Genomic DNA, 81,210 nt, shown 5'->3' with positions numbered 1-81,210 from the left:
GGCTCCGGTGAGCGCTGCGCGCCCACCGCCAGAAGCCGGCCGCCAAGGCGGCCTAGTGCGGACTTTCCTTGCCGGGCGCTGCGCGCCAACGGCCAACGAATCACCTATCTTGATTGTCTGACAATATCTTTCGTATCGGTACAACCTTCGGACCGCTGCGCGCCCCGGCCGATCAACCGCTACCGCAGTGGGGCACGCTGCGCGCACCCCACTGTGGTACGGCTACTACTCCCCCACAGTGAAATTCACATCGAGATACGAGAAATTGTCCCGTAGATGCTGCCGTACATCGTCCAGATCTACGGACTCGTCCGCATCTTCTTGGCTACGCGCCGATCGCGTCATTGTTAATGAAACTGTGACATCCACTTCTACATCGAAATCACGTTCTCGGCCTTCGAACCCCCACTGTTCGCAGAACCTCTCGAACTCGCTGCACAGACTGTTCTCGTCCGCCCATTCGCATGCAGACTCATTCAGCCGCCTGATCCACTCGTGATGGTTCGCACGCTCGGTATTGGCGCTCTCGCGTACGGCCTGCAAGGTCCGTTCGACGGCGGCCCGTTCGTGGATCGGCCGCACGTACTCACCGAACCATGCGGGAGCGACCCCAGGTGACACAGTGACCGGTGAGATGTCACGTGGACGCACCAACCCCGTCCAGCTCTTGTAGGTGTGCTCCACGGCCATCAACGGCTCACGCCACACGACAGCAACGCTTGCATGGGTCTCGGTGGCATTGCGCTCATCGACCGAGAACCATCCTGACGCGGCGATACCGCCGCGTCCATCACTTATCTGCACATAGGTCCCCTCTGCAGGGTATCCCGCAACCAGGGGCTTTGGCAAGGCCTCGAGCACGACGGCCCGGTTCGACCAGTCGGCACCCCCTAGAGACCCATTGTCGAAGGCCACCTCGAGCACGGACGCAACTGGTAACACTGAATCGACGATCGATGTCATGGCAGATTTCAGCCTCTCAATTCGGGTGACGGATGGTCAGTCCGCCGATCAACAGAACGCCTCTGAATCTACCATCGAAACACTTGCACTGGAAGACGTAAGAGTCATCGAAACATGTTGATAAACAGAGCGTTTGGGATCACAACTATCAGCAGGACGCAACCCGGCAGCAGCCGCAATTGTCCCCGACGCACTCGGCGCCGGGGACCGAGTGCGCAGGCGATTTTACCGAGCCTGACAGAATAGGACTGCTCAACTTTCCCTACAGGAGATCGACTGACATGGCACCGAAAAGGCCCGATGAAACGCTGCACCGACTCCGCGACTGGACGCACGGACAACTGTCGGAGCGCCTCGCTGCCCAGATCCTTCTCGCAGACGACTTCAAAAACCTCGACCCCTCTCAGCCGATGGGCGGTCCCGACAATGCCCACGACGCAATAGCCCACCGCGACGGCAAGAAATGGGTCATGGCGGCCTATTTTCCGAACACCAGAAAAACTTTCAGCGCAGTCAAGAAGAAATTTCTGGGAGACGTTGCCGGCGTGGCCACCAACGGTGCCAACGGCATTGTCTTTGTAACCAACCAAGCTCTGACGGTCGGAGAGCGAACCAAACTTTCCAACCTTGCGTCTTGCGATGTCGAGCTCTACCACCTCGAACGGTGCGTAGCGATCCTTGACATGCCCCGCATGGGCCCTGTACGCCGCCAGTTCTATCTCGAAGACGAGAACTCAGACGATCGAGTTAACGGCAACCAGACCGGCGGCGACACCACCGCCCGTTTCATGCTTTCTACCTATGACATGAAGGCAGGCACCGCTCAACACGCCGCAGTTCTCAAGGACGGTCAGTATCCCCTCTACGACCTATCGCTGAGAATCGTCGACATGAATGTCAGTCCCGGCACCGATCTACACCGCCTCGACTGGGGGAACCTCGTCGCGCCGGCCGAGTACTACAACGTGAATATCAGCCTCCCGGACTCGGCGTACTGGAGGATCTTTTTCACCGCACGCAATGGCCAGTGGCATCAAGATCTGATTCTCAAGCGATCGGACCCGGACAGCTGTTGGCTTGCAGCCACCCGCGTCATCGGCCTCCAACAAGCACCCCATCTGCAGCAGCTGGACCTGGAATTCATTCATCGCTTCGGAGCTCCAGAATGGCTCCCTTAATGGCCAACTCGCGCGGTCTGCACCCGCCCGGCCAGCTGTTGAACCGCCAGGGATCGACATTCTGTCGGTCGGTAAAGGACAGGCCGGGGGCCGCCCGATCGCTTCGCACGCCCGTTTTCGTCGGGCTGCACCAGATTCTGCCTTGGGTGCGCCTCCACTCAAATACACAGGGCCGGACAAGCCATAGAGGGCATGATTGATCCTGTGCCGGACTACGACATCAATCAGCTGGGAAGCCGGCCCTTCGAGCAGCTCGTCGTTGCGCTGTGCGTCCGAGCAATCGGGGCCGGGATAGAAGCCTTCGGCGACGGCCCCGACGGAGGCCGCGAAGCGACCTACGCCGGCACGATTGACTGGTCCGCCGGCACAGACGATCACGTGCACGAACACTGGACCGGGTACACCGTATTCCAAGCAAAGTTCCACTACGACCAGGGTGACCCGGCATCGAACCTCGTCTGGTTCAAGAAGCAAATTGACGCCGAATTGCTCCGGTGGGTCGAAGCCATGGACAAAGGGTCGCGTATGCGTCCACCTGACTACATGGTGTTCGCCTCAAATGTCAGATTGTCGAGCAATGGAGTCTCCGGTGGCATCGATCAACTGAACAACTACCTGCTCGGCAGGCTCCACGATGACAAGGACCCCATTCACGGCCTCGGGATTCGCGCCATCCGCATCTGGCACCATGCGCAGATCACCGCGCTAATCGACGGGCACCCGAGTGTCCGCTATGCATTCCCTGCCCTTCTAACGATCGGGGATGTTCTCGCCTGTATCGGTGCCAACACTGCACCAGGAAGCAGTTCTTCCGATCTCGGACCCGCTATGAGACTTCATGCGGCACAATGCCTCCGAAACGAGCACTGGGTTCGATTCTCGGAATCTGGAGCAACAGCAGGCCAACGAGCAAAGCTAGAAGAAGCGGGACGCGACCTGCCAGGACGCTACGAGAGTCCGGACGGACACCCCCACGATGTGCAGACAATTGCGCACATCATCGAGCACGCCGATCAAGTCCTCCGCAGCGGCCTCCAAGACCGCGTACGACGACCGCACTGGGTCATCATCGGCGGACCCGGACAGGGCAAAACAACACTCAGCGCACTGATCGCACAGATCTACCGCAGCGGCCTTCTGTCCCGCGGTGACATGACACCCGAAGTTGCCACAATCACCTCGGCCACGCAGAGCGCGATGGAACGCTCAGGAATCACAAAGCCACGAAACCTCCGTTGGCCCATCCGCATCGACCTCGCACTGTACGCAGACGAACTGTCGTCGGTCCCGGATTTGAGTGTCCTCGGATACCTCTCAAAAGTCATCGGCAACCGCGCCGGTCGCACTCTCAGTCCCGGCGATCTTGAAGGGTGGTTACGCATATGGCCGTGGATCGTCGTACTCGACGGTCTCGACGAGGTGAGCGCAGCTTCCATGCGTCGACTCCTGATCGAACGGATCACCGATTTCATGGAAGCTGCGGACCAGCTCGACGCAGACCTACTGCTGGTCTCCACAACTCGGCCTTTGGGCTACGACGAACGCTTCGATAGCGACTTGTTCACCGAGCTCACGTTGAGTCGCCTCAATTCCACGCAATCGCAACGATTCGGAACCGACCTCGTTCGGTTGAGGCTGGCTGACGACGCCGAAAGACGCGACACCGTCCTACGCAGGCTACGAACCGCGGCCAAAGACCCGAACACAGCACGGCTGATGGAAACCCCACTGCAAGTGACGATCATGTCGTTCATTGTCGAAAGCTTCGGGACCCTACCGCTCGACCGCTACAGCCTCTTCGAGCTGTATTACCGAACCGTCTATCAACGGGAAATTGACAAGCCTGGGGTCCATGGCCTGTCCGCACTGCTCAACGAACATCGACCCGATGTCTTCCATTTGCACTGCCAAGTCGCGCTCGAACTGCACGTGGCCGCCGAAAGCAGCAGCCGCTCGGAAGCAACAATGCCTGCGTCGAGACTCGACGAGATAGTGCGGACCCGACTCATCACCCAGGAGTTCGGTCCCCGAGACGTGAGCTCTATAGCGAGCAGACTGGTCAGGGCTGCCACGCACCGACTGGTTCTACTCGTCCCTACTGACGACCGAGTAGGATTCGAAGTTCGCAGTATGCAAGAACTGATGGGAGCAAACGCGCTGACGATGGGACAAGACACGAAAGTCCTCGCCCTGCTTCAACTCACCGCCCACCACCCCCATTGGCGAAACACATGGCTTTTGGCCGCCGGCCGAATCTTCAAAGAACGCGAACATCTACAAAATGATCTGGTGCAGCTAGTCACCGCCTGCGATCGCCGAAGTGGCGGCCTCCACGAGACGGTCCCAACAGCCCCTATGCTGGCCTGCAACGTCCTCGATGACGGCTTCGCTTCCAGAGCACCCAGTTCCCGAAGGGCCTACATAAGCGCAGCGATAAGTTGCCTCGACAGCTACCCCGGACAGGACTTCAATGGTCTTGCAATAGCACTGTCACACGCGTGCAACAGCGATGACCTGACTCCTGTGTTCACCGAACTGACTGCCGCACTTCGCGGACGGGGCATCCGACAGATCAATGCCTACTTTCTCCTCAGAGCACTTCGGAATAGCAAACAGACTTTTCACAAAGCTGACTTCATCCTTAGAAACAACGAATTACCACCCCAAACGATGCAAGCGGTCACTAAGTGGGCCACCCCCGTCTCGGATAAACGCGCGGCGCACCGAGCTGATGGACCACCCCTAAACGGAATAGCGATCTATGATATCTTGACCGCGGAGCTGGAGACCCAAGATCGATTCGGGCTCAACGACGCTCAGTACCAAAAATTCGACACATTCCTCGTCTCTTTTTCCACTGTAGAAACGTTCGTGGACCACGAGTTCGGAACACTGACCATTTTGATCGACCGAACTACGCCCATAATCCTCAACGGGCTATCCGCCGTCATGGACGACCCAGACACAGAAACCGCCGTGACCCTACTGCTCGACTCGCTACCAGTCGAGCACTGGCCGATCACGGCCACCATTCAACAATTGCTGCGTCCCCTTGTCGCTCGCAGACCTGTCGGTCCTGCCGTTATCGACGAGTTCGGGGCCGATTTCCCAGCAGCCACACAGATATGAACATCGACAGCACGTGCGACATACACTTCGACTCGTATCCACGAGGTACTCTCTCGATCATGACACTCATCCAGTCACTGGATCAGGCCAACTCCAAAACTGAGGTCGATAGCGGACTCACTGCAGGAGAACGCCGTCGAGCTCATGCATAAGGATCGGTGAAGCGCGTGGGCATAGAGGACAATATCCATGGTCTCGATGACGCCGAGCGGGCCCGCTTGAAGATGGTTCGCGAGCGGGAGTCTCGAGAAGAAGCCGAGGGCTGGCTGGCTGTCACTGAGTTCGTGAGATTGGCACAGGAGTACGGGGTTTCGCCTCGCCCGGTGCCGGCCCTAGGCCCCTATATCGATGCTGATTTCTTGAATCGGACGTGCTGGAACGGTCGCCAGATCTTCGAGTCATCGGTCATCGGTTGGTCGTTCATGCAGATGCGCGATCCGCACGCAGTCGGTGTCGACGGCACCCTCTACCGGGTTCGTCAGGACGTTCGACGCAGGCGGATGGCCCTATTCGGCGTGGGGTCGATTCGACCCGCTGAGATCGCACCGATTGCGGTCGAGTCGTATCCGCTCGGACATCTGTCCAGCAGCAACTCATATGACGAGTCCGGGGGTTGGACGTTGATCGAGTACATGACAGGTTTCCTGCGCACCAGTCGCAACCTCTCGACTTAGTCTTGAAACCCGTACGCGCAGCCACCCGGCTCGCCCAGTTTCCTTCTCTGGGCGGGCCGGGTGGGTGTCCGTGTTCACGATGCGCGTTGCGGCGACCTCCGATGCAGGACAATGCATGTGATAGCAGTGACGGCCATGACCGTGGCTCCGATCCACGCCGCGACGGTATACGCGCCGTCGTTGGGGAACTCACCGGTCGTGCCGGCCGCGAGCATGAGTCCGCCGGTAGCGCTGCCGAGGGAGAATCCGACGCTGCGAACGACTTGGTTGACGCTCATTGCACTCGATGTCTCGTCTTTAGGGGTGACAGCGAGGATGACGCCGGGCATCGCCGAGGAGAAGCTACCCACGCCGAAGCCCAGGATGGCCATTGCAACCAATAGCTCGACGATGTTCGTGCGTGCCGTCGCAAAGATCACGAACGATATGAGAACAATCACCGCGCTGGCCGCGAGAACCAAAGGGGCACCGATGCGTTCACGTGCCCGCGGTGTCACTTTGCCCGCGACGAATCCGAGCGCGGAAAATGGCACGAGGACGAGTCCGGCGACGAAAGTGGTCAGGCCGAATCCGTATCCAGTGCTGCTGGGGGTTTGTGCGTAGCGAGTGATCAGGGTGAGCAAGAGGTACATGCCGATGCCGCCGATGAACATTGCGACGTTCGCTCCCGCGACTGCCGGGTGCCGTAGCAATCGAATGTCGACCAGGGGTTCTCTGGTGCGACGTTCGATCAGTGTCCATCCGGCGAGGAGCACGATTGCCATCACTGCGAGTACCAGGGCACCGGTGAGGTGACTTTCCCACAGGCTGGTCTCGCTGGCGAGAAACAGCACCAGAAACAGCGCTGCGGCCAGCAGTGCTGCGCCGGGCAGGTCCACGTGAGCCGACCGGCCAGCGGGTGAGGCCGGGATGCTGCGATAGGCAGCCAGGAACGCGATCACGGTCACGACCACCCCGAGTCCGTATGCAGCTCGAAGGCCGCCGACCTCGACGAGAAGGCCGGCCAGTGGATAACCGATGCCGATGCCGATGGTCGACGCGACGGAGACCAAGGCGATGGTGGAGGCCGATTTTTCTTTGGGGAGGTGATCGCGGGCGACGCCCATCATGAGGGCGGTCAGGCCGAGACCGACTCCCTGTGCGGTGCGTCCGACGAGCAGCCATGCGAACGGCAGTGGGATCACGGTGAGGACACTGCCGGTCACCACGACGGCGAGGGTCGCGAGGATGGTTGCTCGTCTGTGGGGGCCTGCACCGAGTCGTCCGAGGACAGGGGTCGCGATGGCTCCGGCCAGCAACGTGATGGTCAGAGTCCACTGGGCGCTGGCAAGTGATACGTGCAGTGTGGTGGCGACACTGGTGATCAGTGGTGCCCCGAGGCTTCCTACCGCGGCGACCACGAGCGCTATGAACACCAACGATGGAACCAGCAGCTTCGGCGGTTGGGACTCGTGAGTGACCGCGTCGGCGCTCATCGGTTGGTCTCGCTGGTGATGTGATCGAACAGACCGGACTGAATGCGTGTTCGCACGCCTTCGGACCATGGCTCCTCCAATTCGGATACCTGCAGGGCAGCGGCATTGTTCAGGAGCATCCCGAAGGCCAGGAAGGCCTTGATGGTGACGGCGTCGAGCCCGGTGATGTCGGCGACGGTCTTCCACATGCGCCCGAAACTGTTCCGGACCGCGTCGCGGACTTCGGGGTCGCCGCACGCGGCGAACCCCTGTAGCTGGAGCAGCAGCGCGCTGCGATCGGTCAGCATGTCGTTGTATCGGGCACCCATCAGGGCCAGTGCGTCCTGCCCGGTCGCGTCGCCGGCGGCTTCGCGCATGCCCTCGGTGAGCCGTTCGAACGACGCGGTCATGACCTCGAGGAACAGTGCTTTCTTGGTGCCGAATATTCGGAAGATGTAGGCCTGGGTGATTCCGGCCCGCCGGGCGATCGACTCTGTCGATGCTCCGTGTAGTCCACCGTTTGCGAATTCGTCTGCGGCCATCTGCAGAACCTGCTGTCTCCGGTCCGCGCCGCTCATTTTCCGCTGTTGGTCCATGCCACCGATCCTAACTTTTACAAATTAGTAATGACTAACTACTTACACTTAGCCGGAGTAACTTGTACAGTGCCATTGATCACACAGCCTCGCTTCCCGAATCGCTCGACATCCACGCCCTGGAGCTGGTACTCGGCTTCAGGCCTGATTTGGTCGGAGACACACCTTGAGCAGTAGCGACTCATCGATGCAGCCTGGATCGCAATGCCCGTACACCGGAACTGAGCAAACGCACGACGGCCCGCCCACCCGAGCGGTACCGGTCGCACCCGGTAAGTGGCCCATGCTCGGCCACATATTTCCGCTGATGCGCAACCCCTTCGACTTCTTCGCCGACCTGCGCGCGCAAAGCGACATGGTTCAGATTTTCATCGGCAAGCGTCCGATCTACTTCTTCACCACCGCACGGCTGGCCCACCACGTCCTCGTGAAAGACGCCCGCTCGTTCGGCAAAGGAATGGTGTGGGAAGCCGTACATCCATTGAGCGGCAACGGTTTACTGGCCTCTGACCGCGCGCTACACCGGCGGCAGCGTCGCTTGATCCAGCCCCTGTTCCACAAGCAGATGATTGCCTCGTACGCCAAGATCATGACCGCCGAATCCCATGCCCTCGCCGAATCCTGGGTTCCCGGACAGCGAGTCATCGTGCAAAAAGCAATGGTAGAGCTCACGCTGACCACCATCGCGCGATCGATGTTCACCGGAAGCCTACCCAAAGACGTTGTGCAAGAGATTATTCGATCGTTACCGATCTTCACCTACGGCATGGTCGCCCGCACAGTCCTGCCGTCCTGGTTGTGCAAGGCGTCGGGATTCGACAGGCGATTCATGGGCGCAGCCGACCGCCTGCGCGGAGCAGTCGATCACGTCGTGCGCACCGACCAGAGCGGAGACGGCGCAGATCTGCTCTCCCACCTTCGCGCTGCCCGAGATCCCGACACCGGCGAGGCGATGAGCGAAGACCTCATCCGAGACGAACTGGTGTCGATCATGATGGCGGGCACGGAAACAACCGCAGCGACGCTGACGTGGGCATTCCATGAGATTGCCCAACACCCGGACGTCGAACGCACACTCCGTACCGAGTTGCGCACAGTGCTCGACGGCCGGCCGGCCGAGTTCACCGACATCGACGACCTCACCTACACCCGCGCCGTGGTGAACGAAGTGCTTCGTCGATATTCACTGCTGATGCTCTTCCGCCGCGCCGAGACCGATGTCGTCATCGACGGGGTCGAGCTCCCCGCAGGCGCGGACATCATGTTCAGCCAGATCGACCTGCACCGCGACGGATCCGCCTTCACCGACCCGGATTCCTTTCGTCCGGAGCGGTGGCTCGTCGACCGCGACCAGCTACCCGACCGCACCGCCTTCCTCCCGTTCGGCGAGGGCAATCGCCGGTGCATAGGCGAGTCCTACGCCCAGGCCAAAGCGGTCATTGCACTGGCAACGATCCTCGGACGGTGGCGACTGATTCCGGCTCCCCGCCACACCGTGCGCCGCGTCGCGGCGGCGATGCCACGCCCGAACAGCCTCCCCATGATCGTCACCCCCGTCACCTCGGACAGAAGCGAGCTCAACCATGTCTGATCTCACCGTGCAGCACGCTACCAACAGCCCCGACCGACACGCAGCCACCGTAGACCCCATCGCCATTGTCGGAATCGGCTGCCGGTTCCCCGGCGGTGTCGATTCCCCCGACGCACTGTGGAATCTTCTGGCCAGTGGCGGCGATGCCGTGAGCGAGGTCCCGCCCGAACGCTGGGCCGCCGACGACGTCTACGACGCGCAGCCCGGCGTCCTCGGTCGCACCGTCTCTCGATGGGGCGGCTTTCTCGACAACATCGGTGGCTTCGATACCACGGCCTTCGGCATCACCGAATACGAAGCCGAAGCGATGGACCCGCAGCACCGTCTACTGACCCAAATGTCCTGGGAAGCACTCGAACACGCAGGCATCGCTCCGGGCTCACTCAAAGACTCGCAGACCGGTGTCTTTTTCGGTCTCGCCCACCACGACTATCTATTGCGCACCTTCGACGATTCGTTGGTCGACAACCCGTACGTCATGACCGGCAATGCCCATTCTGTGGGAGCAGGTCGCGTGTCCTACCTCCTCGGGCTTCACGGCCCCTCGGTTGCGGTGGACACCGCATGCTCATCGGGGCTGCTGTCGGTGCACCTGGGATGCCAGAGCCTGCGTTCTGGAGAAACCGATCTCGTCCTGGCCGGCGCGGCCATGCTGCAGCTCGGTCCCGAGGTCGGCGTGCTGTTTTCGCAGTGGTCGATGCTCTCACCCAACGGACGATGCGCGGCATTCGACGCTGCGGCAGACGGATTCGTACGCAGCGAAGGGTGCGCGGTGATCGCCCTCAAACGCCTCGACGACGCCGAGCGCGACGGTGACCGTGTCCTGGCGGTCATACGTGGGTCGGCGGCGAACTCCGATGGCCGATCCGACAACATCGTCGTCCCATCCGCCTCAGCTCAAGAAGCCGTGCAGCGCAGTGCACTCCGTGTGGCGGGCGTAGACCCGTCAGATGTCGAGTTCGTCGAAGCGCACGGCCCGGGAACCCCCACGGGCGATCCGGTCGAATTCCAAGCCTTGTCTGCCGTCTACGGAAACGGCGACACACCATGCGCTCTCGGGTCGGTGAAGACCAATATCGGGCACACCGAGTCGGTATCGGGTCTCGCAGGGCTGATCAAGACCGTGATGTCGTTGCGCAACAAGCAGATTCCAGGAAATCTGCACTTCACGTCATGGAATCCCGACATATCCTCCGAAGACACCCGCTTGTACGTTCCGACCGAGCTGACAGAATGGGACAACCCGGGATCACCTCGGCTGGCCGCAGTCTCGTCATACGGGTTCAGCGGAACCAACGTTCACGTCGTTGTCGGAGAAGCTGCAGCGACGGCACCCAGCGCAGACGAACCCGCAGACAGTACGACAGCCCAGCCGATCTTGCTCTCGGCCAGCACACCCCAGGCCCTGGCACAGACAGCCGGCCGCGTGGCGCAGTGGTTGACGGGCCCCGGCGCTCACGCTTCGCTCACCGACATCGGCACCACGCTCGCACGCCACCGCGAACATCGCACCGAACGTCTTGTCGCACTTGCGGCCTCACATGAGGAACTGACCGACCAACTGCGCAGCATTGCAGCCTTGCAACCCGCGACGGGTGTGGTCAGTGCTGCCATCGGCAGCCACGGCGGCGCACCGGTGTGGGTGTTCTCCGGGCAAGGGTCTCAATGGGCGGGAATGGGGCGCGAACTGCTCTCCACCGAACCGGCGTTCGCAGCCATGATCGATGAACTCGAGCCGCTCATCGCGCGCGAAGCAGGGTTTTCGGTACGTGGTGAACTCGTGGCCGACGAGACCGTGACCGGGATCGAGAAGATCCAGCCGACCATCTTCGCCGTGCAAGTTGCTCTCGCGGCGGCGTGGCGCTCACGTGGCGTGGAGCCAGCCGCGGTCATCGGCCACTCGCTCGGCGAAGCCGCGGCTTCCGTTGTCGCCGGCGCGCTCACCCTCGACGACGGCGTCAAGGTGATCTGCCGGCGTTCCCAATTGGTCACCCGGATCGCCGGCGGCGGCGCGATGGCCACAATCGAGCTACCCCACCTGCAGGTCGCCGCTGAGCTCGAGGCCGCCGGAATCGACGACGTCACCGTCGCGGTCATCGTGTCCCCCACTTCCACCGTGGTTGCGGGAGACCCCGCCCGGGTCAAGCAATTGGTCACCGAGTGGGACGCGCGCGATCTTCATGCGCGAACCATTGCCGTCGACTATGCATCCCACTCACCGCACGTGGACTCGATTCTCGACGATGTCGCGCTACAGCTCGAATGCCTCGCCCCCGACGCCGCGAAGATTCCGGTCTACAGCACTGTGCTCGAAGATCCGAGAAAACCCGCGGCCTTCGATGCCGGGTACTGGGTCGACAACCTCAGGCGGCCGGTGCGTTTCGCAGATGCCGTGACTGCCGCGGTGCTGGACGGGCACCGAATTTTCGTCGAGCTCTCACCACATCCACTCCTGACCTACGCCATCACCGAGACCGCGACATCGATCGGTCGAGATGCCACCGCTATCGGAACGCTGCGCCGCGACGGAGACCAGTCACTGGGCCTGCTCCCCCAGTTGTCGGACCTGCACTGCAGCGGCGTCACCGTCGACTGGGAGCGCGTATACCCCTCTGGTCAGCTGGTCGACGTTCCACTTCCCACCTGGGCAGGAGAAGATCTCGGCGTCCTGGCCCTGCACGTGAAAAAGCCCGGAGCCAGCGTCGACGCTCATCCGCTGCTCGGCGTCCACATGACACCGATAGACGCCGATGACGAGCACCGATGGCAGGCCACCATGAGTGGCCGCGATCTGCAGTACCTCGACGATCATCAGGTCCATGATCAGCCAGCACTGCCCGGTGCGAGCTACTGCGAGATGGGGCTTGTCGCCGCACAGTCGGTCTTCGCAGCCGACCTGGGCAGCGTCGAGATAACCGATCTCGTCATCCACGAGATGCTTCACCTCCACGAGAACACTGTGGTGTCCTCTCGCACCCGGCCCGAGGGACACGAATCGGTTCGGTTCGAGTCACTGACCCGCCACGACGGCGATGCATCGACCCTCCTTGCCAGCGGCACACTCCGAATCAGGCCACCCGTCGAACCCGAGCGTCTCGACGTTGCCGAGTTGTTGGCCTCCCATCCGACGCCTCTGGACACCAAAGACGCCTACGCCAAGTTCCACGGGGCTGGCGTACACCACGGAGCCGCGTTCGCAGCGATGACCGCGCTGCACCTGTCCGACGACACCGGTACAGCGCAGACCGTCTTCGCTGAAGTGTCGCTTCCCGCCACCGCGCGAAGCCAAGTCGACGCGTACTCCCTACACCCCGTTCTGATGGATGGCTGCCTTCAGACCTTGGCGTCTCACCCGGCCCTCATCCGCGACGCCTTCCCCACCGGAGTTGGTTCGCTGCGGGTACACCGCAACCCCCACCACGCTCGCTACTGCCTTGCTCAACTGCACCATCTCGACGAACAGCTCGCGATCGGCGGCATAACACTGCTCGACGAGGACGGCACCGTCGTCGCCGAAGCCACCGGCGTGCGGCTGGCCACCGCAGACCGGCGACTGGCCGAACGACTCCTCACCGTCGAGTGGGAACGCGCCGACCTCCCCGCGCCCCAAACACAGGCCGGGCGATGGCTCGTCCTCACCGAAGCAAGCACCACTGACCCACTGACCGTCGACCTCGCAGCCGCGCTGGGCAACGACATCGATATTCGCGCCTTTCACACCGACTCCGACGCACTCGACGCCGACCTAGCGGCGCATCCTCCGCATCAGGTGGTGGTGCTCTGCGCCCCACCGACCAACACCGCAGACCACGACACTGCGCAGCGCGCCCAAGACCGCATCCGACAGCTCATCGAGCTCGTTCGCGTCCTCGTCGAACGTACCGACACACACCGGCCGCGATTGTGGGTGGTGACCCATGATGCTCAGAGGGTCGGCTCCGGCGACGGCCGCAACCTCGAGCAGACTGCGGTACGCGGCCTGTGCCGAGTGATCGGTCACGAACACCCCGAGCTCGGTATCCGTCACCTCGATGTGTCATCCCCTGCCGAGCCCACACTGGTGGCCCAGATCCTCCTCGCCGACGACGACGCAGACGAGATCGCATTACGCGACGGCGAACTCTTCCTGGCGCGGCTGAAAGTGGCCCCGCTGCGCGATAACGAGCGCCGACACCGCCCCATTCGTTTCGGGCGTGATCGCTACGCGCTCGCTCCCCAACACGCCGGCGACCTCGGCAGCCTCGAACTGGTCGCAACCACCGCCCGTCCGCCCGCGGCCGACGAGATCGAGATCGCAGTCGAGGCACTCGGCGTGAACTACGCCGACGTCCTCAACGCGATGGGTCTGTACAAGACCGTCGACGGCGCACCGATGCCCTTCGGATTCGACTGCGCCGGAACAGTTGTCTCCACCGGATCATCGGTCACCACATTCCGACCCGGCGATCGCGTGGCCGCAATGCATCCAGGCGTCTTCGAGTCTTTCGCAGTGGTCCCCGCATGCAAAGTCAACCGACTTCCCGACGACGTCACGTTCGCTGCTGCAGCTGCGCGGCCCAGCGTGTTCGCCACTGCGTGGTACGGGCTTCATCGGCTGAGCAGGATTCGTCCCGGTGAGCGGGTATTGATCCACTCGGCGACCGGCGGAGTGGGGCTCGCAGCGATCGCGGTTGCTCGACACCTCGGCGCAACCATCTATGCCACCGCAGGTACCGCCGCCAAGCGGCAGTACCTGCGCGACATGGGCATCGAACGTGTCTTCAATTCTCGATCGACCGCGTTCGCCGAGCAGATCCGAGACGTCACCGGCGGCGAGGGCGTCGACGTTGTACTCAACTCGCTCACCGGCGCCGCGCAACGAGCTGGTTTGGACCTGCTGCGCATCGGCGGCCGATTCGTCGAGCTCGGCAAGAAGGACATCTACGCCGACTCCAAGATCGGGCTGTTCCCGTTCCGTCGCAACATCTCTCTGCACAGTGTCGACTTGGGCGTTCTGCCCTACGACGAACTCGGCGATGTCCTCCGCGAAGTACACGAACTGCTCGCCTCGGGCGCTCTCACCCCGACCCCGCACACCACCTATCCGCTCAGCGATGCCAGCACCGCGTTCCGCACCCTGGCTGCGGGAGATCACATCGGCAAGCTCGTTCTGACCGTTCCACAGGACGGTGAGGGGCACGCAGCGATCCGCCCCGACGACGTACCGGTGATCCGCGCCGACGGCTCCTACGTGGTCACCGGCGGTTTGGGCGGTCTCGGCCTCATCCTTGCGCGGTGGTTCGCCGAACACGGTGCCGGACGGGTCGTCTTGAACGGCCGATCCGCGCCCTCGGTCGAGGCGATGGCACTCATCGACGAGTTGCGTTCGGGTGGAACCGATATCGAGATCGTTCGCGGAGACATCGCGATCGGGGACACGGCCACGGACCTGGTCCGTGCTGCCACCGCCACCGGACTGCCGCTGCGAGGGGTCATTCATGCAGCAGCAGTTGTCGACGACGCCGCGATCACCACGGTCGACGATGCGTTGATGGAGCGCGTGTGGGCACCGAAGGTGCACGGCGCGTTGAAGATGCACGAGGCGTGTGCGCACAGTGAACTCGACTGGTGGTTCGGATTCTCCTCGGCCTCGGCACTCGTGGGTTTCGCGGGTCAGGCATGCTATGCCTCGGCGAACGCACTGCTCGACGGCCTCACGATGTGGCGGCGGGACCACGGCTTGCCAGCTCTGAGTGTCAACTGGGGAGCGTGGGCCGAGTACGGGCGCGGCACGATGTTCGCCGACCGCGGGAACGCCATGATCGACCCCGACGAGGGCCTCCACGCGTGCGATGCGCTCCTACGCTACGACCGGCCGCGCGCGGGTTACCTCCCGATCCTCGACCCCGGGTGGCAGTCGATGCTCGCAGACAAACTTCGCACCTCGTCGTTCTTCGCGGCCATCCCTGCCGATCGAGGCGCAGAACGCGGGATCGACCTGACCGCATCTACCTCGTTGGCAGAACTGCAGAATCTCGAACCCCCAGCGCAGCAACGATTTTTGGAGAGCATCCTCACCGCACACGCCGCGGAGATTCTGCGCGTCGACGCTGCTGCACTCGACCCGGACCGATCTCTGGGCGACCACGGCCTCGACTCTCTGATGGCGCTCGAACTCAGCACCCGGATCAACCGGGAATTCGACATTCGGGTCACACCCAAACAGATGCGCCAAGACTCCAGCCCCGCGGCGCTCGCCCTGCACATCGCAGCACAACTCAACCTCGAGGCGGTGCAGTAATGGACACTCCACAATCCCAACGCGACACCGATCGCACCCGCCCCCACATCGTGCACGCCGCAAGTGGGATCATCAGCCTGCTGGTGTTGGCGTCGACGATCTTCGTGTTGGCACCGATCCCGCCTTTCGGCTCACCGGAGGACGAGGTGGTGACTTTCTACGCCACCCACACCACCAGCGGATACATCTACCAGTTCGTCGCAGGCATCGCGTTGATGGCCGCCCTGTGGTTCCTGTGCTATCTGTACGTGCGGTTTCGGCGGGAAGTACCGCACAGTCCGCTGCCGATGCTGATGATGGCGGCCGGCACGGCGTGGGTGGGGTTCGCCACGGTCTATCTCGGTCTGTTCCAAATCTTCTCGGGCTGGGCCGCCGACCCGGACTCCCACGCACTACTGCACGCATTTTCCGATGCCTACGTACTGGGCTTCATGTTCAGTGCCGTCCCGGCCGCTGTCATCGTCGTGTCCGCAGCCCTGTGCACCACCGCCGCCGCAGGATGGCCCGGATTTCTCAAACCACTCTCGGCGATCGTCGTCGTGGTGCAGATTTTGGGCTGCGTTCCGCTCCTGGCACCCGAGAGCCCCATCAAGGCGGGAGGTTTCATCACCTATGCCAGTGTGTTCGCTGTCATTGTCTGGATTGCTGCGGCGAGCGTCGCGGCAGTTCGCAGCGAACGCGCGCCGTCATCGGAGATGCCATATCAGCAGACCGTGAACACGAGCACGGAGCGATGACATGGACGAGCATGTCGATGTTCTGATCGTGGGTGCGGGGCTCGCAGGACTGCAGATGTTGCACGAAGTACGCACGATCGGCCTGACCGTCCGCGTGTACGAGGCAGGAGGTGATGCCGGCGGCACCTGGTATTGGAACCGATATCCCGGTGCGCGCTGCGATGTGGAGAGCCTGGAGTACTCGTATCAATTCTCCGATGAGCTGCAACAAGATTGGGAATGGACACGGCGATACGCCGACCAAGCTGAAATCATGCGCTACATCGAGCACGTGATGGATCGCTTCGACCTCGAACGCGACATCGAGTTCCACACGCGCGTACAACAAATGGTCTACTCCGACGCCACCGCCTCCTGGACCGTCCGGACCGATACCGGACACGAAATCATCGCCCGGTACGTCATCACCGCGACAGGTTGCCTGTCCGAACCCAACGTGCCCGAGATCCCCGGCCTGGACTCATTCGCAGGCGACATCCTGCACACCGGACGGTGGCCCCACCATCACGTGGCACTCGGAGGCAAACGAGTCGGTGTGATCGGGACCGGTTCGTCTGGGGTACAAGCCATCCCCCTGATCGCCCGAGACGCTCGTCAGCTCACCGTCTTTCAACGCACCCCTGCTTACACCTTGCCCGCAGGCGACGAACCGCTCGACCCTCAGCTCCAAGCCGCAATCAAGGCCGACTACGCGGGATTTCGTGCACGCAACAACACAGTTCCCACAGCCGGATTGTCCCGGTTTCCTACCAACCCGAACTCGGTGTTCCATTTCTCGAAGACAGAGCGTGAAGCACAGTTCGAGCACCTGTGGAACAGGGGTGGGCCGCTGCTCCTACGCTCCTTCGGAGATCTCCTCGTCGACCCTGCGGCAAACGAGGTCGTCGCCGACTTCGTCCGCACCAAGATCCGCTCGACCGTGGCCGATCCTGCAGTCTCTGCAACCCTCACCCCTCGCCACGTCATGGGATGCAAACGAATCTGCCTCGGCGACGGCTACTACGAAACGTTCAACCGTCCCAATGTCGACCTCGTCGACATTGCATCCCACCCGATCACCGAGATCACACCGACCGCCTTACGGACGACACACAGTTCGCACGACTTGGACATCCTCGTGTTCGCCACCGGCTACGACGCCATCACCGGCGCTCTCACACGCATAGACATCCGCGGCCGCGGCGGTCGAACGCTGCGCCAGGCGTGGTCGGAGGGCCCCCGCAGCTACCTGGGCCTGGCCACCTCCGGCTTTCCCAACCTGTTCACCATGACCGGCCCCGGTAGCCCGTCCGTCCTGGCCAACGTGCTGGTGGCAATTCATCAACACGCAACCTGGATCAGAACCTGTCTGCAACACCTCACCGACCATCACATCCACAGCATCGAAGCCACACCACAGGCCGAACACGACTGGGGTCGACACGTCACCGACGTCGCCGCCGGAACTCTCCTCTCCTCGTGTGGCTCGTGGTACCTCGGGGCGAACATCCCCGGCAAGAAAAGGGTCTTCATGCCCCTCATCGGGTTCCCCGATTACGCCGCCCGCTGCGAGCAAGTAACCGCAGACGGTTACCCCGGCTTTCAACTTCTCCCACAACCGGTCTCGGCCGCCACACGCCCCTAGGAGCCCCCGTCATGCCGAACAGCACCGTCCCAAACATCGACTTCGACCACCACTCACCCGAATACTCAGCAGACCCGTGGGCAGTCAACACCGCCATGACCCAAAAGTGCCCGGTAGCCCACAGCTCCCACTACGGTGGCTTCTACGTGGTCAGCGGCTACGAGCAGGTCGCCTCAGTCGCACGTCGACCGGAAGTGTTCTCCTCGGCCCACGAGCTACCCAACACGCCAGGGCGACCGCAAGGAACGATCATCCCCGCGTCGACGTTTCGTGCCCTACCACTGGAAATGGACCCACCCGAGTATCTGGACTGGCGAAAAGCACTGAACACCTACTTTTCTCCCACCTCTGCAAAACGGCTCCGCCCACGGATCGAGGCCTACACGACGTGGTGCATCGACCAAGCCATCGAATCAGGCGAGATCGACCTCGTGATGGATCTCGCCAATGCCGTGCCGGCTCTGCTCACCCTCGACATCGTGGGCCTGTCGATGGACAACTGGCGCATCTACGCCGAGGCCGTGCATGCCCTGGCCTACACCCCATCCGACACCCCGGAATACAAGACGGTCGAAACCGGCTTCGCGATGCTCATCGGCGAAGTAATCAAGACCATTCCCCTCCGCCGTGCCCATCCCCGCAACGACCTCATCAGCTTCCTGACCCAGATGGAGATCGGCGGTGAGAACATCAGCGACGCAGACATCATCGCCGTCTGCAACGCCATGATCGCCGGCGGTATGGACACCACCACCGCCCTGCTCTCGTCGACGTTCGAGTACCTGGACCGCAACACCGATGATCGAGCACGACTGATCGATCACCCGGACGACCTACCGAAAGCATGCGGAGAGCTCCTGCGCTATTTCACCCCTGTTGTCTGTGTCGGACGAACAGCCACCGAAGAGGCACAGATCGACGGAGCCACCGTCGAACCCGGCGAACGAGTCCTGATCTCCTGGGCAGCAGCCAACCTCGACGAAAAGGTCTTCCCCGACCCCCTCACCATCGACTTCGACCGTGACACACGCAAACATGCAGCGTTCGGACTCGGACTGCACCGATGCATCGGCCGCCACATCGCGCAAATCGACTTCGAGGTCGTCGTCGGCCAAGTTCTCGACCGACTCCCCGGCTACCGCCTTGTCGACAATGCCGCCGTTCGATACCCCACGGTCGGTCAGATCAACGGTTTCGTGACAATGCCCGCACAGTTTGCCCCAGGGCCGCGAAAAGGCCCGCGATTCGACACCGCGAACGAACTGTTCGACAGCTTCGGAGACCAGTGATGCGCGCCCCGCACCGCCCAGAAGGGGACGCGACCGACAACGCACCGCACGACGCGAAGCGCACAGACACCCTGCCCACCTACCCCGCCCCCCGAAACCCCAAGTGCCCCTTCGACCCGTCACCGGAACTGCGTGCAGTACAGAATGACTCACCGATCACACGCGCGCAGATCTGGGACGGCAGCACCCCCTGGCTGATCAGCGGGTACGACGAAGCACGGACACTGCTGCGCGACCCACGCCTCAGCGCCGTACCCGAGCACCCCAACTATCCCCACTCCACCCCCAGTAAATTCATGCACCGCTTGGGATTTCTGACCATGGACGCCCCCGAGCACACCCGTCAACGCCACTTCGTGGCCAAACCGTTCTCCGCCAAACGCATCGAGGCGATGCGCACTCCGATCGAAGATCTCGTCAACGACCTCATCGACCGAATGCTTGCCGGGCCGCGACCTGTCGACCTCCTCGAAGCTTTCGCGCTACCCGCGCCGTGCACCGTGATCTGCCATCTGCTGGGCGTGCCCTACGCGGACCACCAGTTCTTCACAACGAGCGCCAAATCCCTGATCGATCCCCACGCCACCGCAGAGGACGCCGAAACCGCCCGCCAAGGCCTGATCGACTACATCTACCAGCTACTGACCGTCAAACGCACAGACCCCGGCGATGACATGCTCTCCGAACTCGCCCACGAACACGTCGCCACCGGTGACATCTCCCAACACGACGCAGCCATGACCGGGATGCTGATGCTCCTCGGAGGATTCGACACCACTTCCAACACCATTTCCCTCAGTGCGCTGGCCCTGACAGAAAACCCCGAACAGCGCGACACCCTCCTGTCGATGCGCACACACGACGAAATCGCCGGAGCCATCGAAGAACTCCTCCGCTACACCGCCGTCCCCCAAGGCGGACGACGCCGAGTCGCAACAGAAGACATCGACATCAACGGGATCACCATCCCCGCCGGCGACGGCCTCATCATCGCCGGCGACCTCGCCAACCGCGACGCATCAGCGATCACCGACCCGGATCGCCTCGACCTACGCCGGCCAGTGCACCGACATCTGACCTTCGGATACGGCCCGCACCAATGCCTGGGCATGCCCCTCGCACGACTCGAACTCCAAATCGCCATCCCCACCCTGCTCCGGCGCATCCCAACCCTCCACCGTGCTGTACCCCTGCAAGACATCAAGTTCCGAGAACACGCCATCGGCATCTATGGGGTGGACGAACTCCCCATGACCTGGTCATGACACCAGAACCATCAGGGCAATCAGCCCTGCGCAACACCATCTCCACGATCCTGACCACAGCGGTGCACGACCGAGTGGTCACCGGCCTCTACGTCATGACAGCCGACCGCGATGGCATCACGTACTCCGGCGGAGCGGGAACACGTGATGGCACAAACCCATGGACCGACGACACCATCGCTTGGCTGGCATCGATGACCAAACCGATCGTCGCCGTCGCCGCACTGCAACTCGTCGAGCGCGGTCTCATCGAACTCGACACTCCCACTACCGATCTGTTGCCCGAACTCGCCGCGGCGTACGTCCTCGAGGGATACGACGAGGATCAGCCCCGGCTCGTCCGCGCACGAGGACCCATCACACTACGAATGCTGCTCTCGCACACAGCCGGAACCGGCTACTCGTTCCTACACGCCGATCTCGCGCGCTATCTTCACGACAAGAAGGTGCCATCGAGCCTCGAACTCAAACTCGCCTCGATCGTCGACGCCCCGCTCGTCTACCACCCAGGCACCAACGCCATGTACGGCACCGGCCTGGAATGGGTGGGACTTGCCATCACCCGCCTGACCGGACACGACCTGGCAACCCACCTCCACGAGACGATCTTCTCCCCATTGGGTATGCGCGACACAACGTTCGGAATCACCGATCGCACTCGCTTGGCGGATGTACACACGAAAACACCTCACGGCCTGGTACCCACACCATTCGAGCTGCCCACCGATCCAGAATTCCACTCAGGCGGCGGCGGGCTGTACGGAACACCCCAGGACTACCTGACGTTCCTTCGCATGCTCAGTGCCGGCGGAGCCTGGAACGGTGTGCAGTACCTACAGCCGGATACCCTCGTCGACGCACAACGAAGCCACTCAGCATCTTTCGGGACCATCGAATCCGCTGATTACGCAACGTCGCACGACATCGACCTGATCCCAGGAATCAACACATCGTGGTCGTTGCTCGGCATGCGAAACGAGCAAGTCACACCCGCAGGCCGCCCAGTCGGAACCATGGCATGGGCCGGGGGCGCGAACACCTACTACTGGGCCGACACCGACAACGATAGATCGTCAGCAGGAGTGTTGTTCACCCAGCTCATACCATTCGCCGATCCACAGGTAATACGAGCATTCAATAACGTCGAAGGAGCAGTTCGTACCCGGACCGTACGTCGGCATACGAACTGATCAGCTGTTGCCGAAACCGTTCTCTGTCCGGTTTCGGCAACAGGGGCGGTACGATCCGGTCACAACCGTCCACTTGCTACATTTCAGACGGTACGTGCTGAACTAATCGAACGGCCCGGACGGACGCACGTCCGCCAACGTATATCGCGCAGGCTGTCAAGTGGGTCAACACCAACTAGCTATAACAGTTACTCATTCGGTGCGATGCAGGAATGAATATTGTTACTGGTTTCCTCGTTCGTCCTGGACTAGACCGTGATGTGACCGTTTTCGACATAGCCACAACCGACGGTCATCAGACACCAGAGGAAGTACTCCACGCACTCCGCGCTACCGCTGCCCGCAGCCGGATCGTGCGTACCGACGTCGCCGCCGCCACGGTGTGGACCAGCGACGACTGCCGAGCCGACCACAGCCCCAACCCATGGTCGGCGATGGTACTTGCCCGGGCACTGAACCTGATGCCCGATCTTTCACCCGACGACGTCATAGCTCACCCTGCGTTGACCTTTCGAGGGCTCGTTGTCGTCACCGGCCGCTGCCCTCTGACGGGCGCGCTGAGCGCGCTACGTCCGGCCCCTGACCCACTGGCTGACGCATCGTGAAACCTGGGGGTACCCACTTGAGATGTGACGAATTCCAGACTTCACTTGACCCCGGGCTCTGTCGAGGTTCTAGTCCACGACTTTCGCTCCTTGTCAACCCCATTCAGGGTTGGACTTGACCAACCTTCCGGACTCTGTTCATCCACCTCTGTGCGCCTTAAGTTCTCCCCTAGGAGAGTCCCCACCTGTCACAGCGAATGGAGTACCCGGAGATGACCGATCTGATCCGCGTAGCCTCCGATGAGCTGCGCGCCACGTCCGTCGCAGTCCTGCAATGGATCCGCGCATGGACACCCCACTCTCGAGCGGTAACCACCGTGTTCGGCATAGCGTGGCTGATCTTCGTGATTGTGTGCGGTTTCACCGGCGGAACCGTGTTGTTCGTGATGACCGCCGTCGTCGCTATCGCCGCTGTGCATCTCGTGCGCGGGGAATGGCGACGACCAGGTCGCAGCAATCCAGTTGCATTGTGCGACAACGCCCGCGAACACATTTGCACCCTCGTCTTCCGTCACTCCGACGGGCGCTGGTATCTACCCGACTGCATTACCGTCGGTCTGAATCCCGCCGACTTCACCGACCTCAGCGATCACTTCGATATCAACGACGTCATCACCCATCTCACCGCCGAAGCCGTCGATGTCACGCGCCGCTACTCCGCGGACACTCCGAGCGGAATGCTGCCCCTGGTCGAGATCGTCTCCAACCCGAAGGTCCGCGCTCGCCACTACGCCCTGCGTGGCTCCACGCATCCGATGTCCGACCACCCAGTGGAACCCACACGCGCCTACGGCGACCAAACCGACCTCCACCCCAGCGACAGTCAGGTGGCAACAACTCTCATCCCGGACTCACCCGGGCGTGGACCGACCTTGGTCGGTCCCGATAGTCGAGCGCACCGCGTCGTCGGTACCGAGATAACCGTCGGGCGGGGCACCTACTGCGACATCACCATCAGCGCCGACACCAGCATCTCGCGACATCACCTCACCCTGCGTTCCAACGATGGCGTGTGGTGGTGTGCCGACAACAGCAAGACCGGTACCTGGATCAACGGAGTGCGTGTAACCCCCGGCAGATGGACCGAACTCGCCGACGGCGACCGCATCGCGTTCGGCACCACATCAGGCACGAACACCGCCACGTTCTACCGAACGGGTGCCCATGCTGCCCGCTGACCGGAACCTGCTGTTCTCGCCACGCCGAACCGCCGACCCTGTGCGACACTTCTTAGCCCAATACACTCGGAGGAGAACCGCCTTGAGCAGTGACGTCCCCGCTCACGCGTCGACTCCGCCGACCCCGATGATCCGATGAGCGGCGGCGCGCCTCCACCCGACAATTCGGCCAAGGAAGACGACGGCATGGACCCCCCTGGGCCCGATGGTCGTCAGAAGCCGAAGTTCGACGTCGACAACAACTGCGGTTGGCTCACCAGAATGTTGCTGCGGATCGGCGGCTTCCACCGCCCGTGGATCGACAACAATTCCGACGCCTCCAAACTTGCCGCCCAAGCCGGGATCCTGATTCTGGTGCCTACCATCGCCTTCGGCGGCGTTCTGGCCAGTGCCTGGGCAGTCAACGTCGGGCACCGCTTCAACTACTGGTTCATCTGGGTCCTTGCCGCCGTGTGGGCACTGTTCGTATTCTGCGTCGACCGATGGATCATGACCTCGATCGACTACGGCGACCTATTGGTCGGACCCCAAAACTGGCTTCGGCGAGCATGGCGTTCGGCATGGTTCTACCTCGCACGCATCGGGATGGCGGTCGTCGTCGGTTACGTCATCTCCGAATCGGTCGCTCTCGGCATGTTCAACACCGCAATCGAACGGGAGCTGCCGAGCATCCAGTCCGACAACCTCACCGACTACAAAGCATCCATAGGCGCAGAGTACGACACAGCAATCGCCGATGCGAAAGATGCGCGCACAGCCGCCGAAAACGCTCGAGATATAGCCAATAGCACCCGGGAGACTGCCCAGGCTGATTGGCAGGATGAACGTCGGGGGACTGGAGGCACGCTTGACGCCGGCGACAGTCCCCCCAGCGCGAACTGTCTACTTCCGAGCGACCCGCGGGAGATCTGCGCGGAAAGCAACAGAAGATACGTGTACAACCAAGCCGACACGACTGCAATTACCAGCCAGCAGAAGGCCCTAGAGGCGCAGGACCTCGTTCGTACGCTGGAGAGCACCCGCCAGACTCGAATCGACGAGAAGGCCGCCAAATACGAAGCGGTCAACGCCGCCGACACCAATGCTGTGACTCGCCACAGAGCCCTTGTCCGACTCATCGGCGACGACCTCGGATACAGATGGTTCTACATCGTCATCATCGTCACGCTACTTGTCGTCGACCTCACCCCACTGCTGCTCAAACTATTCGGCCCTCACACTCCCTACCTGGAAAATGCGCGACGGGACGCAGCTCGTCTGCGCGCCCGCACCACTGTCCAAGTAATCGAAGGCGCGAAGGGCGAAGCGGACGCCCAATACGACTTGGACGACCGCAAGCACCGCAACCGGGCGAACACTGTGGCCCATGCCGGTGACCTCGACGAACGCGAGCACCGCAACCGGATGGACTCGCTGACCCGAGAACACGAGCACACCCTGGCCGACGCTGCCGCGAAGCACGCCGTCGCACAGACCCGTGAAGCGCTGCACAAACTGTCGGACGACTCCGCCGCCGCAAAGGATCTGGCCGACCACTATCTCAAGACCGCGTTTGCACACCTGAAAGAGCGCCGCCACCGTCCGCGCGCAACCCCCACCCAGCCATACACACAACAACACCCGCGCAACGCACAGCAAGGTGAACAACAACCCGACGACCTCAGCGGCGAGACCCCAACTCCGACACCGCAACCCCCACAGACACCGCAACCGCAACCCCCACCGGCGCCGGCACCGGCACCGCGCGCAAGCAACCACAGACCTCCTGCTGCTTCGCCGCGCGATGAGTACGGACTCGAGATCGGCAATGTGTTTCCCGACGACACAGTCGACAACCCGCTCGACAGGCACTGGCGAATCACAAAGTTCTGGCGACACGTCAACGGCGGTTCTCTTCTACTCGCCGTCGACGAGGACAGTCCCGACAACGGAATCGAATACGTGATCAAGGTCTACCTCCCCGACCGCTCCTGGAAGCTCCGAAAGCGTGATCGGGCCCAAGGCCTCGCCGAACTCGATGCTGTTCCCGCACTGGGCGTGTCGATAAACGACGCCGTCGCAGACGTCTACTTTTCGGACATCTACCAAGACCAGATGGTGATCGTCACCCGACGATATCCCCACACCCTGAATACATTTCAAGACGCCCGAATCAACGGCAACGAGCCCGGGGGCTTCGACCTTGCCCTGGTACTGCAGATCGCCGAACGACTACTCAGCGCACTGGCCTGGTCGTGGACGAAAAGAGAGAAGGGGGCTCGCGCGTACCTGGATATGAAGCCCCCCAACATCTGCATCGACAACGACGGCACCCCGAAGATCATCGACTGGGCACTTTCTCGCAGTCTCGATGAGGCCGCACACACCAGCTCACGGCTGCGGTTGCAAAGCCTCTTCTACTCGCCACCAGAGCAAGGCTCAGCAGGGCAGCTGTGGCCGACCCACCTCGTTGCCGCCGACATCTACGCCTGGGCCGCAACTCTGTACGAGATGATCACCGGGAAGCCGCCGTATCTGTACGAGGCCGAACAGCAAGGAATCACCCTCAACGACTTCCAAAACGGCAACCCTCGTGCCGAAAGGGCCTTGGACTCATATCGCAGACTGCGCAGTGGGCCTCTCACCCCGGTTTCGAAGTTCGCACCGTTTGTACCCGAAGGTCTCGACAACTTGCTGCGTCGATGCCTCGACCCTGCACCCGAAAGACGCCACGTAGTGCCGACGGACAACAGTTTCGACGCACGTGTGAAAGCAGCTGAACGTAGCGCGGACCAGCTCATTCGATGGCTACGACTCGTCAAACAAGATGCTCTGCACGTAGACGCAGGCGGCGCGATACCGGCAGCCCAACAGGTCGGTAACTTCACGCGTTTCAAGAAACCTCCCAAGCAACAACAGCAACAGGACGTCATCGGCAATGCTGGCCATCTGGTTCAACAGCAGCACCAGCCGCGAACACCGCACCCCGACAGTGTGCCGACCGACGACCCCCCTTACCTGCCACCGGACAACGATCCGGACGCGCCGCGCTCACCCGCCATCAATCGCTAACGGAGTTCCGATGCCCATCAAGTCAACAGGCCGGCGGTTTCCACGGCCACGCGTGTCGAAGCGTTCGCTGCGGCGACGTCTCGACCGACTTCGGCACTGCCCACTGATCGGACGAGTCGGGACCATCGCGGTGGGTGCTCTCATCGCGGCCGGATTGTGGATGATCGATTGGCGGATGGGCATGGCGATCATTACCGCGCTGTTGGCCGGCTGCGGACTGTGGTGGTTGGCGTCTCGACGCGGCACACGAAACGGTGCTGCCCGAACCGTCGAACTGAGACCCGTCTCGCACACGCCCACCACCGACCGCCTCGGCAAGGCGTCGCTCGACAACACGCAGCGCGTCTTTCTACATGATCTGCGCGGCACGAGCGATATTCCACCCATCGAGTTGCGAGGCGAAACAGTGACGTTGGGGCGCGCACGAGGTAAAACAGCGGTCGTCACCGATAGAAAAACAAGACGCCAGCGTGCGCACTTCGTCCGTCACCCACAGACGCGTCGGTGGTGGGTGACAGCGTTGTCCGGCGCGCCCATCACCGTCGATGGGCATCGCCTGTACGCAGGCCAACCGCCGTTCGAGATACACGACGGCGCGGTCCTGATTGTGGGGGCTTCGGTGTATCGCGTCACGTACGTCGGCGAGCAACATTTCCCGCCGACCATCCCCGTCGGACAGGTACACACCGAGCGTGCTGCGCCCGCCGTGCGACAAAGCCTGCCCCACACACTCGGACGACCTATTCCCCAACCAGCCGGTGACGAGTCACCCACGCAGGCAATGGCACCCGCAGCAGCAGCGCCTCTCAAACTCCAAGCAGCCGGGGAGACCTCGGCGGGCGACCGCCGTCACAACAACGACGTTTTCCTGATTCGAGGACACACATCAGCGATTGCCGATGCCGCGGGCGGCGGCGAAGACGGCGTCCTCACAGCCCGAACCGTACGCGCGACACTACGAACCCTTCTGCCCACCTCGCCTATCGACGACGTCTTCGCCGCCACTGATCAAGCACTTCGAGGACTCCGCGGACGCTCGGTTCTCGCCGCGCCTTCCACGCTCGACGTCCTGACACTCGACACCTCCACTTTCACTGTCTCCGGCGGGCACGTGGGAGACAGTCAGGTGTTTCGTGCCCACACCGACACAGCCGACGACACCGTTCACGTCACAGCGATGACACCAGCCCTGCATCAGCACGCTGCCCTGGACAACGCAATCGGGTTCTTCTCCGACGCCCCAGCGGGCTACACCTACAAGTTGTCTCGATGGCACCAGCCAGCAGTAGCCAATGACCGCTACATCATGGTCACAGACGGCTTCCTCAACGCCTGGTCCGGCCCGCACACCCAAATGGACACCACACCTGATCGAGACCCTGAAGACGCCATACGTGAGGTTCTCGGATCCCAGCCACCGGATGCCAGTCCCGCTCGACTAGCAGAAGCACTCGTTCGTGCGGCCCTTTCTGAGCACAAACGCCACGGCACAATCGCCGACAACATCACCGTGGTCGTGGCGCATCTGTCACCCAGTGCTGAACCGGAACAAGGAGGATCCCGTTGAAAGCGCCCTATGTCCTTCCACCTCTCGAGACTGGACAGCACGGATTCCACGTCGAATCGATCTACACGCCATTCACAAGATACATACTCAACAATTTCGAGGGCGACCCAAGACTGAGCAACAACTGGTGCCCCGCAGTTGTCCGGGACACGGAGACGGGCGCATATCACGTGGTCAACCACAGCGAGTACCCCGTATACGTCGCGATGAGCGTACCGCTTAAGTCATCCAGTTTGTCATACAGGCAGGTGAAACTTGATGCAGCAGAACCTGAACACAGACTGGGTAGCCACACCTACGGCGCAGTACTCGAACAATTACCCAGAGAAGCACGCGAATCAGGAGACGCCCGCGATGAGCGCAAAGGCAATCGCTTTGCACTGTCAGAACCTGGTGCCCGTTACCGCATAGCGGTTGGACCACCTCCAGCGTTTGCAGTCCACGCCATCCGCCGCCAGCGCGAGTACGTTGTACTGGTCGACACGCCCGAAGCAGGCCCCGACACATCGAATTCGGATCTTATCCCGACTTTCGTACCGAACGAGCATATCGAACAGCTTTCATCCAACGAACACATTGCTCGGGCGCTGCGCGAATGGCTACACGACGACAAGCACAAAAGCACTCTTTTCTGGTTGACCTTTCGTGAATATGAATTCATTATCGGCGGGTTCTCGAATCCCAAAATCGTCAGAAAAGGCAAGATAGAAGAGTGGCTTGGAAGCTACTCGATCAGCGAGACAGGCGTATTCAAGAATCTCCACAGAGTCATGGATAAGCATTTCGACGATATCAACAAGCTGTCATGGGCAAGCGAAGATGGCCTCAATCCAGGGATGAGTCGTTGGCTGGTTGACCACCACGTACTCACTGTCTCGGACGTCACCGACTTCGACAACGAGATGAAGAAGGTACACGGTTCGGGATGGACGTCGCTGTTCGGTTGACACAAAGAAGCTGCTGAAGCAGAAAGTGAGCGGTGTTCACGAACAGTCGGCCTCTAGACTCCGAATACCAATTCCCACTAGGTCTCGCGAGGTCGGCGGTGTCACAGCGTTACCGCACATCCGGACGTCTCGTTGCTTGGTTCCCCCGCGTAGAACGTACGAGGACGGAAATCCCATTGCGCCTTTGAGTTCCGGTACGTCGAGCATTCTGAAGGACAGGTCTTCGACGGCGATCGGTCGGCGTGTGGACTTTCGATGGTGAGCGGCAGCGGGCACGACCAAGCCATGGTGGTTACCCGATGCCGTCACGGTGCAGAGAGCGTCGCTGACCGATCGCGCAGTCGAACCTCCACCTCGCAGCTCTGCGATGAACGGGGTGATCACCGCATGATGGCGGCCGCCCGCGGATACGGTCGACAGCGCCTCCGAGGTTCGATGATTCTTCGACTGGCCCCGCAGCACCGACACGAACGGCTCGAACACCGGGGCCCGCCCCTCAGACGGCCGTGATCTTGCCTGCCGATACTCGAACAGCGTGCCCGCGGCTTCTCTCGCGTCCTCGGCATGCGGAGCTGCCCAATACCGGTCGATGCCGGCCTGGATTCGTGCGATCGTTTTCGGCTTCAACGGACGAGTGCGGTCCCCTATCCGCTGGCCGGTCTTGGTCCAGTCGATGATGGTCGAGGCAGGGAGCCAGTCGGGCTCGAGCACGGTGTCCGCACACGCACGTGCGGGGCACCGGTAGGAGTACTGGCTACGGTACTTACCCACAGCCACCCCTGGGTTCTTCCAGGCCTGCAACGCACGCACGGGCCCGCAGCGAGAGCAGGTTGCCGGCGGACGGACCACGGTCTCGAAGTCAGGTGCCCGGTTGCCGGCCTTCCAGAAGCACACATAGAGGCGATCGCGGGACTGCGGCGCTGGTGTCCCAAAAGTCCATGAGTGCATCGAATTCAGGCAGATAAGGCGATGTTCGTAAACGAGGGCGTGCATCGCCGCGATCCATGGCCTGTAGAGAGGCCATGAGTAGATCTCGACGACGTTCTCGACGAAAACCAATTCGTATCGGTGATACTCGGTGAACCGAACGACGTCCCACATCGTCGCCCTCGATCGCTCGGCGGCCTCGGACGGTAGGTCGTCGGACAGTAACGAGATCTGCGCGGCGAGGCGCTTGGCCCCGCGAGCATTCGAGTGCCAGGTGCATTCGGGGCTGAACCATCCGATTGTCGTGCGAGGAAACAGCTTCGGAGTGATCTGAGAGAGGTCCGCGAGGATGTGCTCGGTGTGCTGGTGGTTGTACTGGTGCGTCTCGATTGCCTTGTCCCAGTGGTTCGACGCTGCCGATACCCTCACCCCGGGGATGGCGATCATTCCGGTCGTGGATCCGCCGGCACCGCAGAAGAAGTCCGATGCCGTGATGTCGAGCGATCCACTCATCGTCCGGCTCCGTCGGGCACGCTGTCCCACACCCGTCGGTCGAGGATCCGGCCGGCGGCCTTACGGCCGACTCGTCGAACTTCGGTGCCGTCGTCGAAGTGGTGGTAGTCACGGAATCTGGCGATCACCTCCGCTGGTGCCCACTCGCCCCACTGCTTGAACAGAAAGGGCACATCGGCAGCGGTGCACTGGTCCCGGATCTCTCGTACCCATCGCGGATGCATAGGCCGTGCCCCGCGGCCGGACTCACCGCCGACGATCACCCAGTCAAGCGCTGGTTCGCGCTCGCCGCCGCATTTCGAGTCTTCGACCGAACGGAGCCCGTCGCGAGTCAGCGCTCCTCCGATTCTGCTGGGTCGTAGGCGCGTGAAGTCGATCGGTCCGAGGAGCGGTTCGGCAGAGACGAACCGAAGAGCTGCAGGCGTGTCCAGCAGCGCCCATACTCGCAAGGTCTGCAGTCTTCTGGTCTTCGGCCGAGACGCCGATCCACAGGTTCGGCAGCGGCCAGCTCTGGTACCAGACATCGGCGGGGCGGAAGGCTGCGACGACGCCAGCGATGGCGTCGTCGACGGCGCGGCGGAAGGCATCGGACTGGAGCAGTGCCCGCATCCGAGCGGGTCTCTTGGTAAGCAATTGAAAGGTGTGCTGGCGGGCGAGCGCGATCACCGCGAACACCCGGGCGATGTAGTCGTCCGGGATTGCTGGATGGAAGAGGTCGCTCATCGAATTCACGAAAATCCGGCGTGGCCGGCTCCATCGCAGCGGCTGGTCGAGCTTGCCGGGGCGCATCTCGACGTCGAATCCGTGCTCGAAGTAGTGCCCCGGTGTGCCGCGGAACCGCTCAGCGAGGGTTTGGGCGTAGCAATGATCGCAGCCCGACGAGACTGCGGTGCAGCCGGTGACCGGGTTCCAGGTTGCGTCGGTCCATTCGATGGCCGTGGCGTCGCCCATCATCGCTCTTCCGGGTCGTGGAGGGCATCGAGGAGCTGGAATCGTAGATCGGCGTCAATCGCGAACGAGATCCCCCTGCTGGGCAATTCGATCGTGTAGCTGTTTCGATCAGGTGCGGTCGTGATGATCCATGGGTTGGGGTGGAGCGGGACAGCGTTTGTGTCGGTGGTGGGGTCGGTTTCGGTCATGGCGTCCTCCGAACGTTGGGTCATTGGCTGCAGACGCTCGACGCTGTTTGCGCATCGGCGCTGGTGATGTCGAGGTCGTATTTCGCGGCCACGGTGAGATACGAAGTGACGTAACGGCATTGGTATGGCGCGTTGGGTGGCAGCCAGGTGTCGATTCCCTTGTCCGACTTCTGCTGATTCGTACGTCCGTCCACCGCGAGCAAGTTGATGTCGACGGCGTTGGCGAAGGCGGTTCGCTGGTCGATCGACCAGGCCCACGCCCCTGCGTCCCACGCCCTCGCCAACGGGTACACGTGATCGATCTGAATCTTCCCGAGGTCGTCGATCGTCGATCCTGTGTAGGGGTCGTGGAGTATCCCTGCTGCGACTTTGCAGTCGCGGGTTCCGGGCTTGAACTCGACGTCGATCAGTTGGGTTGCCAGGACGTCGTTTCGAGTGTCACAGCCGTTGTGCGATCCAGGGGCGGACGAGTCATCGGTCCACGCCGGGCCGAACACGCACCCTGAGCCCTTCTTGCAGGATCGGTCGTATCCATCGACGTCTGCGAGCGAGTCCACCGTTTCGAGCTGAGCGAGGAGCTGCGCGATGGGTACAGGCGTGCTCGCCGCGGCTGGGTCTGGGGTGTCGACCACCGCTGGTCGTGAGAGCGGATCGGCGTGCGTTCCGAACGTGTACGTCCCGACCGCGAGTACGGCCATCACGATGGGCACCGCGATGCGGAGTCGTCCGCGCGCGCTCATCGAACCGCCTCCGCCGGCAAGTCGGCATGCCCGCAGCTTCCGCGCCGCCTACGGTCCGAACGGTCTGACCAACGATGCAGTAGTGCCAGAGTCAGAGCCGAGAAGGCAGCGAGCAACGTGCCGGCCAAGGAGATGACCAAACTGACGGTGACCAGATCCTTCACGATCGGCAGAGCCCCGTTGAAGATCGCGAGCATGCCGACGACGTAGCCGACACATGCAAGCGCAACAGTGCGAGCCTCGCGGCGGCCATCTTCGGCCGCGAGGTGGCGCTCTACGTCGTGGATGAGGCCGTCTCGGCCGGATTGTGGGTCCATCAGGGAGTCCTTTCGTAGTGAGCGCGATAGCAAACGCAGTCCTGCACGGGGTAGATAGCGTCGCGGTGAGGTCTGTGACAGCCGGCCACTGAATCGCACCCCAGGAGCGTTCTCCTGTGGCCGCACCGGGCGGGCAATATGCGCCCGGGTGTCACAAGCGTTGCGAGTTCGGGGCCGTCGGGTACTGGTCTAGTGGCCGGTCGCCGGGATGGACCGGGCCGACGTTGCGACGCCACGGCCCGGTCAGGTAGTCGTAGTGCTCTTGAGTGAAATCGGAACCGATCAGATCTCGTACGACCAAGCCTCGGCCGACATCGCGGGCAGCGACTCTGGCAGCCCCGCATCCGAGGACGCCGAGCAGGTTCATGGTCGCTGTGAGTTCGTGACGCCGATTGTCGCCGCAGGCCGCCGTGTGGGCAGCGTGTGTCGCTTTCCGCCAGCCGGGTGCGCACCACCACGCGGCGCTGACCGTCTCCGGTGCGGTTTCCAGCAGATCGGACTCGACGTCGAGGGTGCGCGCCAAGTCGAACACCTGCCGCCACCGCAATCCGAAAACCACCTCGAAAACGTGGTCCGTCAGCTCATGGTCAGGAACGGTTGGTCGGAAGCGGTCGGCGGCGTTCGGAGTAGCAGCAAAGTACCTCTCAGACAGGCCGTGTTGCATCCGGCGATGGACTTCGCTGGCGATGGCGCTGTGCGCCTTACTGTTCGAGCTGCAGCCGGTACTGCCGGCAGCTCGTGCGTGCGGTGAGAGGTCGACCGAGGGCGGCCGCGTTGTCGAGATCGAGGATTGCATGGGTACTCCCGTTTCTGTGGGACAGATGGTCGGTCTGTCGATCAATTTCTGACTGGTCTCTGTGCCGCTATGCGACCAACAACGCGGCGCGATATCACTCTGCTGCTTAATTTTCCGATCTTTCAGCGCCGTCCAGCCAGTCACCGATCCTGCCGCGGACGGCGTCACCACCGGGGGGATCGTCGTAGGCGTCTTCGAGCGCTCCCCGCGCTCCGGATGAGATGACCGCGAGATCGCAGTCTCGTGTGTCGGCCCAGTCGCCCCACGTCCATCCCCTTCCTGCGTCGATGTGAAATTGTGTTGCTGCAGCCGGAACACCGTCGACGAAGACTTGGATGTGGGTAGGACCATCTGGATCGCGGACGACGATCACCTCGATCCGAAGTGCGGGGGCGAATTTTCTCGTCACGATGTCGCACCGGCCAGACGCTCCGGTCTGTCGAACTCCCCTGCCGCCCGACTGTTCGAGTTCACAGTCCGGTGGCGCTGCGACGAAGCCTCTCTCGGTGGTCGCACACCCTGGACGGGATCGGTATCCATTGCGCCACTGCGGCGTCGAAGCAGCCACTCGATCCCAGTTGCTACAGCACACGCCGAGCAAGAAGCGGCGAACACCATCGCTACACGGCGCGGATCTCCGTCGATGGCGGCATGGTCGGTCCGGCGTAGCAGTGCAGCCCAGGCCAATCCGGCAAATGCAGCAAAAACCGCCAACACTGCCGCCACACCACGCGCTACGGCCAGCGCGCAGTCTCGCGGCGAACCCGAACTGCTCGCAGGTCCATGATTCCTACCGTCGATCCGGACGAGGACTCTCATATTCGACACACCTCTGCTCTTCTCGGAAGTCGGATGGTCAGTCCGCTCATCTGGTGAAAACGGCGACAACAACGAAATGGTCGACGCCGCGGCTTCGTGGAACCACCCACCAAGCCGATACGCCAGGACACTACCCACCGGACCCGGAGTTCGCTAGGGCTCAGCAGCGAAAACGTCCCCGGCGCACCCAGTGCCGGGGACGGGCCTGGGGCGAGCAGCGACCCGGCGCACCGAACCGCCGCTCACTCCTCTCCCCAAGGCGTCCCCTACTCGGTCCCGTACAGCTCGCAGCGGTAGTGGTCTTGACCGCGTTCGTCCACGGCGTCCCAATCGACGCCGACGGCGTCGGCAAGGTGCCGCAGGTCGCCCAGAAAGTCTCCGAACACCGTTGTCAGCTCCTCGGTTTCGAGGCCGATCGGCCTGGCGTATGCGATCAGCCCTTCGGCAGCGTTGGCCGCTCGAACACCGTTGTCCCGGCTTCGGGTATCGAGGGTGTAGCCGATGCGCGGACGCTCGCGTCCCTCGACCGATGCGCGGAGTTCTTTCGACGTCTCGATGCCAGGTAGTCGCTCGGCCTTGTACTCGATAGATGCGTCGGACATGTTGTGTGCCTTTCTTTTTGTGGGAATCGCTACACGATGGGCGTGCAGTGCAGTGCGGCCATCAGGCCGGTATGGATGGCGTGAGCCGGGGATGGTTCGGCGTGTTGGAGGACGTGGGCGGTGGCGTCATCGATGACCACGGTCATGTGGGCTCGGTGGCGGGTGAGCATCACGCACGCTCTGCCGGAGTCGAGATTGAACGGCTCGGCTGTCCGGTACCCGGCAAGCGGGTGCAACACGACAACGGCGGCGCGTTCGAGGCCTTGCAGAGAGTTTGCGGTGCCGACAAGTACGTCGGGGTGATCCGAGAGCAAGGCCCGGACAGCGGCAGCCTGCGTGACATGAGGGACGACGACAGCCAGGTCCGCCGCTGTCATGGCCCGCTGCCCGTCCGGTGTGGTCACATCGGCGTCCAGCAGTTCTCGCGCGCGCAGGGCGCACTGTGTGGCCAGGACGGGGTCGGTTGGGCCTCCGATGACCCGCACTGGCCGATGCGCGAGTTCAGGCAGGTCGGGGCCGCTGGAATCGGTCAGATGCTCCGGTGGGCGACGGGAAGTAAAAGGCAGGCCGGGGTAGAACAGCGGTTGAATGAGGGCCGTTGTCCTCGCGCCGAGACGCCAGGTGTGTTGCAGACGGACCACGCCGACCGAATCGCCGTGAGCTGCTTGCAGAGCGAGGGGGGCAGGCAGGTTCGGTGCGGTCTCGCTGCCCTCCCACCGCGATACGTCTCCTGTGACCACCGGATCGATCTGTCCGGGGTCTCCGACGCAGACGACCTGTCGAGCCATCGCGCCGAGCGCCCCCAGATCGGCGTAGGTGCATTGCCATGCTTCGTCCACGATCAACACATCGGCACCGATTCGGTCCGGGTCCGAGAAGAGCCACCGCGCCGTGGTACCGATGAGAATTGCGCCAGTCTCATTCGACCACCGCACTTTTCGTCCTGCCACTACGGGAGTGTTTCCACTGTCGGGGAGGGGCGCTTTCGCTTTCCAGATCAACGCTGCTCGATCTGTCAGCGCGCCGAGCCGACGTGCGATTTCCACGGCTTGTTCTCGGGTTTGCGCCGCGATACCCACCCGTAGGTCTGCGCGATGGGCCAAGGCGGCGGCGAGCAACGCGACCAGTCGAGTTTTTCCTGCGCCCGGTGGTGACGGGACGACGACGGCGGGGTCTCCGGACCACACAGAGAACAGCACGCGTGCAGTGATCGGGTCGGCCATGATCTGTGATCCGGGCCAGTGGGCGGGCGATGACGGTTCGGTTCCCGTGAAAGGTGTTGCGGCGGTTTTCGGGGTGTCCGTTCGGGGTGCGACGATACGCATTGTTGTGCCGTTCTTCTTCTAATGTGTTGTCAGTGAACATTTTTGATCCCCTAGTGATCCTGGACATCCTCTGCACCCGCTATCAGGACATCGAGCGGGACTTCGCGGCGCACGGCGCTCGGGGCTTGTCCGGTCGAAAGCCAGGAACGGCGAGCGCGGTACAGATTCCAGTACCTCGCCCGTCCTGCTCGCATCGTCGCCGGTGAAGGCGGTTGGGGCATCAAGGTCACCTGGTCTCCGTCGTTCGGTGCGTGCGCTCCGACCGAGCCGAGACCGAGCGTCAGTTTGCCGTTGACCACCTGTGCGGACGTGACGTCGGCAGAGAAGCGCTCGAAGAATTGATCGAGTGCTGATCCGACCCATCCCGTAACTGCCGAATCAACCCGCATCCTCGAGTCCAGCCGGTCGCAGGTCACCGACACCGAAACGTTGCGGCGGCGTGAACCTGTCGGCGGTGCCGCCACCGATGCGATGCCCTGGGCCACGTGTCCCGTGTGCAGCGCTCGTACTCGCCACAGTGGATCACTCAGCAACGCAGCGGCTTTGAGGTCGGCGGCATCGCATCGGGTCCGTAGTCCCATGGCTGCACTAGCTGAGTTGTCCGGCCGTGACCAGTCGTGGCCCGCAGTCGTGGCCGACAATGTCCGATCCCAGGAGTATCGGTCATCGTCGTGTATCGGATCGAGAAGCGGCAACAGCGGTCCCGTTGCGATGCACGCTGCCCACTCATGCAGGCCTGCGACGCTCTCGTCGGTAATGCCGAGCCAGGAACGCCATGTTCGGGCCGCTCGCTCGGCGTCGGGCGCAGTGCCGAGGACCAGACGCGAGGACGACGCAGCAACCAGATCGATCACCGCCGACGTTCCGGGATGGTCGGCCCGATCGGCCCACCATCCGATCATGGCGGCAGCCCCCGCTATGTCCGGATCAGGGTGGTGGGCGTGCGCACGCGCCAGGGCCAGCAGGCTCGGTATCGTCGCGGCGTCATCAGTGAGCAGCATGGCCGGTTCAGCCGTACCCACCGTCGTTGCCCCGTTGCGAGCGAGCAGGGCCAGAGCCTCGGTGTCGTGCGCGGACTCTTCGGTGCATCCATCTCGAGCGACGGACACGGCCAGCGTTGTTCCTCGCGTGACCGCACGCACGGCCACTGCGGTCGTGGACGGCTTGAAGGTTGCATGTGCCAGCCGAGGGACCGGTTGCATCTTCTCGGCGGCGTAGAGGCGTTGCGCGAGGTCGAACCACTCCACGCTCATCGCTCGTCACCGTCGACGAGGATCAGGGCGTTGCTCGCGCACTCCCACCCTGCGCGCAACGCCATTGTGGCGGCGTCGGCCGCTGCGCTGGCGACGACGATGCGGATATCGGCGGCGGCGATTCCAGTGCCGGTGAGCACCCTGTCTGCGTACTTGAGCAGTTCCACGGGTCCGCTTTCGTTCATCGCGTGGCCCCCGATCCGACTGGCACGTGCACCGTCGATGCCCATGCCGGTGTGACGCCCCTACCCTGGACGCCGCCGATGATTGCGCACACCAGGTGCGACCTCGTGGGCCGGTCGGGCCAGGGTGTATCGCCATCGGTCAGCACCACGACGACGTGGGGTGCAGGGCGCGCAGCGTTGGCTGCGGCGATTCCCACCCTCATATCGGTTCCGCCACCACCAACCAACGTCACATCAGCGACCGATCGTACGTGTTGTGCCGTAGTGGATTTGGCGTCACACGCCAGAATCCGAACCCGGTCGCGTGCGATGCCACCAGCTTTGAGAACTCCCGCCACTTCGCCCATCGCGGCATCGAGGTCTGCGCTCGTCATCGACCCGGACGTGTCGATGACGAGCGAAACCGTGATCGACGGCCCCCGCATAGCCGGGGCGACGATTCCAGGAATGCGACGACGGGAGGGACGGGAGTACGAATAGTTCGTCCTACCCGCCTGCTCTGCCAACGCACGCCGAATTACGGCCCGTAGCAGACGATCCCACGCCACAGTCGGCGGGGCGAGAACATCAGCTGCCCACCGGACCAGTCCCGCCGGGGCACTACCTCGACCGGTACCAGCTGCTTCGCGAACTGCCTGCGCGACAGATCGGCGCACCAGGTCCGCTTCCGCATTGTCCAGTCCCTCCGTGATCACTTCTCCCGAGCCGATGAGTTCGCCGGGGACCGCAGGGCACCCCGATCCTGATCCGCATCCCGGATCGCCTTCAGCGCCAGCGAGTTCGACGGCAATCGGTTGCACAACCGGGTCACGTAGGTAGTCGTAGTACTGCTCGGCTGTGTCTCCGGGAAGGCAGCCGAACGATTGAGGGGTGATCACCCCTTCGGGCAGGCCGACTCCCGCAGCCAACAGGTCGTCGTTGATTTCGGCGTCGGCCGCGAAGTTCCACACCAGGTGATCGATGGGCTTCCCCAGAGCGGCGGCGCGGTCAGCATGTGCCCGCAACAGATGCCCGACCTCGTGCAGTAGCACTGCACCGACCATCGGCACCGGCCATGCGCAAGGCCCGATCAACAGATCCGGGTCCAAGTACAGCCGCCACCGAGCATCCACCGCGAAGGTACCCAGGCCCGGTGCCGCCACGGGTTGGGCTGCGAACAGGGCGCGCATGAAGTAGGGCATGTGTTCGGCCGACACCAGCCGTGCGAGTCGGAACGCTCGCATTTCAGCCGGTTCGAGCGCGCGCACACCGCTCATGCCGCTGCCTCGACCAAGCCCGCTGCCACCAGCATCGGTGCAAATCGGCGCGCGCTGGCCGGAACGGAGGCCTTCGCCGGTCGCGCTTTCGCCAGGGTTCGTGCCGCAGCCCCGGCTACGTCGGGCGCTCCTGCCTCGGCGGCGGCAATCAGCGGACCCCAGGCGTTGCGCCACGCTTCGACAGTGCCGCGCGAGGCCGCCCACGCCGTCACACCGGACAGCACGGCCCACACCAGATCAGGACGCGAGCGCCAATCGAACGCTGTCTCGGGGTTTTCGACAACGGCTACGGGGTCGGGGAGGTCGGCGTTGCGACGCCATTCGAGGAACTCGACACCGGTGCCTTCCCCGATCAGGCCGAACACCACCGCGTTGGTCGCGGCGTTGTCATCGTCGCGAAGATGTGGCAACACCTTCGCGAGCATCGACCAGGTGCGCCGAGACGGCCATGCGCCACCTGTCTGCACTCCGACCTTCGGGAACGCATCGAGCGCCTCGGGTGCACGCTGGATGTACCCGATGATGGAACTGCGCACCAACGCCTCCCGCTGCTCGTCGCTGGTCACCGCACGCGAATAGGCTGTGCTTGCCCAACCCGTGGCCATGCCGTCGAGCCATTCATCGACAGACGGCGTGAACTCGATGTGGCAGAAGCGGTTTGCCAAGGGGGCCTCCAACTCGTACCCCCCTGCTGCGCAATCGGGCGGATTTGCACCTGCGATGACCCGAGTCTCCTTCGGCAGTTGCAGATCACCCACCTTCAAATCCAGTGCGACTGCCAGCATCGCAGCCTGAACGGCCGGTGGACTCGTGGTCAGCTCGTCCAGAAAGAGGTAGCCCCCGCCCTCTGCATGTAGCCGTCGCGCCCAATCCGGGGCCTCCAATCTCACTCCACTCTCACGGACTACCGGCAGGCCTGCGAAGTCGGCAGGCTCCCGCAAGGACCCCAAGACCGTTTCGCACAACACCCCTTCGGATGCAGCAAGTGCTCGAACCAGGCTCGACTTCCCCATACCCGGCCCCGAAATCAACAACGACGGGACACCAGCCCTTCCGCACGCATCCACAACAGTTACCGCAGTCGCCAAATCCGGCATTTGAAACTCCTCGAAAGATGGGCAAGATGGTCAGTCTCGCCAACAACAGAACGCCTCAATCATACCGCGCCAGAACGCTTTTCACCCAGTCACACCAACCGCCACTGTCCCCGGCGCACTCAGTGCCGGGGACAGTGGCGGTCCGGGCTCAAAAAGCACCGGACCGCCACGTGTGCTGGGTGAAGTGTCCGGGTCCCTCGATATCGTCGAACCCACTCGAAAAAGGCCGGGTCGCCCGAAAGAAAGGACCCAACACGTGACACCGCTCGAAACAGCCATCGCCGTGCCACTGCCCCCGCCCGCGGCGGCGGACATTTCGTCATGGCGCTCGGACGCATTGTGCGCACAGACAGACCCCGAGGAGTTCTTCCCGCCCCCGGGTGGAGCAACCAGCAGAGCAAAGCGGGTCTGCGCAGAATGCCCCGCCAGAGCTGCTTGCCTCGCCCATGCACTGACGTACAACGAACAGCACGGCATTTGGGGCGGAAAGACACCACGAGAGCGCCAAGAGCTTCAGCACACCACAGCCACAGAGAGCCGGCCTACCCGGCATCAACAACAGGCGCTCACGATAGCCACGCTTTCGGCCCAGAACGTCCCAGTCGAGTCCATCGCAAGCCAGCTCGGAATCACCACCCGGCAGGTGTACCGAATACGCTCCCGCACAGCGTGAATCAACGCGCGAGTCGCCGGTCAAACCTGCCCGGTGATGCCGACCCCGTTATAGTCGGCGCGGTCAACCGCGGTTGATTGTTGAAGCGTCTCGACTTGCGTCGCTCCTCGCTGAAAGCTTCTCGCCGCAGGAGATGTCTTGGCCGGCGAGAAGGTCCGCAAGAACGACCGCGCGCGCCGCATGGGCCAAGATTTCGGCAGGTAGCGGTGGACCATCGAGGGTTCGGATTCGCATAGTTGTCAGTATGGCGTTCGACTCCGACAAGTTGCTGTCCCGCAACGTTTCCGGTGCCGATTCACGGGTCACTGGGGTGTCCATGGCATGCATACCTCGCGCATTCTCGACCAGTGCATGTGCGGTGGCCGTATCGCGCCTCGGCCCAAACCGCCTGTTTCGACTGTTGGTTTGCCCTGCAGACAGATCCGTGGGCTCAGGCGACCGAGGTGGCCGTTCGGATGGAGGTGGCCGGCCGACCAGGCATCGATGTCGACGGGATGCACTTCCCATCTCAGCACCTGCCCCTCACCCTGGCTGCGCTTCTTCCCGATTGCATCGATCGATGCCAGGGTTGCGCTCACCCGGTCGATGTCGCCGACACCTCGCCAGAGCACAGTCCGCGTGGAGGTCAGTAGGAGCGGCATCTGGCGTGCGCGATATCGGCCCTGCCGGTCGGAGATGACCGATGGTCGGTACCTCGAGAGTTGCTCGAGCGCACGGTGGTCGGGGCGTCCGCTCCAGTGATGGATTTCCGGGGCGTCGACCGGGTCTTCGGGATAGGCGTATGTAGCGCACCAATGCCAGTCGTCGCCTCCCCCCAGAGTGCACCGAGCGAGTGGCAGATCCAGATCGGCGGGCACTTCGTCGGGGCCGGCGGCTTCGAGGTACTGTCCGCGGCCCCGAGCAGCGGCTTTCTCGTCTTCCCACATCTCGGATGCGAGCAAGCCATCGAGGCTCGTCGCCCATGGAGCTGCATGCGCAAGTCCGACCGCCAGGTGTGCTTTCACCTCAAACGGCCTCATCACGTCAGCGCCTCCATGACTTCCAGCGCCTCCTCACGGCGCTCTCGAAGATGGGTTCGCCAGTCGAGCTCCTTCGGGTCGTCGCCGGCGAGAAGGGTCCGCTCGAAGCTGGTGCGGACGAGACCGTGTCCGATAGCTGTACGCCCGCCGATGGTTCCGGACTCGACGAACCTGCCGACGACGTCGGAGAAGAAGGCCACGTCCAGATCGGTTGCGCGATCGAGACGCAAGAAGGACTCGAATCGTGTACCGGCAGGCAGTGTTTCGATCTCGTAACGCATCAGAGAGCTACCGTCGACGGTGGCTGCGTCGGTTCGGGCGACTGTGGGGAAGTCATGATCGGTGGAATCGTCGAACCGGCTGTATCGTTCGAGCGCCATGGTGTCGAATTGGCTCAAGACAGCACGGTCAGGTGCGGGACGGCTCATGAGGTGGTCGGTTTCGAGGACGTGCGGAATCACTTTGCCCACGCGGAGACAGCCGTCGATCATTCGACCGCCGCCGCTGCCGCCAAAGACGCTGACCTGTGGGTTCAATGTACGGAGCCGGTGGAGCCGTTCGCCGGACAGTGGCTCTCCGGTGACCTTGGTCAGGCTGCCCCCGTTCCGAAGTGTGTGAGCTGCAGACAAGCTGAGAAGCCCTTCGTATGCAAGGGCGTCCCGTAATAGCTCCTCTCCGATCCGCCGGAGCGCCCCTCGGAAGGAGTTGCCGGACACAATCGGAACCAAGGCTGCGGAACCGTTGGGCTGCAGTATTTTTTCGCGCCGGAACAAGGTCGTTGTGGTGGCGCTGTGTTCACCGCGGTGCGAGATCGCCGAGACCGCTGTGATGTCGAGCTGCCAGCGCAGGGTCGAGGTCACTTCTGCCTCCTGGGCGATGTAGCAGTCGCTGTGGTGGCCCGGCGCGCTTGAACAGCTTCGGCCACGATCCGTGTTCGGAGTACGAGGGCGGTGGTGTTTTCCCGTAAGAGGGTCAGGACCGGTATCGATTCCTCGCGTAGAAGGACCGATAGTTCGAGGCGTTGTTCTTTCGTCGACGGCGCTGACTCGAGATCGGTTGCCACGGTGCTCCACCATCGATCGAGGTCGGCTCCGCCGGTGTATGTCGCGACCCGGACTCGGTCTGGCAGGTGGTGGTCCCAGTACAGCTCTCTCCGGCGTCCCACCCACCCGGTGTCCCAGTTGATTCCGTAGTGCAGCAGCAGCAACAGTCGTTCGGCTATTGCTGCTGCACCGGTGACGGGCGGCAGGAAGCTGGCTGCGTCCAGCCAGGTTTGGGTCGGTGTCGTAGCTCTGATCGGGGTCATGCCGTGCCTCTGGTTGACGTTGAAGCCGTCGCTGCGAGGTCGAGGTACACAGGCCGCTCTCGCCACGGATCGAGGCTGTCCCAATCCGCGAACACAGACGTCCACGTTCGATGCGGAATGTTCTTGAGCGTGCTGAATGCCGGCGCTGCGCGCGCAAGGGCGGCCAGGGAGAACCCTCGCCGTCGCAATCGCACGACTGCGCTCAGGCGTTCCGCGTCGTGCTCTGTCCATGGAAGCGCGATGTCGTCGACGGCGACCCGACCCCACCGGGCATGAGGAAGAATGTGCTTGCGCCCAGGACGTAACGGAACGACGACGGCGGACGTCGGAGAGATCGCTTGTCCCAGAACGCGACGTAAGCGGGTCTTCGACAATTTCGTGGCACGCCGTGGATCGCTGGTGACCAGCAGGAGGTCCGAGCGAAGTGCCGTTGTCGTGTACACCCAAACGCAGACGCGACACATCGTAGGAGCCGCAACGTCTACCCACCCGTCGAACCCGGTGAACGTTCTCGACACAGTCTCACGCACTCGCCGTCCGGAACCTTCTGTCGCGCCACCGCACCGCGCGCACGCGGAGTCACCTGAAACTCCGGTTGGTGGCCACGAAACCGCAAATCCTGTCGCGGCCTCGTAGGCGGTCGTCACAACGTCGAGCGCTGCTCTGCCCCTTGATAGTTCGGCCATATCTGTACTCTAACGGCGCGCCCGGACACTACGGACAGGCCAACTTTCACCGGCACAGTCCAACTCACCAAGGACTCGGGCCGGGCGCTGGTGCGTGCCGGCCGACGTTGGCAGGAAAGTCGTCGGCGAGCAGAGCAGCCAGCTCAACGAACGCGCGTTGTGCAGGCTTGCCCAGTAACTCGAGATCGATGGTGTCGCCTTCGGCAAGGTGGTCGTCGTACGGGACGACCTGGACGGCGCGAGTGCGTTCTGCGAAGTAGGACTTGAGTTGCTCGACATCGAGGGCGGTCGAGCCCTTCCGTGATTCGTTGATGACGACGACGGTGCGTTTGACCAGGTCGTCGAAGCCGTGTCGCGACAGCCATTCGAGGGTCGCCCCAGCGCTGCGTGCTCCGTCCTTGGCTGCGGAGGAGACCAGGACCAGTGCGTCGGCTTCTTTGAGGACGCCTGCCATGGCCGAGTTCATGAGACCGGTGCCGCAATCGGTCAAGATGATGTTGTAGAACTGTTCGAGGATGCGCAGTGCGGCGGTGTAGTCGTGCTCGTTGAATGCTTCGGAAACGGACGGATCACGCTCGCTTGCAAGAACTTCGAGCCTGCTTCGCGCTTGCGAGGTGTAGCTCCGTACGTCGGAGTAGCTGTGTACTTCTTTGTCCGCGAGCAAGTCTCGCACTGTGCGGTCACTGTCTCGGTGAATGCGGTACGCGAGCGTCCCGAAATCTGGGTTGGCGTCATAGGCAATGACGCGGTCGCCCCGCAGTGCTGCGAAGGTCGATCCAAGCCCTGTTGTCGTGGTTGTTTTTCCGACCCCGCCCTTCATGGAGAGGACTGCGATCTTGTAGTTCCCTCGAACCGGTTGCCGTACGCGGCGCAGGAGCTGCTCGTACTCGAGTTCAGCCGGCGACTGGCCGGGATTGGCTGAACCGAAGGAGAGTCGGTAGAGCCATCGTCGCCAACCTTTGCTAGGTGGCAGTTGCGCACGGCGGATCAGCTCCAGTTCGTCGATCGACCGCGGAGGGGCAACAGCTGCTGTCGGCCTTGCTGTCGGAATTGCTGTGGGCACTGGTTCTACCAACTGAACGGGCTGCGAGGTGAAGGGGCGATGAGCTGTCACTGCCGGAGAGTCGGGGGCGCTTGTTGGCTCCGGGTGAGATGTCGGTGCTGAACTGCCGGCCGACTTGTTGGTGTGCCATTGCTCAACAGCGGGTGCGGAGCCGCCCTGCCCTGGCCAGGCCGAGGGCCGGTCCGGTATTGGTACCTGACCATCGTTGACGCGCGGCGGCCGTGGGGCCGGCTCCGAGGTGGGTCGATGAGCACCAGAATTGGGCTGGCTCGCCGAGGGGGAGCTGCTGGGTGCGGCGCTGGGCCGGTCTCTCGGCACGATTTCGGATGCGACTTTGGACCGGGCTTGGGGTACGTTTTTTGACACGTTTTCATCAGCGTTGTCGGCTGCGATTCTGGGTGCGTCGATTGGCACGAATTCGCTGGCTACAGGCTGTTCACGGGCGGGTTCTGGCTGACCTGCACCTGAGTCCTGGAGGAGGTCACTGTCCTGCCCATCGTGGCGATCTTCCGACCCCCCTTCTGGCTCGGAATCGTTCGACTGATCGGTCGCATTGTTCGCCGCCGACGGATCAACTACCCACCGGGGCAACGCGCTGCCTGGGTCGGACTCTGTGGGACTCATCGGTCGCCACCTCTTCCTCTTGCTCATTCAACGGACGATATCCGGGCGAACATAACACCGGCACCGGACACCTCGAACAACCCGAAAACTGCTGCCGAGCGACCACACGGACGCCCATTGTGTAACCGGTAATTCCGCCTGTTCGGGGTAGCAGCTTCTGCTTCGTCCAGTCTGAAGTGTCCGTGTCCCGACTATCGTTGTGGCGGTGCGTAGCAACGATTTCGACGGCCTCGATCTCACTCGCCTGCGGTCCCTTCGATCCTCGCGACATGACATTTCGACGATCGTCGATCGCGTGGCCGAACACCTCGACGAATTCGATGGGTACGTCGCATTCAGCGGTGGAAAGGATTCCGTCGTTGCTGTTGATCTCGCCCGTCAGGCGGACCCAGATGTCCCGGTAGCTTTTTTCGATTCCGGTCTCGAATACCCCGAGACCTACGCCTACGTCGAGCAGATTGCGACGAAGCTGGGACTGGACCTGCACATCATTCGCGCTGAACCAACGCTGTTGACTGTGATGGCCCGGACCGGGGAATGGGACCACGGCGGTAGCCCGTCGGCTCATGTACCCGCGCGAGGCTTCGAGACCTTGATTGCGCAGCCTGCCCGGGCTGCGCACACCAAATTCGGTGACGGGGAGGTCTGGGGCGTGCGGGCAGACGAATCCAGGAAAGGAACCGGCAGGTGGTCGATGTACTACTCCGCTCTCGCACGTGAGATCAACGAGCGCTGCCAAGGCGCGAGCTGCTGCAGCAACAAAGCGGAGCAGCGTCGACACCACGGGGGGACGGTTCGCCGCAACGATGGAACTGTGGCCTATGGTCCGGTGTGGGACTGGTCCGCGGACGATGTGCTGGCCTATTCCCATCAGCACGAGCTTCCGAGCAACCCTGTCTACGCCAAACTGGCCGCGCTGGGCGCACCTGCAGCGAATCTGCGGGTTTCACACATTCTCGACGGAAATTTTCTCGAATCGGGCAGGGTCACTCGTCTGCGTCGAGGTTGGCCGAGCCTGTTCGAGGAGATCGCCGCAGTGCTCCCTCGAATACGCGAGTTCGTGTAGATCGCCATATCGACTGTGCGCGTGTAGCATTCCTGGTACTGAGATTGCACAGGGTGAGTCGGAGGCACACCACACGGTGGCCTCCGACTACTTTTTCGTGTCGAACCAGGAGATCTCACATCCGGCGACCGCCGCTATCCCTGGCTCATGAAAAATGAGCTTTCAGGGTTGAGCTCCAACAACAGTCGATATCCCGGTCCTGTCCGCTCGGTCTCATCTGTCAGGTTCAGCATCCGACCCACGAGATCGTCTCTGCCGATCTCGCGAGCGAATTCCCTCGCGGTGACGAGACGTTCAGCATGGCGCGCTTCATCGACTGTGGTGAGAGATTTCCGGATCGAGAACCCGCCGTTGTAGGCGGCCTGCTCGGCTGCTCTTGACGGCAGAGGATGGGTCATTTCCTCGAAGGCGTCGTCGGTGAGCGGCGATCTGTTTCCCTCCATATGGTGAAGATTTTCGGCCACCTGTCGAATTGTGGGTGTCGCGCCTCCAGATCCGGAGTGCAGGAGGTATGCCCAGGGGGTCGAGTGCACGAGATAGCGGGGGATGTAGCGCTTGTTTTTGCGGCGTCTCCTGGGGATGAGAGCCGCCGGGAAGTCCGATACCGATGGATCGCCGTGGATCGCTTTGACTTTCTGCGCCGCGGCTATTGCACACCCCCAGTCCAACGAGCCCCACAACGGGTACGGAACGTGCCCACCGTGCACCGCTCTGAGGTTTTGTGCGATCGCATCGTGATAGTGGCCTCCCACGAGAAACCTGTCCTCGGGCCACCCGTTGAAAAAGACGTACAGCGGAATTGCATCTTCGGTCAGGCTCTTGAAGATCAGGTTGTCGTATTGCTTGACTCCCTTCACTGTGTGTCCGAGCTGCTCGTACATGTCGGCATCGTGACTTGCGCGTTTCGCTTGAATTCGGAGCTTGATCCACCGCTCCTCGGCCGAAGAACCGATCCACCACTCCCAATCTGCGCCGTTTCCCGCTTCGACAGCCTTGTCGAACTTCGTCACTCGCAACGACGGAATGTGAGTCTGCAACCGAATCAAATTGAGATCGGTGAGCGTCTCTTCTCCAGGTCCGATGCCGCCTGCAATTCCCGTCTCCATCAGGTCCCACGTGTCGGAAGCAGCGAAATTCATTGCATGGACCATATGGTTGGTCCGAGGGTGTCTACTCATTCCGTAGTCGATTTCAAGCGGTCCTGCGGTCGCGTCGCGATCGCAGTTCGTCGATCCCGGCGACCTTGCCGCTTCCCGCAGCGACTGCAGGGAGCGCACGGATATCGGCAGCCACGTCCGCGACTGTATGCCCGAGCGCGATGCCGAACACGCCCTGCCCACCGCGTAACAAGTCCACAATCTCGTCGTCAGATGTGCACTCGTACACCGAAATACCGTCGCAGAGCAGGGTCACAGATGCCAGACCCTGGGCGTCACGCGCACGCAGGCACTCGATCGCAATGCGTACATTTTGCAAAGACACTCCGGCCTCGAGCAGGCGACGAATCACTTTGACCACCACGATATCGGAGAAGGCATACATCCTTTGCGATCCCGAACCGGATGCAGCGCGGATCGACGGTGACACAAGCCCTGTACGGGCCCAGTAGTCGAGCTGGCGGTACGTTACCCCAGTCACTTGCTGGACCTGGGGCGATTTGTACCCCGGACACCCGTTCACGGCGTCGTCGGCGATGCCGTTCGAGGTCTTGAAAAGCCCCGGCACGATGTCCTCGAACGAACCCTGTTCGCTGCAGCTCACAACTCGCACCCACCCTTTAATCGATCGTTCGATGCACGATACCGCTCGACATCACTCTCCTTTCTCTCCCGGCCAGCGGGCCAGCTCTGCACGTTTGGCCCGCACCGTTACTCGGTGGACAAACCGAGCAGCCATCCGATGAACGGCGTAAGACGAGGAACACCGAACCTGAAGAGCAGAAACACCGCGAGGAAGACGGCTATCGTGACCCGCCTGGATCGGAACTCCGTGAAGGAACGGATCGCTATAACGGCAGTGACTGCCACTACCAGGGAGCAGAAGTTCAGCACGTCGTCGCCGCTCGTCCGAGCAAACCTGCCGATGCAATCGGGCTGAGTGGGGTCATTTCATGGGGCGTGATGCTGTTCATCGCCGCACCGTAACGATTGTGGCACCGATGGCGGAGGTCTTGAACGGAACGTAGAATTCCCCGAATAGGGGAAGTCTACGAAGCTTGATCCCACGGGCGTGTCGGACAGTGTTCGGCCACCACCGTCGCCCTGCCGACGTTCAGCATTCGCGATCTCCCGCGCTTCCGGTGGCCGTGAACCCGGATCTAGCGCATACCTGCGCCCTGACAATCACTGCCATACAACCTGTTTCGCAGATGTCATATGCCTGCCCGTTACCTTTTGAGCAGTCCTGAGAACCGAGCGTTACGGGTGCAGGTCGGCCGCGGAATCAGCCTGCGAGAATCACGTTCATCGCATTCAGGAGCGCGCCGACAGCCGGGATTCGGGTCGAGCTCGCCGCACGCAACGAACGCGTCACGGCCGGCTCGGTCGGCAGATACCGCACCCCGGCCGTTCGGACTCGCGCGGTGTCCGGAACCAGCGCGACGGCCAGACCTGCTTCGACGAGGGCCAGTTGGGTCGAATAGTCGGACACCTCGTAGCGGATCGTCGGTTCGACTCCAGCTTCGCGCAATGCGTGCACGAGCGCGGAGTGCGCATCCGACCCTGATGGGCATACCGTCCAGATCGATTCCGTTTCGCCGGAGAGGGTTGCCATCTCACGGCTATCCTCGATCGGTACCGCGAGGTGTACATCCTCGGTGTGGAGGGTGTGGACGTCGATACCTGCGGGGACCGTCGCCGGCCGATGGTCCCAGGACTCGAAGACGACGAGATCGAGGGTGCGGTGCTGGAGGCGGTCGAGCAAATCGATTCCTTCTCCGTCGACGACCTCGGGGCGCAGCAGTGGATACGTGCGAGCGAGGTCTGCCAGAGCTGGGACCACCAGCCGACGTAATGCACTTGCGACCGCGCCTACTCTCAGCGCTCCGGCAACGTCGGTATCGATCGAGGCAAGGTCGTCTTCTGCGGCTTCGGCGAGAGCGGACATGGCGGCCGCACGTGTCGCCAGTGCGCGACCGGCGGGGGTCAGCCGTATCGACCTTCCCTCTCTCTCGACCAGGGTGGTGCCGGCTTCCTTCTCCAACTTGCGGATGTGTTGCGACACTCCAGGTCCGGTGAGGTGTAAAGATTCTGCAGCTCGAGTGACAGAACCTTGTTCGGCTACTGCGGCGAAAACTTTCATCCGATCCCACGACAACATATAAGTGATACTACTGTTTTAGCGGTAGAACTGGCTAGTAGACTTATCGGTTTGTAACTGGTTGCCTTGACCAGGTGACCAGAACCGCGATACCGAGAGCTGACGCCGCCGATCGGGGGGTGGGCGGGAATGCGGCGCTGGTCATCGCCGGTGCCGCGTCGCTGTCGCTGTCCGCCACCTTCGTCAAACTCGCCGATGTCACCTCGGGGACGGCGGCATTTCTACGATGTCTTATCGCGCTGGCGGCTCTCGTTCCGATGGCGCTGTGGGAACTTCACCGACGCGGCGCAATGCCGACGAGGTTGTATCCCATGGCCATTGGTGCCGGAGTCTTCCTCGGAGCGGACTACGTGATGTGGACCGCGAGCATCCTCGACGTCGGTGCCTCGATCGCCACCGTCCTTATCAATGTCCAGGTCGTCGTGCTGCCGCTGATCGCGCTCGTCGTCGATCGAACCGCAATCCCCCGACGATTCCTCATGGCGGTGCCTTGCATGCTGCTCGGCGTTGCACTCGCCGGCGGACTCATCGGCGGAACAGGAGCCGACAACGCGCTCCGCGGGTCCATCCTGGGAATCTCCGCCGGTGCCGCGTACGCGGCCTACCTGTTCCTGAACCGCCGCTCCACCCAGCGAAGCCCCAGCCATCTGGTCACCCCGATCTGTGTGGCCACCGCATCGGCAACGGTCACTGCCGGCATTGTCTCGGCAGGCCTCGGAGACCTCGATCTCGACATCTCCGCGGCCGCGTGGGGATGGATGATCGCGCTCGCTTTGCTCGGACAGGTTGCCGCCTGGCTGTTCATCAGTTCGGGATCCCGATCGCTGGCGGCTAATACCGTCGCGGCCTTACTCCTGCTGCAGCCTGTGCTGGCTATCGCGTTCGGATTCGTTGTCCTCAGCGAGCGACCCACCTGGATTCAACTGGCCGGAGCCGCCGTCGTCGTCGGAGCCGTCTGGACCGCAACCCGACACCCCCACCACCCTGACTCCACTTCAAGCCACGGAAGAGGCCTTCATGACCCCATCTCCGACGAGCATCGATCGAGTCGTCCTACCCACCGATAGCACCATCCCCGTCGCCCGCAGCGCCGAATACGACACCTACTTCAGGATCTCCCGCAGCGCCGACCCGCACGCGTGGGCGGTCAGCGCACTGACCGTCGTCACCGCCATCACCACAGATCTGCCGCAGTCCACTCTGGACAACGACTCACGACTCCGCCTACTCGACGCCCTGGCCGTAGTCGTCGGCGACGCCTCCGCCGCAGCAGCTGTGGCCGCACAGGGACGAGATCCTTCCCCGCTGGCAGCGCCGGCAGACCACAGCACGGACGATCGCACCCCGCAGGCTCCCAACGACGCTGCACGACAAGCGATCACACGCTGGAAGAAGGGCCACCACCTGTTCCACCTGTTCGTCATATCCATGAACAGCCGGCTCGCGGCAGTGCTGGAGTGCCTTGCAAACAAGCAGTGGCCCGCTCTCGCCCACCAACTCACCGAACTAGGGACTCTCTACGCCGGGGCGACCGAGAGCATGCGGTACGCGTCCGATTTCTCACCGGAGATCTACCGTGACTTCGTCCGGCCATCCATGGAACCGCCCTGGCTCGAACCCGGGTTCTCCGCCGTGTTCAACCGGGATCACGACGTGATGCTCACCCGCGCCAAGATCGTCCGTACAACACTCAAGACGGCTGAACTTCCCGGCGTCGCAGCAGATTCCGCACGACGGCTCTGGAAGAGCCAGGCCGAGAACCGGCGCGCCCACCAACTCATCTGCCAACGATTCGTCCCCGGCGGCGATTCACTGCTGCAAGAGCACTTCGACAGCACCGGTCAGAGCAACTGAAACAGAAAGGCTTCGCCCTCTCATGATCACCGTCATCGAAACCTGGCACCTGACCGCCGAAGCGGCCGAGAACGCCCTCTCGGTCCTGCAAGAAATGGACGAACTCCTCGACGACAACGCACACCACCACCCGGGGTGGGCGGGCCACGCGCGCTTCTTCCAGCACGCATCGGACCCCCAACGCGTAACGATGACCTACCCCTGGGAAAGCGCCGAGCACGCCACGCACCTCATCGAATCGGAGACGCCACTACTCGAAGATTTCTACCGCCGGTACTGCGAACGCCCCCGCGAGGTCGTCTTCGCCCACGAGCTGCCGGTCGACGTCGAATGACCCCCGACCCAACAAAGCCGACTGGCGACTGGACTCCCGAGCAGCTCAAAGCCTTCGGCACCGACACCCTCGATCGAATATGTCGACACTTCGCCGCGCTCGACGACGTGCCCGTCACGACGCCGGCCGATGCGGCCGATGTCGCCGACGCGATCGACAGCGAGCTGCCATCCGAGGCAACAGATTTCGCCGACATACTCGACGACACCTGGAACAACGTCGTTCCGCATTTGACGCACTGGAACCATCCACGATTCCACGCCTACTTCAGCAACAGTTCCTCCGGACCGGCCATCCTCGCCGAGATGACCGCTGCGGCATTGAACGTCAACGTCATGTTGTGGAAGAGCGCGCCCTCGGCTGCCGCCGTCGAAGACACCGTCACCAGATGGCTCGCCGAACTGCTCGACTACCCCGCCGCAGACGCACTGCTCGTCGACGGTGCATCACTGGGCACGTTCTACGCGTTGGCCGCCGCCCGCCACCGGGCACAGCCCGAGGTTCGACATCACGGAACATCCGGCCAGAAACCCGGCCGGATCTACACCTCCGACCAGGCCCACTCGTCGGTCGACAAAGCTGCGATCGCTCTCGGCATCGGGCTCGACAATGTCGTACGCCTACCCACCGACGCTAGCGGCCAACTCGATCCTGCTGCTCTGTCGACTCGCATTGGATCGGACGTCGCGGACGGTTACACACCGATCGCTGTTGTCGCCACCGTCGGTACGACCACTTCAGGTGCTCTCGACCCGGTCGAGGCGATTGCGGCCGTGTGCCGCGACCACCGAGTGTGGCTGCACGTCGACGCCGCGTACGGAGGCTTCTGGCGCATAGCCCCGGCCATCGCGCAGGTCCTTCCGTCACTCGCGGCCGCCGATTCTCTCGTCGCCAACCCACACAAAGTGCTCTTCACCCCTATGGAGTGCGGGGCACTGTTCTGCCGTCACCCCGGAGCACTCGAAGCCGCCTTCACACTGGTTCCCGAATACCTGCGTACCGACACCACCGGCGGTATCGACTACATGAATTACACCCTCAACCTTGGGCGACAATTCCGAGCTCTGAAACTGTGGTGGACCCTGCGCGCCTTCGGAATACGAGGCATCCGAACTCGACTCGAACACAGTCTCACCCTGGCGACGAGGCTGCGAGACGCCCTTGCCGCAGACCCGCGGTGGCATCTCGCGAACGATTCGCCGCTCCCCTTGCTCTGCCTCCGGATCTCCTCTGCCGACGGACAGGCGACGCGGAAGATCCTCGAGACCGTCAACAGCACCCACCGGACGCTGCTCTCCCACTCCGAGCTCAACGGCCACTACGTCATCCGAGTGTCCATCGGCAACATCCACACCACTGCCGACCACATCGACCAACTGGTTGCCGAGCTCACCGAGGCAGCCGACGCCGTCGTCGGCACACCCCGTCCACTCGCTTCAGTGACCGTCACCCAACAGGAGGTATCCGCGTCGTGACCACCACCATTTCCACCGAGGCCATGCTGCACGAGAAGGCGGCAGCAATATCCGCCATCGGGCGGTGGTCCGCGGCCAACGAGAACTTGCCGTGGGCCCCGGCCCCCGACTCCCATGCCGTGCACTGGAGTTATGCCGAGCTTCGACCGCTCGCGATCGCGGCAGCCGACATGGTCAAGGGCGACCGAGCAGCTCTACGGGTACTGACCCTCGCCAATCCGGGCCATGCCCGCGAGGCCGCCGTCGGATATCTCTATTCGGGGCTGCAGATCATCAACCGCGGTGAAGGTATGACCCCGCATCGGCACGCGCCGACGGCCCTGCGCTACATGCACGAGGGTGACGGGGCATGGACGGCCGTCGGTGGAACCAAGATGTATCTCGAGCCTCGCGACGTGGTGATCACCCCCGCCGGCGAATGGCATGAGCACGGCAACGACAGCCCCACCGACTCCCCCGCCATCTGGCAGGACTGCACCAACGACCCCCTCGTCGCCGCCCTCGCCGCGACACAGTTCGAGCTCCACACCGACAACACCCACCTCGAGCCCCACATTTTCGCGCAGGACAGACACCACCGAAACCTGAGCGAGCCGCTGCTCTACAAGTGGGACAACGTACTTCGCGCCCTCGGTGAGCAACAGCGGACCCACGAGGCCGACCCGCACCACGCATACCGACACACCCTGCACGCAGAAGGAACCCACGACCCTGTCACACCGGTCATCGATGCTGCATTCACACTCCTACCTGCAGGGATCCGAACACAACCGATGCGGCGCACCGCTTCCGCCGTCTTGATCGGGGCACAAGGGTTGTCCACCATCCACGTCGACGGAAAGCCGTTCCGGTGCAGCGAAGGAGACAGCATCGCCGTTCCATCGTGGTCGACTGTCAGCTACGTCAACGACACCGACATTCCAGCCGTGCTGTTCGAGTTCAACGACGCGCCCGCGATGACCGCCCTCGGTCTCTACCGCGAAGAGAAAGACGCACAACGGTGACACCAACGTCGACCATCACGATCCTGCTGTCCGAAGCCCACATCCTGACGCTCAATGACGGCTCCACTCGACCATGCGGCTTCTGGGCCGAAGAGTTCATCACAGCCCATCGAATCTTCACGGCCGCAAACATACGGACGATCATCGCGACACCCGGCGGCGGCGCTGCGCACGTCGAACCCGACAGCATGCACGCCCCTCACAGCCCAGACCCTGACGGGTACAGAACGTACCTATCCGGTCTGAGCGAGAATTTGCGCGCGCCGGCCGCGCTCGAAACGGTTGACCCCTCTACCGTCGACGGGATCTTTGTGCCCGGCGGCTACGGGCCAGTGGTGGACCTGCACAAGAACTCTCACGTTGGAGAGTTTCTCCGCGCGCTCCGACGGGAGGGGACCCCGATCGCGACGGTCTGCCATGGAACTGCGGCGTTGCTTGCCGACACCGCATCCGGAGCAACGTGGCCGTATGCAGCCCTGACGATGACGAGTTTCTCGGACCAAGAGGAAGCCGATGTAGGACTGCTCGGCACGCTCCCCTTCACCGTCGAGCAGGAAATCCGGCGCCGGGGCGGCACGTACACCGCAGGACACCCGTGGCAGCAGCACATCGAAATCACCGACACCCTCATCACCGGACAGAACCCCGCCTCCACCGAGGCGGTCGCAGAACAGCTGACCCAACGGATCGCAAACTACTCCAGTTCGACTACCCGTTCAGGAACTCGCTAGTTCACCGGCCGGTTGACCTCTCGGCTTTGTCCCTGGATGGAACTGCTCGGAACGCTGTAACGTGCGTGGGATTTAGAATTTTATAGGCCTATTCTGTCTGTCAGCACCTGATTGACGTCTTGGCCGAAGTCGCCACGACCAGCATTCTTAACCACTGACCGACCGAAACGAAAACACGACCATGACAACTGACATTACAGATACAGAAAACCCGCCACCCTAGGTCGAGTGACGGGTCTTTCCATCGATTAAAGCGCCGAAATAATGCAAATCAACATTAATATCGAAGGGATCAATGTAGACGCTGCTACAACCAATCCCGTTGTTGCCTTAATTACTTCTGTCACGGCAACAATGATCGCCGCTAAGGTGTATAATTTATCTATCACGATTCAAATAGGTCCTCCATTCAATAGATTTACCGATGCTTTTCCGGCATCCACCAATTATAGCAGGTAATTCACCTTTTCGCTTGAGCAACCCATTCCTCCAAACGATGATAACGAACTCTGCGAAGAGTAGAAGGCAGATACTTTAAGTAGTCCTATTGTCGCATCAATTCTGCCGCGCCGCTGCCCGGCAGACCTTACGGAATTGACCGCTTCGATACCTGCGATAGCACTTCCCGGATCACCGGCCAAAACGATTCAAGACCTCGCCTCAATCACCCCGGAGGCGTCGTGCATGCTGGGACCACTCTACAGCTGGCTGACTGCATTCGGCGACCTAGCATTGCTCGACCTCGTAGGCTGCACGAATGGACAGAGCAAGCATTCCGTCGCCTGGCGATATGGACCATCTGAGCAGCGCAGAACGCAAAGCGAAGCGCAAAGATGACCGTGGACGGCGAGTCGGCACCAACGTGCGCGATTACGAGCGCATGTGCGGATCTGGACCCGATCGATTGGCCGAGACTCTGATTGCGCGCCACAACGTCAGGATGAAGAACACGGAGAAGCTGCCGGATGGATTCCGATTCGAAGCAATCCTTTTTCTGGCACCGATAGCAATACTGGATATCGCGCATCGCAAGCTGAACCTTACTTTGGATCGCGCACCGTCAGCCTATTATGGCAAATGGCCTCACGACCTCGGCTGGGGAGTGGACAGCTGCGTCGCGGCCACCCGACTGCTTCTCGCAGGACAAGTGGTGGCCGCTGCCACGATCGCCCGACAACAACTCGAACGATGGACTGCGGTCATGGCACCTGTCGTCGGAGTCGAGCAACATCCGTCTGAAAAAGTGGAGGACTTCATTGCGCGTGCGTGGACCGCATACGCCGAGCGCATGCCAAATCCTGGCGCACCGCCGGAATCATCCAACATCGAGGGCGACGCAGACCCGACTACTGCGCAAGATATCGAGGGCGACGACAGCTCCGCAAGCACAGAGGAGCCAACCGCGCCTCATAAGCACGTCGTCCTGGCGAACGGACGTGAAGTATGCCCAGCCGTCGTCTACGGCGTTCTCAGCGAAATAATGCATGCGCGACTCTTCGAGGAAGCCATGTGGTGGGAGTCGGCCGCGCTCCTGAGCAGATTCGATGTACCAAGTGTCGTATACGGCGCGGTGGACTGCATAGCGGATGCGTTGAGCTTGAGCCTTACCCAGATTCAATACATGACGGCTGCTGGCCTGTATCGGCAGGGCGATCCCGAGGACGCCGTGACGTTGATAGCAAGTATCAACCTTGCCGTACGGCCTTCGGCTGACGTCGCGGGTGAAGAACCACCAGACGATGCCCTCCCGTATTCGTCATCGTTCGTACTGCCGAGATTGCCTACCGTCATGCCATTGTCGCCCGATGAAGGCCTCTTGCCGGTGTTTGTTCGCTACCTAGACGATCAACGATCCACGTACGAGTCGCTGGCCTGGAATCATCGGCCCGCAGGTCGCTTGTATCGGGACGACGAGCTTGCGACGTTAGCCTTCGGCGCTCATCGCCAGGCGAGTGCATCGTTTGCGCTACGAGCCCTCGCCGCCGAGCGAGACGAACTAGGCGACGATTTCAACATTGACTCGGTGGCCTCGCGCGGGACGAACTACATCGTGGTTGCCGAGTTGGCGGCTCTTGCTGCTCTGTGGACACGCAACGGTCCTCTGATACCAGCAGCATCGACTCCCCTGGCTCTGGTGTCGTCGACGTTGCGGTCCGCATACTGGTTGTGGTTGGAAGACGACGACCGGGCGATGGCTTCGCTTCGATGCACGCTAGAGCAAATCGCTCGATCCAGGGTCCACCGGACGAAACCGGCGAAAGCGGAGCGCCTTGAAGAATCCGTGCACAACAAGCCTCAGCGGTGGATAGAGGCCGCCGGGTGGGGTCGACTGTCGGCTTGGAATCGAGTGTTGGGCGCGTACGCGCACGCCCACAAAAAGCCTAATTGGGAAGGCGCTAGAGAGCTCCTGAAGGACTTGCAGCTCGACGCGGACGAGCCGTACGCCTTGCAGCGAGCGCGTGGTGACGCACTGAATGTGGTGACGACTCTGGTGGCGCACGAGTCAATCAGCATTCTGGCTCTCTTCTCACAGAAGGTGGCGGCTACCGCAGCTGAACTGCTGGAAAACCACTCAGGCTTGGACATGACACGGGAATGGATGGATGCGTTGATGAGTAACGCACTTGCCCATCGGAAAACACCGATTACAGAACAAGACTGATCGGCCAGCCCGAACACCCCGCTCCGGTAGCTACTCGACGGGCTGGGCGGCGTCGGCGGGGCACCATTGGTGATCGAGCTGAAGGTACCCCTTGCCGTTGCCGATCGGAATTTTGAAACTTAGGCAGCAAATCCACTGTCCCCGTCCAGTTTTCGCCCATGCGTGAAGAAGCCCAGGGGCCTTGACGTCCATCGCGAGACCTTCCGATCTCTCGCCTGTCCGTCGCTGTTGCTGAAGCGGGTCGAATAGAGCTAAGTGGCTCGAAGGTCACGGGCCAGTTCTCTCACAGTTCGCTGGTCAAATGCACGACCGCTCGCCTGTGCGGCCGGTGGGCGACAGACATGTCCGCGCCGGCGGGCCTGCAGCGCAGTAATCTGCTCGCCGAAACGTGGGTGCGCTGTGTGATGCCGCGTCCGTGAACGGTGGTTTCGATGGTAATCGACCAGATACGGCCCCTCCCTGCTCGATACCGCCGTGGCCGACGGCCTGAGAGAACCTCATCGACGTCGTTCAAGGTCACGGCGAACAGTATGCCGCGGTCGGAAAGGTGTTGTCGTATAACACGACATCTGCGGAGCTACCGGCTCCGACCTCACCCACTCTGCGTACGGTGACCAATGCTGCGCGCGCTTTCGCACCCAGAGGCAATGGGGCAGCTCTGATTTCGTACTTCTCGTAGTGGCCGGTTTCGTGGAGCAACCGAATTGTCTCTGGCGTTCGAGCAGTGGCCGCAGGTTGTTGTACGGCTGTCGCCAGAAGTCGTGCGCACGGCAGGTCTTCGGGGTGTATGACGGGCCGCGCTTTAGTGGCGATGCTTCTCCACGCCAGTCCGGGCGGCGGTGCGGTGTGCCAAACCAGCAACATCAGCGTGGCGGGATCGACGATCGCAAGGTGTTCTTGGGGACGTAAGAGCGAGTGAACGATGAGGTCCGACAAGTGAGTAGCGGCGCTCTGGGGTGGCAGCGGGGAGGGTCCGAGGTCGTGCGAGAGGCCGTGGAACACACGGTCTCCTGTCGCGCGGTCGAGGCGAATGCGACCGGTCACGTTCACTCGGCGCTGCGCATGGTCTGCAGTGGCCTTCACTGTGGTCAGTTGCACTGCTGTGTCGGCGTGTGCGGCCACGAGGTGTCCCAGAGCTGGGGCGGCGTCGACGCCGAGATCATGTGGCTCGATGGCGTCGGCAACAGTACGCTGTCGGCCGTGGTGGGGCGCTGCCATCGTGATTGCGGTTCCTCGCGTGAGATTCCATTCGAAGGCGTGAGCGGACGGCGGAGCTGCAGATGCCTCCTCGACAGGTGAAATGAGCAGCCACACAGCTCGTGTACGACCGCGGTGATCGAGGATCGGCTCGGCGGTCACCCTCTTGCGGCCGGCCGTGACGTCGTGACGTCGTCCCGTATCGGATGCCGAGCGGACCGCATCGAGTGCCGCGGTGCGGTGGGAACCGCGGAGAAACTTCTGTAGTGGAGTTGCCCGGCGTGAGGTGTCGCCCACTCCCACCACGGTGTGTTCGTGCGGTCCGAGGGTGTCGATCAACAGCCACTGATGGCGCGTGTCGCGGCTGGCGTGGTGAGTGGATTGGGTCGTCATCGCTCGTCCGACCCGATGGCTTCGGGAGGGCCCGCTGTAGCGGTGATGGGGTCTGTGACATCGGGGCGGCGGCTTCGGTCGCGATCGAGCTCGCTCACGTCGAGGGTTGATCGTGTGCCGTCCGTCGAGAATGTGGTGCGCCGGCGGGTGGGCATCGCGGCGATGATCGCGGATCCGATCATGATCGTGGAGAAGCTCCACAGTCCCATGGTCGCGATGATCCCGACGTGTAGCACGATGTCGAGTGTCAGGCCCACTTTGCGCCATCGTCTCGTGCCTAGAAACAGGATTCCGATCAGCAGTTCGATGACCAGTGCTCCCCAGGTCATCGAGATCACCAATGCCGGTATGTTCGAGGTCCAGATCAGCATCGGTTCGAGTGGGTAGCTTGCTCCGAATGCGTTGTCGCGCAGGAAATAGTACTCGGCGGTCCCGTTGACCCAGTCCGAGACACCGAACTTGCTGATCGCACTGTCGAAGTAGATGAAGGCCAGCTGCAGTCGCAGCGCGAGCAGGCATGCGTACGAGAGGGGTTGAATCCACCGGTTGGGTTCGGTGGTGGGGTGTTGCCAATGCCAGCCTCTGTCGTCGAGGAGGGCAAGGGGGACGATCAGGATGCAGACGATGCGCACGACCGATTCGCCACCGTCGGGCAGTGCGATGCTGCCGGCGATCGAGTAGGCGACCCAGGCATGTGGGAGTGCGGTCACTCGGGGACGCCACCCTGTGGCCACCAGCAGCAGGATTGCGGCCATGCCCCAGTGTCGCCACTCCAGTGGGATGGCGTCGTGTCCGAGGCAGTACAGAGATGCGCTCTGCACTCCGGCGCAATGCGGAGCATCGTTCTGTCCGATCACCGGCACCATCAACGCAGCTGGGGTGGTGAAGAGCAGGATCGACAGCTGAGCTAGCGCCAGGACGGTGCGGCCGGTCCCGAACCACCTGTTGCGAGGATCGTGCTCGGAGACTTTTCGGTAGACGTACTCCACTGTGTCGTTGATGGTGCCTGCGGTCTCGAGCCGAGCGGTGGTCATCATGAGCACTGCACATTCAGGTGCGCGGTTGCGGTGACTTTCCGATATTCGTCCGTGAGACGTCGGAAGCTCCAGGGTGTGGTGTGCTCTTCGGTCAGGACGACGTCTCCACAGACGGTCGGTATCGGTGAGTTGCTCGTCACCTCGTCCGGAACAGACTCGGCAGCGGTGACAATGCATGTGGCCGTTGGGTCGTCGCAGGGCAACCAGGTTCGGACGGCGGCGTTGAGGAACCCGAGTTCGGGGCCTTGCGCCCGTTGGGTGCGCGATAGCCCGTAGAGGTTGGTCACCGCTCCCTGTGGGGTCTTCATCAGGCTGTAGACAGCATCGGCACTGTCGACGGTGTAGGCACCGACCTGGGTTCCTTCCGGATCGCGGGTGAAGAATGCCCAGTCCTGTGGATCCAATGCGTTGAACGCCGTCCGGACGGGGTGATCGCCGTCGCGTGTGAACAAGACGTTGCTGGGCAGTGTGAAGACTATGGCGAAGGCGAAACCGCCGACTACTACTGCCGCGGCGACCACGAAGAGCAGAACAATCAGCACCTTCGGTGGCCGACGTTGCGCCCCAATAGAAGTCGAGTACTCGCCGCGACCGGCCTCGATTGTGCTCGCTGTTGCCTCGTCGATCTGGTGCAGCTCGGGTCGAACGTCTGTCATGGCGGGCTCTCATGCTCGGACGTGGCTGATCGGATGGGTCGACCACCCCTGGGTGCGGTGCACGGATCGAAGCGGGATCGAGGCAACGCACCCAGGGGCGAAAGCGTTGACGGGTCTCAGAGCGCTGAGGTCACCAACGCAGCAGTCTCGGTTCGCTCGAAGTCGCCCTTTCGATTCAGGTCGAAGCCGTAGGAGATCGCATCGGGGACGACGTAGAGCACGACCCCTACTTCGGTCGCAGCTGCGACGTTGGCGTACCCGACTGCGTTGAGGACGCCGGCCACATTGATCTCTACAGCGATGTTGGAGTCGTGGTAGAAAAATCCGTCGGTATGGACATCTCCGCCGGACTCACTCGCGCCACTTTGCGCGGCCAACGTCTTCAGATCAGCCGAGATGGTGTCGATACCCTTCTGAGCCTGGTAGGGATCGTTCGCCTGAACGGCGTGGGTCACCGAGGAGTGGAAGTTCGGATCGACAGAGACCAGGGCATCGGTGAGTTGGCCGATCTGTTCGTCAGTGGCGGTAGGTGCTCCTTCGACCTTGAATTTGGCGGCGACGTCCGGATGGTCCTGCGCCGCACGGCCGCTGGCGAGCGCGAGTAGCCCCACCACGTCCTGGTCGGTGTATTTATCCTGCTTCGGACCGGTCGCCGATGCGGCCTGCACCGGCGCGTCGTGAACGGTCAAGGCCTGAGCAGTCCCTACTGCCCCGAGACTCAGGACCACCAGCGGGGCGGCAATAGCGGCGGCGACTTTAACTTTACGTGGGAACACAATTCATCCTCGAAGGGTGTGTTTCGACGAGACCCCTATACCGGCGGGCGACGCCGAGGCGGCTTCGATCGACGGGTTCGCCGACTCGAGCGCTCGATTTGCCACGCCGATGACCGCGTGGACCACCCCAGACCGTGCCGACTACGCAGCTCCACGCAACTGCTATCGCGCACCGATTTCCCCACCATGCCTACGCAGCAACGGCACATGCGGGTCGCCTGGCCGGTTCGCCGATGGACAGTCCGTCGGCGAACAAAACAAACCGAACAAGCTGATACTAACGACGAGACAGGCGGGTGTAAACCTTTACGAAGGACTAATTAACGAGACAAACGATCCGAATGGGACGACTGACGTGAAACCTCGCTATTGGGATTTCTACGGCTCGATGATGTTGAACTGTGCAGAGTTTCGCACTCCCAGGCGTGCAGTGATGCGACTACCGATTCGATGGTCGAGTAGCTTTTCGCTCAATGCGAGGCGCTGCGCGGGCCGACCTCGGTAGTGAAAGTAGACGCCGATTCGGTTGGCGGTAGACGGGATCTCGACGTCGTTGGTGCCCCAGTTCAATTCGTGGCCGCGCCCATCGACTTCGAGGCCAGGTTTGGTGAACAACGCGTGAAACCACGTATTCACCCACGCTGGCTTCACAGAGACAGTTGCAGTAATGGTGTCGACGGGAGAAGTCATGTGGGTTGCTCACCTTCCGGTACGAACTTGATGATGTCCTGCAGGGCTTGCATGTGTTCACCGAGCGCGGTACGTCCGCGGTCGGTGGCCCGTATCCATGTGCGCGAGTACCGAGCGGTTCGACCCTTCTCTACCGCAACGTACCCGGCCGCTTCGAGAGCTGACACATGTTGAGAAAGTAGAGAATCACTGATCTGAAGTGCCGATGCGAGGATCTTGAACTCCACCGCAGCCACACCTTCCCTCGACGCAGCCGCCAGAATCGACAGTCGAATCGGCTGGGTCAGTGCTCGATCGAGTTGGTGCCGTGGATGATCGACCGTCACGACGTTCGCACTCCGCGCACCGACACCAACACCGGGACGACGGCGACGATACCTGCGCCGGCCAGTACCAACGCACCGGATGCGACCGCCAGTATCAAGCCATGGGGCGCTATACAAAGAGCGATCGTGGCGACGCCGATCAACACCGTTCCGACGGTGGTCGACCCGGAGGAGTCCCGTCCCGGTGGCAATGGGACACCAATCGACTTGCCTATCAACAGAATCGCGCATATCGCCAGAATCGCTACAGCGGCGGGCAACCAGACCCAGCCAGGCTCGACGAACCCCATTACTGCATAACCAGCCGCCGCGACCACCACTGCCACCGACGAGAGCGTAAGTGAACGCCCACGGGATGAGGCACTGCGGTGATGGCTGCCGATTCGGCGTGAAGCCTGCTCGGACTCGAACAGCGCTCGCGCTGAGTCGAATTGCTCGGACATTTTTGCCTCCCTAGCTGATCTCCCACGAGCCTAACCGCTACTTTAAGATTCGTAAAGTAGTAATCCTCAGGGGACAGCGGCGACCAGAAATCAATCAACTGATTGCAACAACACTTCACTGGCTAGAGAACTTCGGACCGGACTTTGAGCGGCACCCCGTCACGGAAGGATCCTCCAGACGAGCCAGCCACGGTGAGCGCGACGCTGACCAAGACTCTCTGAGGGGGATCGACAACGAGGCGTGTGGGCGGATCGAAAGTGACGGGCCAGTTCTCGTACATCTCGGGGCTCACTGCGCGACCGCCAGACCGTGTGGCCGGTGCAGGACGGCCGCGTCGACGCTGGTCGGGGTCCACCGCAGGCCCTGTTCGCCGAACGTGGGCGCGGTGAGGGTGTAGCGGCCGGTGCGCTCGGCGATACCGCGCCCGTGCACGGTGGTCTCGAGGGTGATCGACCGGATACGGCCCCTGCCCTGCTCGATTCCGCCGTACGCGACAGGCCGCGAGGAGATTGCCAGGTCGAGACCGGGCATGCGTCCGTTCGTGATCGCGAGAATTCCTGCGTGCGTACGGTTTCGGGCCAACAGGGCACGCGCCCGGGTTGGCGGAACATCGCGTCCGTGCACGGTCGTCACGACCAGATCGAGGCCCTCGATACAGATGCTCGCAGCGTCGAGGGGGTCTGCTTGGCCTGGGTCGATCAGGTGGATTTTCGACAGGTCGCCGCCCTGCTCGTGGACGGCGAGGAGTCCGAACTTCGACTGCCCGATCAATGCGACGTGGTGGCCGGCCGCGCTGGCTGTAGCGACGAGACCGACGAGGATCGATCCGGCACCGGTAATCGAGATGGCCGTTCCGCGGGCCAGCGCACCGCGTGGGAGGAGTTCCGACAGTGGCGTGGGCACGGGGATGGTGCGCAGGGTCTGTGAACGCACAGGGCCGCTGAGGGTCTGTTCGTCGGCGGGCGGGGCCGTTGGCTGAGATGGGGCGAACAGGGATGCGTCGACGGGCTCGATGGGTGCGTGGACACGTCGTCCGGGGATCGCGGCCATGCTGCGTCGGAGCGCGGCGAGCTGTTCGGCCTTGCCCAAGCCGGTGAGGTCCCCGATTGCGTCGACGGTGGCCATGTGGATCGACCTTTCGCGCGCCGGTAGGAACCACCACACCGTATCGAACGCATGTTCGATTGTCGAACGTGCAGGTGGGCGCGTTCAGCGGTGGAGGGTGTGAGTGTCGAGGTCGTCTGCCGTGAAGGTCCAGGCGAGATGCCGGTATAGGTGAAGCGTTCGTTTCACCTGGTCGAGGGCGCTTACGACGGCCGGGTCGCTGGGGTCGCGCCCCTCGTCACGGATGGCTGCGCACTCGTCGTCGTCCATGCTGTGTTGGACGCACAGCGCTGCTTTGTGGTTCCCAGGCAACAGTCATTCATGTGAATGACTGGACGAGCTGCGTCGTTCTTTCCGGCATGACGGTGCATCGGTCTTCTCGAGCCTGCGCCGCGGGGTTCCGATCTACGTCTAGTTCGACGCGTCGGCCTCGGGGGCGGTTGCTGCGTCGTAGATCAGGTCGTCCGAGCCGTGGTAGCGGTAAGCACGCTGTCCACTGGGCAGAGTCACCCAGCCCGCCTGGCCGTGATCGGCGTCCGGATCGAAACTACGGTCGTTGGTCATTCAACACTCTCATTCTCCGCAGGCGGGCGCACCACAGTCACCTTGCTCTTGACGACAATCGGGGCATCCGCGGGCCCCTGCAAATGCTCATCGATCCACATGGGTAGATGACGCTTCTGCGATGGATACCAATGCCGACGCCAATGCCCCCGAACGACGTGGCGGTGCGAGAGCTTGCCAGATCCTTCCGACGATGAAGCACTGGATGCAGGCCGCGGCTGCCGGTACGACAAATACGTCACCTCACGCATCCGCTTGACTACGCCGTCGTTGTCTCGCATGCGCGCCGACTGCTGGCGGGTGGACTCCACGAACTTGTTGCCTCGCAGCATGTTCACCATCGAGAAGAACGTTCGCGCAACGTAATCCAGGTCATTCATGGCGGTCACGGAATGCGCAGGTTCGTCGGGACCGACGTCCGTGAAACCCGCGCCTCCTGATCGGTTCGGTGCACTGGGCGCAGCATCGGATTCGGCTGGGCTGAGCTGGACCTCGGCGAAAGGAAACACCGGTAGGTAGTCGTTGACGACGCGGTACAACCGGTTTCCGTCAGTAGGAATTGCCCCGTCGGCCCGCGCCAACCACCACCGCAAAGCAGGAACGGTAAGCATGGCCATCAGGAGAACATCGGTTCCACTTCCACTGTCGCGACCTGTCTCGTTCCACACCAGGACCCGCCCGTGGTCGGGCACTCCATCCGCTGGAGCGAGATAGAGAACTCCTCTGCTCGAGGGAAGATCTGCCACGGTCACAGCAACATCATGGTCTCGATCGGCACTCTGGCCGGCCTCGATCAACGCAGTCATCTCCGGCGTCGCATAGTAGGCATACCGGTCCGCCGTCGACGCGCGCAGAAGGAAGTGGCTGTAGTAGAGCATCTGGAACCAACGGAAGGGCTGCAGGCCGACATCGTGCGATTCCGGTTCGTCATCGAGCCAGAAGGGCAAGTGCTTGTGGGGCTCCCGCGCGACAACTTCGACCGGCAGCTTCGTCATCCGGGACAACCTGTGGAGCATCTCGCCCACGTCGGTCGGGTCGGACCGAAACCGGATGACGTCGTAGCCGCCCTTAAGGAATTTTCCCAGGTAGGTCTCCACCGGCCAGGCTGCGGCCTCGATGGCCTCGAGCACAAGGGGCCACCGCGCCGCGGTGACCTTTGCTTCCAGGACCTCGGCGGCCTGCCGGCGGATACGCATGTCGACCGAAAATTGTTGCCCTGGAACGAACTCACCGTCGAATCCATCACGGCGAACCCGAGTGCCCTTCGCATTCCGAGGCTTCTGCCCTCTTCTATCCGAACGCCGCGCCAATTTTCCCATCCCGCCCCCTCGTCTACCACTCCATGGCACAAATCCGCATCAACACTCTGACGATATGGACCATCGCAACATTAACTGGCAGTTGTCATTCGGAGTCTGGTGTTGCGGCGGTGACGAGTTCAGTCAAGACCCCGTGGCAATCCTTTGGGTGCAGGAAGTTGATTCGGGACCCCATTGAACCTTGTCTCGGCTCGTCGTAGAGTGCCCGGACGCCCTTACTCCGTATGGCTTCTGTTTCGCCACTCACGTCGTTCGTGCCGAATGCGATGTGGTGGACGCCTTCTCCGTTCTTGGCCAGCCACTTGCCTACTACTGAGTCGTCCCGGGTCGAGCCCAGCAGCTGGAGGTACGAGGCGTAACCGTCCGGGGTCTCGTTGATCTTCAACATCGCTTCACGGATACCCTCCTCCTCGTTCGATTCCAGGTGAGTAACCTCGAATCCATAGGTGGCACTGTAGAATTCGACGGTTTTGTCGAGGTCGAAACAAACAATCCCGATATGGTCAATTCGAGTCAGCATGCCTACAGTCCACCGCATAACTGCTCGCTATGCAACATGCTGACATGACCGAATCCGCTTGTCTGACTGATATTTACAAGATCAGTCAATCTGAACTCTGCCAACAGTCCCTACTTTGCTTGGTTGCCTAGGTCGTCAAATTCAGCCCAACCCTTGACTCGGGCCCAGTTCAAGCCGCTGCGCAGGTGATTTCGTGCCATGCAGGTGTCCCCGTCGATGTCGCAGACTTCGATCACCTAACGGTGGCCCAAAGCTTCGCTGCTTTGCAAAGCGCGGCAGAGGTAATGACTGGAGGAACGATCTGCTCCAGCTCTACGTCATAGGAGATTTTCGCTTGGCCTCAAGGGCTCTAACTACCTCGGCGGCCCCTTCTTGACGGCTGGCGGTAGTCGTCACAATGGGGACGTCGCGTTGACCAAGCTCGATCACGGCCTGGAGTTCGCGAAGTACTGCGTGGACTCCGTTCTGATCTGCCTTGTTTACGACGTAGAGGTCGGCGATTTCCAGAACACCAGCCTTGGCCATTTGGATGCCGTCACCTGCTCCAGGCGCTAGAACAACGATGGTGTCGTCCGCGATTGATGCGATTTCCACCTCTGACTGCCCGGTTCCGACCGTCTCGATCAAGATCCTGTCAAATTCGATCTCAGACAGGATCGCGATCATTGTCCTGGCCGTGGCCGAAAGTCCTCCGAGATGGCCACGACTGGACACTGACCGAATGAAAACTCCGGGATCATCTGAGTGCTCCTGCATACGGATGCGGTCACCGAGGAGCGCACCGCCGGTTATCGGCGATGACGGATCAAAGCAGAGCACTGCCACGCGCTGACCCCGCTTGCGGTACTCGGCGATAAGACATGAAATCAACGTCGACTTTCCGACACCAGGAGGACCTGTCAAGCCAATCACCGTACAGGCGGTTCGGGGGTGGTCCGGTGCAGCCGGAGAGATGACGTCAACCTCAGTGATGGCGTAGTTCTCCGCGCGAGTCATTAGTTGCGCCAGCGCCCTGATATTGCCTTGCCGTGCAGACTCCAAGGTCTGACAGTTCTGGTGCCTCGTCACTCCGTCTCCTTGAGCGGATGTAGGTTCGTTTGTGCCCAACGGGTGATCTCCTGAAGGGAATCCCGAGAGGTAAAGACCCGGAGCACTCCCATTTCAGCGAGCTTGCGTGCGTCTCCAGGTGGAATGACGCCGCCACAGAAGATGGGTATCTCCATCGCGTTATTCTCGGCCAACAGCTCGATTACGCGGGGTACCAGTTCCATGTGAGCGCCCGATAGCAGTGACAGACCGACAGCGTCGGCACCCTCTTCCAAAGTGGTGCGGACGATTTGCTCGGGTGTCTGACGCAATCCGGTGTAGATAACTTCCATGCCGGCATCACGAAGTGCGCGCGCCACCACTTTGGCACCGCGATCGTGGCCATCCAGCCCAGGTTTGGCAACCACCACTCGGACACGATGCACGCGGCCTTCGGCCTTTCCTGCGTCGAAGCTCGGGTTCGGAGCTGTCATGCCGTCACCAGCGGTGTGATCCGCGCCTCGCCGATCCGGGAACGCAGGTCGACGTCGGTGACACCGAGCCCACTCGAGGGTGCTAGGCAAAGTATGCCAACTTTGCCGAGGTGCTCGTTTAGTTGAATCCTGCGTGCGGCTTCTGGTGTCTCTTGAAACGGGTGCACTTCAGACAACATAGGTTGCACTTGGCCGCGCTGGATGAGGCGGTTCGTCTGCCACTGCTCGTACAAATTCGCCCCGTGGCTGCCTACTATTCTTTTCAGGCGCATCCACAAGTAGCGGTTGTCGAACGTGTGTTGGTAACCCGTGCTCGATCCACAGGTGACGATTGTGCCGCCGCGGCGGGCCACGAATACCGAGAGGCCGAAGGTCTCGCGGCCAACGTGCTCGAAGACGATGTTCGGATCCTCTCCGATCTCTCGCCTGATGATCTTGCCCAGCAGTTTTCCTGCCGCGACGGTGGCGTCCGGGTCAGCGGAAATCTCACCGATCTCGCGCCGATCGATGACCAGCTCACAGCCAAGCTTGCGGGCGACCTCGGCTTTTGCGTCCGAGCTGACTATGCCGATTGGTATGCCGCCGCCGTTGCGGACGAATTGCACGGCGTAGCCACCGAGGCCACCCGCCGCGCCCCAAATGAGGACTACATCGCCTTGACGCATGTTGGCACCGCGCTCGCTGACGAGCATCCGGTAGGCCGTTCCCGCGCACAATGGGTTGCTGGCAGCCTCTTCCCAGGTGAGGTGCGCTGCCTTGGGTAGTAATTGACTCGCGCGGACGACCGCATAGTCAGCGAGGCCTCCGAAGTTTGTCTCAAACCCCCATGCTCGCTGCTCGTGGCCGAGCATGCCGTCGTGATGGGTGAGCGGTTCCTGGTCATCGACATGAGCCGTCCCTACGGCGACATGGTCCCCGACCTTCCACTTGCGCACACCGGCCCCGACGCGCACGATCACCCCGGCTGCGTCCGACCCCAGTACGTGGTACGGCTGGTCGTGACGAGAGGCCCAGCCGCCCTGTTTTGCGTAGTGCCGCAGGAAGTTGAAAGTGGGGATCGGCTCGAAGGTAGCGGACCAGATTGTGTTGTAGTTCATCGCCGCTGCCATAACAGCGACCAACACCTCATCAGGAGCAAGTTCCGGCATGGGCACACTGCCGAGGTGAATCGACTTTCGAACGTCTTTGTCCTCGACGCCGGCGAAAATCTGGATGTCTTCTACATCTAGGTAGGCGGCGTTGTATTCAGGTGGGACGGGAAGGCTCTCAAGTACGTCCGGAGAGGCACCCGCGATTACAGCTTCAGAGAGTTCGTTCATTGTCATCCTTGTTCGTCGGTAGGGTGTCGGTACAGGTGATTTTGATACGTCCAGGCAGATCACTGGCGTGCAGAAAAGTCCGCAGATGTGCTCGGATTTCTCGTGCGCTCGGGACATTGCGAGTTGGTCCAGACACACTGAGCACCGCGGTGTCGGTACGGCCCCTCACCAGCTGCACTTCCGCCTCTCGTACCCAAGTGTGGGTTCGGGCGACGCGGGCGACTGCGGAGGCATCAATGAGGCTTCGGGTGCGGATCCACCGACCCTCCCGAGGTCCTAGGTGTCGCATCTCGCCGTCTGCCGCGACGTACCCACAGTCGTCGGTGCAAACCTCGCGGCCGTCGGCGAGATGAACCCAGATCGTGCCCGCTATACAACAGGGCAGTAACTGTTCCGACCGGCCACGCACGGTGAATCTCACACCGTCCGATGGCATCAAGCGCGGAGGGTGGGGAGCGTCGTCGTTACATAGTGTCCCCGCGCGGACGCCAGCACAGATGTACGGGGTCCCCGCGCCGGCTGCTCGGGGCCGGACTTTGCTCGTAGAGCTGACCAAGGATGTTTCTCGGTCTGAAGCGAGATCTGTGACAGCAGTGCGAAAATCGGCAAGAAATATTTCTGCTTCCGCTGCACCCATCAGATCCTGGCGATAGTCGAGCCGCACCCGGCACTGCGGCCAGTGCGCACGGATCTGCAGCGTTCTGGCCAAAGCAGCGTTTGTGTTTGGCGTGAAAAACTCCCACTCCGAACGTAGGCCGGGGATTTCCAGGTCAAGTTGGGCTGGCGGACGGGGAAATGACAGGCCGAGCTCAGTACTGAGCCGAGCGAGGGGTCTGCCGGGCACACCGGACACCAGGTCCACGAACGGGACGCGGCGATAGCGAGCCAAGTGTGTGAGCGCCCGGCGGGCCGAGGCAACGGATTTTTCCGTCGCCATCTGGCGGGAGGTTTCGATGGATACGGGGACCACGTTGGTTTGCAAGCCGGCGACATGTCCGGTGTGTTCGTCACTGACGTCCGAAGCCACAGACAACACCGGATCAATGTTGTCGTAAGCCGTCATTTGTCGAGTGAGCGCTGCGAAAAGCATCGTGAATGTGCTCACCTGCAGGTTTTGAGCGATCGCGCGAAGGGCGGCAACCGCTGAGGGCTCCAGTTCGATTGTCGGCGAGGCAGCAATGGACCGCTGCCCCAGACGGCCGCCCTCGGGAAGTGTCAAGGGCATCCGTTTGTCGATAGCAGTACGCCAAAATTCGATGGCCTCCGCGGTGACTGCCTCCGTGGCAACGGGCGTACTGGGCGCGGCCAGCGGCGTCGGATTCACTTGATGGCCGATTCTCAGTTTCCCCAGATAGTTCGAGAAATCGCGGGCGACAATAAACTTGCTGCGCCCGTCAAAGCCGGCGTGATGAGCCTCGAAGACCATCGAGCAGCGGTTGGGAGCATGGGTTAGAAGTTGGAAACGAATTGGTGCCTCGGTGGCTAGGTCCCAGCGCTTGTCCTGTTCGCGCTGCTTGCACCATTCTCGGACCGCCGCCGACTCGGAGCCGTCTTCGCATGGGATAGTGGCGCGCTCGAAAGAACATGCCTCAAGTGCCGGCAGGACGCACTGGCGCAACTGTCCCCGCACAAGCCGCAGCACCGACCGCAGCGGCTCGTGTCGTTCAAGCACGGCGCGCGCAGCGGCCTCGAGGTGATGCTCGTCAAGTACACCGCGAAAGGTCGCCACGAAATATCCGCCGCCACTAATCGAGGGATCAATCGTGGCTTCGGCCCAGAGTGCGTATTGGCCCGCATCGGCGGGCCTATCGTGCAGGATTGTGGTCATTCGTCACCGCCCTGACTGTGTCGGCGACGCCGCCGGCAGTCATCTGCGATGAGCTCAGCGACTCTCTCACGATTAACCTTCCCGCTGGGGGTCCTGGGCAGTTCGGGCAGTTCCGTCACCGAAACAGGGACCGAAACCTCGGGCAGTACCTTGCGTAGTCGCTTAAGAGCGTTGGCCTCGACTGGGCCGGTGCAGCCCTCACGAAGGACTACTGCGGCGCGCAGGCTGGCATGGCCGGACTTAGTCACCACCATGACCGTCGCCGCTGCAGCGAAGTCGGGAGCTGTTAGCAACTGCGCATCGATTTCTAGGAGATCAACGCGGATTCCCCGCACTTTGATCTGGCTGTCCATTCGGGATAGGAAGCGCAAGCCGCTGTCTGTCAGCTCCACCAGGTCACCGGTACGGAAGGCTCGGGTGTTACCGGCTGGTGAGGGAAGGATGCTGACGTAGCGCTCCACTGTCAGCTCGGGACGCCCCAGATATCCATCCGACAATGGATTTCCGGATACGAGAAGCTCTCCGATGTTCGGAGTTTCTGGAACTTCCGGCGCGATGAGTAGTTCGCATCCCGGCAGGGGTTCGCCGATTGGTGGCAGATTGGGCCAGGCATACGGATCGGGCCCCAGGATGTGCGAGGTCACCATGGCGGATTCGCTTTGTCCGTAGTGGTTGACCAGCCGGCAGCCGGGCATACATGCGAACATTGCGCGAATATCTTCCGAGCACACTACTTGCTCACCGGCGGTATTTACCTCGACCAAGCACAGTTGCGCCAGCATGTCCCGCTGGGCCGTCACTGCCAGCATCTGCAACGCAACGAATGGGACGAACAGCCGCTCGATTCGTTGATCGGAGAGCCATCGAAGCAATTGGGCTGGTTCACGGCGTAGCTTCTCCGGCATGATCGCAAGCGTGCCGCCGCCGCACAGCGTGCCCAATATCTCCTGGAACGAGACGTCGAAATTTAGCGGGGCGAACTGTGCGGTGCGTAGTTCGGGGTGGGGTGAGTGGGATGTTTGCCAATCGACCATTGTGTCGATGCAGAGATGGTTCAGCGCTACGCCCTTCGGCCAGCCGGTCGATCCGGATGTGTAGATGATGTAGACCGGAAGTGCGGCATCGCACGCGACGGCGCGCAGGTCGATCGGTTGGGTTACTCCGGGGGGCAGCCCGATGTCGACCAGCGGGGCGTGGTGGTTCACACGTGATCGCGTGGTGGCGATTAGGGCGCGAGGTGCGCAGTCATCCACCATGAACTGAATCCGTTCCACGGGGTACTCGGGGTCCAACGGGACGTACGTCGCTCCATGCAGCAGCACCCCGAGTAATGCAGCGACTGCACCCGCGCCTCGCGGAAGCGATACCGCAACCCGGTCTCCTACGTTCACGCCGGCCAGCGTCAAGTTGGACGACACCGTTTGCGCCCAAGCTGCCAGTTCTCCGTAGGTGTACGAACGATCGGCGTCGACTACAGCCGTACGCCCCGGATCGTGGGTGACACGGCGAACAAATCCAGTTAAGTGACAATCGGGTGTCGCCGGACCTCCCCACAGTGACTTGAATTTTGGGGCGGTCATGCATCTTCTCCCCGCGGCGCTACCCCTGCTAGTTCTTCATCAACGGCCTCCACGAATTCTTCGATGGTGGGGTTGTTAAAAATTAGATGCAATTCCGCTTGCAGCCCATACTCCCGCTGGATAAGGGCAAGGATTTTCGCGGCCGTGAGCGAATCACCGCCCAAATCGAAGAAATTGTCATCGAGCGTGAGATTTTCTTCGCCGAGAGCCCGTTCCCAGAAACTCGTAATAGTGGTAGCCATCCGTTGTTTGCTCATATTTCTCTGCTCCCCATCCGAGTGGTCAGTTGGCTGCACCCTTGAGTGTGTTTGGGTACGGGATTGACCCGGACTGCTGCTGCTCCGGTTAGATGCGGTCATTTCGATTCGAGCCCTTCTGCCACCGCCCGTTGCATTTGGCCGATGCTGGCCCGAGCCCGTGCTGCTGCGATCATCGAATTCATGACATTGCGGCCCGCGGCCACGTCATCGGTCACAGCACGTAGTTCTGCGCTACAAACCCCGCGCTCGAAGGGACGGCGGCGGCCCGGTACGACACCCGAACGCAGTTGCCTTTCAGTGAGCCACTCCTCTTCTTCGGAACTCTCGGCTTCGACGACGCCGACGACGGGGCCGCGGGTGGCGTAGGCCATGTCGTCAATGCGCGATTCCAGCCAGCCACTGCGCAGACAGTCCAACAAGCCACCATGGGCAGCGATGTCATCTAGCCACCCCGTAGCCTCTGCTTCGATTTCATCGGCGATGCGAGCTATTGCCTCGGACCCGCCGAGGGGGTCGACGTATCTGGCTAGATCGGTTTCCTTCAAGATGATCTGCTGAATCCTCAGCGCAATGCGTGCCGATAGCTGCCCAGGCGTTTGTTCGGCCTCGTCGAAGCCGCACACATGCAGAGACTGCACCCCGCCGAGGACGGCCGCTACGGCCTGAATGGTCGTACGCGCGATGTTGTTGAGCGGTTCGGAGGCGGCGAGAGCGGAGCCGAAAGTATTGACCTGAACACGCATGCGGCTCGACTTCGCGTCAGCAGCGCCGAAGAGGTCCACCATGCGGCGGGCATACATCCTGCGTAGGACACGGAACTTGGCCGCCTCGGCAAGAACCTCCATATGGGTCCCAAAGATGAAGCTGAGCCGGGGTGCGACCTCGTCGACGGTAAACCCCCGCTCCAGCATCCCTTGCAAGTACGTCTCCGCATCAGCGATGCCGAGCGCCACTTCCATTGCTCGGCTCGCACCGGCTTCACGGGCGTGTCCACCCGAGATCGATACCGGATTGACCTTGGGCAAGTTGCGTATGCAGTACTCGATAACGTCTAACGAGAAGCGGAAGCTGTCGTCCAAGTCGAACACGAACGCCTTGCGAGCCGCGTGCTCTTTCAGCATTTCGTTCTGCAAAGTGCCACGTAATAGCGCAGGGTTGACGCCTGATTCTTCGGCAACCACGATCCATAGGGCCAAGATCATCGGTGCGGTCGCATTGATGGTGAAAGAGACTGACACCTGATCCAGCGGTATTCCGTCGAACACTGCGGCCAAGTCGTCGACGGTGGACACCGAGACCCCGGCGCGACCGACCTCACCGGCAGCCGTTGGATCGTCCGGGTCGAGTCCGAGCTGGGTGGGCAGGTCGAAAGCCAACGAAAGACCTGTCTCGCCTTGGTCGAGGAGATAATGGAACCGCCTATTGGTGTCTACGCCGTCGCCAAGCCCAGCCAATTGCCTGATCGTCCATGGCCTAGACACATAGCCCTTGGGATGAATACCTGCCTCATAAGGAAACTCGCCTGGTTTACTCATAATCGTCGCCTTCCAGTTCTGCACGCAGCCGGTCGCCGTAGGCGTCCAACGCATCGGGACTCAACATGTCGTTGTGTTCGCACTCCACTGCGATCTCCGTGACTGGACGAGCGATAAAACGTGTCCAGTCTCTTGAATAACCTGGATCGCGTTCGTGATCGCTTCCCTGGAACACCACAGCGCCGCCCCCGAATAGGTCCGGTGTGTGGCCGTGCCAGAGGTCAGAATTGAATCGGAGATTGCGAACGACGTGGCTGATCATCCAAGCTGGCGGAATAGCTGCGCCGAGTGACGAATGAGTTTCCAGCCATTCCGTGGCCTGCTCGTAAGAGGTCAATTCTTTCAGATCGGGCAGGTCGACGTTCTTGGACACGAAATGCCGCAGGACGTCGGTCTCATTGAAATCCGCGTCTGGCGAGCGTGTCGTACCGGGTTCTACTAGAGCTGCGTCCAACAGTATTAGCCGACGTACGTGCGCCCCTCTCCGTTCCAGCACGGTAGCCATCTGGTGGGCGACGACACCACCGAAGGACCATCCCAGCAGGTCGTAGGGCCCATCGGGCTGGACTGACTGGACGAGGTCGGCATACTCGCCGGCCATTTCGCGGACCGTACGCGGACGTTCGCCGTCGACGGTTTGCTGAATAGCGAATATTGGGCGCTGCACGATGCTTCCCAAGGCGCGGTACGCCCAGCTGACGCCCCCACCAGGGTGTATGCAGAAAAGTGGACGCCCTGGCCCTCGGCACAACTTCACGACCTGAGGTATCTCGTCGGAACTGGACCAGTTGAAGAGTTGTTTGCTCAGGCCCGCTACGGTGGGGGCTTCCATGAGTGCACGGACGCTGATTTCACAGTCGAAGGTTTCCTGCACGGCGGCTACGACACGCATCGCAGAGAGCGAGTTGCCGCCCAGGTCGAAGAAGGAGTCGTCCACGCTGACTCGCGGCAGGTCGAGAACCTTCGTGAAAATGCCGGAGATAATTTCTTCAACCGGAGATGACGGCGCTCTGTGAACGCCGCTGGCGAATTGCGGCTCGGGCAACGCCCATTTGTCCAGCTTGCCGTTGACAGTTAACGGCAACTCGTCGATGACCATCACCACGGCCGGAACCATGTACGCAGGCAATCGCGCGGCAACTCGTTCGCGCAGCGCCCCACCATCGATTCCCGCAGACACCTCGGTAGGTACGACGTAGCCAATCAACTGCTTGCCGGTATCGGTATCACGGGCCACCACTGCCGCACGCTCCACTCCGGTCAAGGCAGCGAGTGTTGCTTCCACTTCACCGATTTCGATGCGGTAACCACGAATCTTCACCTGATCGTCAGAGCGACCCACATACTCCAGCTCGCCGTCGTGATTCCAACGAACCAGATCGCCGGTGCGATACATCCGCGAACCCAAAGGGCCGAGCGGACACGCGACGAATCGCGATGCCGTCAAGCCCGGCCGTCGCACATAACCGCGTGCCACACCCCGCCCCGCGACATACAACTCACCAACCACACCGATCGGAACCCGCCGCAAACCGGAATCCAACACAAACAACGCATCACCCGGCACCGGCGTACCGATAGGAGCTCCATGACCAGGCTTCATGGGCGCACTCATAGAGGCGTAAACGGTGCTTTCGGTAGGACCGTAGGAGTTGATCATTTCTCGGCCTGAAGCCCACCGATCGACAAGTTCGGGCGAGCACGCCTCACCCCCCACAAAAATGGTCCTCAATGCGCTCAGCCGCTGCGGTGACAGCCGGCCGAGGGCGGACGGGGTCTGGGTCAGAACCGAAACACTTTCGTTCACAAGTAGGTCATGAAAGTCGGTGGCAGAGTTGGCCGTGTCCTCAGAGGCTATGACTAAGCGGCCACCGTGCAGCAGAGCGCCCCACATCTCCCACACCGACACATCGAACGAGTACGAATGGAACATCGACCACACCTGTCCTGGCGACAATTCGGACGTCCGTGCGGGTCTGGTGAACAGTTGCGTCACGTTCTGGTGGGTGACCGAGACGCCTTTGGGTGTGCCTGTCGTTCCTGAGGTGTAGATGACATAGGCCGTCAGTTCTGGATGGGGGAATGGAAAGGTGACAGTGGGAGGTTCGACGGTGACCCTGCCCCCGAGGGTCACGACTGCCACTTTGCTCTCATCGACCCGGTGCAATTGCGCTACCGTTGTCACTATTGCTGCTGGTTTGGCGTCTTGTAGAACGAATGCCAGGCGCTCGTCAGGGGTGTTGATGTCGATCGGCAAGTAAGCAGAACCCAGCTTCAGCACCGAAAGTATGGCTATCACAGTGTGTTCCGAACGTGGCAGCAACAGTGCAACAACGTCCTCTACTCCCACCCCACGCCCAGCCAACAAATGAGCCAACTGCGTCGATGTGTCGTCCAACTCCTGATACGTCCACGACCGACCCTCGAACACCACCGCTATGACGTCCGGCCGCACCCTCACCTGCTCGGCGAACAACTCCGGAATCGACACGCCAGCAACGGACTCCGTCACAGCCGACCTGTTACCCAGTACGTCCAGCTGCGTCAGCTCATCCTCACCCAGGATGTCGAACGAAGCCAAAGGACGATCCGGGCCCGCCGCCATCGCAATCAATAGTGTCTGGAGCCATACCAGGATTTGCTTGGCCAACCGCTCGTCGAGGACCGCCATGCGGTATTCCAGCCGCACCCTCAGCTGTGGACCGGGCCAGATCTGTAAGGCGATTGGATAGTGAGTGAACTCGCGACTTGAGGCTATGCGTACGCTCAGTCCGTTTGTCTCGAGCTGCCCGCCGGACATCCTCAGTGGGTAGTTCTCGTAGACGAAGAGGGTGTCGAACAGTTGTTGATGTCCCGCGGCGCGCTGGATATCGGCCAGGGCCACGAACTGGTGGTCTAGCCCATCGTGGTAGTCGTCCCGCAGCATGCCGATCAGTTCAGCCGTGGTCGTCGTCGCGGTCAGGGATGCTCTTACCGGGACGGTGTTGATGAACATGCCCACCGCCGACTCGCTGCCGAACAGTTCTGCTGGCCGCCCCGATACGGTAGTGCCGAAGACGACGTCTCCGCTGCCAGTCAATGCGCCCAGCAGACGGCCCCAGGCGGCCTGTAGCACGATGTTCATGGTCGTGTTTTGCGAGCGAGCCAACTGCTCAACAGAACGCGTGACGTCGATAGGGAGGTCGACTCGCAACAGCGATCGCGCATCAGTGAAGCGATCTCCTGGATCTAACAAGGTCGGCGTTTGAAGTCCCGCCAGCAGCTTCTGCCAATGCCGCCGCGCCGCGCTCCAGTCCTGGGCGGATAGCCACTCGACGTAATTTCGGAAGGTGGGCGCGGGTGCCAGAGTCTCCCGTTCGTAGACGGCGAACATCTCTTTGAGCAGAATCTGGATTGACCAACCGTCCACCACGATGTGATGGACGGATAGCACCAGCGTGTGCTTATTCGTCCCAGTCTGATGAAGGAGAATCCGTAGCGGTGCCTCATCTACGAGGTTGCCGCAGGCGGCGAGCTCTGCATCCAGCAGCCTCTGATCGCACTCGTAGCCGTTAACTACCGTCCACGGTATGTCTGGGCGTGTCGGAATGATCTGCACCGGCTCGGGGAAACCCTCGGAGACGAACCGAGCCATTAGGTTGGGGTGGCGTCCGACGACTGTATGAGCGGCCTCGCGCAAGCGCGGCACGTCGAGTACGCCAGCAATCTCGATACCCAGTTGCACGGTGTACAGCTCTACGGGTTCATTACTGCCGGAACGGCGATGGAAAAGCAGCCCGGTTTGAAGCGGAGTCAGCGGGAGAAGGTCTGCTGGTTCCACGATTTGTGCGAGTTGATCGATCTGCCGCTGATTGACCACCGCCGGCAGGACGTCGGAGGGAGTCAGTCCTCCGCCGCCGTTCTGCACGTACGCCGCAATTCCAGCTAGAACGTCATACCAGCGCGCGTACAGCTCGGTGATATAGGAGCGATCCACCTGTGTGCTCGTCCAACTCCAGGACACGTGTAGTTCTGACTGCGAACCTTCGGCTAGCACGGCTGCATTGATGCCGACTGTGTGCGGCAACAGCATCGAGCGGGAACCAAAGCGTCGAGCATCAGGCGATTCAGTCGGTCCGAGGATCCGCCAATCTTCGAGGGGTGCGTCGAGCTGGCTCACGCTGCGCCGGCCGAGGTAGTTGAAGCCGATGGCGGGATCTACGCCAGACAGATTGTTGGTGCCTAGATACTTGAGAAGACCGTAGGTGATTCCGTCGGGGTGGGCACGCAGCTGTTCCTTGGCGTCCTTTATCCAGATACCCATGTCCGAGCCCCCGGTCAGAACAGTGTCACGGTCCATGGGTACGACGTTCAAAGCGACCGGGTGCTTTGCGGTGAACCATCCGACGGTGTTGGTCAAATCGATCCCACTGCCGATTTCATCGCGACGTCCGTGGCTCTCCACGTCGATGCGGAAAGGGACGTCGAAGTGCTGGTGCTGTTCAGCGAGGGCAGAACCGAGTGCGATGAGCAGCAGATCCTGAACGTTGATGTGCAGAGCCGCAGTCACGTCGGTTACCAGCACTTCGGTTAGCTCCGTGTCGATGCTGACCGACAGATGCTCCACATCGCGCCAGATACCAGGAGTCGGGTGCGGGCTGGGCAGCAGGGTGGCAACGGCTTCAATGCGCTGCCAATGCGGAAGCTGGTCAGTGACTTTCCGCTCGGCAGCGTACTGCGCCAACATCGTTGACCACTCACGGAACGAGGTGCCGCTGGCATCCAGGGTAATTTCTCGCCGCTCGGTGAGGCAGCGCCAACCCGTTGCGAGATCCCTTTGGATGATTCCCCAGGAGACCGCGTCGACCGCGAGGTGGTGGACGATGAGCAACAGCTGGCGGGTGCGCTCAGCCCACAGCCCATGCACCATGGCTCCTCGACGCGGGTCAAGACGGCTCAAGGCATTGGCAAACGTGGTATCGGAGAAGTCCACGACGGGGGTTACACAGTCGGCTGCGCTGATCGAGCCTGTTGGTAGGACGATGCAGTTGTCCGCGTCCTCAGTCGGGGCGTTGTCCACCTGCAACCGGAGCATGGCGTGCCGATCGACCAATGCCTGTAGTAACAACACCACGTCGCTGTACTTCGCCTGCTGCGGCCCCTGGAACAACATGGTTTGGTTGAACTCGTCTGTCGGTGCCGTGAGAGATGCCAGCCACCGCATGATCGGCGTTGCCGTGACGGGCCCAGCCTCAGCCGGCCGAAGGAGAGACTGCTCCGGGACCGAGAGCTGGAGAGCGTGGGCAAGTCGTGCCACGGTTCGCTCCACCAGGATGTCGCGGGGCTTGCAGTACAAACCGACTTGCCGGGCCCGGGACACCACCTGAATGGACGAGATGCTGTCGCCGCCTAGATCGAAGAACGAATCGTCGACTCCAACTTTCTCCACATTCAGTACGCGCGCGTAGATGTCAACCAGGCTCTCCTCGAGTGGAGTAGTCGGTGCTCGGTATTGGTTCGATTGTCCTAGTTGAGGTACCGGAAGCCTCTTTTTGTCAAGCTTGCCGTTACTCGTCATGGGCAATGCATCGAGGACCACGACCGCCGCAAGCGACATATATTCGGGCAGCCACGCGTCGGTCAAGCGGCGCAATTGGTTGCCATCCAACTCGCCCGCCCAGTCTGTGTGGGGAACGACGTAGCCGATCAGCCGTTTGTACCCTGGGTGGTCCTCATGGACGACGACCGCAGCCTGTCCTACTCCGGGGGCCGTCCGGAGCACCGATTCGATCTCACCGATTTCGATGCGGTAACCACGAATCTTCACCTGATCGTCAGAGCGACCCACATACTCCAGCTCGCCGTCGTGATTCCAACGAACCAGATCGCCGGTGCGATACATCCGCGAACCCAAAGGGCCGAGCGGACACGCGACGAATCGCGATGCCGTCAAGCCCGGCCGTCGCACATAACCGCGTGCCACACCCCGCCCCGCGACATACAACTCACCAACCACACCGATCGGAACCCGCCGCAAACCGGAATCCAACACAAACAACGC

Annotated in this window: 65 protein-coding genes and 1 pseudogene (1 of these 66 cut by a window edge); 24 read left to right on the top strand and 42 right to left on the bottom strand. The window is 62.0% G+C overall.

Annotated elements, in window-relative coordinates:
• Positions 1 to 225 precede the first annotated feature (225 nt).
• A complete protein-coding gene (locus CH281_RS01040) occupies positions 226 to 963 on the bottom strand; it encodes a hypothetical protein (RefSeq protein WP_141214626.1) in 738 nt (245 codons plus the stop codon).
• Positions 964 to 1,244: 281 nt separating this feature from the next.
• Between CH281_RS01040 and CH281_RS01035 the strand changes: the two genes are divergently transcribed.
• From CH281_RS01035 to CH281_RS27110, 3 genes are all read left to right on the top strand, one after another.
• Positions 1,245 to 2,141: a hypothetical protein gene (locus tag CH281_RS01035; protein ID WP_032364853.1), complete on the top strand. Its 897-nt coding sequence runs from the start codon at positions 1,245 to 1,247 to the stop codon at positions 2,139 to 2,141.
• Between the two features lie 192 nt (positions 2,142 to 2,333).
• Complete coding sequence (locus tag CH281_RS01030; RefSeq protein WP_032394243.1) at positions 2,334 to 5,270, top strand: NACHT domain-containing protein; 2,937 nt, start codon at positions 2,334 to 2,336, stop codon at positions 5,268 to 5,270.
• Positions 5,271 to 5,437: 167 nt separating this feature from the next.
• Positions 5,438 to 5,944, top strand: coding sequence for a hypothetical protein (locus CH281_RS27110; RefSeq protein WP_141216863.1), 507 nt, complete (start codon positions 5,438 to 5,440; stop codon positions 5,942 to 5,944).
• A gap of 74 nt (positions 5,945 to 6,018) precedes the next feature.
• Here CH281_RS27110 and CH281_RS01020 read toward each other — a convergent pair whose 3' ends face one another.
• A complete protein-coding gene (locus CH281_RS01020; protein ID WP_032364850.1) occupies positions 6,019 to 7,419 on the bottom strand; it encodes an MFS transporter in 1,401 nt (466 codons plus the stop codon).
• Complete coding sequence (locus CH281_RS01015) at positions 7,416 to 7,994, bottom strand: TetR/AcrR family transcriptional regulator (RefSeq protein WP_230591897.1); 579 nt, start codon at positions 7,992 to 7,994, stop codon at positions 7,416 to 7,418. Before CH281_RS01015 ends, CH281_RS01020 begins: the two co-directional genes overlap by 4 nt.
• Positions 7,995 to 8,181: 187 nt before the next feature.
• Between CH281_RS01015 and CH281_RS01010 the strand changes: the two genes are divergently transcribed.
• The 12 genes from CH281_RS01010 (at position 8,182) to CH281_RS26525 (ending at position 29,318) form a co-directional block, all read left to right on the top strand.
• A complete protein-coding gene (locus CH281_RS01010) occupies positions 8,182 to 9,585 on the top strand; it encodes a cytochrome P450 (RefSeq protein WP_230596631.1) in 1,404 nt (467 codons plus the stop codon).
• Complete coding sequence (locus tag CH281_RS01005; RefSeq protein WP_052049305.1) at positions 9,578 to 15,865, top strand: type I polyketide synthase; 6,288 nt, start codon at positions 9,578 to 9,580, stop codon at positions 15,863 to 15,865. Before CH281_RS01010 ends, CH281_RS01005 begins: the two co-directional genes overlap by 8 nt.
• The gene (locus tag CH281_RS01000; protein WP_052049304.1) at positions 15,865 to 16,602 is read left to right on the top strand and encodes a hypothetical protein; all 738 of its coding nucleotides are present in this window, start codon (positions 15,865 to 15,867) and stop codon (positions 16,600 to 16,602) included. The genes CH281_RS01005 and CH281_RS01000 overlap by 1 nt, the downstream gene beginning before the upstream one ends.
• Before the next feature lies 1 nt (position 16,603).
• Positions 16,604 to 18,226 (top strand): flavin-containing monooxygenase, encoded by a 1,623-nt coding sequence (locus CH281_RS00995; protein WP_032364848.1) that lies wholly within the window; start codon positions 16,604 to 16,606, stop codon positions 18,224 to 18,226.
• Positions 18,227 to 18,237: 11 nt separating this feature from the next.
• A complete protein-coding gene (locus CH281_RS00990) occupies positions 18,238 to 19,515 on the top strand; it encodes a cytochrome P450 (protein ID WP_032364847.1) in 1,278 nt (425 codons plus the stop codon).
• Complete coding sequence (locus tag CH281_RS00985) at positions 19,515 to 20,780, top strand: cytochrome P450 (RefSeq protein WP_080733000.1); 1,266 nt, start codon at positions 19,515 to 19,517, stop codon at positions 20,778 to 20,780. The genes CH281_RS00990 and CH281_RS00985 overlap by 1 nt, the downstream gene beginning before the upstream one ends.
• Positions 20,777 to 21,970 (top strand): serine hydrolase domain-containing protein, encoded by a 1,194-nt coding sequence (locus CH281_RS00980; RefSeq protein ID WP_052049303.1) that lies wholly within the window; start codon positions 20,777 to 20,779, stop codon positions 21,968 to 21,970. The genes CH281_RS00985 and CH281_RS00980 overlap by 4 nt, the downstream gene beginning before the upstream one ends.
• A 260-nt stretch (positions 21,971 to 22,230) precedes the next feature.
• Positions 22,231 to 22,575: a hypothetical protein gene (locus tag CH281_RS26530; RefSeq protein WP_032364846.1), complete on the top strand. Its 345-nt coding sequence runs from the start codon at positions 22,231 to 22,233 to the stop codon at positions 22,573 to 22,575.
• A 212-nt stretch (positions 22,576 to 22,787) separates the two neighbouring features.
• Positions 22,788 to 23,753 (top strand): FHA domain-containing protein, encoded by a 966-nt coding sequence (locus CH281_RS00975; RefSeq protein WP_032364845.1) that lies wholly within the window; start codon positions 22,788 to 22,790, stop codon positions 23,751 to 23,753.
• Positions 23,754 to 23,888: 135 nt separating this feature from the next.
• Positions 23,889 to 26,804 carry a DUF4407 domain-containing protein gene (locus CH281_RS00970; protein WP_032364844.1) on the top strand — a complete coding sequence of 972 codons (2,916 nt, stop codon included), beginning with the start codon at positions 23,889 to 23,891 and terminating at the stop codon, positions 26,802 to 26,804.
• 10 nt (positions 26,805 to 26,814) lie between these two features.
• The gene (locus CH281_RS00965) at positions 26,815 to 28,371 is read left to right on the top strand and encodes a SpoIIE family protein phosphatase (protein ID WP_170945381.1); all 1,557 of its coding nucleotides are present in this window, start codon (positions 26,815 to 26,817) and stop codon (positions 28,369 to 28,371) included.
• Between the two features lie 248 nt (positions 28,372 to 28,619).
• Entirely contained in the window at positions 28,620 to 29,318 is a 699-nt protein-coding gene (locus CH281_RS26525; protein ID WP_141214628.1) for a hypothetical protein, read from the top strand.
• 36 nt (positions 29,319 to 29,354) lie between these two features.
• Here CH281_RS26525 and CH281_RS00960 read toward each other — a convergent pair whose 3' ends face one another.
• From CH281_RS00960 to CH281_RS00900, 13 genes and pseudogenes are all read right to left on the bottom strand, one after another.
• Entirely contained in the window at positions 29,355 to 30,758 is a 1,404-nt protein-coding gene (locus tag CH281_RS00960) for a DNA cytosine methyltransferase (protein ID WP_032364842.1), read from the bottom strand.
• Positions 30,755 to 31,709: pseudogene (locus tag CH281_RS00955) on the bottom strand (DUF5131 family protein). The gene CH281_RS00960 and the pseudogene CH281_RS00955 overlap by 4 nt, the downstream one beginning before the upstream one ends.
• On the bottom strand, positions 31,709 to 31,897 hold the full coding sequence (locus tag CH281_RS00950; protein WP_139278549.1) for a hypothetical protein: 189 nt from the start codon (positions 31,895 to 31,897) through the stop codon (positions 31,709 to 31,711). Before CH281_RS00950 ends, CH281_RS00955 begins: the two are co-directional and overlap by 1 nt.
• Before the next feature lie 20 nt (positions 31,898 to 31,917).
• Entirely contained in the window at positions 31,918 to 32,637 is a 720-nt protein-coding gene (locus CH281_RS00945) for an HNH endonuclease family protein (protein ID WP_032364841.1), read from the bottom strand.
• Positions 32,634 to 32,954, bottom strand: a complete 321-nt coding sequence (locus tag CH281_RS00940; protein WP_015586223.1) for a hypothetical protein — start codon at positions 32,952 to 32,954, stop codon at positions 32,634 to 32,636. The genes CH281_RS00945 and CH281_RS00940 overlap by 4 nt, the downstream gene beginning before the upstream one ends.
• Positions 32,955 to 33,105: 151 nt before the next feature.
• The gene (locus CH281_RS00935; RefSeq protein WP_032364840.1) at positions 33,106 to 33,513 is read right to left on the bottom strand and encodes a hypothetical protein; all 408 of its coding nucleotides are present in this window, start codon (positions 33,511 to 33,513) and stop codon (positions 33,106 to 33,108) included.
• Between the two features lie 343 nt (positions 33,514 to 33,856).
• Positions 33,857 to 34,159, bottom strand: a complete 303-nt coding sequence (locus CH281_RS00930; RefSeq protein WP_032364839.1) for a hypothetical protein — start codon at positions 34,157 to 34,159, stop codon at positions 33,857 to 33,859.
• A 676-nt stretch (positions 34,160 to 34,835) separates the two neighbouring features.
• The gene (locus CH281_RS00925; RefSeq protein WP_032364838.1) at positions 34,836 to 35,171 is read right to left on the bottom strand and encodes a hypothetical protein; all 336 of its coding nucleotides are present in this window, start codon (positions 35,169 to 35,171) and stop codon (positions 34,836 to 34,838) included.
• A gap of 29 nt (positions 35,172 to 35,200) precedes the next feature.
• Complete coding sequence (locus tag CH281_RS00920) at positions 35,201 to 36,496, bottom strand: AAA family ATPase (RefSeq protein ID WP_032364837.1); 1,296 nt, start codon at positions 36,494 to 36,496, stop codon at positions 35,201 to 35,203.
• Between the two features lie 50 nt (positions 36,497 to 36,546).
• Positions 36,547 to 37,749 carry a hypothetical protein gene (locus tag CH281_RS00915; protein ID WP_032364836.1) on the bottom strand — a complete coding sequence of 401 codons (1,203 nt, stop codon included), beginning with the start codon at positions 37,747 to 37,749 and terminating at the stop codon, positions 36,547 to 36,549.
• On the bottom strand, positions 37,746 to 37,934 hold the full coding sequence (locus tag CH281_RS00910) for a hypothetical protein (RefSeq protein WP_032364835.1): 189 nt from the start codon (positions 37,932 to 37,934) through the stop codon (positions 37,746 to 37,748). Before CH281_RS00910 ends, CH281_RS00915 begins: the two co-directional genes overlap by 4 nt.
• Positions 37,931 to 39,190 carry a vWA domain-containing protein gene (locus tag CH281_RS00905; RefSeq protein ID WP_032364834.1) on the bottom strand — a complete coding sequence of 420 codons (1,260 nt, stop codon included), beginning with the start codon at positions 39,188 to 39,190 and terminating at the stop codon, positions 37,931 to 37,933. Before CH281_RS00905 ends, CH281_RS00910 begins: the two co-directional genes overlap by 4 nt.
• Positions 39,187 to 40,287: an ATP-binding protein gene (locus CH281_RS00900; RefSeq protein ID WP_032364833.1), complete on the bottom strand. Its 1,101-nt coding sequence runs from the start codon at positions 40,285 to 40,287 to the stop codon at positions 39,187 to 39,189. The genes CH281_RS00905 and CH281_RS00900 overlap by 4 nt, the downstream gene beginning before the upstream one ends.
• A 172-nt stretch (positions 40,288 to 40,459) precedes the next feature.
• Between CH281_RS00900 and CH281_RS27505 the strand changes: the two genes are divergently transcribed.
• Positions 40,460 to 40,960 carry a WhiB family transcriptional regulator gene (locus CH281_RS27505; RefSeq protein WP_369597626.1) on the top strand — a complete coding sequence of 167 codons (501 nt, stop codon included), beginning with the start codon at positions 40,460 to 40,462 and terminating at the stop codon, positions 40,958 to 40,960.
• A 302-nt stretch (positions 40,961 to 41,262) separates the two neighbouring features.
• On the opposite strand, the gene CH281_RS00890 is transcribed toward CH281_RS27505, so the two are convergent.
• From CH281_RS00890 to CH281_RS27590, 4 genes are all read right to left on the bottom strand, one after another.
• Positions 41,263 to 41,979 (bottom strand): hypothetical protein, encoded by a 717-nt coding sequence (locus tag CH281_RS00890; RefSeq protein ID WP_032364832.1) that lies wholly within the window; start codon positions 41,977 to 41,979, stop codon positions 41,263 to 41,265.
• On the bottom strand, positions 41,979 to 42,839 hold the full coding sequence (locus tag CH281_RS00885; protein ID WP_032364831.1) for a hypothetical protein: 861 nt from the start codon (positions 42,837 to 42,839) through the stop codon (positions 41,979 to 41,981). Before CH281_RS00885 ends, CH281_RS00890 begins: the two co-directional genes overlap by 1 nt.
• Entirely contained in the window at positions 42,836 to 43,285 is a 450-nt protein-coding gene (locus tag CH281_RS00880; protein ID WP_032364830.1) for a hypothetical protein, read from the bottom strand. Before CH281_RS00880 ends, CH281_RS00885 begins: the two co-directional genes overlap by 4 nt.
• Positions 43,286 to 44,035: 750 nt before the next feature.
• Positions 44,036 to 44,791 carry a MinD/ParA family ATP-binding protein gene (locus tag CH281_RS27590; protein ID WP_441344163.1) on the bottom strand — a complete coding sequence of 252 codons (756 nt, stop codon included), beginning with the start codon at positions 44,789 to 44,791 and terminating at the stop codon, positions 44,036 to 44,038.
• 1,066 nt (positions 44,792 to 45,857) lie between these two features.
• Between CH281_RS27590 and CH281_RS00865 the strand changes: the two genes are divergently transcribed.
• Positions 45,858 to 46,724 (top strand): phosphoadenosine phosphosulfate reductase domain-containing protein, encoded by an 867-nt coding sequence (locus tag CH281_RS00865; protein WP_052049301.1) that lies wholly within the window; start codon positions 45,858 to 45,860, stop codon positions 46,722 to 46,724.
• 134 nt (positions 46,725 to 46,858) lie between these two features.
• Here the strand turns inward: CH281_RS00865 and CH281_RS00860 are convergent, their stop codons facing one another.
• The 3 genes from CH281_RS00860 to CH281_RS00845 form a co-directional block, all read right to left on the bottom strand.
• Entirely contained in the window at positions 46,859 to 47,863 is a 1,005-nt protein-coding gene (locus tag CH281_RS00860; RefSeq protein ID WP_141215919.1) for a DUF6615 family protein, read from the bottom strand.
• 52 nt (positions 47,864 to 47,915) lie between these two features.
• Positions 47,916 to 48,485: a MerR family transcriptional regulator gene (locus CH281_RS00855; RefSeq protein ID WP_303396048.1), complete on the bottom strand. Its 570-nt coding sequence runs from the start codon at positions 48,483 to 48,485 to the stop codon at positions 47,916 to 47,918.
• 681 nt (positions 48,486 to 49,166) lie between these two features.
• Entirely contained in the window at positions 49,167 to 50,024 is an 858-nt protein-coding gene (locus tag CH281_RS00845) for a LysR family transcriptional regulator (protein ID WP_176460259.1), read from the bottom strand.
• Between the two features lie 92 nt (positions 50,025 to 50,116).
• On the opposite strand from CH281_RS00845, the gene CH281_RS00840 reads away from it, so the two are divergent.
• The 7 genes from CH281_RS00840 (at position 50,117) to CH281_RS00810 (ending at position 58,102) form a co-directional block, all read left to right on the top strand.
• Complete coding sequence (locus CH281_RS00840) at positions 50,117 to 51,109, top strand: DMT family transporter (RefSeq protein ID WP_230591638.1); 993 nt, start codon at positions 50,117 to 50,119, stop codon at positions 51,107 to 51,109.
• On the top strand, positions 51,060 to 51,896 hold the full coding sequence (locus CH281_RS00835; protein ID WP_052049299.1) for a hypothetical protein: 837 nt from the start codon (positions 51,060 to 51,062) through the stop codon (positions 51,894 to 51,896). The genes CH281_RS00840 and CH281_RS00835 overlap by 50 nt, the downstream gene beginning before the upstream one ends.
• Positions 51,897 to 51,918: 22 nt before the next feature.
• Positions 51,919 to 52,230 carry a hypothetical protein gene (locus tag CH281_RS00830; protein WP_032364824.1) on the top strand — a complete coding sequence of 104 codons (312 nt, stop codon included), beginning with the start codon at positions 51,919 to 51,921 and terminating at the stop codon, positions 52,228 to 52,230.
• Positions 52,227 to 53,705 carry a pyridoxal phosphate-dependent decarboxylase family protein gene (locus CH281_RS00825; protein ID WP_052049298.1) on the top strand — a complete coding sequence of 493 codons (1,479 nt, stop codon included), beginning with the start codon at positions 52,227 to 52,229 and terminating at the stop codon, positions 53,703 to 53,705. The genes CH281_RS00830 and CH281_RS00825 overlap by 4 nt, the downstream gene beginning before the upstream one ends.
• Positions 53,702 to 54,709, top strand: a complete 1,008-nt coding sequence (locus CH281_RS00820; RefSeq protein ID WP_052049297.1) for a cupin domain-containing protein — start codon at positions 53,702 to 53,704, stop codon at positions 54,707 to 54,709. Before CH281_RS00825 ends, CH281_RS00820 begins: the two co-directional genes overlap by 4 nt.
• Positions 54,706 to 55,440 (top strand): type 1 glutamine amidotransferase domain-containing protein, encoded by a 735-nt coding sequence (locus CH281_RS00815; protein ID WP_052049296.1) that lies wholly within the window; start codon positions 54,706 to 54,708, stop codon positions 55,438 to 55,440. The genes CH281_RS00820 and CH281_RS00815 overlap by 4 nt, the downstream gene beginning before the upstream one ends.
• Positions 55,441 to 56,197: 757 nt before the next feature.
• A complete protein-coding gene (locus CH281_RS00810; protein WP_032364823.1) occupies positions 56,198 to 58,102 on the top strand; it encodes a hypothetical protein in 1,905 nt (634 codons plus the stop codon).
• Between the two features lie 516 nt (positions 58,103 to 58,618).
• Here the strand turns inward: CH281_RS00810 and CH281_RS00805 are convergent.
• From CH281_RS00805 to CH281_RS00720, 19 genes are all read right to left on the bottom strand, one after another.
• A complete protein-coding gene (locus CH281_RS00805) occupies positions 58,619 to 59,692 on the bottom strand; it encodes a GAF domain-containing protein (RefSeq protein WP_032364822.1) in 1,074 nt (357 codons plus the stop codon).
• Entirely contained in the window at positions 59,689 to 60,729 is a 1,041-nt protein-coding gene (locus CH281_RS00800) for a sporulation-delaying protein SdpB family protein (protein ID WP_141214631.1), read from the bottom strand. The genes CH281_RS00805 and CH281_RS00800 overlap by 4 nt, the downstream gene beginning before the upstream one ends.
• Positions 60,726 to 61,385 (bottom strand): SdpA family antimicrobial peptide system protein, encoded by a 660-nt coding sequence (locus tag CH281_RS00795; protein WP_052049294.1) that lies wholly within the window; start codon positions 61,383 to 61,385, stop codon positions 60,726 to 60,728. Before CH281_RS00795 ends, CH281_RS00800 begins: the two co-directional genes overlap by 4 nt.
• Positions 61,386 to 61,501: 116 nt before the next feature.
• Positions 61,502 to 62,074, bottom strand: a complete 573-nt coding sequence (locus CH281_RS00790) for a hypothetical protein (RefSeq protein ID WP_032364821.1) — start codon at positions 62,072 to 62,074, stop codon at positions 61,502 to 61,504.
• Between the two features lie 465 nt (positions 62,075 to 62,539).
• Positions 62,540 to 62,851, bottom strand: a complete 312-nt coding sequence (locus CH281_RS00785) for a hypothetical protein (protein ID WP_141214632.1) — start codon at positions 62,849 to 62,851, stop codon at positions 62,540 to 62,542.
• Positions 62,848 to 63,177 (bottom strand): transcriptional regulator, encoded by a 330-nt coding sequence (locus CH281_RS27105; protein ID WP_032364819.1) that lies wholly within the window; start codon positions 63,175 to 63,177, stop codon positions 62,848 to 62,850. The genes CH281_RS00785 and CH281_RS27105 overlap by 4 nt, the downstream gene beginning before the upstream one ends.
• Complete coding sequence (locus CH281_RS27100) at positions 63,174 to 63,620, bottom strand: hypothetical protein (protein WP_206539365.1); 447 nt, start codon at positions 63,618 to 63,620, stop codon at positions 63,174 to 63,176. Before CH281_RS27100 ends, CH281_RS27105 begins: the two co-directional genes overlap by 4 nt.
• A 289-nt stretch (positions 63,621 to 63,909) precedes the next feature.
• Positions 63,910 to 64,746, bottom strand: a complete 837-nt coding sequence (locus tag CH281_RS00775) for a hypothetical protein (protein ID WP_052049293.1) — start codon at positions 64,744 to 64,746, stop codon at positions 63,910 to 63,912.
• A gap of 390 nt (positions 64,747 to 65,136) precedes the next feature.
• Complete coding sequence (locus CH281_RS26700; protein ID WP_155290193.1) at positions 65,137 to 65,289, bottom strand: hypothetical protein; 153 nt, start codon at positions 65,287 to 65,289, stop codon at positions 65,137 to 65,139.
• Entirely contained in the window at positions 65,286 to 66,485 is a 1,200-nt protein-coding gene (locus tag CH281_RS00765; RefSeq protein WP_032364816.1) for a hypothetical protein, read from the bottom strand. Before CH281_RS00765 ends, CH281_RS26700 begins: the two co-directional genes overlap by 4 nt.
• A gap of 208 nt (positions 66,486 to 66,693) precedes the next feature.
• Positions 66,694 to 67,128 (bottom strand): methylmalonyl-CoA epimerase, encoded by a 435-nt coding sequence (mce, locus tag CH281_RS00760; RefSeq protein WP_015586177.1) that lies wholly within the window; start codon positions 67,126 to 67,128, stop codon positions 66,694 to 66,696.
• A 312-nt stretch (positions 67,129 to 67,440) separates the two neighbouring features.
• On the bottom strand, positions 67,441 to 68,196 hold the full coding sequence (gene meaB, locus CH281_RS00755; RefSeq protein WP_015586176.1) for a methylmalonyl Co-A mutase-associated GTPase MeaB: 756 nt from the start codon (positions 68,194 to 68,196) through the stop codon (positions 67,441 to 67,443).
• Positions 68,193 to 68,648, bottom strand: coding sequence for a cobalamin B12-binding domain-containing protein (locus tag CH281_RS00750; RefSeq protein WP_015586175.1), 456 nt, complete (start codon positions 68,646 to 68,648; stop codon positions 68,193 to 68,195). The genes meaB and CH281_RS00750 overlap by 4 nt, the downstream gene beginning before the upstream one ends.
• Positions 68,645 to 69,967: a crotonyl-CoA carboxylase/reductase gene (gene ccrA, locus CH281_RS00745; RefSeq protein WP_015586174.1), complete on the bottom strand. Its 1,323-nt coding sequence runs from the start codon at positions 69,965 to 69,967 to the stop codon at positions 68,645 to 68,647. The genes CH281_RS00750 and ccrA overlap by 4 nt, the downstream gene beginning before the upstream one ends.
• Complete coding sequence (locus CH281_RS00740) at positions 69,951 to 71,795, bottom strand: condensation domain-containing protein (RefSeq protein WP_015586173.1); 1,845 nt, start codon at positions 71,793 to 71,795, stop codon at positions 69,951 to 69,953. The genes ccrA and CH281_RS00740 overlap by 17 nt, the downstream gene beginning before the upstream one ends.
• The gene (locus tag CH281_RS00735) at positions 71,792 to 73,375 is read right to left on the bottom strand and encodes an AMP-binding protein (protein ID WP_015586172.1); all 1,584 of its coding nucleotides are present in this window, start codon (positions 73,373 to 73,375) and stop codon (positions 71,792 to 71,794) included. The genes CH281_RS00740 and CH281_RS00735 overlap by 4 nt, the downstream gene beginning before the upstream one ends.
• Positions 73,372 to 73,632 carry a phosphopantetheine-binding protein gene (locus CH281_RS00730; RefSeq protein WP_032382025.1) on the bottom strand — a complete coding sequence of 87 codons (261 nt, stop codon included), beginning with the start codon at positions 73,630 to 73,632 and terminating at the stop codon, positions 73,372 to 73,374. The genes CH281_RS00735 and CH281_RS00730 overlap by 4 nt, the downstream gene beginning before the upstream one ends.
• Positions 73,633 to 73,730: 98 nt before the next feature.
• Positions 73,731 to 75,194: a methylmalonyl-CoA mutase family protein gene (locus tag CH281_RS00725; protein WP_032364855.1), complete on the bottom strand. Its 1,464-nt coding sequence runs from the start codon at positions 75,192 to 75,194 to the stop codon at positions 73,731 to 73,733.
• Positions 75,163 to 81,210 carry the 3' portion of a non-ribosomal peptide synthetase gene (locus tag CH281_RS00720; protein WP_254923896.1) on the bottom strand. The gene runs 5,565 nt beyond the window's last position, so the window shows 6,048 of its 11,613 coding nt (coding positions 5,566–11,613); its start codon lies off the right edge, out of view; its stop codon occupies positions 75,163 to 75,165. The genes CH281_RS00725 and CH281_RS00720 overlap by 32 nt, the downstream gene beginning before the upstream one ends.

The organism is Rhodococcus sp. 06-221-2, from assembly GCF_002258365.1.
In the GTDB taxonomy this organism is placed as follows: domain Bacteria; phylum Actinomycetota; class Actinomycetes; order Mycobacteriales; family Mycobacteriaceae; genus Rhodococcoides; species Rhodococcoides fascians.
This window is presented reverse-complemented; position numbering and strand designations above follow the sequence as displayed.

Bases quoted from the DNA above. Each gene is read 5' to 3' on its own strand.
- CH281_RS01005 (WP_052049305.1), top strand. From the start codon at position 9,578: ATGTCTGATCTCACCGTGCAGCACGCTACCAACAGCCCCGACCGACAC.
- CH281_RS00980 (WP_052049303.1), top strand. From the start codon at position 20,777: ATGACACCAGAACCATCAGGGCAATCAGCCCTGCGCAACACCATCTCC.
- CH281_RS01040 (WP_141214626.1), bottom strand. From the start codon at position 963: ATGACATCGATCGTCGATTCAGTGTTACCAGTTGCGTCCGTGCTCGAG.
- CH281_RS00810 (WP_032364823.1), top strand. From the start codon at position 56,198: ATGGACAGAGCAAGCATTCCGTCGCCTGGCGATATGGACCATCTGAGC.
- CH281_RS00730 (WP_032382025.1), bottom strand. From the start codon at position 73,632: ATGAGCAAACAACGGATGGCTACCACTATTACGAGTTTCTGGGAACGG.
- CH281_RS00915 (WP_032364836.1), bottom strand. From the start codon at position 37,749: ATGAGCGTGGAGTGGTTCGACCTCGCGCAACGCCTCTACGCCGCCGAG.
- CH281_RS27100 (WP_206539365.1), bottom strand. From the start codon at position 63,620: ATGTCCGAGCAATTCGACTCAGCGCGAGCGCTGTTCGAGTCCGAGCAG.
- CH281_RS00950 (WP_139278549.1), bottom strand. From the start codon at position 31,897: ATGACCGAAACCGACCCCACCACCGACACAAACGCTGTCCCGCTCCAC.
- mce (WP_015586177.1), bottom strand. From the start codon at position 67,128: ATGCTGACTCGAATTGACCATATCGGGATTGTTTGTTTCGACCTCGAC.
- CH281_RS00880 (WP_032364830.1), bottom strand. From the start codon at position 43,285: ATGACCCCGATCAGAGCTACGACACCGACCCAAACCTGGCTGGACGCA.
- CH281_RS00975 (WP_032364845.1), top strand. From the start codon at position 22,788: ATGACCGATCTGATCCGCGTAGCCTCCGATGAGCTGCGCGCCACGTCC.
- CH281_RS00965 (WP_170945381.1), top strand. From the start codon at position 26,815: ATGCCCATCAAGTCAACAGGCCGGCGGTTTCCACGGCCACGCGTGTCG.
- CH281_RS01030 (WP_032394243.1), top strand. From the start codon at position 2,334: ATGATTGATCCTGTGCCGGACTACGACATCAATCAGCTGGGAAGCCGG.
- CH281_RS00860 (WP_141215919.1), bottom strand. From the start codon at position 47,863: ATGAATTTCGCTGCTTCCGACACGTGGGACCTGATGGAGACGGGAATT.
- CH281_RS01035 (WP_032364853.1), top strand. From the start codon at position 1,245: ATGGCACCGAAAAGGCCCGATGAAACGCTGCACCGACTCCGCGACTGG.
- ccrA (WP_015586174.1), bottom strand. From the start codon at position 69,967: ATGAACGAACTCTCTGAAGCTGTAATCGCGGGTGCCTCTCCGGACGTA.
- CH281_RS01015 (WP_230591897.1), bottom strand. From the start codon at position 7,994: ATGGACCAACAGCGGAAAATGAGCGGCGCGGACCGGAGACAGCAGGTT.
- CH281_RS00890 (WP_032364832.1), bottom strand. From the start codon at position 41,979: ATGAGGCCGTTTGAGGTGAAAGCACACCTGGCGGTCGGACTTGCGCAT.
- CH281_RS00735 (WP_015586172.1), bottom strand. From the start codon at position 73,375: ATGACCGCCCCAAAATTCAAGTCACTGTGGGGAGGTCCGGCGACACCC.
- CH281_RS00945 (WP_032364841.1), bottom strand. From the start codon at position 32,637: ATGAGCGCGCGCGGACGACTCCGCATCGCGGTGCCCATCGTGATGGCC.
- CH281_RS00765 (WP_032364816.1), bottom strand. From the start codon at position 66,485: ATGCGTATCCGCCGGCAGGCCGCCGAGGTCCTGGAAGCAAAGGTCACC.
- CH281_RS01020 (WP_032364850.1), bottom strand. From the start codon at position 7,419: ATGAGCGCCGACGCGGTCACTCACGAGTCCCAACCGCCGAAGCTGCTG.
- CH281_RS00905 (WP_032364834.1), bottom strand. From the start codon at position 39,190: ATGAGCGGTGTGCGCGCGCTCGAACCGGCTGAAATGCGAGCGTTCCGA.
- CH281_RS00900 (WP_032364833.1), bottom strand. From the start codon at position 40,287: ATGCCGGATTTGGCGACTGCGGTAACTGTTGTGGATGCGTGCGGAAGG.
- CH281_RS01010 (WP_230596631.1), top strand. From the start codon at position 8,182: ATGCAGCCTGGATCGCAATGCCCGTACACCGGAACTGAGCAAACGCAC.
- CH281_RS00795 (WP_052049294.1), bottom strand. From the start codon at position 61,385: ATGACAGACGTTCGACCCGAGCTGCACCAGATCGACGAGGCAACAGCG.
- CH281_RS00825 (WP_052049298.1), top strand. From the start codon at position 52,227: ATGACCCCCGACCCAACAAAGCCGACTGGCGACTGGACTCCCGAGCAG.
- CH281_RS00740 (WP_015586173.1), bottom strand. From the start codon at position 71,795: ATGACCACAATCCTGCACGATAGGCCCGCCGATGCGGGCCAATACGCA.
- CH281_RS00845 (WP_176460259.1), bottom strand. From the start codon at position 50,024: ATGAAAGTTTTCGCCGCAGTAGCCGAACAAGGTTCTGTCACTCGAGCT.
- CH281_RS00830 (WP_032364824.1), top strand. From the start codon at position 51,919: ATGATCACCGTCATCGAAACCTGGCACCTGACCGCCGAAGCGGCCGAG.
- CH281_RS00805 (WP_032364822.1), bottom strand. From the start codon at position 59,692: ATGACGACCCAATCCACTCACCACGCCAGCCGCGACACGCGCCATCAG.
- CH281_RS00750 (WP_015586175.1), bottom strand. From the start codon at position 68,648: ATGACAGCTCCGAACCCGAGCTTCGACGCAGGAAAGGCCGAAGGCCGC.
- CH281_RS00835 (WP_052049299.1), top strand. From the start codon at position 51,060: ATGACCCCATCTCCGACGAGCATCGATCGAGTCGTCCTACCCACCGAT.
- CH281_RS01000 (WP_052049304.1), top strand. From the start codon at position 15,865: ATGGACACTCCACAATCCCAACGCGACACCGATCGCACCCGCCCCCAC.
- CH281_RS00970 (WP_032364844.1), top strand. From the start codon at position 23,889: ATGAGCGGCGGCGCGCCTCCACCCGACAATTCGGCCAAGGAAGACGAC.
- CH281_RS27590 (WP_441344163.1), bottom strand. From the start codon at position 44,791: ATGAAGGGCGGGGTCGGAAAAACAACCACGACAACAGGGCTTGGATCG.
- CH281_RS00985 (WP_080733000.1), top strand. From the start codon at position 19,515: ATGCGCGCCCCGCACCGCCCAGAAGGGGACGCGACCGACAACGCACCG.
- CH281_RS00775 (WP_052049293.1), bottom strand. From the start codon at position 64,746: ATGGCCACCGTCGACGCAATCGGGGACCTCACCGGCTTGGGCAAGGCC.
- CH281_RS00800 (WP_141214631.1), bottom strand. From the start codon at position 60,729: ATGATGACCACCGCTCGGCTCGAGACCGCAGGCACCATCAACGACACA.
- CH281_RS00960 (WP_032364842.1), bottom strand. From the start codon at position 30,758: ATGAGTGGATCGCTCGACATCACGGCATCGGACTTCTTCTGCGGTGCC.
- CH281_RS00990 (WP_032364847.1), top strand. From the start codon at position 18,238: ATGCCGAACAGCACCGTCCCAAACATCGACTTCGACCACCACTCACCC.
- CH281_RS00785 (WP_141214632.1), bottom strand. From the start codon at position 62,851: ATGACTTCTCCCGTCGACACCATTACTGCAACTGTCTCTGTGAAGCCA.
- CH281_RS00910 (WP_032364835.1), bottom strand. From the start codon at position 37,934: ATGAACGAAAGCGGACCCGTGGAACTGCTCAAGTACGCAGACAGGGTG.
- CH281_RS00995 (WP_032364848.1), top strand. From the start codon at position 16,604: ATGGACGAGCATGTCGATGTTCTGATCGTGGGTGCGGGGCTCGCAGGA.
- CH281_RS00940 (WP_015586223.1), bottom strand. From the start codon at position 32,954: ATGGACCCACAATCCGGCCGAGACGGCCTCATCCACGACGTAGAGCGC.
- CH281_RS00925 (WP_032364838.1), bottom strand. From the start codon at position 35,171: ATGTCCGACGCATCTATCGAGTACAAGGCCGAGCGACTACCTGGCATC.
- CH281_RS26700 (WP_155290193.1), bottom strand. From the start codon at position 65,289: ATGACCAACGACCGTAGTTTCGATCCGGACGCCGATCACGGCCAGGCG.
- CH281_RS00920 (WP_032364837.1), bottom strand. From the start codon at position 36,496: ATGCGTATCGTCGCACCCCGAACGGACACCCCGAAAACCGCCGCAACA.